The sequence below is a fragment of the Buttiauxella noackiae ATCC 51607 genome, from assembly GCF_001654865.1.
Taxonomy (GTDB): Bacteria; Pseudomonadota; Gammaproteobacteria; order Enterobacterales; family Enterobacteriaceae; genus Buttiauxella; species Buttiauxella noackiae.
Window position 1 is genome coordinate 1 of sequence record NZ_LXEO01000011.1, and the last position, 115,343, is coordinate 115,343.

114 protein-coding genes, 1 other RNA gene, 1 pseudogene and 1 other annotated feature (1 of these 117 running past the window's edge) are annotated in these 115,343 nt (G+C 50.6%); of the genes and pseudogenes, 69 read left to right on the forward strand and 47 right to left on the reverse strand.

Annotated features, from left to right (window positions below; translation table 11 throughout):
* Nucleotides 1-206 precede the first annotated feature (206 nt).
* Both M979_RS04235 and M979_RS04240 read left to right on the forward strand, forming a co-directional pair.
* Nucleotides 207-365 (forward strand): YqaE/Pmp3 family membrane protein, encoded by a 159-nt coding sequence (locus M979_RS04235; RefSeq protein WP_034456077.1) that lies wholly within the window; start codon nt 207-209, stop codon nt 363-365.
* 178 nt (nt 366-543) lie between these two features.
* Entirely contained in the window at nt 544-849 is a 306-nt protein-coding gene (locus M979_RS04240; RefSeq protein ID WP_064553871.1) for a hypothetical protein, read from the forward strand.
* A 55-nt stretch (nt 850-904) separates the two neighbouring features.
* Here the strand turns inward: M979_RS04240 and M979_RS04245 are convergent, their stop codons facing one another.
* The gene (locus tag M979_RS04245) at nt 905-1,399 is read right to left on the reverse strand and encodes a 2-thiouracil desulfurase family protein (protein WP_064553947.1); all 495 of its coding nucleotides are present in this window, start codon (nt 1,397-1,399) and stop codon (nt 905-907) included.
* 154 nt (nt 1,400-1,553) lie between these two features.
* Here M979_RS04245 and M979_RS04250 point away from each other — a divergent pair, with 154 nt between their 5' ends.
* On the forward strand, nt 1,554-2,261 hold the full coding sequence (locus tag M979_RS04250; RefSeq protein ID WP_064553872.1) for a CTP synthase C-terminal region-related (seleno)protein: 708 nt from the start codon (nt 1,554-1,556) through the stop codon (nt 2,259-2,261).
* Here M979_RS04250 and M979_RS04255 read toward each other — a convergent pair whose 3' ends face one another.
* A complete protein-coding gene (locus M979_RS04255) occupies nt 2,262-3,467 on the reverse strand; it encodes a CynX/NimT family MFS transporter (protein ID WP_064553873.1) in 1,206 nt (401 codons plus the stop codon).
* A gap of 97 nt (nt 3,468-3,564) precedes the next feature.
* On the opposite strand from M979_RS04255, the gene M979_RS04260 reads away from it, so the two are divergent.
* Nucleotides 3,565-4,353 (forward strand): AraC family transcriptional regulator, encoded by a 789-nt coding sequence (locus M979_RS04260; RefSeq protein ID WP_064553874.1) that lies wholly within the window; start codon nt 3,565-3,567, stop codon nt 4,351-4,353.
* 5 nt (nt 4,354-4,358) lie between these two features.
* Here the strand turns inward: M979_RS04260 and M979_RS04265 are convergent, their stop codons facing one another.
* The 3 genes from M979_RS04265 to yeaG form a co-directional block, all read right to left on the reverse strand.
* Nucleotides 4,359-4,805 (reverse strand): DUF441 domain-containing protein, encoded by a 447-nt coding sequence (locus M979_RS04265; protein ID WP_034457157.1) that lies wholly within the window; start codon nt 4,803-4,805, stop codon nt 4,359-4,361.
* Between the two features lie 257 nt (nt 4,806-5,062).
* The gene (locus M979_RS04270; RefSeq protein ID WP_034456070.1) at nt 5,063-6,346 is read right to left on the reverse strand and encodes a YeaH/YhbH family protein; all 1,284 of its coding nucleotides are present in this window, start codon (nt 6,344-6,346) and stop codon (nt 5,063-5,065) included.
* A gap of 69 nt (nt 6,347-6,415) precedes the next feature.
* The gene (gene yeaG, locus M979_RS04275; RefSeq protein WP_034456069.1) at nt 6,416-8,350 is read right to left on the reverse strand and encodes a protein kinase YeaG; all 1,935 of its coding nucleotides are present in this window, start codon (nt 8,348-8,350) and stop codon (nt 6,416-6,418) included.
* A gap of 426 nt (nt 8,351-8,776) precedes the next feature.
* Here yeaG and M979_RS04280 point away from each other — a divergent pair, with 426 nt between their 5' ends.
* Nucleotides 8,777-9,526 carry a MipA/OmpV family protein gene (locus tag M979_RS04280; RefSeq protein ID WP_064553875.1) on the forward strand — a complete coding sequence of 250 codons (750 nt, stop codon included), beginning with the start codon at nt 8,777-8,779 and terminating at the stop codon, nt 9,524-9,526.
* A gap of 78 nt (nt 9,527-9,604) precedes the next feature.
* Complete coding sequence (locus M979_RS04285) at nt 9,605-10,456, forward strand: aldo/keto reductase (RefSeq protein ID WP_064553876.1); 852 nt, start codon at nt 9,605-9,607, stop codon at nt 10,454-10,456.
* Here the strand turns inward: M979_RS04285 and M979_RS04290 are convergent.
* Together M979_RS04290 and gapA are read right to left on the reverse strand one after the other, a co-directional pair.
* Nucleotides 10,453-11,340 (reverse strand): D-hexose-6-phosphate mutarotase, encoded by an 888-nt coding sequence (locus M979_RS04290; protein ID WP_064553877.1) that lies wholly within the window; start codon nt 11,338-11,340, stop codon nt 10,453-10,455. The genes M979_RS04285 and M979_RS04290 overlap by 4 nt on opposite strands.
* 75 nt (nt 11,341-11,415) lie before the next feature.
* Nucleotides 11,416-12,411, reverse strand: a complete 996-nt coding sequence (gapA, locus tag M979_RS04295) for a glyceraldehyde-3-phosphate dehydrogenase (protein ID WP_034456065.1) — start codon at nt 12,409-12,411, stop codon at nt 11,416-11,418.
* A gap of 346 nt (nt 12,412-12,757) precedes the next feature.
* Here gapA and msrB point away from each other — a divergent pair, with 346 nt between their 5' ends.
* A complete protein-coding gene (gene msrB / locus M979_RS04300) occupies nt 12,758-13,171 on the forward strand; it encodes a peptide-methionine (R)-S-oxide reductase MsrB (RefSeq protein ID WP_034456064.1) in 414 nt (137 codons plus the stop codon).
* A gap of 42 nt (nt 13,172-13,213) precedes the next feature.
* Nucleotides 13,214-13,489: a YeaC family protein gene (locus tag M979_RS04305; protein WP_122974001.1), complete on the forward strand. Its 276-nt coding sequence runs from the start codon at nt 13,214-13,216 to the stop codon at nt 13,487-13,489.
* Between the two features lie 49 nt (nt 13,490-13,538).
* Here M979_RS04305 and chiD read toward each other — a convergent pair whose 3' ends face one another.
* The 4 genes from chiD to sppA all read right to left on the reverse strand — a co-directional run bounded on the left by chiD (nt 13,539) and on the right by sppA (nt 18,611).
* Nucleotides 13,539-14,810 carry a chitinase ChiD gene (chiD, locus tag M979_RS04310; protein ID WP_064553878.1) on the reverse strand — a complete coding sequence of 424 codons (1,272 nt, stop codon included), beginning with the start codon at nt 14,808-14,810 and terminating at the stop codon, nt 13,539-13,541.
* Nucleotides 14,811-15,011: 201 nt separating this feature from the next.
* Nucleotides 15,012-15,641: a bifunctional nicotinamidase/pyrazinamidase gene (gene pncA, locus M979_RS04315; protein WP_064553879.1), complete on the reverse strand. Its 630-nt coding sequence runs from the start codon at nt 15,639-15,641 to the stop codon at nt 15,012-15,014.
* A gap of 9 nt (nt 15,642-15,650) precedes the next feature.
* The gene (ansA, locus tag M979_RS04320) at nt 15,651-16,667 is read right to left on the reverse strand and encodes an asparaginase (protein ID WP_034456060.1); all 1,017 of its coding nucleotides are present in this window, start codon (nt 16,665-16,667) and stop codon (nt 15,651-15,653) included.
* 93 nt (nt 16,668-16,760) lie between these two features.
* Nucleotides 16,761-18,611 carry a signal peptide peptidase SppA gene (sppA, locus tag M979_RS04325; protein WP_064553880.1) on the reverse strand — a complete coding sequence of 617 codons (1,851 nt, stop codon included), beginning with the start codon at nt 18,609-18,611 and terminating at the stop codon, nt 16,761-16,763.
* A gap of 159 nt (nt 18,612-18,770) precedes the next feature.
* Between sppA and M979_RS04330 the strand changes: the two genes are divergently transcribed.
* The 4 genes from M979_RS04330 (at nt 18,771) to M979_RS04345 (ending at nt 22,685) form a co-directional block, all read left to right on the forward strand.
* Nucleotides 18,771-19,322, forward strand: a complete 552-nt coding sequence (locus tag M979_RS04330) for an NAD(P)H nitroreductase (RefSeq protein WP_034456058.1) — start codon at nt 18,771-18,773, stop codon at nt 19,320-19,322.
* A 118-nt stretch (nt 19,323-19,440) separates the two neighbouring features.
* Complete coding sequence (gene selD, locus M979_RS04335; RefSeq protein WP_064553881.1) at nt 19,441-20,484, forward strand: selenide, water dikinase SelD; 1,044 nt, start codon at nt 19,441-19,443, stop codon at nt 20,482-20,484.
* A 4-nt stretch (nt 20,485-20,488) separates the two neighbouring features.
* Nucleotides 20,489-22,477, forward strand: coding sequence for a DNA topoisomerase III (locus tag M979_RS04340; RefSeq protein ID WP_064553882.1), 1,989 nt, complete (start codon nt 20,489-20,491; stop codon nt 22,475-22,477).
* Nucleotides 22,404-22,685, forward strand: a complete 282-nt coding sequence (locus tag M979_RS04345; RefSeq protein ID WP_064553883.1) for a YnjH family protein — start codon at nt 22,404-22,406, stop codon at nt 22,683-22,685. The genes M979_RS04340 and M979_RS04345 overlap by 74 nt, the downstream gene beginning before the upstream one ends.
* On the opposite strand, the gene M979_RS04350 is transcribed toward M979_RS04345, so the two are convergent.
* Nucleotides 22,651-23,058: a pyrimidine (deoxy)nucleoside triphosphate diphosphatase gene (locus M979_RS04350; RefSeq protein WP_034456053.1), complete on the reverse strand. Its 408-nt coding sequence runs from the start codon at nt 23,056-23,058 to the stop codon at nt 22,651-22,653. The genes M979_RS04345 and M979_RS04350 overlap by 35 nt on opposite strands.
* Nucleotides 23,059-23,137: 79 nt before the next feature.
* On the opposite strand from M979_RS04350, the gene M979_RS04355 reads away from it, so the two are divergent.
* Nucleotides 23,138-23,710, forward strand: a complete 573-nt coding sequence (locus tag M979_RS04355) for a carboxymuconolactone decarboxylase family protein (protein ID WP_064553948.1) — start codon at nt 23,138-23,140, stop codon at nt 23,708-23,710.
* Nucleotides 23,703-24,323: a CDP-alcohol phosphatidyltransferase family protein gene (locus tag M979_RS04360; RefSeq protein WP_064553884.1), complete on the forward strand. Its 621-nt coding sequence runs from the start codon at nt 23,703-23,705 to the stop codon at nt 24,321-24,323. The genes M979_RS04355 and M979_RS04360 overlap by 8 nt, the downstream gene beginning before the upstream one ends.
* A gap of 76 nt (nt 24,324-24,399) precedes the next feature.
* Here M979_RS04360 and M979_RS04365 read toward each other — a convergent pair whose 3' ends face one another.
* The 6 genes from M979_RS04365 to xthA all read right to left on the reverse strand — a co-directional run bounded on the left by M979_RS04365 (nt 24,400) and on the right by xthA (nt 30,701).
* Entirely contained in the window at nt 24,400-25,695 is a 1,296-nt protein-coding gene (locus M979_RS04365; RefSeq protein WP_064553885.1) for a rhodanese-like domain-containing protein, read from the reverse strand.
* Between the two features lie 94 nt (nt 25,696-25,789).
* Complete coding sequence (locus tag M979_RS04370; RefSeq protein ID WP_064553886.1) at nt 25,790-26,428, reverse strand: ATP-binding cassette domain-containing protein; 639 nt, start codon at nt 26,426-26,428, stop codon at nt 25,790-25,792.
* Nucleotides 26,428-28,008: an ABC transporter permease subunit gene (locus tag M979_RS04375; RefSeq protein WP_245164650.1), complete on the reverse strand. Its 1,581-nt coding sequence runs from the start codon at nt 28,006-28,008 to the stop codon at nt 26,428-26,430. Before M979_RS04375 ends, M979_RS04370 begins: the two co-directional genes overlap by 1 nt.
* Complete coding sequence (locus M979_RS04380; protein ID WP_064553887.1) at nt 28,005-29,180, reverse strand: ABC transporter substrate-binding protein; 1,176 nt, start codon at nt 29,178-29,180, stop codon at nt 28,005-28,007. Before M979_RS04380 ends, M979_RS04375 begins: the two co-directional genes overlap by 4 nt.
* A gap of 10 nt (nt 29,181-29,190) precedes the next feature.
* Complete coding sequence (locus M979_RS04385; RefSeq protein ID WP_064553888.1) at nt 29,191-29,850, reverse strand: TVP38/TMEM64 family protein; 660 nt, start codon at nt 29,848-29,850, stop codon at nt 29,191-29,193.
* A 44-nt stretch (nt 29,851-29,894) separates the two neighbouring features.
* A complete protein-coding gene (xthA, locus tag M979_RS04390) occupies nt 29,895-30,701 on the reverse strand; it encodes an exodeoxyribonuclease III (protein WP_034456044.1) in 807 nt (268 codons plus the stop codon).
* A gap of 433 nt (nt 30,702-31,134) precedes the next feature.
* On the opposite strand from xthA, the gene astC reads away from it, so the two are divergent.
* The 6 genes from astC (at nt 31,135) to spy (ending at nt 38,212) form a co-directional block, all read left to right on the forward strand.
* The gene (gene astC / locus M979_RS04395; RefSeq protein ID WP_064553889.1) at nt 31,135-32,355 is read left to right on the forward strand and encodes a succinylornithine/acetylornithine transaminase; all 1,221 of its coding nucleotides are present in this window, start codon (nt 31,135-31,137) and stop codon (nt 32,353-32,355) included.
* Complete coding sequence (gene astA / locus M979_RS04400) at nt 32,352-33,386, forward strand: arginine N-succinyltransferase (protein ID WP_064553890.1); 1,035 nt, start codon at nt 32,352-32,354, stop codon at nt 33,384-33,386. The genes astC and astA overlap by 4 nt, the downstream gene beginning before the upstream one ends.
* The gene (gene astD, locus M979_RS04405; RefSeq protein WP_064553891.1) at nt 33,383-34,855 is read left to right on the forward strand and encodes a succinylglutamate-semialdehyde dehydrogenase; all 1,473 of its coding nucleotides are present in this window, start codon (nt 33,383-33,385) and stop codon (nt 34,853-34,855) included. Before astA ends, astD begins: the two co-directional genes overlap by 4 nt.
* Before the next feature lie 2 nt (nt 34,856-34,857).
* Nucleotides 34,858-36,189 carry an N-succinylarginine dihydrolase gene (gene astB / locus M979_RS04410; RefSeq protein WP_064553892.1) on the forward strand — a complete coding sequence of 444 codons (1,332 nt, stop codon included), beginning with the start codon at nt 34,858-34,860 and terminating at the stop codon, nt 36,187-36,189.
* Between the two features lie 141 nt (nt 36,190-36,330).
* Nucleotides 36,331-37,296 carry a succinylglutamate desuccinylase gene (gene astE, locus M979_RS04415; protein WP_064553893.1) on the forward strand — a complete coding sequence of 322 codons (966 nt, stop codon included), beginning with the start codon at nt 36,331-36,333 and terminating at the stop codon, nt 37,294-37,296.
* 433 nt (nt 37,297-37,729) lie between these two features.
* The gene (gene spy, locus M979_RS04420; RefSeq protein WP_034456037.1) at nt 37,730-38,212 is read left to right on the forward strand and encodes an ATP-independent periplasmic protein-refolding chaperone Spy; all 483 of its coding nucleotides are present in this window, start codon (nt 37,730-37,732) and stop codon (nt 38,210-38,212) included.
* A 139-nt stretch (nt 38,213-38,351) separates the two neighbouring features.
* On the opposite strand, the gene hutG is transcribed toward spy, so the two are convergent.
* Nucleotides 38,352-39,149 carry an N-formylglutamate deformylase gene (gene hutG / locus M979_RS04425; RefSeq protein WP_064553894.1) on the reverse strand — a complete coding sequence of 266 codons (798 nt, stop codon included), beginning with the start codon at nt 39,147-39,149 and terminating at the stop codon, nt 38,352-38,354.
* Nucleotides 39,133-40,362 (reverse strand): imidazolonepropionase, encoded by a 1,230-nt coding sequence (gene hutI, locus M979_RS04430; protein ID WP_064553895.1) that lies wholly within the window; start codon nt 40,360-40,362, stop codon nt 39,133-39,135. Before hutI ends, hutG begins: the two co-directional genes overlap by 17 nt.
* A 174-nt stretch (nt 40,363-40,536) precedes the next feature.
* Here hutI and M979_RS04435 point away from each other — a divergent pair, with 174 nt between their 5' ends.
* Together M979_RS04435 and ves are read left to right on the forward strand one after the other, a co-directional pair.
* The gene (locus M979_RS04435) at nt 40,537-41,901 is read left to right on the forward strand and encodes a formimidoylglutamate deiminase (protein ID WP_064553896.1); all 1,365 of its coding nucleotides are present in this window, start codon (nt 40,537-40,539) and stop codon (nt 41,899-41,901) included.
* Nucleotides 41,901-42,446, forward strand: coding sequence for an environmental stress-induced protein Ves (gene ves, locus M979_RS04440; RefSeq protein WP_034456033.1), 546 nt, complete (start codon nt 41,901-41,903; stop codon nt 42,444-42,446). The genes M979_RS04435 and ves overlap by 1 nt, the downstream gene beginning before the upstream one ends.
* On the opposite strand, the gene hutC is transcribed toward ves, so the two are convergent.
* Nucleotides 42,447-43,199, reverse strand: a complete 753-nt coding sequence (gene hutC / locus M979_RS04445; protein WP_064553897.1) for a histidine utilization transcriptional repressor HutC — start codon at nt 43,197-43,199, stop codon at nt 42,447-42,449.
* Nucleotides 43,200-43,353: 154 nt separating this feature from the next.
* On the opposite strand from hutC, the gene hutH reads away from it, so the two are divergent.
* Nucleotides 43,354-44,898 carry a histidine ammonia-lyase gene (hutH, locus tag M979_RS04450; protein WP_064553898.1) on the forward strand — a complete coding sequence of 515 codons (1,545 nt, stop codon included), beginning with the start codon at nt 43,354-43,356 and terminating at the stop codon, nt 44,896-44,898.
* A gap of 17 nt (nt 44,899-44,915) precedes the next feature.
* Nucleotides 44,916-46,601: a urocanate hydratase gene (gene hutU, locus M979_RS04455; protein ID WP_064553899.1), complete on the forward strand. Its 1,686-nt coding sequence runs from the start codon at nt 44,916-44,918 to the stop codon at nt 46,599-46,601.
* Between the two features lie 8 nt (nt 46,602-46,609).
* On the opposite strand, the gene cho is transcribed toward hutU, so the two are convergent.
* The 3 genes from cho to nadE form a co-directional block, all read right to left on the reverse strand.
* Nucleotides 46,610-47,485, reverse strand: a complete 876-nt coding sequence (gene cho, locus M979_RS04460; RefSeq protein WP_064553900.1) for an excinuclease Cho — start codon at nt 47,483-47,485, stop codon at nt 46,610-46,612.
* A 69-nt stretch (nt 47,486-47,554) separates the two neighbouring features.
* Nucleotides 47,555-48,445: an aromatic amino acid DMT transporter YddG gene (yddG, locus tag M979_RS04465; RefSeq protein ID WP_064553901.1), complete on the reverse strand. Its 891-nt coding sequence runs from the start codon at nt 48,443-48,445 to the stop codon at nt 47,555-47,557.
* Nucleotides 48,446-48,545: 100 nt separating this feature from the next.
* The gene (nadE, locus tag M979_RS04470; protein WP_064553902.1) at nt 48,546-49,373 is read right to left on the reverse strand and encodes an ammonia-dependent NAD(+) synthetase; all 828 of its coding nucleotides are present in this window, start codon (nt 49,371-49,373) and stop codon (nt 48,546-48,548) included.
* Between the two features lie 274 nt (nt 49,374-49,647).
* Here nadE and osmE point away from each other — a divergent pair, with 274 nt between their 5' ends.
* Entirely contained in the window at nt 49,648-49,989 is a 342-nt protein-coding gene (gene osmE / locus M979_RS04475; protein ID WP_064553903.1) for an osmotically-inducible lipoprotein OsmE, read from the forward strand.
* Nucleotides 49,990-50,079: 90 nt separating this feature from the next.
* On the opposite strand, the gene katE is transcribed toward osmE, so the two are convergent.
* Entirely contained in the window at nt 50,080-52,338 is a 2,259-nt protein-coding gene (gene katE / locus M979_RS04480; RefSeq protein WP_064553904.1) for a catalase HPII, read from the reverse strand.
* Between the two features lie 157 nt (nt 52,339-52,495).
* Here katE and cedA point away from each other — a divergent pair, with 157 nt between their 5' ends.
* Nucleotides 52,496-52,735: a cell division activator CedA gene (gene cedA, locus M979_RS04485; protein ID WP_034457154.1), complete on the forward strand. Its 240-nt coding sequence runs from the start codon at nt 52,496-52,498 to the stop codon at nt 52,733-52,735.
* A 79-nt stretch (nt 52,736-52,814) separates the two neighbouring features.
* On the opposite strand, the gene M979_RS04490 is transcribed toward cedA, so the two are convergent.
* From M979_RS04490 to hxpB, 5 genes are all read right to left on the reverse strand, one after another.
* Nucleotides 52,815-53,501 (reverse strand): tetratricopeptide repeat protein, encoded by a 687-nt coding sequence (locus tag M979_RS04490; protein WP_064553905.1) that lies wholly within the window; start codon nt 53,499-53,501, stop codon nt 52,815-52,817.
* A 132-nt stretch (nt 53,502-53,633) separates the two neighbouring features.
* Nucleotides 53,634-55,025 carry an L-cystine transporter gene (locus M979_RS04495; protein WP_034456019.1) on the reverse strand — a complete coding sequence of 464 codons (1,392 nt, stop codon included), beginning with the start codon at nt 55,023-55,025 and terminating at the stop codon, nt 53,634-53,636.
* 134 nt (nt 55,026-55,159) lie between these two features.
* Nucleotides 55,160-55,750, reverse strand: coding sequence for a metal-dependent hydrolase (locus M979_RS04500; protein ID WP_064553906.1), 591 nt, complete (start codon nt 55,748-55,750; stop codon nt 55,160-55,162).
* 113 nt (nt 55,751-55,863) lie between these two features.
* Nucleotides 55,864-56,625 carry a 2-dehydro-3-deoxy-D-gluconate 5-dehydrogenase KduD gene (kduD, locus tag M979_RS04505; protein WP_064553907.1) on the reverse strand — a complete coding sequence of 254 codons (762 nt, stop codon included), beginning with the start codon at nt 56,623-56,625 and terminating at the stop codon, nt 55,864-55,866.
* 156 nt (nt 56,626-56,781) lie between these two features.
* Nucleotides 56,782-57,450: a hexitol phosphatase HxpB gene (gene hxpB / locus M979_RS04510; RefSeq protein WP_064553908.1), complete on the reverse strand. Its 669-nt coding sequence runs from the start codon at nt 57,448-57,450 to the stop codon at nt 56,782-56,784.
* A 167-nt stretch (nt 57,451-57,617) separates the two neighbouring features.
* Here hxpB and M979_RS04515 point away from each other — a divergent pair, with 167 nt between their 5' ends.
* Complete coding sequence (locus M979_RS04515; RefSeq protein WP_064553909.1) at nt 57,618-58,154, forward strand: YniB family protein; 537 nt, start codon at nt 57,618-57,620, stop codon at nt 58,152-58,154.
* A 35-nt stretch (nt 58,155-58,189) separates the two neighbouring features.
* Here the strand turns inward: M979_RS04515 and M979_RS04520 are convergent, their stop codons facing one another.
* The 3 genes from M979_RS04520 to pfkB form a co-directional block, all read right to left on the reverse strand.
* The gene (locus tag M979_RS04520; protein ID WP_034456012.1) at nt 58,190-59,050 is read right to left on the reverse strand and encodes a fructosamine kinase family protein; all 861 of its coding nucleotides are present in this window, start codon (nt 59,048-59,050) and stop codon (nt 58,190-58,192) included.
* 103 nt (nt 59,051-59,153) lie between these two features.
* The gene (ghoS, locus tag M979_RS04525; RefSeq protein ID WP_034456011.1) at nt 59,154-59,444 is read right to left on the reverse strand and encodes a type V toxin-antitoxin system endoribonuclease antitoxin GhoS; all 291 of its coding nucleotides are present in this window, start codon (nt 59,442-59,444) and stop codon (nt 59,154-59,156) included.
* A 98-nt stretch (nt 59,445-59,542) separates the two neighbouring features.
* A complete protein-coding gene (gene pfkB, locus M979_RS04530) occupies nt 59,543-60,472 on the reverse strand; it encodes a 6-phosphofructokinase II (protein WP_064553910.1) in 930 nt (309 codons plus the stop codon).
* Nucleotides 60,473-60,761: 289 nt separating this feature from the next.
* Between pfkB and M979_RS04535 the strand changes: the two genes are divergently transcribed.
* The 10 genes from M979_RS04535 (at nt 60,762) to ihfA (ending at nt 69,648) form a co-directional block, all read left to right on the forward strand.
* The gene (locus M979_RS04535; RefSeq protein ID WP_034455980.1) at nt 60,762-61,520 is read left to right on the forward strand and encodes a DUF481 domain-containing protein; all 759 of its coding nucleotides are present in this window, start codon (nt 60,762-60,764) and stop codon (nt 61,518-61,520) included.
* A 267-nt stretch (nt 61,521-61,787) separates the two neighbouring features.
* The gene (locus M979_RS04540) at nt 61,788-62,039 is read left to right on the forward strand and encodes a YdgH/BhsA/McbA family protein (RefSeq protein ID WP_034457151.1); all 252 of its coding nucleotides are present in this window, start codon (nt 61,788-61,790) and stop codon (nt 62,037-62,039) included.
* Between the two features lie 482 nt (nt 62,040-62,521).
* Nucleotides 62,522-64,450: a threonine--tRNA ligase gene (thrS, locus tag M979_RS04545; protein WP_034455978.1), complete on the forward strand. Its 1,929-nt coding sequence runs from the start codon at nt 62,522-62,524 to the stop codon at nt 64,448-64,450.
* A gap of 4 nt (nt 64,451-64,454) precedes the next feature.
* Entirely contained in the window at nt 64,455-64,997 is a 543-nt protein-coding gene (infC, locus tag M979_RS04550) for a translation initiation factor IF-3 (RefSeq protein ID WP_072009408.1), read from the forward strand.
* 96 nt (nt 64,998-65,093) lie between these two features.
* Entirely contained in the window at nt 65,094-65,291 is a 198-nt protein-coding gene (rpmI, locus tag M979_RS04555) for a 50S ribosomal protein L35 (RefSeq protein ID WP_005968897.1), read from the forward strand.
* 45 nt (nt 65,292-65,336) lie between these two features.
* On the forward strand, nt 65,337-65,693 hold the full coding sequence (gene rplT, locus M979_RS04560; protein ID WP_000124850.1) for a 50S ribosomal protein L20: 357 nt from the start codon (nt 65,337-65,339) through the stop codon (nt 65,691-65,693).
* 75 nt (nt 65,694-65,768) lie between these two features.
* Nucleotides 65,769-65,891: a sequence feature (Phe leader region), on the forward strand.
* On the forward strand, nt 65,774-65,818 hold the full coding sequence (pheM, locus tag M979_RS23235; RefSeq protein WP_001386830.1) for a pheST operon leader peptide PheM: 45 nt from the start codon (nt 65,774-65,776) through the stop codon (nt 65,816-65,818). It overlaps the preceding feature by 45 nt.
* A gap of 67 nt (nt 65,892-65,958) precedes the next feature.
* Complete coding sequence (gene pheS, locus M979_RS04565; protein WP_034455974.1) at nt 65,959-66,942, forward strand: phenylalanine--tRNA ligase subunit alpha; 984 nt, start codon at nt 65,959-65,961, stop codon at nt 66,940-66,942.
* Between the two features lie 14 nt (nt 66,943-66,956).
* Nucleotides 66,957-69,344 (forward strand): phenylalanine--tRNA ligase subunit beta, encoded by a 2,388-nt coding sequence (gene pheT / locus M979_RS04570; RefSeq protein WP_064553911.1) that lies wholly within the window; start codon nt 66,957-66,959, stop codon nt 69,342-69,344.
* Between the two features lie 4 nt (nt 69,345-69,348).
* Entirely contained in the window at nt 69,349-69,648 is a 300-nt protein-coding gene (gene ihfA / locus M979_RS04575; protein ID WP_034455972.1) for an integration host factor subunit alpha, read from the forward strand.
* Between the two features lie 63 nt (nt 69,649-69,711).
* Here the strand turns inward: ihfA and M979_RS04580 are convergent, their stop codons facing one another.
* The 3 genes from M979_RS04580 to M979_RS04590 are packed head-to-tail and all read right to left on the reverse strand — an operon-like array spanning nt 69,712 to nt 70,768.
* The gene (locus M979_RS04580; RefSeq protein ID WP_064553950.1) at nt 69,712-70,065 is read right to left on the reverse strand and encodes a DUF1869 domain-containing protein; all 354 of its coding nucleotides are present in this window, start codon (nt 70,063-70,065) and stop codon (nt 69,712-69,714) included.
* Nucleotides 70,066-70,075: 10 nt separating this feature from the next.
* Nucleotides 70,076-70,408, reverse strand: coding sequence for a TehB family protein (locus tag M979_RS04585; RefSeq protein ID WP_064553912.1), 333 nt, complete (start codon nt 70,406-70,408; stop codon nt 70,076-70,078).
* A 3-nt stretch (nt 70,409-70,411) separates the two neighbouring features.
* Nucleotides 70,412-70,768, reverse strand: a complete 357-nt coding sequence (locus M979_RS04590; RefSeq protein ID WP_064553913.1) for a TehB family protein — start codon at nt 70,766-70,768, stop codon at nt 70,412-70,414.
* A 46-nt stretch (nt 70,769-70,814) separates the two neighbouring features.
* Between M979_RS04590 and M979_RS23240 the strand changes: the two genes are divergently transcribed.
* From M979_RS23240 to selO, 8 genes are all read left to right on the forward strand, one after another.
* Nucleotides 70,815-71,048 (forward strand): hypothetical protein, encoded by a 234-nt coding sequence (locus M979_RS23240; RefSeq protein WP_157093204.1) that lies wholly within the window; start codon nt 70,815-70,817, stop codon nt 71,046-71,048.
* 43 nt (nt 71,049-71,091) lie between these two features.
* On the forward strand, nt 71,092-72,072 hold the full coding sequence (btuC, locus tag M979_RS04595; protein ID WP_064553914.1) for a vitamin B12 ABC transporter permease BtuC: 981 nt from the start codon (nt 71,092-71,094) through the stop codon (nt 72,070-72,072).
* A gap of 31 nt (nt 72,073-72,103) precedes the next feature.
* Complete coding sequence (locus M979_RS04600) at nt 72,104-72,652, forward strand: glutathione peroxidase (protein ID WP_034455967.1); 549 nt, start codon at nt 72,104-72,106, stop codon at nt 72,650-72,652.
* Nucleotides 72,652-73,398 (forward strand): vitamin B12 ABC transporter ATP-binding protein BtuD, encoded by a 747-nt coding sequence (gene btuD / locus M979_RS04605; protein WP_064553915.1) that lies wholly within the window; start codon nt 72,652-72,654, stop codon nt 73,396-73,398. The genes M979_RS04600 and btuD overlap by 1 nt, the downstream gene beginning before the upstream one ends.
* Nucleotides 73,399-73,478: 80 nt before the next feature.
* On the forward strand, nt 73,479-73,940 hold the full coding sequence (locus tag M979_RS04610; protein WP_034455965.1) for an NlpC/P60 family protein: 462 nt from the start codon (nt 73,479-73,481) through the stop codon (nt 73,938-73,940).
* A gap of 138 nt (nt 73,941-74,078) precedes the next feature.
* Complete coding sequence (locus M979_RS04615) at nt 74,079-75,053, forward strand: LacI family DNA-binding transcriptional regulator (RefSeq protein WP_064553916.1); 975 nt, start codon at nt 74,079-74,081, stop codon at nt 75,051-75,053.
* Nucleotides 75,054-75,220: 167 nt separating this feature from the next.
* Nucleotides 75,221-75,937, forward strand: a complete 717-nt coding sequence (locus tag M979_RS04620; protein ID WP_064553951.1) for an EAL domain-containing protein — start codon at nt 75,221-75,223, stop codon at nt 75,935-75,937.
* Between the two features lie 78 nt (nt 75,938-76,015).
* Nucleotides 76,016-77,461, forward strand: a complete 1,446-nt coding sequence (gene selO / locus M979_RS04625; protein WP_064553917.1) for a protein adenylyltransferase SelO — start codon at nt 76,016-76,018, stop codon at nt 77,459-77,461.
* 65 nt (nt 77,462-77,526) lie between these two features.
* On the opposite strand, the gene M979_RS04630 is transcribed toward selO, so the two are convergent.
* The 8 genes from M979_RS04630 to ppsR form a co-directional block, all read right to left on the reverse strand.
* Nucleotides 77,527-78,306 (reverse strand): heme ABC transporter ATP-binding protein, encoded by a 780-nt coding sequence (locus tag M979_RS04630; RefSeq protein WP_064553918.1) that lies wholly within the window; start codon nt 78,304-78,306, stop codon nt 77,527-77,529.
* On the reverse strand, nt 78,299-79,261 hold the full coding sequence (locus M979_RS04635) for a FecCD family ABC transporter permease (protein ID WP_064553952.1): 963 nt from the start codon (nt 79,259-79,261) through the stop codon (nt 78,299-78,301). Before M979_RS04635 ends, M979_RS04630 begins: the two co-directional genes overlap by 8 nt.
* Before the next feature lie 35 nt (nt 79,262-79,296).
* Nucleotides 79,297-80,112 (reverse strand): heme/hemin ABC transporter substrate-binding protein, encoded by an 816-nt coding sequence (locus M979_RS04640; protein WP_064553919.1) that lies wholly within the window; start codon nt 80,110-80,112, stop codon nt 79,297-79,299.
* On the reverse strand, nt 80,109-81,140 hold the full coding sequence (locus M979_RS04645) for a hemin-degrading factor (protein WP_064553920.1): 1,032 nt from the start codon (nt 81,138-81,140) through the stop codon (nt 80,109-80,111). Before M979_RS04645 ends, M979_RS04640 begins: the two co-directional genes overlap by 4 nt.
* Nucleotides 81,141-81,149: 9 nt before the next feature.
* On the reverse strand, nt 81,150-83,126 hold the full coding sequence (locus M979_RS04650) for a TonB-dependent hemoglobin/transferrin/lactoferrin family receptor (RefSeq protein WP_064553921.1): 1,977 nt from the start codon (nt 83,124-83,126) through the stop codon (nt 81,150-81,152).
* A gap of 285 nt (nt 83,127-83,411) precedes the next feature.
* Nucleotides 83,412-83,576: a hemin uptake protein HemP gene (gene hemP / locus M979_RS04655; protein WP_034455958.1), complete on the reverse strand. Its 165-nt coding sequence runs from the start codon at nt 83,574-83,576 to the stop codon at nt 83,412-83,414.
* A gap of 203 nt (nt 83,577-83,779) precedes the next feature.
* Nucleotides 83,780-84,826: a 3-deoxy-7-phosphoheptulonate synthase AroH gene (aroH, locus tag M979_RS04660; protein ID WP_064553922.1), complete on the reverse strand. Its 1,047-nt coding sequence runs from the start codon at nt 84,824-84,826 to the stop codon at nt 83,780-83,782.
* 159 nt (nt 84,827-84,985) lie between these two features.
* On the reverse strand, nt 84,986-85,819 hold the full coding sequence (ppsR, locus tag M979_RS04665) for a posphoenolpyruvate synthetase regulatory kinase/phosphorylase PpsR (protein ID WP_034455956.1): 834 nt from the start codon (nt 85,817-85,819) through the stop codon (nt 84,986-84,988).
* A gap of 285 nt (nt 85,820-86,104) precedes the next feature.
* Here ppsR and ppsA point away from each other — a divergent pair, with 285 nt between their 5' ends.
* The gene (gene ppsA / locus M979_RS04670; protein ID WP_064553923.1) at nt 86,105-88,516 is read left to right on the forward strand and encodes a phosphoenolpyruvate synthase; all 2,412 of its coding nucleotides are present in this window, start codon (nt 86,105-86,107) and stop codon (nt 88,514-88,516) included.
* Nucleotides 88,517-88,665: 149 nt separating this feature from the next.
* On the opposite strand, the gene M979_RS04675 is transcribed toward ppsA, so the two are convergent.
* Nucleotides 88,666-90,063: a glycoside-pentoside-hexuronide (GPH):cation symporter gene (locus M979_RS04675; protein WP_064553924.1), complete on the reverse strand. Its 1,398-nt coding sequence runs from the start codon at nt 90,061-90,063 to the stop codon at nt 88,666-88,668.
* A 322-nt stretch (nt 90,064-90,385) separates the two neighbouring features.
* Here M979_RS04675 and M979_RS04680 point away from each other — a divergent pair, with 322 nt between their 5' ends.
* Nucleotides 90,386-92,767, forward strand: a complete 2,382-nt coding sequence (locus tag M979_RS04680; RefSeq protein ID WP_064553925.1) for a glycoside hydrolase family 3 N-terminal domain-containing protein — start codon at nt 90,386-90,388, stop codon at nt 92,765-92,767.
* Between the two features lie 130 nt (nt 92,768-92,897).
* Here the strand turns inward: M979_RS04680 and rprA are convergent.
* Together rprA and ydiK are read right to left on the reverse strand one after the other, a co-directional pair.
* Nucleotides 92,898-93,004, reverse strand: an RNA gene (gene rprA / locus M979_RS04685) — antisense sRNA RprA.
* Nucleotides 93,005-93,189: 185 nt separating this feature from the next.
* Nucleotides 93,190-94,290 carry an AI-2E family transporter YdiK gene (gene ydiK, locus M979_RS04690; RefSeq protein ID WP_034455952.1) on the reverse strand — a complete coding sequence of 367 codons (1,101 nt, stop codon included), beginning with the start codon at nt 94,288-94,290 and terminating at the stop codon, nt 93,190-93,192.
* A 390-nt stretch (nt 94,291-94,680) separates the two neighbouring features.
* On the opposite strand from ydiK, the gene ydiJ reads away from it, so the two are divergent.
* The 22 genes and pseudogenes from ydiJ to M979_RS04800 all read left to right on the forward strand — a co-directional run.
* The gene (ydiJ, locus tag M979_RS04695; RefSeq protein WP_064553926.1) at nt 94,681-97,737 is read left to right on the forward strand and encodes a D-2-hydroxyglutarate dehydrogenase YdiJ; all 3,057 of its coding nucleotides are present in this window, start codon (nt 94,681-94,683) and stop codon (nt 97,735-97,737) included.
* On the forward strand, nt 97,734-98,144 hold the full coding sequence (menI, locus tag M979_RS04700; protein ID WP_034455950.1) for a 1,4-dihydroxy-2-naphthoyl-CoA hydrolase: 411 nt from the start codon (nt 97,734-97,736) through the stop codon (nt 98,142-98,144). Before ydiJ ends, menI begins: the two co-directional genes overlap by 4 nt.
* 209 nt (nt 98,145-98,353) lie before the next feature.
* Nucleotides 98,354-98,689, forward strand: coding sequence for an ethanolamine utilization microcompartment protein EutS (gene eutS, locus M979_RS04705; RefSeq protein ID WP_064553927.1), 336 nt, complete (start codon nt 98,354-98,356; stop codon nt 98,687-98,689).
* Between the two features lie 4 nt (nt 98,690-98,693).
* Nucleotides 98,694-99,155, forward strand: coding sequence for a EutP/PduV family microcompartment system protein (eutP, locus tag M979_RS04710; protein WP_064553928.1), 462 nt, complete (start codon nt 98,694-98,696; stop codon nt 99,153-99,155).
* Nucleotides 99,152-99,838 (forward strand): ethanolamine utilization acetate kinase EutQ, encoded by a 687-nt coding sequence (gene eutQ / locus M979_RS04715; protein WP_064553929.1) that lies wholly within the window; start codon nt 99,152-99,154, stop codon nt 99,836-99,838. Before eutP ends, eutQ begins: the two co-directional genes overlap by 4 nt.
* 12 nt (nt 99,839-99,850) lie before the next feature.
* Complete coding sequence (eutT, locus tag M979_RS04720; RefSeq protein ID WP_064553930.1) at nt 99,851-100,660, forward strand: ethanolamine utilization cob(I)yrinic acid a,c-diamide adenosyltransferase EutT; 810 nt, start codon at nt 99,851-99,853, stop codon at nt 100,658-100,660.
* The gene (gene pta / locus M979_RS04725; protein ID WP_034455944.1) at nt 100,650-101,672 is read left to right on the forward strand and encodes a phosphate acetyltransferase; all 1,023 of its coding nucleotides are present in this window, start codon (nt 100,650-100,652) and stop codon (nt 101,670-101,672) included. The genes eutT and pta overlap by 11 nt, the downstream gene beginning before the upstream one ends.
* Nucleotides 101,673-101,735: 63 nt before the next feature.
* The gene (eutM, locus tag M979_RS04730) at nt 101,736-102,029 is read left to right on the forward strand and encodes an ethanolamine utilization microcompartment protein EutM (RefSeq protein WP_034455942.1); all 294 of its coding nucleotides are present in this window, start codon (nt 101,736-101,738) and stop codon (nt 102,027-102,029) included.
* A gap of 90 nt (nt 102,030-102,119) precedes the next feature.
* A complete protein-coding gene (eutN, locus tag M979_RS04735) occupies nt 102,120-102,407 on the forward strand; it encodes an ethanolamine utilization microcompartment protein EutN (RefSeq protein WP_034455941.1) in 288 nt (95 codons plus the stop codon).
* Between the two features lie 15 nt (nt 102,408-102,422).
* Nucleotides 102,423-103,832 (forward strand): aldehyde dehydrogenase family protein, encoded by a 1,410-nt coding sequence (locus tag M979_RS04740; protein ID WP_064553931.1) that lies wholly within the window; start codon nt 102,423-102,425, stop codon nt 103,830-103,832.
* Nucleotides 103,833-103,844: 12 nt separating this feature from the next.
* Entirely contained in the window at nt 103,845-104,684 is an 840-nt protein-coding gene (gene eutJ / locus M979_RS04745; RefSeq protein ID WP_064553932.1) for an ethanolamine utilization protein EutJ, read from the forward strand.
* Nucleotides 104,674-105,861 (forward strand): iron-containing alcohol dehydrogenase, encoded by a 1,188-nt coding sequence (locus M979_RS04750; RefSeq protein WP_064553933.1) that lies wholly within the window; start codon nt 104,674-104,676, stop codon nt 105,859-105,861. The genes eutJ and M979_RS04750 overlap by 11 nt, the downstream gene beginning before the upstream one ends.
* 46 nt (nt 105,862-105,907) lie before the next feature.
* A complete protein-coding gene (gene eutH, locus M979_RS04755) occupies nt 105,908-107,152 on the forward strand; it encodes an ethanolamine utilization protein EutH (RefSeq protein WP_064553934.1) in 1,245 nt (414 codons plus the stop codon).
* Nucleotides 107,149-108,546, forward strand: a complete 1,398-nt coding sequence (gene eutA, locus M979_RS04760) for an ethanolamine ammonia-lyase reactivating factor EutA (protein WP_064553935.1) — start codon at nt 107,149-107,151, stop codon at nt 108,544-108,546. The genes eutH and eutA overlap by 4 nt, the downstream gene beginning before the upstream one ends.
* 12 nt (nt 108,547-108,558) lie before the next feature.
* Nucleotides 108,559-109,920 (forward strand): ethanolamine ammonia-lyase subunit EutB, encoded by a 1,362-nt coding sequence (locus M979_RS04765; protein ID WP_064553936.1) that lies wholly within the window; start codon nt 108,559-108,561, stop codon nt 109,918-109,920.
* A 139-nt stretch (nt 109,921-110,059) separates the two neighbouring features.
* A pseudogene (gene eutC, locus M979_RS04770) lies at nt 110,060-110,833 on the forward strand (ethanolamine ammonia-lyase subunit EutC); the annotation flags it as partial.
* A 13-nt stretch (nt 110,834-110,846) separates the two neighbouring features.
* A complete protein-coding gene (eutL, locus tag M979_RS04775) occupies nt 110,847-111,506 on the forward strand; it encodes an ethanolamine utilization microcompartment protein EutL (protein ID WP_064553938.1) in 660 nt (219 codons plus the stop codon).
* A 7-nt stretch (nt 111,507-111,513) separates the two neighbouring features.
* Nucleotides 111,514-111,987, forward strand: a complete 474-nt coding sequence (gene eutK, locus M979_RS04780; protein ID WP_064553939.1) for an ethanolamine utilization microcompartment protein EutK — start codon at nt 111,514-111,516, stop codon at nt 111,985-111,987.
* 18 nt (nt 111,988-112,005) lie between these two features.
* Nucleotides 112,006-113,058: an HTH-type transcriptional regulator EutR gene (eutR, locus tag M979_RS04785; RefSeq protein WP_064553940.1), complete on the forward strand. Its 1,053-nt coding sequence runs from the start codon at nt 112,006-112,008 to the stop codon at nt 113,056-113,058.
* 185 nt (nt 113,059-113,243) lie between these two features.
* Entirely contained in the window at nt 113,244-113,669 is a 426-nt protein-coding gene (nudI, locus tag M979_RS04790; protein ID WP_064553941.1) for a nucleoside triphosphatase NudI, read from the forward strand.
* A gap of 35 nt (nt 113,670-113,704) precedes the next feature.
* Nucleotides 113,705-115,018, forward strand: a complete 1,314-nt coding sequence (locus tag M979_RS04795; protein WP_064553942.1) for a sensor histidine kinase — start codon at nt 113,705-113,707, stop codon at nt 115,016-115,018.
* Nucleotides 115,018-115,343, forward strand: partial view of a response regulator transcription factor gene (locus tag M979_RS04800; RefSeq protein WP_064553943.1) — the 5' portion only. It continues 289 nt past the right edge of the window; only the first 326 of its 615 coding nucleotides appear in the window; the start codon lies at nt 115,018-115,020; its stop codon lies off the right edge, out of view. Before M979_RS04795 ends, M979_RS04800 begins: the two co-directional genes overlap by 1 nt.

The following is a 115,343-nucleotide window of genomic DNA, read 5'->3' on the forward strand; positions in this document are numbered from 1 at the left end:
GCGCCATGTGCGGGTTTTTTGTTATTTGTAATCCATAAAATCCCTTCTTTTTATCCAGGTAATCAATCACATAATATTTGTATGTGCATATCTGTTATTTACATTAATTAACGATACACCCTCGGTTGGTTTACGCTCAGTCGACTATGCTGGTAGTGAAATATACTTATTTGATTGTAGATAGCATTAATAACTGGAGTTTTTTTATGGGCTTTTGGCGTATTGTTTTTACGATTATTTTACCCCCGTTGGGCGTTTTGTTAGGCAAGGGGTTCGGCTGGGCGTTTCTTTTAAATATTGTCCTGACTTTATTAGGTTATATTCCAGGCGTAATCCATGCGTTTTGGGTGCAAACCCGCGATTAATAAAATAAAACAGGCTTGTTGGTTTATTGCGAGTTTTGCAACGGTTCAGGTTGCGCTACACGCCACCGGCACAGCCTCTTTACATCATTCCCTTTCATTGGGTGAAAGCGGCCTGTTTACATTTTAATCTAGGAATGTTCTGATATAGCCAATTTTTAACGAGCTATAGAGTCGCTTTATGTTTCAACTAAAACAGGGAATGCTGGCAATGATTATTGGTTCCCGTACTGCAGCCGGGCGCGTAAACGTGGGTAAATCAGTCGAGCTTTTTGGACTGTGTGAGCCTGGTGAGAGCTTTATAAATCCGGTGACGGGAGTGATGACGCAACTTCCACGTGATGCAACTCATCCATTGTGGCTGGTGACTGGCAATGTAGTGGCTTTTGATGGGCGCGAAGGTTATACCTTTGTGCGGGCAGAATACCTGATGCCGCTTGATAAGACATTATTGCCAGAGCTTGATGAAGAACTGGCAGTATTTTGATTGGATGATGGCGACAGGTGGCAGTTAAAACGCGGTTGCCATCATTGGTTTTATTTTAACCTTCTAATTCTTCAATTCGAGCAATCAACGCGGGAAGTTCGCTTTCGGCGTAAACTTCGATACCATTTTGTCGCAGTAATGCGGCCGCCACTCCGACTCCCGGTTGGGTAATCCCCTGAAAAGTTCCGTCATAAATCTTCTGACTACCGCATGTTGGGCTACCGTCGGTCATCAATGCTAGTCTGCATCCTGATTCTTGTGCTGTTTTTAACGCAAGCCATGCAGCCAGGAGATAGCTTTGACTTACGTCCGTACCATCACTCTCCTGGATTTTTGCATTCTCCATCAGAGCCGTAAAACCATCACCCCCCACCAGTTCTGCGGGTAGGCGCGGTGTTGTAAGCCCTGCTGCTAATTCAGGGCAATGAATAACCAATCGTTGCTCTTGATGCCAGTGTTCTAACACGCGGGCAAGCAGTGGTTTGGCTTGCCCGTTATAGCGAACTTTAAAGCCCATCAGACAGGCACTAACCAGTATTTTTGTTTTCATGGCATCACGTAAATGTATGGAAAGATGCACGGTACTACAGTGTGCAGTGCCGACGCCACCCTGCTAATTTTGGGCGTTGCAAGGCAGAAGGTAACGGCATACTCTATCATTCCTTATGTGGCAGAAGTTACTAAACATAAGGATAATCAATTAAATGCCCCCATTGCCTTTGAAACAAACTCTTCGCATTGCGCTGGTTGGTGACTATAACCCTGCGGTCATTGCACATCAGGCTATTCCTCTTGCTTTAGATAATGCTGCTGAATATGTTGGCGTTACCGTTGACTACGATTGGTTGCCAACACCAGAAGTCACGAGTTCGGAAGACCTGGTGGGGTATGACGCCATCTGGTGCGTTCCAGCCAGCCCTTATCGGAATGAAGAGGGGGCTTTTTTGTCCATCCGTTTTGCCCGTGAGAACCAGATTCCGTTCCTTGGAACCTGTGGTGGATTCCAGCATGCAATTATCGAATACGCGCGAAACGTAATGGGCTGGGAAGATGCTGGTCATGCGGAAACTGAAAGCCAGGGCCGCTTGGTTATTGCGCCACTCATCTGTTCGCTGGTGGAGAAATCCGACGGTATAGAACTCGAAGCCAACTCAATAATTGCTAAAGCGTATGGCAGGGCGCGAATTGAGGAAAGCTACCATTGTAATTATGGGATAGCTGAAAATTTTGCCGAACAGCTAAGCCTGTCTGAACTACACGCCACCGGGTGGGATGAACGAGGTGATATTCGTGTCGTTGAGTTAAGGGGGCATCCTTTCTTCGTCGGTACGCTTTTCCAGCATGAGCGTAATGCCCTGAAGGATAAACCTGCGCCACTGGTTGAGGCTTTGCTCATGGCGGCGCAGCGTTAATCAGGAGGAGTGATGAGAACGCGCTGGGCTGATCTCCGCATCACGCCCGGCGAAACCGCCAAATACCGCCATCACGCACGCAAGGATCGCGCATCCCAACAAAGGAAGGCTCCATTGGCCAGAAAGGTCGTGTATTTTTCCCATTACTGGTGGCCCGAATGCAGCCAATAAATACCCAACGCATTGCGCCATGCCGGAGAGTGCCGCCGCCTGGTGTGCGCTATTCGCTCGTAAGCCGATAAACGTCAGGCCTAAAATCATCGTTGCGCCGGAGCCAAAGCCAAATATCACCACCCAGATGCTGGCGAGGCCTGGTACATACAGCAAGCCGATGCAGCTGACGGCGCAGAGTAATGCCATAAGAATTGCGATCCCTCGTTGATCTTTCAGGCGACTCAAGATCATGCCAACCAGCAAACCTGGTGCTGCGGTTGCAAGCTGCATTAGTCCGTGCAGGGAGCCTGCTTGTGCTTCGCTATAACCGTGGCTGATGAGTATTGAAGGCAGCCAGCCAATCACCACGTAATAAATTAATGAGTTAATTCCCAAAAATAGCGTGACTTGCCAGGCAAGAGTCGAGCTCCAGATGCCACGGCTATGTAGCGCTTTGCTCGTACTCAGGGTTGATGTGGTGTGATTGGATAGCTGTGGTAACCAAATCAGCAGTGCAACGATTGGAAAGATCATCAGCGCCATTAGTGCGCCAGGCCAACCGTAGCCGTGCTGAGCAATGGGGACGACAAACATTGAGCCAATAGCCGCAGCAACACCCATTGTTAGAGAATACGCGCCAGTCAGGCGTGCGACCTGGCCTGGGAAGTCACGTTTAATCAGGCCGGGTAATAGCACATTACCCATCGCAATACCGCAACCGATAATCGCTGTGCCAACATACAAGAATGCGGTGTTTCCCGCAGAACGCAGCGCGATCCCTCCGCAGATAATCAGCATCGCTGCAAAAAGGCTGCGTTCGATTCCAAAGCGACGGGCAATACCAGCAGCGAGTGGAGAAACTATCGCAAACGCTAATAGTGGGAGAGTGGTAAGGATGCCTGTTTGTGCCGTAGTCAGCCCAAAAGTATCGCGAATCATATCCAGCAACGGTGCCGCGCCGGTAAACGTAACGCGAAGTGTTGTGGCAATCATTAAAATGCCGAGCAGCAACAAGCCGTGTTTTTTCATGCTTGTGGAAGAAATTGACGTCATAAAAATATTCCTTAATACGAAGCGTTCAAGATACACGCTTTAGGAATGGATGAAATCAACGTAAAATGCCAGTTTATCCCTAAATTCGGACAAGGTTATGGAGCGCGGTTTAGCCCTCGAAGGATTCGACCCTGATAGTAATTGCCATCCTGCGCAGGCATTTCGGATTCTGGTGTCAGAAAGTGAGAACGAAATAGCCTTCCACCAGCATAGAAAAGGGCAGTTGATTCTGGCTTTGCACGGTGGGATTACCTGTGAAGTTGAGCAGGCGTTGTGGATGGTGCCAACTCAACACGCGGTCTGGATCCCTGGAGAAATGCCTCACAGTAACCGGGCCACGGCTAATGCACGTCTTTGTTTTCTGTTTATTGAACCTGGGGCGGTAGAGATGCCAACTCAATGCTGCACCCTGAGAATTTCACCGTTGGTTCGCGAGCTTATACTGCATCTGACTGAGCAACATGAAGGTGATTTATCGCAGCCTGCAACTCAAAGACTGGTACAGGTTTTGTTTGATGAATTGCCGCGCCAGGCGGTAGAACCGCTGCATTTGCCGATGTCAGGGCACCCGAAGATTCGCTTTATCGCTGACCAGTTGGCGCTGCATCCGCAGCAACGCCAGACCCTGCAGCAGTGGGCTTCGCACCTGGCGATGAGCGAGCGTAATCTGGCCCGTCTGGTGGTGAAGGAGACAGGTCTTAGTTTTCGGCGTTGGCGGCAACAGTTGCAATTAATCATCGCAATCCGGCTCTTAATTAGCGGTTCGTCTGTGCAACAGGTGGCGAGTGAACTCGGGTATGACTCGACCAATGCATTTATCACAATGTTTAAGAAAGCGCTTGGTAACACGCCAGGGCGTTATCTTGCATCACTGGAACCGCAGTAGAGCTATTACTGTTTCCCGATGACCAATGAAACCAGTCCGGCAGCGATAAGCGGCCCGACTGGTACACCGCGAAATAGCGCTACGCCAAGAACAGTGCCGACTAAAAGGCCCGCCACTAAACTTGGCTGACTGCTCATAAGCGTAACGCCACGCCCGCCAAGCCATGAAACAAACACCCCCACAATGATAGCAACCAGCGATTTCCAGTTGGTGAAAGAGTGCAAAAGGGTGCTTGCGGGTAGAGTGCCGCTGGCGATCGGGGCCATTACACCGATAGTCAGAATAATTATCCCCACTGTCAGGCCCTGTTTTTCAATCCACGGGAAGAAATGACTTAAAGGGGTTACGCGGACAATAATCAGTACCAGAATTGATACCGCAACGGTGGTGTTATGGCTAACAAACCCAAGCCCGGCGAGAGCCAGCAGGATTAATAGCGTGGAGTCGAAAATCATTTTGTTCCTTGCGAAGTAGGGCGAGTATAAAAAGAGAAAACGGTTTTTATTGTTATTAACCACTCTACGCGCAGGTGGATAGCCGCGTCAGCCTTTTTAAGTGATTCCCTATTTTTTTGTGCAAATGCATGATGTTTACTGATATTGCAGATTTTTAGCAGGTTACGTCTTTGCTGAGGAATATAAAAAATTAAAGGACTTTATTTGTGGGATATAAAGAAAATCAGCCAGTATAGGACTGGCTGATTTTGGGGTTAGCTGTAACTTTTACTCGCCTGCTTTTGGAAAAGCTCACGGAATACAGGGTAGATATCGTCCTGGTCGCGAATATGCTGCATCGCGAAGTTATCAAACGTGGATTGTAAATCCTCATATTCGCGCCACAAGGTTTGGTGGGCGCGGCGCGTAATTTCGATATAGCTGTAATAACGCACCATTGGCAGTAATTTCTTCGCCAGTAATTCATGGCACAACGGCGAATCATCGGCCCAGTTATCGCCATCAGAAGCTTGTGCGGCGTAAATATTCCACAGTGCAGGATCGTAGCGCTCCTTCATCACTTCATCCATCAGTTTCAGGGCGCTTGAGACAATTGTGCCGCCCGTTTCCTGCGAGTAAAAGAACTCATGCTCATCCACTTCTTTGGCCTGAGTGTGGTGGCGTATATAAACCACTTCCACGTTTTTATAGGTTCGACTCAGGAACAGATAGAGCAAAATATAAAAGCGTTTCGCCATATCTTTGGTGGCCTGATCCATCGAACCAGAAACGTCCATCAAACAGAACATTACCGCCTGGCTTGAAGGCTCAGGGCGTTTTTCGTAGTTTTTGTAGCGTAAATCGAAGGTGTCGATAAACGGTACGCGGGCTATTTTCTCGCGCAGTTCGGCAATCTCTTTGCGCAAGCGTTCTTCTTCAAGCAACTGAGCAGGTTCGCTGTTGCTCACCGTTTCAAGGCTGTCTTCAAGCTCATGTAATTGACGCCGTTTTCCAGCAGTCATCGCAGTGCGGCGAGCCAGCGAGTTTTGCAACGAACGGACAACGCTGATATTCGCCGGCACACCATTCGAGGTGTAACCCGCACGGTGTGATTTAAACTCGGTTATCTGGCGATGCTGATTCTTTTTCAGATTCGGCAATGCCAGGTCTTCAAACAATAAGTCGAGATATTCATCTTTAGAGATTTGAAAGACGAACTCATCCTGGCCTTCACCGTCCTGGCTTGCCTGGCCCTGGCCACCACCTGAACCACCGCCACCACCTTGCGGGCGCTCGATACGGTCGTTCTGTACAAAGTGATCGTTACCCGGGTGAACACGATGGCGTAGCCCACCACGCCCCTGATGAAACATCGGTTCGCTGATATCTTCACTAGGGATAGAGACGGATTCGCCGCTGTCCACGTCGGTTACCGAACGCTTGTTGATGGCCTCGGAAATCGACTGTTTAATCTGTGCTTTATAACGGCGCAAAAAGCGTTGGCGATTCACAGCGCTTTTGTTTTTGCCGTTCAGTCGCCTGTCAATAAAATAGGCCATATTTCCCCCAAACTTCTTTGCCAACTGCGCAGAGGTGCCACGGTTGTGGCACCCATTTTGACTTAGACGTTATGAAGATTTGCGCACCCGCAGATACCATTCGCACAGCAGACGGACTTGTTTGCGGGTATAGCCTTTCTCCATCATACGATCGACAAAGTCATCGTGTTTCTTCTGCTCGTCGGTCGAGGTTTTGGCATTGAACGAGATAACGGGTAGCAACTCTTCGGTGTTCGAGAACATTTTCTTCTCGATAACCGTGCGCAGCTTCTCGTAGCTGGTCCAGTTAGGGTTACGACCATTATTATTGGCTCGGGCACGCAAGACGAAATTCACGATTTCATTACGGAAATCTTTCGGATTGCTGATGCCCGCAGGTTTTTCAATTTTTTCCAGTTCCGCATTAAGAGATTCGCGGTCAAACAGCTGGCCGGTGTCCGGATCGCGGTATTCCTGATCCTGAATCCAGAAGTCAGCGTAGGTTACATAACGGTCGAAAATGTTTTGCCCATACTCTGAGTAGGATTCGAGGTACGCCGTCTGAATCTCTTTACCGATAAATTCGGCGTATTTAGGGATCAGATAGCCTTTTAAGTGCTCCAGATATTTCTCTGCCACATCCTGCGGGAACTGCTCACGCTCGATCTGTTGCTCCAGCACGTAGAACAAGTGCACCGGGTTCGCCGCCACTTCGACGTGGTCGAAGTTGAACACGCGCGACAAAATTTTGAACGCAAAACGTGTGGAGAGCCCGTTCATGCCTTCGTCTACACCGGCGTAATCACGATACTCCTGGTAGGATTTCGCTTTCGGGTCGGTATCTTTCAGACTTTCACCGTCATAAACCCTCATTTTGGAGTAAATGCTGGAGTTTTCCGGATCTTTCAAACGTGACAGAATCGAGAATCGAGACAGCGTTTCCAGGGTGCCAGGGGCGCAAGGCGCGTGCAGCAATTCACTGTGGGTCAACAGTTTTTCGTAGATCTTAATTTCTTCGGAAATACGCAGGCAATAAGGCACTTTGACGATGTAAACACGGTCAAGGAACGCCTCATTGTTTTTGTTGTTACGGAACGTCACCCACTCAGATTCGTTGGAGTGCGCCAGAATAATACCGTTAAACGGCAGGGCGGAGATGCCTTCGGTCCCGTTATAGTTCCCCTCCTGGGTTGCGGTGAGCAACGGGTGGAGCACTTTAATTGGCGCTTTAAACATCTCAACGAATTCCATGATGCCCTGATTTGCACGGCACAGCGCACCGGAATAGCCATAGGCATCGGGATCGTTTTGCGCGTGGTTTTCCAGTTTGCGAATATCCACTTTACCGACCAGCGCCGAGATATCCTGGTTGTTCTCGTCACCCGGTTCAGTTTTGGCAATCGCGATTTGTGCCAGAATTGACGGCCACACTTTAACGACGCGGAATTTTGTAATGTCGCCGCCAAACTCATGCAGACGTTTTGCCGCCCATGGAGACATAATCGTGCCGAGGTAGCGGGTCGGGACGCCGTACTCTTTTTCAAGAATAGAGGCATCTTCCTGTGGGTTGAACAGGCACAGCGGGTGGTCATTCACCGGGCTGCGTTCACCGTTGGCACTCAGCGTGTAAATAGGCACGCGCTGCATCAACGCTTTCAGGCGTTCAGCGAGTGAAGATTTACCGCCGCCCACCGGCCCCAGTAAATAGAGGATCTGTTTCTTCTCTTCCAGACCCTGGGCCGCGTGTTTGAGATAGGCAACAATCTGCTCAATGGCTTCTTCCATGCCATAGAACTCTTCAAACGCTGGATAACGGGAGATCACCCGGTTCGAAAAGAGACGGGATAGCCGTGGCTCAGTGGCAGTATCCACCATCACTGGCTCACCAATGGCCATCAATAGCCTTTCTGCCGCGTTAGCATAGGCACTGCGATCTTGCTTACATACAGCAAGAAACTCCTGCAGTGTGAACTCTTCGTCCTTGGCAGCTTCATAACGCTGGCGATAGTGATCGAATATATTCATGGCATGCCGTCCTTTCGTTTTTAGCACAGGTTAGAGAGCCGAGGGTAATAGTAATGGGGGCTCCCGGAAGACGTCTCCTGAATCTTGAGCAACCCTTATGCCAACTTCGTTAGTGGCAGTTTTATTGCTGCGTTCAGCGTATTTCATCTTCCTAAAATAAAGCGTAGATGGCATTTGCAAAACTTGCATACGGCTGCAAGCCAATTTCAATGACATATCAATAACTCATCCATTTATTTCTCCTTTTGTTGTAAAGGGAAGGGACTCGCATCACATGACGTTCATAAAAGTGAAAAGAAGGTGAAACCTGTGTGAGGGATGTTAGTCAATTGGTTTGAGATTTCGAATAAGTAAAAAACTTGGGGTGCTAAGCGAGAGAGGTTACACTCTCGTCGCTGATTATTTGATTAAAGGACTGAATGGATTGTGAGCAAATTCAAAATTCTTGCATTAGGGGCGTTGATTGCCTCATCTTTTTCTGCTGCACAGGCAGCAGATGGCCCATGGTCTTTAGGGGCTGCTGCATTGGTCACCCCGAATCCTTACAAAGGCGACCAGGACCGGGTGTATCCGGTTCCGATGGTGGGTTATGAAGGGGATAGTTTCTACCTGCGTGGCATCAACGCAGGTTACTACCTGTGGAACGACAAGACCGATAAGCTCTCCGTCACCGCTTACTATTCGCCGTTATTCTTCCGTGCGAAAGACAGTGACTCTGACAGCATGCGCAAGCTGGATAACCGCAAAGCGACGTTAATGGCAGGGCTTTCCTATGTTCATTACACCGATTATGGTTTCCTGCGCACCGTGCTGGCAGGTGATACCCTGGACAACAGTAATGGCATTACCTGGGATACTGCGTGGTTGTATCGCTACAACAGCGACAAATTGACTCTGACGCCAGGGATTGGGGTGCAGTGGAGCAGTGATAATCAAAATGATTATTACTATGGTGTGAGTAAGAAAGAGTCCAGCCGCAGTGGCCTGAGCTCTTACGAAGCTGAAAGCAGCTGGTCGCCGTATGTTGAGCTGTCCGTTAACTACAAATTAACTCAGGACTGGAGCGTATTCGGACTGGGCCGTTATGTGCGTCTGGCAAATGAAGTCACCGATAGCCCGATGGTCGATAAAGAGTGGACCGGTGTATTGATGACCGGTGTGACCTATAGTTTCTGATGGTGCAACTCATGCACTTCTACGGGGCGCTTGCGCCCCGTTTGCATTATGTTGGTGCAACTATTTAAGGAGGATGTCATGGCGAAACAAATTCTCTTTCCTCAATCACAACCTTTACCGGCAATTGGGCAAGGCACCTGGTATATGGGTGAAAAGCCTGCGCAACGCACAGAAGAAGCCAATGCACTACGCGCGGGCATCGACCTTGGGTTGACGCTCATCGATACCGCTGAAATGTATGCCGATGGTGGCGCGGAAAAGGTGGTGGGTGAAGCTATTAGCGGCAGACGAGATGAGGTTTTCCTCGTCTCAAAAGTGTATCCGTGGAACGCCGCAGGGCAGCATGCAATTGCCGCCTGCGAGGCGAGCCTGAAACGGCTAAAAACAGATTATCTCGACCTCTATTTACTGCACTGGCGTGGTGATATTCCGCTGCAAGATACCCTCAAGGTCATGCAGCAGCTCATACAGCAAGGCAAAATTCGCCGTTGGGGTGTTTCTAATTTTGACTATGCAGATATGCAAGAGTTATGGCGTGAGGCTGGTGGGCGTGGATGTGCTACCAACCAGGTGCTTTACCATCTTGCATCTCGTGGGATCGAACATGATTTACTGCCCTGGTGCCAACAGCAAAAGATACCTGTTATGGCTTATTGCCCTTTAGCACAGGCGGGGCGTTTGCGTCGTGGGTTGATGAATGATCCGGCACTCAATGAGTTGGCAAACCGTAAAGGTGTGACTGTTGCACAGTTATTACTGGCGTGGGTCATTCATCACGATGGTGTGATGGCAATTCCGAAAGCGGGGAGTGTGGCGCATGTGAAAGAAAATGCGGCGGCACTTGAAGTTACTTTGAGTCAGGAAGAAATAGCGCTGATGGAAAAGGCGTTCCCGGCACCGGGCCGTAAAACGCCTTTAGATATGGTTTAAGCTTTTTTCGCTACACGCACAGTTGTTGCTAAACGAGCCGGTTTATCAGCTGTCGCTTTCTGCGTTGCACTCGCACATGCGGTTTCAACACACACGAAAGTTTTGTAACCATCGTCTGGCATATCTGCCATAGAAGCAGAGAGTGCCGGGCCTGGGTTCCAGCCAACCACATTGACATGGTGGTGGTGAACAACGTCAATGGTGCGGTTAAGGCTCGCGTCATGAATAACGCTGCACTCTTCTGGTTCCAGGTAAACACGGTCTGTGCGATCAGGGAAGGTCTGGACACCGTCGGTTAACTGGCCTTCAGTCGCATTCAACACTTTATCGATATAACGTTTACCCAGACCGCTCACTTTCACATCAGCAATATCGCCAACGTTGAAATAAGTGTGCAGGGCGGAGTTAACTTCAAATTCACCGTGCGCTTCCAGTTCCATCTCACAGGTTTTACCCAGTTTGTAACGTGCGTACAGGGTAAAATCATGCGGCCAGTATTTGCGGGAAACATCGCTGCTTTGCAATTCGAAGGTCAGGGAAACACCGCTTTCATCTTCGTTATGCGCAGTCAGAGCCCATGGCAGGTTGCGGGCAAAACCGTGTGCTGGCAGGTCTGCTTGTGCACCTGGTCCAAACCATGGCCAGCAGATTGGCACGCCGCCACGAATAGCGGTACCGTGTTTGAACGGAGTATTGCCGCTCAGCCAAAGCACTTCTTCTTCGCCAGCTGGTTTCCATGACAACAGGTGTGCGCCTTGCAAAGTCACAGCACCACGTGCTTGTGGATGTTCAACCACGATAACTTCCAGCTCATCAATCTGACGGCGTGAAATAGAAGGAGTGATTTGTTCAATTACTGGAAGGGCAAAAATTTTGTTAATCATTGACTCACCTATCAATCGAAGCCAAAAAAAAGGCGACCGCATGGGTCGCCTTCAGGACTAATTGCTCATCTCAACTTATTTGGAGATGTGAGCGATCAGGTCCAGTACTTTGTTTGAGTAGCCAGTTTCGTTGTCGTACCAGGAAACCAGTTTCACAAAGTTGTCGTTCAGTGCGATACCAGCTTTAGCATCGAACACAGAAGTACAGATTTCGCCGTTGAAATCAGTAGATACAACGTCGTCTTCGGTGTAACCCAGAACGCCTTTCATTGGGCCTTCAGAAGCCGCTTTGATTGCTTTCTTGATTTCTTCGTAAGACGCAGCTTTTTCCAGACGAACGGTCAGGTCAACTACAGACACGTTTGGAGTTGGAACGCGGAACGCCATACCAGTGATTTTACCGTTCAGCTCTGGCAGTACAACGCCTACAGCTTTAGCAGCACCGGTAGAAGAAGGGATGATGTTCTGAGCTGCGCCGCGGCCGCCGCGCCAGTCTTTGTGAGACGGGCCATCAACAGTTTTCTGAGTAGCGGTAGTTGCGTGAACAGTGGTCATCAGGCCTTCAACGATACCGAAGTTGTCGTTGATAACTTTAGCCAGTGGAGCCAAGCAGTTAGTGGTGCAAGATGCGTTAGAAACGATATCCTGGCCAGCATATTTCTCGAAGTTAGCACCTTTAACGAACATAGGAGTGCTATCTTTAGAAGGACCAGTCAGAACAACCTTTTTAGCGCCAGCAGTGATGTGCTTACGAGCGGTTTCGTCAGTCAGGAACAGACCAGTTGCTTCAGCAACAACGTCTACGTTGACTTCGTTCCACTTCAGGTTAGCCGGGTCACGTTCTGCGGTAACACGGATAGTTTTGCCGTTAACAACCAGGTGGCCGTCTTTGACTTCTACAGTGCCGTTGAAACGACCGTGAGTTGAGTCGTACTTCAGCATGTAAGCCATGTATTCAGCGTCTAACAGGTCGTTGATTGCAACGATCTCGATGTCAGAACGTTCCTGAGCAGCACGGAAAACAATACGGCCGATACGGCCAAAACCGTTGATACCTACTTTGATAGTCATATATTCCACCAGCTATTTGTTAGTGAATAAAAGGTTGCCTGTAAAATTACAAAAACCTTACTCAGCGTCAAGCGGAATCGTGTCAATCATTGCGACAAATCAATCCTATGGACATCATTTGAACGACTGAACCGCCTCGCGCTTCCCTTTTGGCTCTTTAGCCATATGGGGACGATGCGAGGAATTTTAAAGGACCATTCCAACAAGAATGTGACGGCGATCACAATTGACGCTGCGCCTGAAATTCAGGGCTAAGTTTAGAACAAAAAACAGCACGGCGTTGTTAATTTTTTGTTAGAATCATGCTGTTATCAGTTACAGTACCCACTGCCCGAGATGTACGCATATGGCTAACCAATTACCTCCTGATTTATCGAAAAAAAACCTTTCTGAAATGCAGTTTTATGTCACCCAGAAGCATGGCACTGAGCCACCGTTTTCCGGGCGTCTACTGCATAACAAACGGGAAGGGGTGTATCATTGCCTGGTCTGCGACGCACCGTTGTTTATGTCAGAGTCTAAGTATGACTCAGGCTGCGGCTGGCCTAGCTTCTATGAACCCGTAAGCGACAGCGCTATCCATTACATCAAGGACTTCTCACACGGTATGGAGCGGATTGAAATCCGTTGCGGCAATTGTGAAGCCCACTTAGGCCATGTTTTCCCGGATGGCCCGCAGCCAACAGGTGAGCGTTACTGCGTGAATTCAGCCTCGTTAAACTTCACCGATGATAAAAACGGCGAGCAAATCGAAGGTTGAAAAATCGATTCAGCAAATTATTCCACAGGAACTTGCCTCATGATGAATCTGGACGAGATGTTAGAAGCAATGACACCGGAAGTTTATCAACGCCTGGTGACTGCCGTTGAGCTGGGGAAATGGCCAGACGGTGTGGCACTGACGCCCGATCAAAAAGAGAACAGTTTGCAATTAGTGATGATGTGGCAGACGCGTCATAACACCGATCCGCAGCATATGACCATCGGCACTGACGGCAACATCGTGATGAAGAGTAAGCAGCAACTTAAAGCTGAATTCGGCATTGAGCCTGCGCCAATTATGACCGTGAAGCTGTAAACTCAAAAAAACTGGGTGGCACAATTGCCGCCCAGTTTGATTTTGAAAATTAATGCTCCGTTTTAATGCCCAAATCTTTGGCTAGCTCTTTCGCCAGTTGGTTATTATCATCCGCGCCATACTCCCAGAACATTGCGCCACCCAGGCCTTTCGCTTTGATGTACTCCGCTTTAATTGCTACAGAACGCGGGTTCTCATAAGAAATAGCGAACAGCGGCTTACCTTCGGCTGACTTGATGGTCAGATAAGGCACATGCGCGTCATCATCCCAGTTTTCGGTAAAGCGTTTCTGCGGATCGTTAAGCATCTTGCTGACAATATCGTTGTATTTCATATAACTGTCTTTGGTTAGATCAACACCTAAAGACATAAACAACGCTTTTTCTGTATCACCAAAGTACGGTTGTGTGACCGGATTTTTAGCAGCGTCTGGTTTATCCCAGTCAATACCCGGTTCGGTTGCGCGTTTAGGGATACGGCCGTAGAAGCCGATACCGAGGTTCATCTGTGCCGGCTTAAGCCCCGCTTTGATATAATTATCGACCACGAAATTAACGTTGTAGTTATCAGCCGCAGCCACGGTTGGCCAGGTCTTCGAATCATACAGATTAGCGTTAAAGTACTGAGTGCCATACGCCATGTCGTAGGTCATCAGGTTGATGTAATCCAGCGCTGGTGCAATGGCCTTCACATCGACCCATTCCGTTGGGCTTTTCACGTTAGCGCCCACAGCGATGGTCAGTAATTTTTCTTTACCCAAAGCGGTGCGCAGTTCGTTTAGCAAGGCAGTGAAATTAGCGCGGTCTTCAGGAAGACTTGCCACTAACCCCCATGCGCCATTCACCGGGTATTCCCAATCCAAATCGATACCATCGAGTCCGTAGCGTTGAATCACATCCTGTACTGAGCGGATAAACACAGCGCGGTTTTCAGGTGTTGCCGCAGCTCCTGAAAAGCCACGAGCACCCCAACCACCTACAGACAGCAAAACTTTCAGTGAGGGATTCTGTTTACGCAACTCCGGGATCTTCTCAAGGTCGGACATCACTTTTGGTGATAACCAAATCTGGTGCAATTTTGAGGCATCTTTCAGCGCCGGATTGGTTTCGTCTTTCTCGTCGTTGTAAATCAGACCAAATGAGTAATTGAGGTGGGTTATCTGGCGCACATCGAGTTTGTTGATATCGCCACCAGGCCCGGCGGTAACATCACCGCCTCCATTAAAGTAACCGACGGAGAGATAAGAGCTTGCCTGAGCCACACCGGCACAGGCGATTTGTATTACTGCGAGCAACGGCAGCAGTTTACGCGTGAAGACCATAGGGTAGTTCCTCTTTGACGAGTCATAACAATAAAAACCAGCCGTAACCCGGGGGACGGAAGGTAAAAAAATACAGCTAACATGCTGCATTAATAAGCAAAGTCATTATGAGAGCGCTCTCAAAAATCAGCTATCTAAAAAAGCCAGGAATGAGAGCGGAATCGAGAAAGGGGAAGGGCGCAATTGCGCCCTGGGGGAAAATTAGTAAGTAAAATCAGCAAACGTCATTAAAGTGGCACCTGCCGCTGACATGGTCTGGAATGCCTTCAGACTGTCCTGAGGATGAAGGTTCACGCCCCGGCAACCATCGGTAATCACTATCACGTCATAACCCAATGTCAGAGCGTCGAGTACTGTGAACTTCACGCAATAATCGGTTGCTAAACCCATAACAACGATCTGTTTGATCTCATTACGAAATAGCCAGCTATCGAGCTCCGTCTTCTGGCGATGCCCATTATCGAAAAAGCCACTATAGCTATCAATTTGAGTATTTTCGCCTTTGCGAAAAATAGCGTCGATCTCCTGAGTATTCAGCAAAGGGTGGAGTTCTGCGCCTTCGCTGTGTTGTACGCAGTGATCAGGCCACCAGGTTTGTCTCAAACCGTCGAGTTTACCCTGGGTATAAGGCTCGGTTTTTTGCACGCTGGCAAAGCTTCCGTGATTAGCTGGATGCCAGTCTTGTGTGGCAACAACGGCATCCCCACGCGTTTTGCAAAAACTCATCAGCGCATTCGCCACATCAACAATGCTATCCCCATCAGGGACAGCAAGGGCGCCACCGGCACAAAAATCATTCTGTATATCAACCATCAACAAAGCACGCTTCATGGTGTCTCCTTACTCGTCTGGGGTGAGTTCACCACGCAAGTTGCGCGTCATGGCCTCGCGAATGGCCTGCACATCCAGATTCTGGCTGAGCAAATAGTGAAGCTTAGTTAATGTCGCTTCTACAGTCATATCATAGCCGCTAACTACGCCTGCCTGAGCCAGAGCATTACCCGTTGCGTAGCCGCCCATATTGACTTTACCGGACATACATTGCGTCAGGTTCACAACGATAATGCCGCGTGAACAGGCTTCCTGTAACTCTCTGAGGAATGCGCCATGCTGCGGGGCGTTCCCCACACCGTAAGAACGCAGGATTAATGCCTTAACCGGTTGACGTAAAAAGTTGCCGACAACGTCTGCTGAAATTCCCGGATAAATCGTCACCACGCCAATCGGCTGTGGCGTAATCGGGTGAACAATCAACTCACCTTCGCTGTGTGGTGCGGCGGGCGTATTCAGGCGGCGAATGTGGATACCCGCTTCAAGCAGCGGTGCAAGATTTGGCGAGGCAAAGGCATCAAAACCGTCGGCATGTGCCTTGGTCGTGCGGTTACCGCGATACAAACGATTATTGAAGAATAGAGTGACTTCGTTAATCGGGAAATTGGCTGCGATGTACAAAGAGTTAAGCAGGTTAATCTGCCCATCAGAACGCAGCTCAGCCAGCGGAATCTGCGAACCAGTAACAATGACCGGTTTGCTAAGGTTTTCCAGCATGAAAGAGAGCGCCGAGGCGGTAAACGCCATGGTGTCGGTGCCATGCAGAATCACAAAGCCGTCGTATTTGTCGTAATTGGCTTTAATGTCATCAGCAATATGCTGCCAGTCCTCTGGCGTCATATCAGAGGAGTCCATCAGCGGCTGATATTCGTGAATTGTGAAATCAGGCATTTCCTGGCGATGGAATTCTGGCATCAAAGCCAACTGGCGTTGTAGGTGGCCGGAAACAGGAATGTAACCGTGTTCTGAACGCTGCATACCGATAGTACCGCCGGTATAGGCAACGTAGATGGATTTCTTTTGCATGAGTGAACTCAGGGCTGGCTTTTACGTTATGGGCGCAGTATAAGGCGACGAGGCAAAAAAATCAGCCCGGTAAATACCGGGCTGGATTAAAGATTATCGTACATCACCACAGGTGAGGCAGAAGGCATATCGGTTTTGCGGGTCATTCATTGTGCCAAACTTGTCGTTTTGCGCTTTTACCGCCAAAGCCGCATCTGCCAGCGGTGCTGGCAAATATGCCTGTAATGCTTGTGGCAACATGGCACGTACCGAGCCGCTCACGCTGTTGAAGACCATATCAAGCATGCTTGGCTCATCTTGCCAGAAAACCAGGTGCCAGCTTTTAAGTTTCGCAAGCTCAGCGGCTTTCGCAACGGCATCATCGAAATCACCCAGGCTGTCAACCAGGCCGTTTGCTTTTGCATCCTGACCTGTCCAGACATGGCCCTGAGCGATAGCATCGATTTGTTCCGGGGTTTTCTTACGGGAATCCGCAACCAGGTTCACAAAGCGCTTATAGCCGTTCTCGATGGTCAACTGCATCATCTGTTGAACTTCCGGTGGCAGTGATTTTGTCACCGCAACATCGGCTAATGGTGAGGTCGCCACTCCATCTGTATGAACGCCAATGGAATCGAGGCTGTTTTCAACAGTGTTTATGACGCCAAAGATGCCAATTGAGCCGGTCAATGTATTCGGGCTTGCCACGATGTAATTAGCTGGAGTTGAAATCCAATAACCGCCTGATGCCGCCATACCGCCCATTGAAACTACAATCGGTTTACCCGCAGTGCGTGCCGCTTCCAGCTCATCACGAATGACTTCTGATGCCGTCACGCTGCCGCCGGGGCTGTTTACGCGCAGAACAATCGCTTTCACTTTCGGGTCAAGGCGCGCCTCGCGAATTTGCATTGCCGTGGTGTCACCACCCACCTGGCCTGGCGTTTCCTCTCCATCCATAATCGCGCCATTGGCGATAATCACCGCGATAGAGTCACCTTTATCAGACGGTTTTTTTACTACGTAGTCATACATGCTGGTGTAGCTGAAATCTTTGTTCTCTTTATTCCAGCCAAACTGCTTAACCATCGCTTTATCAACAGCGGCGCTGCTGGCAAGTTCATCAACCAATTTGTTATCCAGGGCATATTTCGCGGTGTCGCCCCCAAGTTTTTGCAGGTTATCAAGCAGACCCTGCGCCCCCGGGAACACTTGCTGTGCGGTAATCTGGCGGTTAGCTGCAATGGTGGTGAGATAGTTTTGCCACAGCTCGCCAATCCAGCGGCTATCTGCTTCACGCGCAGCCGGAGACATATCATCACGAATAAACGGCTCAACGGCAGATTTATAAGTCCCGACGCGGAAGATATGCGTGGAAACTTTCAGCTTATCGAGCAGCGTTTTGTAATAGAGCGAGTTGGTAGCAAAGCCGTGAAGATCCACCACGCCTTGCGGTGAGAGCCAAATTTTATTGGCAAAACTTGCCAGGTAATATTGCCCCTGGTTGTAGCTGTCGCCCACGGCATAAACCGGTTTCCCGCTGTCGCGGAATTCACGCAGTGCTTTGCCGATATATTGCATGGAAGGCTGGTCGCCACCGGCAAACTCTTTTAAATCGAGCACAATGCCGGTGATGTTGCGGTCATCTTTTGCTTGTCGAATGGTATCGACCACATCAAACAATGAGTTTTCCTGCAGGCGATCTGAGCTTGCGCCAAGCAACTGGCGGCCAATCACGCCCAATTTATTGCTGACCGAAGGCTTATCGACCACCACGCCGGTGATATCAAGCAACAACGCACCGCGTGCAGGTTCTGCTGGCGCGCTGTTAATCTGCATCCAGATCCCTACGCCAACCAGCACCAACAACACTAAAAATAGGTTAAGAATAAATTCTCGAATAAAGTTAAGCAGACGCCAGGTCCACTTAAAAAAACCGGCAACAAATCGCCCGATGGTGCGCATGTATTCTCCGTAATATCTGGCAAGCTGCATATAACAGCTTTAGTGAACGCTATCCTAAATACCCCCAGGGCAAAAGTCAGTAGGAAATCTGCCCCGTGCTGTAACAAAATCTACGGCTGTGTTAATTTCGGCGCTAAATTTCATTGCAGGAGTTATCAAATGGATGCACTTGAACTACTTCTTAACCGTCGCAGCGCTTCCCGCCTGGCGGAGCCTGCACCAGCAGGTGAATCACTGGAAAATATTATTCGTGCCGGAATGCGTGCGCCTGATCATGGAACCTTGCAACCATGGCGCTTCATTGTCATTGAAGGCGAAGGGCGTGAGCGTTTCAGTAAGGTCATGGAAGAAGCTGCAATTGCTGAAGAGCAAGACGAAAAGGGCATAGAAAAAGCGCGTACCGCTCCGTTCCGTGCTCCTATGATTATAGCGGTCGTTGCACATTGTGATGACAATCATAAAGTTCCGGTCTGGGAACAGGTTGTTTCTGCAGGTTGTGCGGTAATGGCAATGCAAATGGCAGCGGTTGCTCAGGGCTACAACGGCATCTGGCGCACCGGCATCTGGACGGAAAGTGAAGCCGTGCGCAAAGCACTTCATTGCCGTGAGCAAGATGAAGTCGTTGGTTTCTTATATCTGGGAACGCCACAACTCAAAGCCTCCACTACGGTCAACATCCCGGACATCACTCCGTTTGTGCGCAATTTCTAAGCAAACAGGCAAAAGCTGTCTGGATTGTGACCAGGAATGGCGCAATTCAGACATGCAGTCTTACCACTATCCTGCTGAACGGTTACCATAGAGTGATTGCCAATGACAGGAGTAGTCCATGAGTGAGCAAACCGTTCGTTTGACGCAGTACAGCCACGGAGCTGGTTGCGGCTGCAAAATTTCCCCGAAAGTCCTGCAAACTATTCTGCACTCTGAGCAGGCTAAATTTGTCGATCCTAACTTGCTGGTAGGAAATGAAACCAGTGATGACGCGGCAGTTTATGATTTGGGCAACGGCACTTGTGTCATCAGCACCACCGACTTCTTTATGCCGATTGTCGACGATCCGTTCGACTTTGGGCGTATTGCTGCCACCAACGCGATTAGCGACATTTACGCGATGGGCGGCAAACCGATTATGGCTATCGCTATTCTCGGCTGGCCGATTAACACCCTTGCACCAGAAATTGCCCGCAAAGTAATTGAAGGCGGGCGTTTTGTTTGCCAACAGGCGGGCATTTCCCTGGCAGGCGGTCACTCCATCGATGCGCCAGAGCCTATCTTTGGCCTTGCGGTTACCGGGATCGTACCAACCGATCGCGTTAAGAAAAACAGCTCAGCTACCGCCGGTTGCAAACTGTTCCTCACCAAGCCGCTTGGTATTGGTGTGCTGACCACAGCTGAGAAGAAATCCCTGCTAAAACCTGAGCACTACGGTCTTGCGGCGCAAGTGATGTGCCAGCTGAATAAACCGGGTGCGGAATTTGCCGACATCGAAGGTGTCACCGCCATGACGGATGTCACTGGTTTTGGCCTGCTCGGTCACCTCAGCGAAATGTGCCAGGGTGCGGGCGTTCAGGCCGAAGTGTGGTTTGATAAAGTGCCAAAATTACCTGAAGTTGAAAGCTATATCGCCCAGGGCTGTGTTCCTGGTGGGACTTCGCGCAACTTCGCAAGCTACGGTTATCTGATGGGCGAAATGACCCAGGCGCAGCGTGATCTACTGTGCGACCCACAAACTTCCGGCGGCTTGCTGTTAGCTGTTGAAGCCAACGCGGAAGCGGCGGTTGCCGCCGTTGCCGAAAAAAATGGCATCAAACTGACGGCTATTGGTGAGCTAAAAGAAGCTCGCGCCGGTCGCCCGATGATTGAGATTCGTTAATCGGATGCGTCTGTTCATTGCCGAAAAACCCAGCCTTGCTCGTGCTATTGCTGATGTGCTTCCAAAACCCCATCGCCGGGGTGACGGGTTCATTGAGTGTGGAAACGGGCAGGTTGTGACCTGGTGTATCGGTCACTTGCTGGAACAGGCTCAGCCAGATGCATACGATGCGCGCTACGCGCGCTGGAACCTTGCCGATTTGCCGATTGTGCCGGAAAAATGGCAGTTGCAGCCGCGTCCGTCGGTCACTAAACAGCTTAATGCCATCAAAAAACTACTCGTCCAGGCTGACGAAGTGGTTCATGCGGGTGACCCGGATCGTGAAGGGCAGTTGCTGGTCGATGAGGTTCTCGACTATCTGGAGCTTGCTCCGGCAAAGCGCCAGCAGGTTCAACGCTGCCTGATAAACGACCTCAACCCGCAAGCCGTTGAACGTGCTATCAGTCGTCTGCGATCCAACAGCGAGTTTATACCGTTGTGTGTTTCGGCACTTGCACGAGCCCGTGCCGACTGGCTTTACGGTATCAACATGACTCGCGCTTACACTATTCTTGGCCGTAACGCCGGTTATCAGGGCGTGCTTTCGGTTGGACGTGTGCAAACGCCAGTGCTTGGGTTGGTGGTGCGTCGCGATGAAGAGATTGAGAATTTCATCGCCAAAGATTTCTTTGAAGTCAAAGCGCATATCGTCACACCTGCGGATGAACGCTTTGTGGCAACCTGGATCCCTAGCGAGTCTTGCGAGCCGTATCAGGATGAAGAAGGACGTTTGCTACATCGCCCGCTGGCTGAACATGTGGTTAACCGTATCGGCGGGCAGCCGGCAGTCGTCACGGCCTATAATGATAAACGGGAATCAGAAATCGCCCCGTTGCCGTTCTCGCTCTCCAGTCTGCAAATCGAGGCGGCAAAACGTTTTGGTCTAAGTGCGCAGAACGTGCTGGATATCTGCCAAAAATTGTATGAAACGCACAAACTCATTACTTACCCGCGTTCGGATTGTCGTTACCTGCCGGAAGAACATTTTGCGGGTCGCCATGCAGTGCTGAATGCGATTAGCGTTCATCAGCCGGATTTGCTGCCGCAGCCTGCGGTGAATACCGATCTGCGTAACCGTTGCTGGGACGATAAGAAAGTTGATGCGCACCACGCGATTATCCCTACGGCGCGTAGCTCAAAGATCTCGCTTTCTGAAAATGAAGCTAAAGTTTACAACCTCGTCGCCCGACAATACTTAATGCAGTTCTGCCCCGACGCGGTGTTCCGTAAATGCACCATCGATCTCGATATTGCCGGCGGTAAATTTAACGCTAAAGCCCGTTTTCTGGCCGAAGCAGGCTGGCGCACACTGCTTGGCAGCAAAGAGCGTGATGAAGAGAACGACGGTACACCGCTGCCGGTGGTCGCTAAAGGCGATGAGCTATTGTGCGAAAAAGGTGAGGTAGTTGAGCGTCAAACTCAGCCGCCGCGCCATTTCACCGATGCCACGCTGCTCTCAGCGATGACCGGAATCGCGCGTTTTGTGCAGGATAAAGATCTGAAGAAGATCCTACGCGCAACGGACGGACTGGGCACTGAAGCGACGCGTGCCGGGATCATTGAGCTATTGTTTAAGCGAACGTTCCTGGTAAAAAAAGGGCGCTATATACATTCATCGGATGCCGGACGAGCGTTGATCCATTCGTTGCCAGAGCTTGCGGCAAGACCGGATATGACGGCTCAGTGGGAGTCAACGCTGACGCAAATCAGCGAAAAGCAATGTCGATATCAGGACTTCATGCAGCCGTTGGTTCAAACGCTGTATGACCTGATTCACCAGGCTCGGACCAAGCCGGTTCATCATGCTTTCAAAGGCGTTAAAGCGCCTGACGAGCAGAAAAAACCGCGTAAGCAATGGACGAAAAAAGAGGGTAGTGATGATGCAACTAAGAAGCCTGCTCGCCGCCGCCGTAGCGCTGATGGTGACTCTGCCAGTGATGGCGCAGCGTCTTGATCCACAGGTAGATATCTCGGTGCCGCCGGAAGTGTTCAGCAGTCAGGGACAGCGCGCTGCACCCTGTAACCAATGCTGCATTTATCAGGATCAAAATTACTCGGAAGGTGCGGTGGTGAAAGCTGATGGTGGCGTTTTGCTGCAATGCCAGCGTGATGAAAAAACGCTGAGCACTAACCCTTTAGTCTGGCGTCGCGTAAAGACATAAACGCTTCAAGTAACGGAATATCTGCCGGGGCGAGATCGTAACCAAATGCCTCGGCAGGTAAACACCAGGCCAGCTCGCTGTGGCACAGTGCTTTCATTTCGCCACTAAATTCCGCCACATGCCAGGCATGAAGATGAATAATCCGCCCCGAAACTTCACGTTTATGGCTGGCAATGTAATCGCCCACTAACGCTTCTATCATTAACTCTTCTTTCAGTTCCCGTGCCAGGGCTTGCGGCTGCGATTCACCGTTATCTACCTTGCCGCCAGGAAACTCCCACAAACCCGCCTGGTCACCGCTTTCCGGGCGACGAGCAAGCAAAATTTTACCGTGCTGCTCGATAATTGCGGCAACAACATCAATGGTTTTCATGATACCAATCCGTTCTTTGTCTAAGGGCGTGGCATAATACGCGCCACCAAAGATTATCTGAAGATCTTCCCGAATTATGATTAAAAACAGCTCTCCATGGGTGACACCGCTTAAAAAATTGCCTGCCAGTTTGCGGCCTATAATCTCAATGCAGGAAAAGCACTTCGGTTCGGTGCTCAATCCCACCCGCTGGTGGGGGCGTTTCCCTTATTTATTCTGGCTGGTCGCGCTGTTTGTCGGTTTTCTGGAAAGACGCCGTGCTGGTATCGACCCGGTGGTGCGCTCGCTGGTGATGACCCGTGTTTCCCAGCAATGCTGTTGTGAGTTTTGTATTGATGCCAATAACTTACGGCTGGCTGAACGTAGCGGTTCGATGGACAAAGTGCTGGCTGTAGCTAACTGGCGTGAAGAAGCATTGTTTTCAGCCAAAGAGCAGGCCGCATTGGCCTATGCTGACGCAATGACTGCAACACCTCCGCAAATCAGTGATGCGCTAAAAGCCGAACTGAAAACGCATTACGATGAGAAAACCATTACTGAATTAACCGCGCTCATTGCTTTTCAAAACCTGTCTGCACGCTTTAATGCCGCACTGGATATTCCGGCGCAAGGGCTGTGCGTAAGTGCTACCGGGAAACAGCCCCATGTTTGATAGCTACCTTCATCCGCGTATAAAACCGACGCTTGAGCGCGTGGCAAGCGCGCTGGATAAACCAGGCATTTCACCAGATGGACTAACCCTGCTCGGCTTCGCCATCGGCGTGCTCGCTTTGCCATTTCTGGCGCTGCAATGGTATGGCGCAGCGCTCGTTGCCATCGTCCTGAATCGCCTGTTCGATGGATTAGATGGCGCACTGGCAAGGCGGAGGGGGCTGACGGATGCGGGCGGTTTTCTGGATATTGCGCTGGATTTCTTGTTTTACGCGCTGGTGCCGTTTGGTTTTATTCTTGCAGATCCCGCGCACAATGCACTCGCAGGCGCGTGGTTGCTGTTTGCCTTTATCGGCACCGGCAGCAGTTTCCTGGCTTTTGCTGCCGTCGCGCAAAAACACCAGCTTGATAACCCCGGCTATGCACATAAATCATTTTACTATCTCGGTGGGTTGACCGAAGGCACGGAGACTATCGCATTATTTGTGTTGAGCTGCCTGTTTCCACAGTGGTTTGTCTGGTTTGCGTGGGTGTTTGGTGCGCTATGCATGATGACAACATTTACGCGGGTGTGGAGTGGGTATGAGACTTTAAGACGGGTGGATAAGCGCTAGCGTCATCCACCTTTTCTGCATACTGTCAGTTGTACGGTGGATAAGCGACAGCGCCATCCACCGTTAATCGCAATGCTTAATCCGGTTTACGTTCACCCGTCACAACCGGGTTCTTCGGATTGCTGCTCCACTCATACCAGCCACCGTCGTATACACCCACATTCTGCCAACCCATCGCGCGGGCATACATGAAGGTTTCAGAGGCGCGCCAGCCGGTGCCGCAATAAAACGCGACGTGCTGATCCGGCGTGATGTTCCAGCTTTTCCACATTGCTGCGATGTCGTCAGCTGAACGCATGGTGCCGTCTGGGTTATGGAAATCTTCCATATGGGTGGAGTCTGAACCTGCATGGCCCCAGCGCGCCCCGGCAATTTCGCCTTTTGGCTTAATGTAGCTATAACCGCTGGTAGTGCCGATAAATTCAGGCCATGAACGAATACTCACCAAAGAGGCATCTTTACGCCCGAGCAGCCCGCGAGCCTGTTCTGTATCAAGCATCAGCTGTGGCTGGCCTGGGAAAGGTGCACCAAAGTCTGCCGCAGGTTTAACGTCACCCGGTAAACCGCGTTCCACAGGCAATTTGGCATCAGACCAACTCTGCCAGCCGCCATCGAGCAAACGCACATCTTTCACACCTGCATACAACAGAATTTGCGCGACACGTGCCGCAGCGTAGACATCACGGCCGTACATCACCACCGTGGTATCATGGCGAATGCCGTGTTTGGCTAACAGCGCCTTGAGCTTGTCGTCGGACACTTTATTCCACAACGGCTCGCTTTCGATATCGTTGGTATCGATGTAATCAGCACCTGGAATATGGCTCAGCAAATACTGCTTAGGCGCGCCCCAGGCGGCTTCGATAATTTTCACTTCGCCTGCAGGTTGCGCCGCGACAGGCTTATTCTGCATCAGGTTATGTAACCATTGCGGGTAAACGAGTTGCTCGAAGTGCGCCATTTTCTGCAAGCGCGCAGGCTGTTGCAGCGCATCTGAGAGCAGCGCGATATGGGTGTAGCCAAGGCTCGTCAGGCGCTCTTTAACCGCTTTGGTTTCAGCGCTTTGACCATACAGCGCAATCAGGCTATCTGGCGCGATGCTGTGTTGTTTTGCCCACAGTTGCAGTTGTTCATCGTTCATCATGCCTAACCAACTGGCCGATAAATTCAGTGCAGCAGGTTCATGCCCACCCACACCGTGAACGGTTTGCGGCCAGCCGTTATAAAAGGCACTTGGACGTGTATCAATAACCATCCCTTTTTGTGCCTGAAGATTGGAGAAAGTCATCTGAGAAGGTTGACCAGCAGCGATAGCCATATGCGCCAACCCGGATAACATCAAGGCGGCGGTTAGTTGAGAAACACGTTTCATCTTATAACCTGAAAAGAAGAGAAAAAAAGAGCCGCTATTCTTGCCGAATAACGCCAGCTATTCCTTGCGATAACGCATAATTATGTATGACAAATTAATAGCCCGAACCACCGACCGTAATAATATGCCCGCCTGTGGGAATATCTTGCGGATCGTGTGTGACCAGTACCACCGGAATGGCCTGTTGCTCAACTTGCTGCCAGACGAACTGGCGGAACTGCTCGCGTAAGGTCTGATCCATTCGTGAGAAAGGCTCATCGAGCAACAGGGATTCGGGCTTCGCCAATAATGCCCGCAACACGCTGACGCGCGCACGTTCACCGCCGGAAAGTGTTGCAGGGTCGCGTCGGGAGAAATGGGTTAGCTGCGCGTTTGCCAACGCTTGTTCGACATAATACTGCCGTTGTTCACGCCCTTTAATTGTTGCGGGTAGGGCCATCGCCAGGTTTTGCCCAACATTCAAATGCGCAAACAACAGAGCATCCTGAAAAAGAATGCCAATATTTCGCCGCGCGGTTGGGAGCGTATCGCGGCGTTGCTGGTTAAGCCACAGCTCTCCTTTAACGCTAAATTCCGCAGGCAACGCGCCAATCATCCAGCTTAGAAATGTCGATTTTCCGGCCCCGGATGGCCCCATTAGCGTCAGCACCTCGCCGGGGGAGACTGTGAAACTCAAATTCTGAATCAACGAGTGTGCGGCATAAGAAATAGAACAATCCTGAACACGCAGCATTAGCGTAATCCTTGTCGATAATGGGTGAGCAGACTGCTGAGCTGTCGCATGGCAATAAACATGATTGCCGGAAGTAGCATTTGTAACAGCGCCTGAATGGCCTGCTGCTGCGGGTCACCGCCGCTACTGAGTGCCACAGTTTCTGTTGTGACGGAGGTAAAGCGCCCTGCACCTGCGTACAGCGTCGGTAAATATTGCGCGACGCTCACTGAAAACCCAACAGCCAGAGAGGCCAGTAGCGGGCGGATAAGCAATGGCAGCTTAACCCTGCATAAAATTTTCCACGCTGACCAGCCAAATGTTTGCGCTGTAATTGTCAGGCGCGCATCAAACTGATGCCACGCAGGGCGTGCGACCAGCAGCATATAGGGGACAACCCACAGCAAATGGCTCCAGATAATGCCCAGCCAGCTACCGTCTTGATCTATAACCAGCAAGATTTGATATTGCCCGGCAACCAGCGGTAGAGCGGGTAAGAAAAGCGGTAGCGCAAGCCAGAGATCAAAGCGTGAACTTCCTCCTTCCAGCCACAGAACAACCACCAGCAAACCTATCAGGCTGCTTGCCAGCGCCAGCAGTAATGTGGTGGTTAATGGTGATAGTTCCGCCGCTTGCCAGCCGGTAAGGGCGAATGCATCAGGCAACAGTGCCGGGTAAAACCAGCCATCTGCAAATGACCACAGCACCAGCATTGCTATCGCTGCAGTGCCGGTGAGAGCCATGATAAAACCAGATGCTAATGCCACAGGCTGAATGCTGAATTGATGACGCTTGCCGGAAAATTGCCCCAGGGCACGGCGGACAAACAGCCATGCGGCGTAGCCAACGGTGCTAAAAATCCCCAACATCACCACGAGCAGCAGTGACGTTAACATGCCCATTGCCACACGTTGCGGATCGGCATCGGTAAGCCACTGCCAGGCCAGAACCGCGAGCGTTGGTGGGTTGTTCGGGCCCAGCATGATTGCTACATCCACGACAGACAAGCTGTAGGCTACAACTGCCAACAACGCCCATTTCAGGCGCGGCAATAACTGCGCAACCAGCACTCGAATACGGCTTTGCAATGGGCCATAACCCAGGCTTTGGGCCACGGTTAGTTGTTGGGAAAGGGATTGCAGGTTGAGCTGTGTGCTGGCAACCCATAGCAGGAACCAGCACTCTTTCAGTGCCAGCAAGATACCCAGCCCAACACCATTTTCATCAACATGAAACGACACGCTGCATAGACGCGCCAGCCAGCCGTTATCGGAAAACAGGAATAAAAAGCCGCTGGCAAAAGCGACGTGGGGGAGAGCCAAAAGTAATGGCAGTCGTGAGGTCAAACGTTGCCAGTGTGCGCCTGGCCATAGGCCGCAAAGCAGCACAAGGCAAAGAGTCGATGAGCCTGCAACGCTAATCACAGTCGAATTTAATGTGGCTTGCAGCGCACCAGACCACTGGTTGTCGGCCCACAGCTGATGCCAGATATCGGGCATCAACATCGGTTTTGCCATCATCGCTAAGCCTGGTAGCAGCGGCGCGAAAACACACCCCACTGCAAGCAAGGCTAAGGTGCGTTGCAGCACGCGGTTACTCACTTCGCTCCGTAACGCTGTAACCACTCTTTTTCCAGCGCATTAACCCAGGCAGCATGAGGTTCAGGCAGATATGGCACTGCTTGCAGATGGGCTGGTTTTTGCGCATCGAGCTGCTCATTTAATGGCGCAGGCAGCGTTGCGCTATCCAGAACGGTGGCATCACCCCAGACTGCCGGGGTGGCTTTGCGAATTTGCGCTTGTGGAGACATCAGGAAATTTGCCAGCACCTGAGCCCCCGCCTGGGAGCGGGCATTGGCTGGAATGGTGACAAAATGGACGTTGCCCAACATGCCTTGCTCAAAGCCAAATGCCTCTGCTGTTTTTGGCAGTTGCTTGCGGTCGATAAGGTTATCGACATGTGCGGGATTGAACGTTACAGAGAGCAGCAACTCGCCGTCTGCAAGCATTCGGTCCATGCGAGCCGGTGTTGATGGGAACGTTTTACCTTCACGCCACAACAGAGGATGCAGTTTGTCCAGATACTCCCATAGCGGAGCGGTAACCTGGTTAAAAGTTGCCTGATTCGGTGGCAGGCGCAGCGCCTGCGAGTCGCGGGTCAGCACAATCAATAACTGCTCGATAAATGCAGTGCCGGTGAAATCCGGTGGGCGAGGGTAGCTCAGTTTGCCGGGGTTCGCTTTGGCGAATGTCAGCAAATCCGCCGCACTACGCGGGAATTCCACATTAGGCTGTTTGTTGCCAATCAACATCAACTGAGCGCTACCCCAGGGTGCTTCAGCACCGTCCGTCGGCTGTGAGAAATCCTCGCGCACGGTTTTTTTCTGGTCTACGTAACGCCAGTTGGGTAATTCCCACGCCCAGCTTTCTTTCAACAATCCGGCTTGTTTTAATGTGTGGAAGTTTTCGCCATTGACCCACAGTAAATCGACCGACCCTTTTTCTTTGCGCCCGGCGGCGGCTTCACTCTGGATACGTTTTACCGCATCAGCGGCATCAGCCAGACGCACTACTTTTACTGTCACACCATACTGCTGCTTCATCTCACCAGCCACCCAGTCGAGATAACTGTTTACCGCAGGGTCGCCACCCCAGGCGTTGAAGTAAACGGTCTGGCCGTTCGCCTGCTGGCGCAGAGCGTTCCAGTTGGTGGGTTGTGCACAGGCTGCGAAGCTGAGCGCAACAAGCGACAGCAAAAGTGTTAAAAGGCGCAAAATGGGGTCCTTATGATTTCTGGAGAATGCGGACTAACCGGCGTGACGCCAGCGGCAGCAAACCCAGCAAAATAAACATCACAATCATACCGGGTGAAAGAATATCGCTAAGGGTACGCAACTGGCTCAGTTGGCGCCCCGCGTTGAGATAAACCACGATCGCCGGCAGCATTCCGACAAGGCTAACGGCAAAATAGTGCAGCGTTTTGATTGGCGTCAGGCCCATCAATAAATTTATCAGAAAGAACGGGAAAACCGGCGTGAGGCGTAGCGCAAAAAGATAGTACAACCCTTCGCGCTCCATGCCGCGGTTAATCGCCGCCATCGGCGTAGCAAAACGAAGGTGTACCCAGTCACGTAGCAAATAGCGGCTGATAAGCATCGCGAGCGTTGCGCCACAGGTTGCAGCCAGCGCCACCAGAGTGGTTCCTTGAACGACCCCAAACTGCGAACCAGCAAGCAACGTTAATAATGTTGCGCCGGGAATGGAAAGGGTGGTGACCACAACATAAATCACAAAAAATGCCAGCGCTGTCTGCAACGGATGCTGCTGATGCCAGGCCGAGAATTGTGCCTGATAATGTTGCAGTGCCGCCAGACTACCCGGCGGCAGGAAGGTAATCAGCAGGATAAAAGCAACCACCAGAGCGGCAAAAAGTAACTTACGCATCGGGCAAGAAACCACAGCGCCGGGTGATGTTCATACCACGTCCCTTACAGCTTAAATTCAGCCCATACCGGTGCATGGTCAGAAGGCTTTTCCATGCTACGAATATCGTAATCAATACCGGTAGCGATGCAGCGCTCTGCCAGCGGCTGGCTTGCCAGAAGCAGGTCAATACGCAGCCCACGGTTGTCATCAAAGCCTTTCGAGCGGTAATCAAACCATGAGAACTTGTCGTTGGTTTCCGGGTTGGCGTGGCGGAAGGTATCAACCAGGCCCCAGTTTTTCAGGCGGTCCATCCATTCACGTTCTTCTGGCAGGAATGAACATTTGCCAGTACGCAACCAACGCTTACGGTTTTCTTCGCCAATACCGATATCCAGGTCGGTTGGGCTGATATTGACATCACCCATAATCAGCACCGGATTCTCTTTTTTCAGTTCGCTGTCGAGGAAGTTTTGTAGGTCCTGGTAGAACTTCGCTTTGGCCGGGAATTTGGTCGGGTGGTCGCGGCTTTCGCCCTGCGGGAAGTAGCCGTTAATCACCGTCAGGTTGCCTAATGGCGAAGGAATTTCCGCCATAATAATGCGGCGTTGCGCTTCTTCATCATCACCAGGGAAGCCACGGCGAACCGAAATCGGCGTCTCTTTAGTTAGTAGCGCCACACCATAATGTCCTTTCTGACCATGATAAAAGACGTTGTAGCCCAGCTTTGCGACATCTTCGAGCGGGAACATGTCGTCATGGACTTTGGTTTCCTGCAAACCGATAACATCAGGCTGATGTTGTTCAACAATGGCCTGAAGTTGATGTGGGCGGGCGCGCAGGCCGTTGATATTAAAAGAGACGAATTTCATAAGTCGCTGCCGTAGTTGCTAACAATGTTGCAGGATGGTAGCAGAAAAAGCCGGGAAGTGAGACGGATGGCAAATTTTTTCCTGGGGTGAATTTGAACTGAGCAAAATCTGCACCAAAATACGTCATGCCGCCCCGTTTTGGGGCGTAAACAACTTGCAAACCCCAGCATCGATCACAAATCCAGTATTATATTTTCCCACTGCATAATCTTTCTTGTTTTTATCTGGCGATCCAAGCGGCACCGTAAAACTATGCACTATATATTCACTTTATGTGAATAGTGGTAGTGCGTAACCTATTGATTTCACGATCCCATCTCTCTGCTATTCATTTATATCGCTGGCTGGCACGAAGCGTGCAATCTACATTTACAGCGCAAACACTCAATTATTTAACATCTAAATAACTTTTTATTTACCGGAAGAGGTCGCTATGTCGCAGTCAATTACCCGCCAGAATTTCGACGAATGGATGATGCCCGTTTATGCCCCCGCTTCTTTTATTCCGGTACGCGGTGAAGGGTCGACTTTGTGGGATCAACAAGGCAAAGATTATATCGACTTTGCGGGTGGGATTGCGGTGAACGCCCTGGGTCACGCCAACCCTGAACTGCGCAAAGCGCTTGAAGAACAAGCCGCAAAATTCTGGCATACCGGCAATGGTTATACCAACGAGCCGATTCTGCGCCTGGCAAAACAGCTGATTGATGCCACTTTTGCCGACAAAGTGTTCTTTTGCAACTCGGGGGCTGAAGCCAACGAAGCGGCGTTAAAGCTGGCACGTAAATATGCTCATGATAATTTTGGACCGCAGAAAAGCGGCATTGTAGCGTTCAAAAACGCCTTCCACGGACGCACATTATTTACCGTTTCGGCGGGTGGTCAGCCTGCTTACTCACAAGATTTTGCGCCATTACCGCCGCAAATCAGCCACGCCATTTATAACGATCTGCAATCTGCCAGTGAGCTGATTAACGAAAATACCTGTGCGGTGATTGTTGAACCCATACAGGGTGAAGGTGGTGTAGTACCTGCTGACCCTACGTTCCTGCAAGGTTTGCGCGAACTGTGTGACCGCCACAACGCGGTACTGATTTTTGATGAAGTGCAAACCGGCGTTGGCCGCACGGGTGAGTTGTACGCATATATGCATTACGGCATCACGCCGGATGTACTTTCTACCGCTAAAGCACTGGGCGGTGGCTTCCCGATTGGCGCCATGCTGACCACTGAAAAGTTCTCCAAAGTGATGGTCGTCGGCACCCATGGCACCACATACGGCGGCAACCCGCTAGCCGGTGCCGTTGCTGGCCGGGTGATGGAGATCATCAACACCCCTGACGTACTTAACGGTGTTAAACAGCGCCACGCCTGGTTTGTTGAACGTTTAAACAACATAAACCAGAAACATCAGCTGTTTAGTGAAGTGCGTGGTCTGGGACTGTTAATTGGCTGTGTGCTGCAACCAGCGTACAGCGGAAAGGCTAAACTTATCTTACAGGCCGCAGCACAGGAAGGTTTGATGATGCTTATTGCCGGGGCGAACGTCGTACGTTTTGCGCCAGCGTTAATTGTCAGCGAAGCTGAAGTGCAAAAAGGGCTGGATCGTTTTGAGCGCGCCTGTGAACGCTTTATTGCGGGAGAGCAATCATGATGATTATCCGTCCGGTTGAGCGCGGTGATTTATCCGGGCTACTGGAGATGGCGGGTAAAACAGGCGGCGGCTTGACTTCACTGCCTGCGGATGAAAAAACGCTGTCCGAACGTATCGAACGCTCAATAAATACCTGGCAGGGTGGCCTGCCAAAAGGCGACCAGGGCTATGTTTTCGTGCTGGAGGATACTGCCACCGAACATGTGGTGGGGATCTGCGCTATTGAAGTTGCGGTTGGGTTAAACGACCCCTGGTACAACTATCACGTGGGTACACATGTACACGCCTCCAAAGAGCTGAATATCTACAACGCGTTGCCGACGCTGTTTCTCAGCCACGATCACACCGGAAGCAGCGAACTTTGCACGCTTTTCCTCGACGCCGACTGGCGTAAAGAGGGCAACGGATACCTGCTTTCCAAATCACGTTTTCTGTTTATGGCAGCGTTTCGCGATCGCTTTAATGACAAAGTGGTGGCCGAGATGCGTGGTGTGATTGACGAACATGGTCATTCACCGTTTTGGGAAAGCCTGGGCAACCGCTTCTTCTCTATGGAATTTAGCCGTGCTGATTACTTGTGCGGTACCGGGCAGAAGGCGTTTATCGCCGAATTAATGCCTAAACACCCGATTTACACCGATTTCCTGTCGCCAGAAGCTCAGGCCGTTATTGGTAAGGTGCATCCACAAACCGCGCCAGCGCGTGCGGTGCTTGAAGCCGAAGGTTTCCGTTATCGCAATTACGTGGACATTTTTGACGGTGGCCCAACGCTTGAGTGCGACATCGACCGGGTAAGGGCGATTCGCAAAAGTCGCCTTGTTGAAATTGCTGTTGGGCAACCGGCAACCGAAGAACTACCAATGTGCCTGGTAGCCAATGAAAAATATAACGATTTTCGCGCCATGCTGATTAAGGCAAATCCAAAAGGTGACCGGCTTGTTATTGATGCCGTTACCGCGGATGCCCTGAAATGCAGTGCTGGCGATAAAGTCCGTCTGGTGCGTTTGTGCCCCGAGGAGAAAAAAGTATGACTCAGTGGATTAATGGACAGTGGCTTTCCGGGCAAGGCGAATCATTACAAAAACATAACCCAGTAAATGGTGATTTGCTGTGGGAAGGCGTTGCAGCGGATGCAAAACAAGTTGAACAAGCGTGTCTGGCGGCGCGTGCCGCATTCCCGGCATGGGCAAAACGTCCGTTTGCCGAGCGCCAGGCCATCGTTGAAAAATTTGCGACCTTACTCGAGGCCAACAAAGAAGCGCTGACCGTAACTATTTCCCAGGAAACCGGCAAACCGCGCTGGGAAGCGGCGACTGAAATTACCGCGATGGTGAACAAAATCGCTATCTCGATTAAGGCTTACCACACGCGAACCGGTGAAACGCACACCGAAATGCCGGACGGTGCGGCGACACTGCGCCACCGCCCGCACGGTGTTCTGGCGGTTTTTGGCCCGTACAACTTCCCCGGCCATTTGCCAAATGGGCACATTGTGCCCGGCCTGCTGGCAGGCAATACCATTGTATTCAAACCCAGCGAACTGACGCCGCGGATTGGCGAGCAAGTGATGAAACTGTGGCAGCAGGCGGGCGTGCCGGATGGCGTGTTAAACCTGGTGCAGGGCGGGCGCGAAACCGGCCAGGCGCTGGCGCAACAATCGACGCTTGATGGCCTGTTATTCACCGGCAGCGCAAATACGGGTTATCAGCTGCATCGCCAGTTCGCCGGGCAGCCGGAAAAAATTCTGGCCCTCGAAATGGGTGGCAACAACCCGCTGATCGTTGAAGAACCTGAAGATATCGACGGTGCTGTTCATCTGGTGATTCAGTCGGCGTTTGTCACTGCCGGGCAGCGCTGCACATGCGCCCGTCGCTTGCTGGTAAAACAGGGGCCGCAGGGTGATGCATTCTTAAACCGCCTGGTAGAAGTGGCGGGACGTATTCGCCCGGATGCGTGGGATGCCACGCCGCAGCCGTTTATTGGTGGATTGATCTCTGTGCAGGCCGCTGAACGCGTGCTGACCGGCTGGCAGGAACATATCGCGCGTGGTGGCAAACCGCTGCTTGAGCCGAAACTGGTAAAAGCAGGTACATCGCTTCTGACGCCAGGGATTGTGGAGTTAACCGGTGTAGCCAATGTGCCCGATGAAGAAGTGTTTGGGCCAATGCTTACGGTCTATCGTTATGCTGATTTCGATGAAGCTATAGCGATGGCGAATGACACACGTTATGGGCTGGCAAGCGGCCTGATTTCTCCACATCGTGAGCAGTTTGACCAGCTGTTACTCGAAGCGCGTGCCGGGATTGTGAACTGGAATAAACCATTAACGGGCGCGTCGAGTGCGGCACCATTTGGTGGCGTAGGTGCCTCAGGCAACCACCGCGCCAGCGCCTGGTATGCAGCCGACTACTGCGCATGGCCGATGGCGACGCTGGAAAGCCCGTCCTTCCCGCTGCCTGCAACCCTGAGCCCAGGGCTTGATTTTAGCCGTGAGGAGTAATCATGAAAGCGCGTGAAGTTAATTTTGATGGACTGGTGGGTTTGACCCACCATTACGCCGGGCTTTCTTTCGGTAACGAGGCATCAACCAAACACCAGTTCCGTGTTTCCAACCCGAAGCTTGCCGCTAAACAAGGTTTGCTGAAGATGAAAGCGCTGGCGGATGCCGGGTTTGCACAAGGTGTCATCCCGCCTCAGGAGCGGCCTAATATTCCGCTGCTGCGCCAGTTAGGTTTTAGTGGCAGCGACGAACAGATTGTTGCGCGCGTAGCAAAACAAGCGCCCCAACTGCTGTCGGCGGTGAGCTCGGCTTCCTCAATGTGGGTGGCGAACGCTGCGACTGTCAGTCCGTCGGCAGATAGCCTCGATGGCAAAGTCCACTTCACCGTAGCGAACCTGAACAACAAGTTCCACCGTGCAAGCGAAGCGCCAACCACAGAAAATGTCTTGCGAGCCATTTTCCGTAACGAGGACTACTTTTGCGTTCATGGCGCATTGCCGCAAGTCAGTATGTTTGGCGACGAAGGGGCGGCAAATCATAACCGCCTCGGCGGTGCGTATGGCGAACCATCGACACAGCTTTTTGTTTATGGCCGCGAAGAAGCTAAAGCAGGATTGGTTCCGGCACGTTATCCGGCTCGCCAGACGTTAGAGGCAAGCCAGGCTGTTGTAAGGCTTAACCAGGTTAACCCGGATTTAGTGGTTTACGCGCAACAAAACCCGACGGTTATCGACCAGGGCGTGTTCCATAACGACGTAATCGCGGTGTCGAACCGCCAGGTATTGTTCTGCCATGAGCAGGCATTTCTTCATCAACATGCGTTATACGAGCAGTTGCGTGTTAAAGTGCCCGGATTCACGCCTATTGAAGTTCCCGCAAATAAAGTTTCAGTGGCCGATGCGGTCGCAACTTATCTGTTTAACAGTCAGTTATTAAGCCGTGACGATGGCAGCATGACGCTGATTTTGCCAGAAGAGTCTCGCCAACACGCAGGCGTCTGGCGTTATCTCAATGAAGTGTTGGCAGCCGATAACCCAATCAGCGAACTTAAAGTGTTTGACCTGCGCGAAAGCATGGCAAACGGCGGTGGTCCGGCATGTCTGCGCCTGCGCGTCGTCCTGAACGAAGCGGAACAAAAAGCGTTAAACCCCGCGGTGATGATGAATGACGCGCTGTTTGTTACGCTCAATAACTGGGTCGACCGTTGGTACCGTGACCAACTGACTCAGGCTGATTTAGCCGACCCACAGTTGTTGCACGAAGGACGCGAAGCACTCAATGAACTGACTCATATACTAGACTTAGGTTCTGTTTATCCATTTCAGCATGAGTAGACTATCTTATTTGTCATTTCGGCCCTGGGCAGTGCTCAGAATCTTCACGTACTTTGTGTACGTTTCGGTTCTTGCGCGCTGTCCTTGACCAACCTGACTGCATCGATAATGTCTACTGGTTAGTTTTATACAGGAGGCACAATGTTGGATTTTTTGGCGCAAACCCTGGCGGGTAAAGTGCCAACTCCGAGCGCCGGAGAAAATGCCCATCTGCATTGGCAGTGGTGGGATGAAGGTATTTTGACACTGTCCCCACATCAGGCGACGCAAAAAACGCTGGTGTTGTCGGCAGGGGTTCACGGTAACGAGACTGCGCCAGTAGAAATACTCGCGCAGCTGGTGGATAGCCTGGTTGCCGGTGAAATAGCGTTGCAATGGCGGTTGCTGGTCATTCTTGGCAATCCTGCGGCACTGCGTAGCAACCAGCGCTATCAGCACAGTGACATGAACCGTATGTTTAGCGGCGGTTGGCAGCAATTCCCGGAAAGCATTGAAACACAACGTGCCTGCCGACTTGAGCATGCGTTAGATCTGTTTTTGGCCGAATGTGAAGAGACCATCTGCTGGCACCTGGATATGCATACCGCCATTCGCAGCTCCTTGCACCCACGTTTTGGCGTCTTGCCTTCGCGTCCCTTGCCATATGATGAGGAATTTCTCTCCTGGCTGGGCTGTGCGGGATTACAGGCACTGGTGTTTCATCAGGAGCCTGGTGGCACTTTTACCCATTTCAGCAGCGAACATTTCAATGCGCTTAGCTGCACGCTCGAGCTGGGCAAGGCGCAGCCGTTTGGCGAAAACGATCTCAGCCAGTTTGAGGTGACAAAACAGGCATTGCAGGCATTGCTAAGCGGTGAGGCGGCGGAGCCCGTTGAAAGTAAGCCGTTACGCTATAAAGTGGCGCAACAGATTACACGCCACAGCGAGGCCTTTGTATTGCATATGTCGGCGCAAACACAGAACTTCACTGCATTCCCGAAAGGCACATTGCTGGCAGAGGATGGCGATACGCGATATATAGTGAAAGAAGATATTGAATTTGTGCTATTCCCGAATCCTAATGTAGCGCTCGGGTTACGGGCCGGTTTGATGCTGCGAGAAATATAAATAATTTGGCCCCGTTTTTTGGGGCTAATAAATAATCATTCAGCAAACAATGATGTACAGATAAATCTTAGAGTACATCTTTTCCCTACGTAATAATTACTATACAATATCTTCATAATTTCTTTAAAATCATTGTCTTGTTATATTCTGTTGCAATTCCTCTCTGCATTATCCTTATTCTCTTCATAATTGCTGCAAATTTGTTGTTTACCCTTTCAATGCTTTACCGACGGGGACTATTACTTGACGCATAACCCCGTAGACTTAATTTCGTCAACGCGGCAGACCTTGTCGTAATTATAAAGTAATTGCCCTATAGATTTTCAGTTACAGCAACGCGGCATGTATTTGCGTCCTGAGAGCTAAGTGACCAGGATGTGCGGTCAAAACAGCTGTAGCAGAAAAGCTGACGGGAAAAAGAGGAATAAATACTATGCGTAAATTAACAGCTCTCTTTGTTGCTTCAACTCTGGCTCTGGGCGCGGCGAACCTGGCTCATGCAGCTGACACCACCACTGCTGCAAAAACAGATGCACCGATGATGCACCACAAAGGTATGCGCGGTGGCTATCACGACATGATGTTTAAAAACCTGAACCTGACCGATGCGCAGAAACAGCAAGTGCGTGACATCATGAAAGAACAGCGCGGTAAAATGGAGCGCCCTTCAGTAGAAGAACGTCGTGCGGCGCACAGCATTATCGCCAGCGACAGCTTCGATAAAGCTAAAGCACAGGCTCAGGTAGATAAAATGGCTGAGCAGAACAAAGCCCGCATGATGGCTCATATGGAAACGCAGAATAAGATCTACAACATTCTGACGCCAGAACAGAAAAAACAATTTAATGCTAATTTTGAGAAGCGTCTGACAGAACGCCCTCAACATGAAGGTAAAATGCCTGCTGATCAGGAATAACTGATCGACTGACTTAAGACCGCCGGTCCTGTCCACAATAGCGATATCGCAGTGGACAGGACCGGCGGTTTTCTTTTGTGTCGGATGAGGCTATTGCGCGACCTGCGGTTTGGTTTCGCAGGGTGGATAAGCCATAGGCTCAGGCTATCTGCTGCGCACTACTCAACATTGAACGGATAAGCTGCTCGAGCAACGGCTGCAACTGCCCGGCACGATCGGAACGCCATGCAAACGGCGGCTGCTCATCCATATAATTACATTGTGCCAGTTCTAGCTGCACTGCATGAACCCCTTGCGACGGCTGCCCGTAAGCGCGGGTGATATAGCCGCCTTTGAAACGCCCATTTGCCACCCAGCTAAATTGCTTTTGCGATGCCGCACAAGCCACCAGATGCTCTTCTATTAATTCATCACAGCTTTTACCGCCGTTAGTACCGAAATTAAGATCCGGAAGTCTGCCTTCGAACAAACGTGGAATATGGCTGGCGATGGAATGGGCATCAAACAACAGCGCATAGCCGTGCTCCGCTTTCATTCTCTCCAGTTCACTTTGTAACTGCTGGTGGTAGGGCTGCCAGATATTGTCCAGTGCCGCTTTTCGTTGTTCCGCGCCTGGTTCTTTTCCTGGAATAAACACCGGGGTGCCATCAAATAGCGTTTCGGGATACAGACCTGTAGTGGCGGTGGTGTACAGCGGTTTGTCGTCTGCCGGGCGGTTGAGGTCGATAACCATGCGCGAATAATTGCCGGTAATAACACTTGCACCCAATGCATGAACAAAATCATAGAGCTTTGGGATATGCCAGTCGGTATCGGGCAGGGGTTTTGCGGCATCGCTTAGGGCCGACTCAACTTCTGGCGTTAGTGCGGTGCCTGCGTGCGGAATACTGATAAGGATTGGCAGTTTCCCACGACTGAAATTAAAAGATGCTGTCACGTTTCTCTCCCTGATAAATAACGGTGCAGGGCAATTGCCCCCCTAACCAATAGACCAGTTCTGCGGGACGTGCCACGGGCCAGTGCACAAAGTTAGCAACTTTTCCGCACTCAAGGCTGCCGTGGCTTTCACGGATACCCAAAGCCTGCGCGGCATGCAGCGTGACGCCCGCCAGCGCTTCTTCTGGCGTTAATCCAAACAGAGTACAGGCCATATTGAGCATTAAACGCAGAGAAAGCGCGGGTGAGGTGCCAGGGTTTGCGTCACTTGCGACCGCCATCGGCACACCGTGTTTGCGGAATGCGGCAACCGGAGGTTGTTGTTTTTCTCGCAGCAGATAAAACGCACCTGGCAGCAGCACTGCAACGGTGTTCGCTGCAGCCATCGCTTGCGCGTCAGCATCGGTTGCGTATTCAAGATGGTCGGCCGATAACGCCTGATACTGCGCCGCAAGGCTGCTGCCCGCCAGCGCTGACAGTTGCTCGGCATGCAGTTTTACCGGCATTCCCAGAGTGCGGGCAGCGCTAAAAACCTTCTCGGTTTGCACGGGGCTGAAAGCCAGATGCTCGCAAAAGGCATCGACGGCATCGGCCAGTTTTTCTTGAGCTACACGCGGGAGTAACTGTTCGCAAACCACTTCAACCCATCTGTCGCTATCACCGTTAAATTCGGGAGGAACGGCATGTGCTGCAAGACAGGTGGCATAAACTTCTACCGGCAGGAGTTCCCCGATTTTGCGGATCACGCGCAGCATTTTGATTTCATTGTCGATATCCAGCCCATATCCCGACTTAATTTCGACAGTCGTCACACCTTCATGCAGCAGATGTTGCAGGCGCTGGCGGGCGGAGCGCAGTAATTCCTCTTCATCCGCTTCACGCGTGTGGCGAACGGTGGAAATAATCCCGCCGCCCTGGGCTGCAATTTGCGCGTAACTCATGCCATTTAAACGCATCTCAAACTCTGCACTACGATCGCCACCAAACACCAGGTGGGTATGGCAGTCGATAAAACCTGGCGTGATGATCCCACCGTCAAAGTGGTGATGGGCCTGAGCGCTAATATCGGGGAGTGCTTCGCGCTTACCGATCCAGATTATTTTCCCCTGATCTACGGCGATAACCCCATCTTCAATCAGCTGGTATTGCCCCTCTTTCATTGTGACGAGCGTTGCACCGCTCCACAGGCTGTCAATGCTGCGAGGATAAGGCATGATATTCTCCGTGTCAGGTTGTATAGACAATTGACTACAAGCTAGCGCAGCCAGCGCTTTTCGGCAACTTGCGTCAGCCGAATTATGACGGCGGTAAACAAGTTTGAAATTTGGTTTGCGTTAGCTGTAATTAATCGCTAAATCATTGGCATCGCAAAAGAAGGAATCAAATCCATGCCTGCATTTTTTGCTCCAGTTGTGATGCTCCCACAAGGTTGGGGGCACAATGTGCGGATTAGCGTCAACGAACAAGGAACGATTACTCACGTCGAAGTTGGTGCTTCAGGGGAAAATGCCACATTGCTTCCGGGCATCGTGATTCCTTCTATCGCAAACTTGCACTCGCATGCGTTTCAGCGGGTGATGGCGGGGTTGACGGAAGTGGCGGGCAATCCGCAGGACAGTTTCTGGACGTGGCGCGACATGATGTATCGCATGGTCCAAAAACTATCCCCCGAACAAGTCGGTGCCATTGCCACTCATTTGTACATTGATATGCTCAAGGGTGGTTACACTCAGGTAGCTGAATTTCACTATTTACATCATGACGTTAACGGAAAACCGTATGCGTCAGGTGATTTGATGCTACAGCAATTGCTGGTTGCTGCCGATAACAGCGGAATAGGGCAAACGTTGCTGCCGGTGCTCTACAGCCACGCCGGTTTTGGCGCGCAGCCGCCGCAGGCGGGGCAAAAAAGATTTATCCAGGATGTCGACCGCTATCTCCGTCAACAGCAGGCGCTGGGTAACGCGCTTCGCCGCTATCCGTTGATTAACCACGGCCTGTGTTTTCACTCATTAAGGGCGGTCACGCAGGAGCAAATGGAAGATGTGCTGGAAGCGAGCGATTACCGCTTGCCGGTGCATATTCACATTGCCGAGCAAGATAAAGAGGTGGATGACTGCCTCGCCTGGAGCGGAGAACGCCCGGTGGAATGGCTATATAACCGCTTTGCGGTGGACGACCGCTGGTGCCTGGTTCATGCCACGCATTTATCCGCTGAAGAGTTAACTCAAATTGTGGAAAGCCGCGCGGTGGCAGGCTTGTGCCCTACGACTGAAGCAAATCTCGGTGATGGGATTTTCCCAGCCACCAATTTCATTGCTCAGGGCGGCCACTGGGGTGTGGGTTCTGACAGCCATGTCTCGGTTAGTGCACTGGAAGAATTACGCTGGCTTGAGTACGCGCAGCGCCTGCGTGATAAAAGGCGCAACCGCATTGTGTTGCCAGAATTGCCTCAGGTTGGCGAAGTTCTGTGGCGCCAGGCCGCCGTAGGTGGCGCACAAGCTTGCGGCGTAACGATGGGGATGATTGCGCCGGGGCAGCGTGCTGACTGGTTAGTGCTCGAGCGTGATTCATGGCTTGCACATGTTGAAGATTACGCGATTTTAAATCGCTGGTTATTTGGTGGACGCAGCGAACAAATACGAGACGTGTGGGTTGCTGGAAAACAGGTGATAACCGACAGGCAGCACGCGCTCGATGAACAAAGTAATGCACAGTTTGCGCAGGTGATGCGCACTCTTCAGGAGTGGTGATGGAATTCTTTGATATACGGAAAGTGCCCGTCAGCTTGTGGCGTAACGGGGCCGGAGAAACCCGCGAAATTTGCTGTTTCCCGCCCGCGACGCGTGATTTCAACTGGCGTGCCAGTATCGCGTCAATCGCCAGCAGTGGCGAGTTTTCGGCTTTCCCTCAGGTAGACCGTGTCATCACCTTGCTTGAAGGAGGGGAAGTGGTTCTGGATGCCGGAAAGGCGTTTCGTCATACCCTAAAGCACTTTCAGCCTTTTGCTTTTGCCGGTGATTACACGGTTAAAGCCGAGCTAAAGCAGGGTATGTCGATGGATTTCAATATTATGACGCACCGCGACCGCTGCCGCGCTAAAGTGCGCGTTGCAGACCGCACATTCACAACCTTCGCTCCACGTGGTGGCATTGTTTATGTGCTCAGCGGTGAGTGGCAACTGGGTGACAAACTACTGACTCCAGAACAAGGTGCGTGGTGGCAAGATGGCCGCCACACCTTGCGCTTACTGAAGTCGGAAGGGAAGTTGCTGTTTAGCGAAATTACCTATCTCTGATCACTGCCCGGTAAAACTACCGACCAATTGATAACGTGAGCCTGGATATAGCAGCCGGGCTACCGTCACTACCTGTGAATGGTGCCAGGTGCGGCGTTGAATCAATAAACAAGGTTGATTGGTCGTCACTTCTAACAGCCCTTGCTGTGATTCATCGGCCAGCACGGCTTCCACAATGTGTTCACCTGAAGTAAGCGGTGCGACTTTGCTCAGATAATGGTGTGGCGTTTCCAGGCGGAAATCTTGTTGCAGATAATCTGCGGCAAGCGCCGGGTTCACATAGCGCGTTTCCAGCTGTACTGCCATATCGTTGTCGTAGTGAACCAGTTGCGAATAAAACAGTGGCTCACCAACGTTGATTGAAAACGCATGTGCCAGCTTTTCATCAGCCTTAACTTGTTCAAGAGCTACCACCTGATTGCGGTAGTGATGGCCTCGTGCGGTAATCTCTTCGGCAATGCTGCCCACTTCAAGCATCGCAGTATGGCCTTTTTGTTCAGCAACAAAGGTTCCCACACCTTGCATTCGCACCAGCCAGCCTTCTCCGGTCAATTCCCGCAGCGCCCGGTTAATCGTCATTCTGCTGACATTCAACGCATTCACCAGCTCCGTTTCCGAAGGCACTCGCTGGTGGGCAAGCCAGCTTCCGCTGCGGATCTGGCTGATAATGCCCTGCTTAACCCGCAAATAAATAGGGGCGGGGAGATCGCTGATAGCGGAACGTAACTGCTCCAGAGTTTCTGAATCAGACATGTTTTGTCCTTTCTTATAATGTGGATTAAGCGCGATCCCGCTCACTAATCTATAAAAATTACCTATGTCGTACTGGCGGTGATTTGGGTTTATTAGTTAGGTTGTCTATACAACTCTATACGTTCATATGAATTGATGCCATCAGGATGTCATTATGTCGCTGCAAAAAAAGCTTTGCTCTCTTACTCCGGGGCGCGTAACGCTCGCCACATTACGTGAAATTTATCACGGCACCGTGACTCTGAGTCTTGATCCACAGGCGGTTGATGCCGTGGTTAAATCACAAAAAACCGTTGAAGCTATCGTCAATCATGGCGATGTGGTTTACGGCATCAATACCGGCTTTGGCAAGCTGGCGCAAACGACCATTGCCAAAGAACATCTGGCTGAGTTGCAACGTAATCTGGTGCTTTCACACAGCGTGGGCCTGGGTAAACCGTTGCCGGATGATGTGGTACGTCTGGTGATGGCCAGCAAAATTATTAGCCTCGCGCGTGGCCATTCAGGTGTGCGTATGGAGGTTATCGACAGTTTATTACGCCTGTTTAATGCGGGTGTGATGCCGGTTATTCCGGAAAAAGGCTCAGTGGGTGCATCGGGCGATTTGGCCCCGCTGGCACATCTTTCGCTGATGTTGTTGGGCGAAGGAAATGTGCGTTTCAACGGCGAAGAATTGCCAGCCATTGCAGGACTAAAAATGGCGGGCGTTGAGCCGCTGGTGCTTGGTCCAAAAGAGGGGCTGGCGTTACTTAATGGCACGCAGGTTTCTACCGCACTGGCATTGCGTGGCCTGTTTGAAGGCGAAAAAGTGTTTGGTGCGGGGCTGGTTGCAGGGGCGTTATCCCTTGAAGCGATTAAAGGCTCGGTGAAACCTTTCGATGCTCGCATTCATGAAGCGCGTGGGCAGACTGGGCAAATCGATGTTGCGGCGGCAGTCAGAGCATTGCTTGCCGACAGTGAAATTGTTGACTCTCATCAGCACTGCGGGCGTGTACAAGATCCGTATTCTATCCGTTGCGTACCGCAAGTCATGGGGGCGTGTCTTGATAACTTGCGCCACGCTGCGCGCGTGCTGCAAATTGAAGCCAACGCCGCGTCCGATAACCCGCTGGTGTTTAGCGAAACCGGCGAAGTGATTTCCGGTGGGAATTTCCATGCCGAACCGGTGGCGTTCGCGGCTGATATTATCGCGCTGGCCGTGGCTGAAATTGGTGCGATTTCTGAACGTCGCCTGGCACTGCTGCTGGATACCGGCCTTTCTGGCTTGCCGCCATTCCTGGTGAAAGAGGGCGGAATTAACTCCGGCTTTATGATTGCGCAGGTGACTGCCGCAGCGCTGGCATCTGAAAATAAATCGCTGGCACATCCTGGCAGCGTGGATAGTCTGCCGACATCGGCAAACCAGGAAGATCACGTTTCAATGGCAACCTACGCCGCACGCCGTCTGGGAGACATGTGTTTCAACACGGCTGCTGTAGTGGGAATCGAAGCAATGGCTGCTGCCCAGGGCATTGAGTTTTCCCGCCCATTACGCAGTTCACCGATCATGGAGCAGGTCTTTAGTGGCGTGCGTGAACGTGTTGCCTTCCTTGATAAAGACCGCTTACTGGCTCCGGATATCGAAAGCATGCGCCAGTGGGGCTGTAGTGGTGAATTACCTGCTGCTATTACACAACTTTTCCCTTCTACATCGGCCTGATGCCGGGAGCCACTACAATGACTGAAACTGTAAAACAGGCGGTAGCCCGCACGGTACGCGCGCCACATGGCAGCACATTGCACTGCGAAAACTGGCTGATCGAAGCCGCTTACCGCATGATCCAGAATAACCTTGACCCGGATGTCGCAGAGCGCCCGGAAGATCTGGTGGTGTACGGCGGGATCGGTAAAGCCGCACGTAACTGGGAATGTTTCGAACAGATCCTCACCTCGCTGCGTAGCCTTAAAGCTGACGAAACGCTGCTGGTGCAATCGGGCAAACCGGTGGGGATTTTCCGCACTCACGCCGATGCGCCGCGCGTATTGATCGCCAACTCCAACCTCGTTCCGCACTGGGCGAACTGGGATCACTTCCACGAATTAGATAAAGCCGGGCTGATGATGTACGGCCAGATGACGGCCGGTTCATGGATTTACATCGGTGCGCAGGGCATCGTGCAGGGCACATTTGAAACTTTCGCTGAAGCGGGGCGTCAGCACTACAACGGCGATCTGCGCAGCAAGTGGATCCTTACCGCAGGGCTTGGCGGCATGGGCGGCGCGCAGCCACTGGCAGGCGTGCTGGCTGGGGCTTCTGTGTTAGCCATTGAATGCCAGGAGTCGCGCATTGATTTCCGTCTGCGCACGCGTTATCTGGATTACAAAGCGACAAATATTGATGAAGCGCTGGCGATGATCGAAAAAGCCAATGCGGAGAAAAAAGCGATCTCCGTTGGCCTGTTGGGTAACGCGGCTGAATTGCTGCCAGAACTGGTTAAGCGGGCAAAAGCAGGTGGTATTAAGCCTGATATCGTGACCGATCAAACCTCGGCACATGATCCTGTTAATGGTTATTTGCCGCTCGGCTGGACGGTGGAACGCTGGCAGAACGAGCGCACTTCACAGCCAAAAGCGGTGGAAAAGGCGGCCCGCGCTTCAATGGCGGTACACGTTCAGGCAATGCTCGACTTCTGGGAAATGGGCGTGCCGACGGTGGATTACGGTAACAATATCCGCCAGGTGGCGTTTGATGAAGGCGTGGAAAATGCTTTTGATTTCCCGGGCTTTGTTCCGGCCTATATTCGCCCACTGTTTTGCGAGGGCAAAGGCCCGTTCCGCTGGGTAGCGCTTTCTGGCGACCCGGAAGATATCGCCAAAACGGATGCGAAACTTAAAGAGCTGTTCCCGGACAACCAGAATCTGCATCGCTGGCTGGATATGGCACAAGAGCGCATCGCCTTCCAGGGCTTACCGGCACGTATCTGCTGGCTGGGTTTAGGGGAGCGGCATCTTGCGGGGCTGGCGTTTAACGAAATGGTGCGCAACGGCGAGCTGAAAGCGCCAGTGGTGATTGGGCGCGACCATCTGGATTGCGGTTCGGTGGCTTCACCAAACCGTGAAACCGAGGCGATGAAAGATGGTTCAGACGCGGTTTCCGACTGGCCATTGCTCAACGCGCTGCTAAATACCGCAGGCGGCGCAACGTGGGTGAGCCTGCATCACGGCGGTGGTGTGGGGATGGGCTTCTCGCAGCACGCTGGTGTGGTAATTGTCGCAGACGGTACACCAGAGGCTGCTGTGCGCTTAGGGCGTGTGCTGTGGAATGACCCAGCCACCGGTGTGATGCGCCATGCCGATGCGGGCTATGAAAGTGCGGTTGAATGCGCCCACGAGCACGATCTGAAATTGCCGATGGTGAAATAAATTGTCTGTCAAACGGTGGAGTGAGAAAGCTCCACCACTTCGTAATCTCCGCTCAATACCAACTTGCACAAAATCTTGTAGCCATCGTTATCAAAGCCTTTCGGCGGCGCGGCGAGCTTATTTGCTTCCCGCAGGTTTTGCACCGACCCGAGATAAAACCAGCTATCGATGATGTGGTACTGCGTCATCTCAGGCCCGGTTTCCTTCAGGCCAACCGGCCCTTGCCATGGCCAGCACATTACCCGAATGCGTTCCATGGCTGCCAGAAATCGCGCGTGATGCTCTTCGACGGTTTCTCTTCCGCAACATGCACCGGCACAACGCTTTAAACCTGCGCGGAAACAGGCGCGCCCGGCGCTAAGTGTTTCCAGCCCCAGCAAGCCGTAACAAAGTTGATGTTCATCGGCCAGGGTTTGCAGTGTTTGCAAAGCCGTGCGGCGGTTGGCGTACAGGCCGTATAACCCAGTCTGTTTTGAAAAATCCACATCACGGGCGTAAACCACCTGCGGTTTAACGCCGTCAAATTGCAGCGAACAAAGCTGGCGGTTACGGCGCAGGCGTTTATTAAACAGCGGTTGCTGTTCTTTAATCATCTGCGCTTCAAGCAGTAGCGCACCCAGTTCGCCCGCCGTGCGGGTAAAGGTGATGCGGCGGGACTGGCGCAACAGGGCTGCCTCGTCCGGCGTGCGGAAATGGGACATAACGCGGCTACGGATGTTGACGCTCTTGCCGATATAGAGCGGCATGAGATCGCTTTCGCCGTGAAAAACATACACCCCGGAGGTTTTTGGGAGATCCTCAAGCCAGGTGCGCAGATGCTCGGGGTATTCGTAAACTGCTGCTGCTTCAAATTGCATGCGCGGAGCGCTGACACGCCTGACCACTGCTTAAACTCCTGAATACTGGTTACCTGTACAGTGTAGCAGGGAATCGGAGCGCAAAAAAGCGGCAATTTAGCCGTAACGGCGAGTGGCAAGCCAGCATAAGAGCGACCCGCCAACCACCATAATGACTCCCTGCCAGAATGCCCAACCGGGATGTAAGCCTAACCATAAACTGGCGAGTAACGCGGAAAGCACTGGCGTAAAGTACGAGGCTGTTGCGAGCAGCGTCATATTTCCGCGCTGAATACCATGATTCCAGGCCGAATAAGCGACCGCCGTGGAAACCCCCATAAACAGCAGTTGCAGAGATGAAGGCAGCGTAAAGTGAATCGGGGCTTCGCTGACAAAAGCGAATTTAACCCACAGCACAATGGCGGTGGCGCAGAAAAACAGCGAGACGCCATTTTTGCCGCCGCTCCAACGGCGCGTAATGTTGCAATACAGCGCCCAGATTAGCGCGGCGGCAAAGGCTAATCCGTAGGCCAGCGGGTTATCAAGAATGTTGTGCCACATCTGCAGCGGCGACCAGTCGCCATCGCCCTTCATCACCTGGACAATACCCGCCAGTGAGAGCGCAAGCCCCGGCCAAAGCCACAAGTTGCTGCGTTGTTGATTGATAAACAGCGCCAGTAGAATAGTGAGGCTTGGCCACAAATAGTTAATCATCCCCAGTTCCAGCGACTGGCTGCGGCTGTGCGCAAGGCCAATCGCCAGTGCGAGGCTTATCTCATAAGTGACAAATAATGCGCCGCCAATCCATAAATAACGGGTCGGTATTTCGCGAAATTTGGGTAAACCACGCGCCAGACACAAGCACACCGCGCTGACGGTATAAATCAGCGCTGCGCCACCAACGGGGCCAAAATGTTCGCTGATGCTGCGGAGTAAACCAACCGAAGTGCTCCAGAGGAGGATCGCCAGCAGGCCGAAAAGGGTGGCGCGTTGAGTAGAACTGTCCATGCGATCCCGAAATGTGTCGGGTGAACCCGATCTGCGTGGAAGAATTGAATGGCCGCAAACGTAGGGCGGATAAGCTTGCGCCATCCGCCGTTAAAACAGCTTACTTTTTCCAGAAATCATCAAACACCGTAATCGGCGTGCGACGTTTGTGTTCGGTTTTCAGATACCAGCCTTCAATGATTTTGCTGGTGGCGTCATCGAGTTTTTTGCCTTCCAGATAGTCATCGATCTGCTCGTAAGTGACGCCAAGCGCGGCTTCATCCGGCAGAGAAGGGCGATCGTCTTCGAGATCCGCCGTTGGGGCTTTCTGATACAGATGTTCCGGGCAGCCGAGGGTTTTAAGCAGCGCTTTCCCCTGGCGTTTATTGAGGCGGAAAATTGGGTTGATGTCGGTGCCGCCGTCGCCGTATTTGGTGAAGAACCCTGTCACCGCTTCTGCGCCGTGGTCTGTTCCCACTACCACGCCTTTGGTCATGCCCGCGATGCTATATTGGGCTTTCATACGTTCACGCGCTTTTTCGTTGCCGCGAATAAAATCGCTCAGCTCAATGCCCGCTTCGCGCAGCGCTTGTTCGCTCGCCAGCACCGCACCTTTGATATTTACCGTCAGCACGCGGTCTGGCTGGATAAAGGCGATAGCGTCCTGGCAATCTTGTTCATCGGCCTGCACGCCAAACGGTAAACGTACTGCGATAAACTGGTAACTTTCGTCACCGGTCTCATCACGCAGTTCATTGATGGCAAGCTGGCAGAGTTTACCGGTAAGAGTTGAGTCCTGGCCGCCGCTAATACCCAGCACCAGCGACTTAATAAATGAATATCTTTTCAGGTACGACTTCAGGAAATCAACGCTGACACGAATTTCGTGTTCCGGGTCGATCTGTGGTTTCACCCCTAGTGCCTGGATAATCTCTTGTTGCAGAGCCATTTAACCCTCCGGTGCAATTTACCTGCGCATGCAGGTAGCAAAAGTCAGATTTGTTAAAACTACCCGTTTGTAGTTAAAACGACAAGGCTCATGGGAGAGTGGTTTTGCCGTTTGGTGTGATTTAGAGCTATTTGGTACGTTCTGGAGCTAACCTGGTGTTTTGTTTAATAATCCTAAAATTTGTTCATTTGGTCTGCTTAGTTGAAAAATGCGCTTTTATATTCCAGGCTTATCTAACACGCATGAGCAATACCCTGAAAAACGAGGATAAAATATGAACAAGACTTTTGCAGGAATTTTAAGCGCCGCAGCGGTTATGACAATGTTGGCTGGTTGTACCGCTTATGACCGCACTAAAGATCAGGTTGCCACTCCTGTTGTTAAAGATGTGAAAAAAGGCATGAGCCGTCAGCAAGTTCAGCAAGTCGCAGGCAAACCGTCTTCAGAAGTGACAATGATTCACGCTCGTGGTACTTGCCAGACTTATATTCTGGGCCAGCGTGATGGTAAAACAGAAACCTATTTCGTCGCGCTTGATGATACCGGGCATGTGATGAATTCGGGTTATCAGACTTGTGCGGAATACGATACCGACCCGCAGGTTAAACAGAAGTAATTCCCTCTTTAGTAAAAAAGCCGTCACGTTTGTGACGGCTTTTTTATGGTCACCTTTAAACCACCTCCTGAGGAGGTGGTGATTGATTTGCTATGCGGGCAGATGGGCGATTTTACTGTCGCGCGCCCAAACCCGATGGGCGGCGAGAAGTTTAAGGAATTCACTGGTGAATTTGGCAGTGACAGTGTCACCTTCAACCACACCTTCTTCTCCCTGTGCATCTATACCCAGTTTCTTTTTAAACTGGCGCGCATCTCCGGCCAGGCCAATCACTTTCAAATGTTTATACGCCTCCAGCAGATAGTAGGCGGCATCGCCGTTATCCAGAATGGATTTCAGGTCGCCCCCCGGCACAATCACCGCATCCACCGTTACCGACGGTGAACCTGTGAAGGTCGCCGCGATAGGCAACAGGGAACCATCGTCTGCGCTGATTTCACCCATGCGCGAGAAGAGCAGTTTGGTATGCACGCCTTGCGCTTTTAACGCCTTCATGGTGGCTAATACATCTGCGGCTTTAGTGGTTTCATTCAGTAGAATCGCCACCACACGCCCTTTCACTGTGCCGCTCGGCACCGCGTACAGACTCAGGCTCGGATCTTTCTTCAAGCCGTTCACATCTTTTGGCGGGGCGACGTGCATCTGCTCATCGGACAGTTCGATACCCAGATTTTCCGCGACCGGTTGGGCGAGGGAAATATCGATATGCGTCAGATGATCCAGCACTCTTTCGCGGATATACGGCCTTGCGACTTTTGATAATTCAAAGCTAAACGCGTTGATAATATGCTGCTGCTCGACGGGCGTCTGGCTTTGCCAGAACAGGCGAGGCTGAGAATAATATTCCCCGAACGACGGGCTGCGCTCACGAACTTTATGCCCCTCGATGCGCTCCTGATAACTTTCAAAACCGCCGCGTTTCGGGCCCGGAGGCGTTTCGCGCGGCCAGTTATCATTGATGGAATTAGGCTCATAGTTGGCCGGATTGCTGTCGATATCCATGCGGTGCATACCGTCACGCTGGAAATTGTGATACGGGCAAACCGGGCGGTTAATCGGGATTTCATGGAAGTTCGGCCCACCGAGGCGGCTGATTTGCGTGTCGGTGTAGGAGAATAAACGCCCCTGCAATAGCGGATCGTTACTGAAATCCAGCCCCGGAACGATGTGGCCTGGGTGGAAGGCCGCCTGTTCGTTTTCCGCGAAGAAGTTATCCGGGTTGCGGTTGAGCGTCATTTTGCCCACCAGATGAACCGGCACCAGCTCTTCAGGGATCAGTTTGGTGGGGTCGAGCAGATCGAAATCGTATTTAAATTCATCTTCTTCAGGAATTAATTGCAGGCCCAGTTCATATTCCGGGAAATCGCCCGCTTCAATAGATTCCCAAAGATCGCGGCGGTGGAAATCGGGATCACGACCGGTCAGTTTTTGCGATTCATCCCAAACCAGCGAGGCTTTACCGGCCGTAGGTTTCCAGTGGAAACGAACGAAAGTCGCTTTTCCTTCGGCGTTGATCATGCGGAAAGTATGGATGCCGAAACCTTCCATGGTGCGATAGCTGCGTGGCAGGCCACGGTCAGACATCGCCCAGATGACGTTGTGCAGCGTTTCGGGTTGCAGGGAGACATAATCCCAGAAAGTATCGTGGGCGCTGCCACCTTGCGGGATAGCCCAGTGTGGCTCGGGTTTTACGGCGTGGACGAAATCCGGGAATTTATGCGCGTCCTGAATGAAAAATACCGGCGTGTTGTTGCCGACTAAATCGAAAATGCCTTCTTCGGTATAAAACTTGGTGGCGAATCCGCGAATATCACGCACTGTATCGGCTGACCCTGCGCCGCCTTGCACCGTTGAAAAGCGCACAAATACCGGCGTGATTTTGTCGGGGTCGGAAAGGAAGTCTGCTTTGGTCACTTCCGCCATATTTTTGTAGGGCTGGAAATAACCGTGCGCCGCTGAACCACGGGCGTGGACGATACGCTCGGGAATACGCTCATGGTCGAAATGGGTGATTTTCTCCCGCAGGATGAAATCTTCCAGCAGCGTCGGCCCACGCGTACCCGCACGCAGCGAGTTCTGATCGTCGGCAATGCGCACACCCTGGTTGGTGGTGAGCGGGAAGTTTTCACCATTTTTGCGATGAGGATCGAGCGATTTTAGTTTTTCGTTGGAGGTATCAGGGCTTTTAAAACTCCCCGGTGCGGTAGGTTGCGCTCCCGGTGGGGATGGCTCAGCGGAAGGCTGGTGAGATCCATCTTCAGGTGCCAGTGAATCCATACCAGGTTTTGACTCGTTAGCGTCATGTACAGGTGCACTGTGATTCGAAGGGTGCTTATCGTTCTTCGACATTGAACTCATCTCCTGTTTTAGTTCTGCTATTAATGGGCCCTTTATGGCCAAAACAGCTTTAACTATAGAACAAGGTCATCTCAACGCGAGACGAGAAGGGGCGTTCTCCGCTATCATAGCGAAGTTGTTCATCAATTTAGTTTTGATTCCATTGCCTATGAAACCTTTGCGCCAACCGAATACTCGTCCCGTTCTTACGTACCAACCGCGTGTTGAACCCGCACCACCGGCTCATGCCTTGCGAGTGGATGGGTTTAAGGATGTGTGGCTACTACGCAATCGCTACGTGGCTTTTGTACTGGTAGGGAATGCGTTCCGTCAGTCACCGCCCTTTACCTTACCGGAATCGGCACAACGTTGGGCAACACAGGTCAGACATGAAAATGAGATTTACTGAGAGAAGAACGAGCTCAGAGCTGTTTTAAGAAAGATGAATTTAAAGGCCTGCCGGGTGCAGGCCCTGCAACGAAAATAACTTATCCGCCGTTACTGATCCGCTCAAACTCTTCGCAACCGGTATCAAAGCCTTCCGTGCAACTCAAATTCAGCCACTGCAACGCACGCTGTTTATTGACAGCGATAAAACCTTTTTCGCCATTTAAAAATAGCATTCCAGCCCAGAACTCGGCATACCCCGTGCGGGAGAGTGTAGAGCTGCGTTTAAACCAGAAAGTGGCTTTTTCATCATCTTGCGCTGCCCCTACACCGTTGGCGTAGATCAACCCTAGTAACATTTGCGCATCGACTGCTGAGTCACTTTCTATATCCTGCGAGGCGCTTTCCAGCAGTGTAATGGCCCTCGGGTAATCGGGTTTACCCGCTTGTGTATTAACGAAAATGCGCGCCAGAGTCACTTTTCCAGCCAGGCTACCTCGTTGTACGGCTTGTTCTGCTAACGACTTAGCCTGCTGATAATCTGCAGTGGCAGGATCATGAATTTTGAGTTGGGCCAGTAATGCCATGGCATCGGCATCACCCTGAGCCGCTGATTTGGCAGCCCAGCTTTCAGCCTGCTGATATTCACCGGCGCTAACCAAAGTATCGGCAAGATAGAATTGCGCGCGGCTATCACCTTCCTGCGCATGTTGTAGATAAGGGCTATCGAGATTTTCTGCCCAGACGCCAGAGACACAGAAGAAAAGTAGAATGCAGAGTCGTTTCATTGAGGGAAGAGGTCCGTAGAAGGCTAAAGTATTTTGGCACCCTGAAAGGGGCTCTAAGTTATAAATAAAAAAACGGTTCCCTTTTACAGGAACCGTTTATTGTCGCAGATTCTACGGTGGTTTTGCTACTGATTAGCGATGTGCCAATTCCGCTTCTTCATCGCTATTGAGTAATTCTTTATCCGTCTGTTTCATCAACTGGCTGGTGATAGTACCAGCAGTCATTGAACCGCTAACGTTGAGTGCGGTACGACCCATGTCGATAAGTGGCTCAACAGAAATCAGCAACGCGACCAGTGTGACCGGCAAGCCCATGGCTGGCAGAACAATCAGGGCTGCGAAGGTTGCACCGCCACCGACCCCCGCAACACCTGCGGAGCTTACGGTTACGATACCAACCAGAGTGGCAATCCATATAGGGTCCAGTGGGTTAATTCCGACTGTTGGCGCGACCATTACTGCCAGCATGGCAGGATACAGGCCAGCACAACCGTTCTGGCCAATTGTGGCACCAAAGGACGCCGCAAAGCTTGCGATGGACTCAGGAACACCCAGACGGCGAGTTTGCGCTTCAACGTTCAATGGAATGCTGGCTGCGCTAGAACGACTGGTGAAGGCAAATGTCAGGACCGGCCAAACCTTGCGGAAGTATTTCAGCGGGCTGACGCCGTTTACGGCCAGCAATACTGCATGCACGCCGAACATAATTGCCAGGCCCAGATAAGACGCAACCACAAAACTGCCGAGCTTTATGATGTCTTGCAGGTTTGAACCAGCAACAACTTTAGTCATCAATGCAAGTACACCGTATGGCGTCAATTGCATGACCAGACGTACCAGCTTCATTACCCAGCTTTGCAGCGTATCGATCGCTACCAGAACACGTTCACCTTTCGGTGCGTCGTCTTTCAGCAATTTCAGAGCAGCGACACCCAGGAAAGCGGCGAAAATGACCACGCTGATGATTGAGGTTGGGTTCGCCCCAGTCAGGTCAGCAAACGGATTCTTCGGCACGAATGACAGAATCAGCTGCGGCACGTTCAGGTCGGCCACTTTGCCCACATAAGTGGTTTCAATGGTGCTCAGACGGGCGGTTTCAGCAGTACCTTGTACCAAACCTTCAGCCGTCAGGCCGAACAGGTTGGTAACCAATACGCCAACAAGTGCTGAGATCAAAGTGGTAAACAGCAAGGTTCCGATGGTCAGGAAGCTGATTTTCCCCAGTGAAGAGGCATTATGCAGACGAGCTACCGCGCTCAGAATTGAGGCGAACACTAATGGCATGACGATCATTTGCAACAGTTGTACATAACCGTTACCAACGATGTTAAACCACTGGATAGATTGTTTAAGTACCGGGCTGTCTTCGCCATAAATGGTGTGCAGCGCAAGGCCAAACACGACGCCCATTACTAAACCAAGTAGTACTTTCTTTGCCAGACTCCACTGTTTGTGGCGAGTTTGCGCCAGCAACAGCAGCAGAATAACGAACACGATAACGTTCGCTATAAGTGGAAAATTCATCCCCGTATCTCCTGAGTGTTTTTTTAAATAGATGGACTGATTGCCATCTTTATTCTGTAAATCGTACCAGAAGCTTAGAGCGACACTTATATTCAAAAGGAATTGATTATTACATTTTGAGTAGTTTCGTCTAATTATTGTGCCGAATGGTGATTTATAAGACTGTTGAAGGTCATTTGCATGGAAATTATCACCTGTGATGACCAACGCACCGCACTGTTATCGGGCAAACTTTGCGGCATCCACACGGCCAAACCAAACAGCGCCATACACAAAACGCGTTCAAGTTGGTTGCCTTTTTGCGGCCTGACAATCGGAAAGCGAAAGCGCAAACGGCATGGCCATAGCAGTGGAACTCCAGCAGGGGTAAGCATATCTGCCAGAATATGGCTCAAATAACCCAACACCATACCTTGTAGCGCATCGGCGGGAATAACCCAGGTTTCAGGGACTTTAAGATAGAACAGCGCAAGGCTTGCAAACACCGCAAACAAACTATGTGTGAAGCCCCTATGACCGCAGGCACGGGCGATAGGCTTGGAAATCCATGGTAGACGCTGGCCCAGGAACGACTTTGGATGATCGATATCTGGTAATAAGCAGGTCAGAATGGCTGATGGCACAATATGCCACCAGTCTCCTTGAGCAAGCACGGGCGTGAGTTCGGCGTTTTTCGCGAAAACTGCGCAGGCAATGGAAAAAAGAAGATGGCCTTCCGCCGTCATGATACTACCTGGATGAAAACTGTCGATTCATACAGTATAGGGATTTTATACAGTAGACGGAAGAGGTGACGGCGTAACATTTTGCAACCGCCGGTTACCCGGCGATAGCGTATCTAGCGGGCCAGCCAGCCTCCGTCGACGGCAATGGTATATCCGTTGACGTAATCGGATGCACTTGATGCGAGAAAAACTACCGGGCCCTGTAGATCCGCGGGAACTCCCCAGCGTCCTGCTGGAATACGGTCAAGTATTTCCTGGCTGCGGACTTCGTCATCACGCAGTTGCTGAGTATTGTTGGTAGCCATATATCCGGGGGCAATGGCATTCACATTAATATTGTGTTGTGCCCATTCGTTTGCCAGAAGTCGTGTGACACCGAGCACCGCGCTTTTTGATGCCGTATAAGAGGGAACACGTATACCGCCCTGGAATGACAACATTGAGGCGATATTAATGATTTTCCCCCCACCACCTTGCTTGATGAATTGTTTTGCTACCGCCTGAGAGAGAAAGAACACTGATTTAATGTTCAGGTTCATCACGTCGTCCCAGTTTTTCTCGCTAAACTCAAGCGCGTCTTCGCGGCGAATGGTGCCCGCGTTATTGACCAGGATGTCTATTTTCCCCATCCCAGCCACGGCTTGTTCGATGATACCTGGTATAACCTCGTGCTGGCTTAAATCGGCCTGGATGGCGAGAAAACGTCGCCCTAGCGCTTCCACTTTTTGCGCGGTTTCGTGCGGAATTTTGCGGTTCACACTAACGATGTCACAACCAGCCTCAGCAAGGCCGATCGCCATTCCCTGACCCAGTCCAGTATCACAGCCTGTGACGATTGCGACTTTACCCTGCAGATTAAAAGCATCGAGAATCATAGTTACCCCGGTATCCGGAAAAGCGCATATGCGCGTGTAAATAAAGAATAGATACGGGATGGAGGAAATTCAAATTAATATGAAATAGCGTTTCAATAATTTTGACGAAGGTATGATTTTGAGAAAGATGCGGGGAGCCCCGCATCTTATAAAATATTAGCCAAGCAGGTGTTCGGCACGTAATTCAACCAGTGACGGGAGTTTTACGTTAGCAAGGCACCAGCGCACATCATCATGGTTTTCTTCGGCGGGAACCACGATTGAACGCATACGCGCAGCTTTTGTAGCAATCATTCCATTTACGGAATCCTCGAGCGCCACACATGCAAGGGGATCAACACCTAATTTTGCTGCGGCATCCAGGTAAACCTGAGGGTGCGGTTTGCTGTAAGTCAGGTGTTCAGCTGAGGCGATGGCATCAAATTGGTCACGCAGATCAAACAGTTCCAGAATGCGTTCAAGCATATGCAGAGGTGATGCAGAAGCTAAACCTACTTTCAGCCCCTGTGCTTTGCACAAAGCAACGGCTTCACGCACGCCAGGCAAGAGAGGGCGTTTTTCTTCAACTAAGGAGATGGCACGGGTAATGACTCGGTTAGTCACTTCTTCACGCGTTGGGCCATTCCACGGTTGATGGGCGAACCACAGGTCGACAACCAGATCGATACGCAAACCCAGGGTATCGGGCAGTTCGCAACGGCGGGAGATATCCACACCAATGCTTGCCATAACCTCCAGTTCTGCTTCATCCCACAGCGGTTCTGAATCAATTAGCAAACCGTCCATATCAAAAATTGCAGCTAAAATTTGGCGAGTAACAGCCATTTATCGACTCCTGTCATTTATGTATTAAAGATAAGATCTCTAATCAATAGCTGGAATTATCTGAGGATGCCACCGCTTTGTGAAATTCGTCCGTAAAGCTCAGGCGAAATCACACCGGACAAGGTAGACTTTGTGCGTACAAGTTACGTCTTAACCAAGGGGAACGAATGACGTATCAACAAGCTGGACGCATTGCCGTACTCAAACGTGTGGCTGGCTGGGTGATTTTTATCCCGGCAGTAATTTCTACACTGATTTCGATTTTGAAGTTTATGGATGCGCATAGCGAAAAACAGGCGGGCATTAATGCCGTGATGCTGGATTTTGCTCATGTCATGATCGAGATGATGCGTTTCAATACGCCATTTTTAAATTTCTTCTGGTACAACTCGCCACAACCGGAGTTCCATCAGCAGGCAAACGTGCTGTTTTGGGTTATCTACTCGCTGATTTTTATTGGCCTTGCGTTGCAGGCGTCGGGTGCGCGTATGAGCCGCCAGGCTAAATTTCTGCGTGAGGGTGTGCAAGATCAGTTGATTCTGGAGCAAGCGAAAGGCCCGGATGGATTAACTAAAGCTCAGATCGAGGCAAAAATTGTCGTGCCACGACACACGATTTTCCTGCAAATTTTCCCGCTCTATATTTTACCCATTATCATTATCGTCATCGGTTACTTCTTCTTTTCTTTACTGGGTTTCATCTAGAAAACGCCACTCCTGATTGAGGAGTGGCGAAGTCATTACGCCGCCAGAACCCTATCTAATGCTTTTTCCGCTACCACTAAATGCTGGCCGCCAAAAAGAATCGCCCGGTTAAGTAGAGTGTAGAGTTGATAGATTGGTTGGCGCAGGAGGAAGTCTGTGGGAAGAGGGGATATCGACTGATATCCGTCATAGATTTGCGGTGGTTGATCGGGATGCAATGGCAACATTGCGAGGTCGCATTCACGATCTCCCCAGTAACACGCTGGGTCGTAAATAAATGGACCATCAGGCCCCATGGCACAATTTCCTGACCACAAATCACCATGCAGCAACGATGGCTGTGGCTGGTGGGAGGCGAGAGTTTGGTGTACAAAATCGACGATAAGATCGATATCGCCAAATTGGATCCCTTTTTCAGCGGCGAGTTCTAACTGCCAGCCAATCCGTTGCTCTGCAAAAAATGTTGACCAGCGTCGTTGCCAGGCATTGGGTTGAGGGGTAGTGGAAAGATCATTATCAAAATCGAGGCCAAATTGCGGTTGCTCGCTCCATTGATGCAATCGCGCCAGTTGTTGCCCCAGCAAAAAGGCGTTATGTGCATCCAGCGGTTTTGATGGCATGTATTCGAGCAGCAAAAAGCTGTAATCGCGATCGCTGCCAACCGCCCAGACTTTTGGTACGCGTACCGTGTTGCTGCGTGAAAGTAACTCAAGCTGATCGGCTTCCGCAGTAAAAATAGGCAACATTTCACGCGCATCGCTTTTGACAAAGATCTCATGACCGGCATAGTGAATTCGCCAGGCTGCATGAATTTCTCCGCCGGGTAATTCCGTGCGTTGTTCAATTTCCGCAGTGCCGAGTTGTTCACTTAACAGACGACTAATAGCTTGCCACATGATGCTTCTCCCCAGGTTTTCTGGTAGATCATTAGCTTATCGCTGTTAACCGGGTCAAACTTCGAACTGACGCACATCCCCGGTCATGATATTTAAAACAAGGTTATTTACTCTGTTGTAGCCAATTTTCCCATGTTGTTACTGACACTTCGGGTTCGATACCTAGCGCTAGCTGACCAAGGCCACGGGATAACTCTTCAACTTCTGTCTGGCTCGATGTGCTTATTAACCCAAATGTATTGATACCTAACTCGTGAATTTTCCCTTCGTCATCTGACATCGTGAGCAAAAAACCGCCGCGTGTCAGTTGGTTATTGAGCTCGTTAAGATCCGTAAGATTGTTCTCCTGGAACTTAAATGTGACAACATAGCGCACGATGTCTCCGTTACTCATTATTCACCTCATTGTTATCCCGAAGGTTTTAGCATAGTTGATCTATATGAAATGGCGACTTTTGACGAAACGACAAGCCGCCATTCAGAATGCAGTCGCTAATTACGCAAGTATTCGTAGATTTTTTGTGTATTTTCCAATGAGCACAGACGAGTGCCATGATTTAAGGTGGCAGCACTACCGGCGGCGACACCGAAACGAACCATATCTAATAAAGGTGCCCCTTCCGCCAGTTTCAACGTCATTGCCCCGACCATGCTATCGCCTGCGCCAACCGTACTTTGGCTTTTGACTGGTGGTGGGACAACTTGTACACAACCGCTAGCATCAACACCAAGAGCACCTTGCGGACCAAGAGAAACCACCACGCGTTTCGCTTTGCCACTGTCGACAATCTCTTGTGCAGCCTGGCGCACATCGTCAGGTTGAGTGAGATCACGGTTTACTAAAGCACTGAGTTCTTTTTGGTTTGGTTTAACCAACTCAATATTGCCGATTTCAAGGGTTGCTTTTAAGGCTTCACCAGAGCTGTCCACGATGCAGCGAATACCTGCTCGTTGAGCGGATTTTACTAGTGCGCACAGTTTAGAAACGTTAATACCTGGTGGGAGGCTACCACTGATAACCAGAATAGCTTCGGGCTCAATAGACAATACTTTTTCTTCAAGAAGACGGAATTCATCATCGGACAGTGCGGCGCCAGGCATCACAAAACGATACTGCTCGCCAGTTGACTCAGCATGAACATGCAAGTTTTGCCGGGTCCAGTCGCGTGCATTAATTGTATCAATTGCGACATGTTCATCTAGCAAGAGGGCGCACAGGTGTTCCCCGGTCGCGCCACCAGAAGGAAATATGGCTGTTGCCTGGCCTCCTAAGTGCACAATCGCTCGTGCAACGTTAATACCACCTCCGCCAGGTTCAAACACTGGAGCGGTGCAGCGGAGTTTTCCTTCCGGGTAAATTTGTGCGGTCAATGTTGCGCTGTCGAGTGAGGGAGCAAGTGTCAATGTGTAAATCCGAGCCATATATCCTCCTTAATTTAGCATTGGGATAAAGCGTAGCACTGTTTTAGCCCAGGGAATGTCAATTAACACAATGATTTATCAAATGATTTGTAAAAAGCAATAGCTCACTATGTTTATGAAAATAAAGATGTTTTAAGAGCACTCTTATTCAAAAAATGAAAGAAGAATTCATTGCTATGTTATTCGGGCTTTTTTATAATTTGTAACCTTTCTTGGCTCATAATTATTTGATCCACAGAAGAGATTCCGGAACCTTGATGGTTTCTTTTTATGTTGTACGGACGATTAAATGAATTTAGTTAAGACAGTACCGGCTGCAATTTTGCTGACCGGAAGTGCGCTATTGAGTCACTTTGCAATTGCAGATAATTCGGTTTTCACTGTCATGGATGACCCATCTACTGCTAAGAAACCGTTCGAAGGTAACCTGAATGCGGGTTATCTTGCGCAATCAGGTAACACCACAAGCTCTTCGTTGACAGCGAACACCAATATGACCTGGTATAACACCTCTACCGCATGGTCAATTTGGGGTAATGCAAACAACACCTCCTCTAACGATGAGCGCTCTTCTGAGACGTATTCGGCTGGTGGTCGTAGCCGTTACAACATGACCGACAGCGATTACCTGTTTGGCCAGGCCAGCTGGTTAACTGACCGTTACAACGGCTATCAAGCGCGTGACGTAGCGACAGCCGGTTATGGTCGCCAGTTCCTCAGTGGCCCGGTTCACAGTCTGCGTGTGGAATTTGGTCCTGGTGTGCGTTATGACGAATACAGTGATGGTGGTCATGAGACCCAGGTTCTGGGTTACGCATCGGGTATCTATAACTGGCAGTTGACCGATAACGCTAAATTTATCCAGGGCGTTTCCGTGTTGGGTAGTGAAGATACGACGGTGAACTCTGAAACTGCGCTTGAAGTAGCAATCAATGAGCATTTTGGTTTGCGGGTTGGCTACAACGTCACCTGGAACTCAAATCCACCTGATTCTGCTCCAGAGCATACAGATAGACGTACCGCAGTTACTCTTGGTTATAAGATGTAATTGGTAAAGCCGGGTCATTCCCGGCTTTAATGTTTTATTTTATCGTTCTGTGCTAATATTATTTTGGTCCATGGTTTTGTTTTAAATAAAATCTAATATGCCAACTTTCCTTCATAATCTCTCCACAATCTAGCACTTCGACATATATTCAGTATCTTTGAAACTATTTGACAAATAAATTGACTGGGAAAAAGTGTGATCTGGATCTACTCTTATTTTGTATAAGGCAATATGCCTGCAGGTCCACTAAATAAGAGAATAATGAATATGAAAACAATTAAATATACCGCTACAGCAGTTGTGCTTTCTGTAATTTCATTCGGTGCATTTGCAGCCCAACCTACAACTACCACTACTTTAGCGAGCACTACTGTCGCCCCGCAGACTGCACCATCCAACACATGGCATGCTACTGATATTGAAGCTGGCTCAAATATCCAGCCTGGTGCTCAATCAACAGGCCGTTCAATGGATGATGCTTTTGATGTCCATACACTGGTTGCTGGCGAGTGGTATTAGTAAATAAAGCAGTGATGATTATGTTTCATTTGTGCGAAATTGCTAATTGATCGCTCATTTTCAAATTCGCATGAAATAAAAAGCCGGAGCAGGATGCCCGGCTTTTTATTTTTTAACCTTATAAACCGGTAATGTAATTATTCGTCAAGGGCAATGTTTAGAAAAGCTTATTAGTTTTACTTGTGTTTTTTTCGAATATACAAACGTGTTTTCGTTGATAATTGTATAAAAAAGTGGGTAAAACAGTCAGTTATTATTATCGTTCTCAAGATGTTTCTGGACTGCAAAACGCGACATAACCTGCTTAAAGTGATAGTATTCTCAACCGTCGTGAAGCCTGTGAACCGCACATTCACGCAGGAATTGTGAACCCGGCCTTGCAATTGTAGGCGAGAAGGTGACGCAACCCATTGAAACTAAAGTAAAATACATGTTGCATGTGATCTTACGTGTGGGTCACCACTGCAGATAAGGACTTATTAATGCCTGTTATTACTCTTCCTGATGGCAGCCAACGCCATTACGACCATGCTGTTAGCCCGTTGGATGTAGCCCTGGACATCGGTCCTGGCCTTGCCAAAGCGTGTATCGCTGGCCGTGTTGATGGCGAACTGGTTGATGCATCTGATCTTATTGAGCACGATGCTAAACTCGCGATTATCACCGTTAAAGATGAAGCTGGCCTGGAGATTCTCCGCCACTCATGCGCCCACTTATTGGGCCATGCTATCAAACAACTGTGGCCGCACACTAAAATGGCGATTGGCCCGGTTATTGATAACGGTTTTTACTACGACGTTGACATTGACCACACGCTGACGCAGGAAGATCTTGAGCTGCTCGAGAAGCGTATGCACGAGCTGGCTGAGAAAGATTACGATGTCATCAAGAAGAAAGTGAGCTGGCACGAAGCCCGCGAAACTTTCGTGAACCGTGGTGAAAGCTACAAGGTTGCGATTCTTGATGAAAACATCAGCCATGATGATAAGCCAGGTCTGTATCATCATGAAGAATACGTTGATATGTGCCGTGGTCCGCACGTACCGAATATGCGTTTCTGCCATCATTTCAAACTGCAGAAAACATCCGGTGCATACTGGCGTGGCGATAGCAGCAACAAAATGCTGCAACGTATTTATGGCACCGCATGGGCAGATAAAAAGCAGTTGAATGCTTATCTGCAACGCCTGGAAGAAGCGTCTAAGCGCGATCACCGTAAAATTGGTAAGCAACTCGACCTGTATCATATGCAGGAAGAAGCGCCAGGTATGGTGTTCTGGCATAACGACGGCTGGACTATCTTCCGTGAGTTGGAAGTATTCGTACGTTCCAAGCTCAAAGAGTACCAGTATCAGGAAGTGAAAGGCCCGTTCATGATGGACCGTGTGCTGTGGGAAAAAACCGGCCACTGGGACAACTACAAAGATGCAATGTTTACCACTTCTTCCGAGAACCGTGAATACTGCATCAAGCCAATGAACTGCCCAGGTCATGTGCAGATCTTTAACCAGGGGCTGAAGTCTTACCGCGACCTGCCATTGCGTATGGCTGAGTTTGGTAGCTGTCACCGTAACGAGCCGTCAGGCGCGTTGCATGGCCTGATGCGTGTTCGCGGCTTTACTCAGGACGATGCTCACGTATTCTGTACTGAAGAGCAGGTTCGCGATGAAGTGAACAGCTGTATCCGCATGGTCTATGACATGTACAGCACCTTCGGTTTTGAAAAAATCGTTGTGAAGCTGTCGACCCGCCCGGAAAAACGCATCGGTACCGACGAAATGTGGGATCGTGCAGAGGCGGATTTGGCCGTAGCGCTGCAAGAAAATAATATACCGTTTGATTATCAACCGGGTGAGGGTGCATTCTATGGCCCTAAAATTGAATTTACCCTATACGACTGCCTGGATCGTGCATGGCAGTGCGGTACTGTACAGCTGGACTTCTCTTTACCATCACGCCTGAACGCGTCTTATATCGGCGAAAGTAACGAACGCCTGGTTCCGGTAATGATTCACCGTGCAATTCTCGGATCTATGGAACGTTTCATTGGTATCCTGACCGAAGAATTCGCGGGCTTCTTCCCAACCTGGCTGGCACCGGTACAAGCAGTGGTCATGAATATCACTGATGGACAGTCTGATTACGTCGACGAATTGACCCGTAAACTGCAAAATGCAGGCATTCGTGTAAAAGCAGACTTGAGAAATGAGAAGATTGGCTTTAAAATCCGTGAACACACGTTGCGTCGTGTCCCTTACATGTTAGTTTGTGGCGACAAAGAGGTCGAAGCAGGCAAAGTAGCCGTTCGTACCCGTCGTGGCAAAGATTTGGGGAGCATGGACGTCAACGAATTGATTGAAAAGCTGCAAAACGAAATTCGCAGCCGCAATCTAAATCAACTAGAGGAATAGAGTTATTAAAGGCGGAAAAAGAGTTCAACCGGCGCGTCCTAATCGCATAAACAGAGAAATTCGTGCCACTGAGGTTCGTCTGACAGGTATAGACGGCGAGCAACTAGGTATTGTGAGTCTGAATGAAGCTTTAGAAAAAGCCGAGGAGGCTGGGGTTGATTTAGTTGAAATCAGTCCTAATGCTGAACCGCCTGTTTGTCGAATTATGGATTACGGCAAATTCCTCTACGAAAAAAGCAAATCTTCTAAGGAACAGAAGAAAAAGCAAAAAGTTATTCAGGTTAAGGAAATCAAATTCCGACCTGGTACCGATGATGGCGACTATCAGGTAAAACTCCGCAGCCTGGTTCGCTTTCTGGAAGAGGGTGATAAAGCTAAAATCACACTGCGTTTCCGCGGTCGTGAAATGGCTCACCAACAGATTGGTATGGAAGTGCTTAACCGCGTCCGTGACGATCTGAGTGAACTGGCAGTCGTCGAATCCTTCCCATCGAAGATCGAAGGCCGCCAGATGATCATGGTGCTCGCTCCGAAGAAGAAACAGTAAGGCCATCAAGTAACAGTTCTCGCGAGGTCTCGGCCTCGTGAGTCTTGTTCGCCTTCTGGTTCGTTTTATTAACAATGCGAAGTGGAAAGTTATTAAATGCCAAAGATTAAAACTGTACGCGGCGCCGCTAAGCGCTTCAAAAAGACCGCCGGTGGTGGTTTTAAGCGTAAGCACGCTAACCTGCGTCATATTCTGACTAAAAAGTCTACTAAGCGTAAACGTCACCTGCGTCCGAAAGGTATGGTCTCCAAAGGGGATCTGGGCCTGGTCATCGCTTGCCTGCCGTACGCATAAGTAGCACTTTTTAATTAATTCAGAATATAGAACAGGAGAGCTAATATGGCTCGCGTAAAACGTGGTGTAATCGCACGTGCTCGTCACAAAAAAATCCTTAAACAAGCCAAAGGCTACTACGGTGCGCGTTCACGCGTATACCGCGTTGCTTTCCAGGCTGTTATCAAAGCTGGCCAATATGCTTACCGTGACCGTCGTCAACGTAAGCGTCAATTCCGTCAGCTGTGGATTGCACGTATCAACGCTGCAGCTCGTCAGAACGGGATCTCTTACAGCAAATTCATCAACGGCTTGAAAAAAGCTTCTGTTGAAATCGACCGTAAGATCCTGGCTGACATCGCCGTATTCGACAAAGTGGCATTTACTGCACTGGTTGAGAAAGCGAAAGCAGCTCTGGCGTAAGCCAGTTATTAGAGGGAGCTTGCTCCCTCTTTTAATTTCTAATGGTATGTTTAACACTGTTCAATAAGGTAACTGCAAGCATGAATGCTGCTATTTTCCGTTTCTTTTTTTACTTTAGCACCTGAATTCGGGGGCTTTGCGCGTAAGAAAAGAAACGAAAAATAGCGCCGAAAGCCTCCATTAGGAGGCTTTTTTTTTGCATCCCTTTTTATCTTTATATACGGATCAACTACCCCGGTAATTATGCCGGCATAAGAGGAATACCATGCCACATCTCGCAGAGCTGGTTGCCAACGCAACGGCCGCCATAAACGAGGCCCAGGATGTTGCCGCGTTAGACAACGTACGCGTCGAGTATTTAGGGAAAAAAGGTCATCTGACCCTCCAGATGACTACCCTGCGTGAATTGCCAGCAGAAGAGCGCCCAGCCGCCGGTGCAGTAATTAACGAAGCCAAAGAGAAAGTGCAGGAAGCATTGAATGCTCGTAAAAATGCACTTGAAAGTGCTGCGCTGAATGCTCGCCTGGCAGAAGAAACTATCGATATCTCACTGCCCGGGCGCCGTGTTGAAAATGGTGGTTTGCACCCGGTTACACGCACCATCGACCGTATTGAAAGCTTCTTTGGGGAGTTAGGCTTCACTGTGGCAACTGGCCCGGAAATTGAGGATGACTATCACAACTTCGATGCGCTGAATATTCCAGGCCATCACCCTGCTCGTGCTGACCACGATACATTCTGGTTCGATGCAACGCGTTTACTGCGCACCCAGACCTCTGGCGTTCAGATTCGCACCATGAAAGACAAGCAGCCGCCGATTCGTATTATCGCGCCGGGACGCGTGTATCGTAACGACTACGATCAGACTCACACGCCGATGTTCCACCAGATGGAAGGTTTGATTGTTGATACCAATATCAACTTCGCTAACCTGAAAGGTACCATCCACGATTTCCTGAACAACTTCTTCGAAGCTGATTTGCAGATTCGTTTCCGCCCGTCTTACTTCCCGTTCACCGAACCATCCGCAGAAGTTGATGTGATGGGTAAAAATGGCAAATGGTTGGAAGTATTAGGCTGCGGCATGGTGCATCCGAACGTTCTACGTAACGTTGGTATCGATCCAGAAGTTTATTCAGGCTTTGCTTTCGGTATGGGCATGGAGCGTTTGACCATGCTGCGCTACGGCGTAACCGATTTGCGTGCATTCTTCGAAAATGATTTACGTTTCCTCAAACAGTTTAAATAAGGGCGGGATATCCAATGAAATTCAGTGAACTCTGGTTACGCGAATGGGTAAATCCAGCCAACAGTAGTGAAGAGCTTTCCGGTCAAATTACTATGGCTGGTCTTGAAGTTGATGGTGTTGATGCCGTTGCGGGCGAATTCAACGGTGTGGTTGTGGGTGAAGTGGTTGAGTGTGGCCAACATCCAAATGCTGACAAACTGCGTGTAACAAAAGTTAATGTCGGTGGTGACCGTCTGTTAGACATCGTTTGTGGTGCACCAAATTGCCGTCAGGGCCTGAAAGTTGCTGTGGCAACCGTTGGTGCTGTGTTGCCAGGTGATTTCAAAATTAAAGCAGCAAAGCTGCGCGGTGAGCCATCTGAAGGCATGCTCTGCTCATTCTCCGAGTTGGGCATTTCCGATGACCATAACGGTATTATTGAGCTGCCGCTGGATGCCCCGATTGGTACTGACATCCGTGAATACCTGAAGCTTGACGACCACACTATCGAAATCAGCGTAACGCCAAACCGTGCCGATTGCCTCGGTATCATTGGTGTTGCCCGTGATGTCGCGGTTGTGAACCAACTTTCGTTAAACGTGCCAGAAATAGCTACTGTAGCGGCGACTATTACCGACACGCTGCCAATTCGTGTCGATGCGCCTGAAGCATGTCCACGTTACCTGGGCCGTGTAGTTAAAGGTATCAACGTCAAAGCACCAACGCCGCTGTGGATGAAAGAAAAACTGCGTCGTTGCGGTATTCGTTCTATTGATGCAGTGGTTGACGTGACTAACTACGTGCTGTTGGAACTCGGCCAGCCGATGCATGCGTTCGATAAAGACCGCATTGAAGGTGGCATCGTTGTGCGTATGGCAGAAGAGGGCGAAACCCTGACGCTGCTTGATGGTAACGAAGCGAAGTTGAATGCCGATACTCTGGTCATTGCTGACCACAACAAAGCACTGGCAATGGGCGGCATCTTTGGTGGCGAACATTCTGGTGTCAATGATGAAACCCAGAACGTACTGCTTGAGTGTGCATTCTTCAGCCCGCTGTCTATTACTGGCCGCGCGCGTCGCCATGGCTTGCATACCGATGCTTCTCATCGTTATGAACGCGGTGTGGATTCAGCGTTGCAGTACAAAGCAATGGAACGTGCGACCCGTCTGTTGATCGATATCTGCGGCGGCGAAGCTGGCCCGGTTATTGATGTTACTAATGAAGCACATCTGCCAAAAGCTGCCACAATTACCCTGCGTCGCAGTAAGCTCGATCGTCTGATTGGCCACCATATTGCAGATGTACAGGTTGGCGATATTCTGCGCCGTCTGGGCTGTGAAGTGACTGAAGGTGATAACCAGTGGACTGCGGTGGCTCCTAGCTGGCGCTTTGATATGCAGATTGAAGAAGATCTGGTTGAAGAAGTGGCGCGCGTTTATGGCTACAACAGTATCCCTAACGAGCCTGTACAAGCGGGTCTTATCATGGGTACTCACCGTGAAGCTGACCTTTCGCTCAAGCGTGTGAAAACCATGCTGGTCGATAAAGGCTACCAGGAAGTGATCACCTACAGCTTTGTTGATCCTAAAGTTCAACAGCTGCTGCACCCGGGTGAAGAAAATCTGATTCTGCCAAGCCCAATTTCCAGCGAAATGTCAGCAATGCGTTTGTCCCTGCTGACCGGCCTGCTCAATACTGTGGTTTATAACCAAAACCGCCAGCAGGCGCGTGTGCGCATCTTTGAGTCCGGTTTACGCTTTGTTCCTGATACGCAGGCAGACCTGGGTATTCGTCAGGATCTTATGCTGGCTGGTGCGATCTGTGGTAACCGTTATGAAGAGCATTGGGATCTGGCGCGTAACACCGTCGACTTCTATGATTTGAAGGGCGATCTGGAAGCGGTTCTGGATCTGACGGGTAAACTTTCAGACATCGAATTTAAAGCAGCAAGTAACCCAGCCTTGCATCCGGGACAAAGTGCTGCCATTTATTTAGGTGGGGAATACGTTGGTTTCATTGGTGTTGTCCACCCGGAACTGGAACGTAAGCTTTCGCTCAATGGTCGTACACTGGTGTTCGAAGTGCTGTGGAACAAGCTTGCAGACCGCGCTGTGCCTGAGTCTAAAGAGATTTCTCGTTTCCCTGCGAACCGTCGTGACATTGCTGTTGTGGTTGCAGAAAACGTTCCCGCAGCAGATATTTTGGCAGAGTGTAAGAAAGTTGGCGCAAATCAGGTAGTTGGCGTAAACTTGTTTGATGTGTACCGTGGTAAAGGTGTAGCCGAAGGTTATAAGAGCCTTGCCATAAGCCTTATCCTGCAGGATACGGGCCGTACACTCGAAGAAGAGGAGATGGCCGCTACCGTTGCAAAATGTGTAGAGGCATTAAAAGAGCGATTCCAGGCATCATTGAGGGATTGAACGTATGGCGCTTACAAAAGCTGAAATGTCAGAATATCTGTTTGATAAGCTAGGGCTTAGCAAACGTGATGCTAAAGAGTTGGTAGAGCTGTTTTTCGAAGAGGTTCGTCGCGCTCTGGAAAATGGCGAGCAGGTTAAGCTATCAGGCTTTGGTAATTTTGACTTACGCGATAAAAACCAACGTCCCGGGCGTAACCCGAAGACTGGTGAAGATATTCCTATCACGGCACGCCGTGTAGTGACCTTCAGACCTGGTCAGAAGTTGAAGAGTAGGGTTGAAAACGCGTCGCCGAAAGACGAGTAACCTGAATTAACCAAAAAGGCCGCTTTAGCGGCCTTTTTCTTTGCTTTGACCCGTCCTGAATCACTACCAACCGCATACGTTATGATCATCATCTTCATCATAACCGCGCACGATATTAATCAGTTCTTTTACCATTTCGGCGGCCGTAGCCGGAGCTGCCATTTCATCAAGCGTGCTGAAATCTTTGTCTACAGACACCCCGTTATTATTGTTGGTCACGGAAAGCGCATAACCTTTATCGCACAGGGCACAATCCTCGGACAGTGCTAAGCAGTCTACCAACGTCGTGACAGCCTCATTTGCGAAGACTGGAACATAGAGAGCCATAGGCTTCAAATACACTTTCTCAGCGACTGCCCCAGTTCTGCGATTCATTATCGCCAGCGTATACCCCTTATTTTCTTCTCCGTTATCCATCATTATCACTTTATTCTTCTATTAAAATTTGTGTGTCAACGTAGAAATCAACGCTGAATAAGACATCATCTGTTAACGCTTCGATGAAGTGCCATTTCTCCGGCGGGAATACGGCAAATTGGCCTTCCTCGATGGTTAAAGTTTCCAGCACTTCGGGGCTAAACTCGTCAGAAAAATTGTAATAGCGAATAATTCCTTCCATCACTGATAAACGCGGATAGACCCCCTGACGCGTACCCGCGTCAAGATGTCGACGCCAAATACCCGGAGGTGCAGTTTCACGGTTCCAGAAAGGCGTACTACGAGTGTGAACGTAATGTGATGGGATCTCGATTCGCTTCATTTATTAATCCTTGTGAGTATTCACTACCTGACCAAAACCTTTCCCGCTCAGTTGCACTTCCGGCTCAGCAAAAAAATCGATATTGAAATAGGTATCGTCGGTCAACAGCTCAATACGATGCCATTTCTGCGGGGGGCTGATGCCAAAGCAACCCGCCTCTATAACCAGTTCCAGATCTGGTGTTGTCGCTTCCGCATCGGCGAAACCAAAGTATTTGACGGCGCCTCGCATGACGGAAAGACGACCATAGACGCCGGCTTTAGTGTTGTGATGACTTAAAAGTGCAGCAGGGACATTCGATTTATCAAAGAATTGTGTGGCACGAGTGTGGACGTAATTGGCAGGAATAGTGAGTTTCATTGTTTTATCCCTCGTTTGGGGTCAGTACGACCCGATATGAGATTTAATGGCAAACCATCGCCGTGCGATTATGCGATTATTTGATAATAGCAAAAAATATTTTAAAGATAGTGTACCTGTAAAAGGCGCCGTTACGATTCGCCAGGTGCTCTATCCCTATAAAAATCCCTTACGTAACCACTTAGTGGTATCAAAAAAGAGGGCGGGTAATCAGCCTATAAAATCCGCATCTGGCAGCTTTCTTCTTTTCTTCTTGTTCTGCGCGGAAAATCCCTCGTAAAATCAAATTTATGAATGGCTACTAATCGGACCTTATTACCCAGATGCTCACTTTTGTCGCTCAACAACGCCGCCACGAACGCCGTTGGCTACTTGCATTGTTTGCCACAATGTTGGGGATGGTGGTGCTGAGTTTAAGCGCCGGCGACCAGTGGTTTGCTCCGCAACACTGGATGCGTGAGGATGCTCAACTGTTCATCTGGCAGATCCGCATGCCCCGTACCTTAGCAGTGCTATTGGTTGGCGCGGCATTGGCGATCTCAGGCACCATTATGCAGGCCCTTTTCGAAAACCCGCTGGCCGAGCCGGGCCTGCTTGGTGTATCCAATGGTGCCGGTGTTGCGCTGGTCGCTGCGGTATTACTTGGGCAAGGGATGCTGCCGGACTGGATACTGGGAATTTGTGCGATCGCCGGTGCGCTGATTATCACATTTATCCTGTTACGTTTTTCGCGGCGGCATCTTTCAAATAGTCGATTGTTGCTTGCGGGTGTGGCTCTGGGGATTATCTGTAGTGCGCTGATGACCTGGGCTATCTATTTCAGTTCAAGCCTCGACTTACGCCAGTTAATGTATTGGATGATGGGTGGTTTTGGAGGTGTAGACTGGCGGCAATGGTGGTTGATGATAACTCTGCTGCCTGTGATGTTGTGGTTATGCCGCAACTATGCCCCCCTGAACTTAATGGCGTTGGGTGAAATGTCAGCTCGTCAGCTTGGCCTGCCTGTCTGGTTGTGGCGCAATATTATGGTCATTGCAACTGGCTGGTTGGTCGGTGTGAGTGTGGCTCTTGCCGGTGCTATTGGTTTTATCGGCCTGGTCATCCCACATATGCTGCGTCTGAAGGGGCTAACGGATCACCGTATCTTATTGCCTGCCAGTGCGCTGGCAGGTGCAACAGTGTTGCTTGGGGCTGATGTCATTGCACGTCTGGCACTTGTTTCGGCTGAATTACCTATAGGTGTTGTGACAGCAACCCTGGGCGCTCCGCTATTTATATGGCTACTATTAAAAGCTGGGAAATAACCATCGTTTGATTTCAATTTAAGGGGACACAATGCAAGACATTCTGAATACTGAAGTCACTACCATTGATGGTGAAGCGACAACGCTCGAAAACTGGAAAGGTAAAGTACTGCTGGTGGTGAACGTAGCCTCTAAATGCGGCCTGACGGTGCAATACGAACAATTAGAGAATCTGCAAAAAGAGCTGCAACACGAAGGTTTCTCGGTTCTTGGTTTCCCATGCAACCAGTTCCTGGGCCAGGAGCCGGGTAGCGAAGAAGAGATCAAAACCTTTTGCAGCACTACTTATGGTGTGACGTTCCCTATGTTTAGCAAAGTGGATGTCAATGGAGAGAATCGTCACCCGTTGTACCAAAAATTAGTGGCTGCCGCGCCAACTGCGGTTGCGCCTGATGGGAGTGGCTTTTTTGAACGCATGAGCAGCAAAGGTCGTGCACCCGCTCATGCTGGCGATATTCTGTGGAACTTCGAGAAATTCCTTATCGGGCGCGATGGCCAGGTTATTCAACGTTTCTCACCTGATATGACACCTGAAGACCCGGTTGTTATTGGTGCTATCAAGTCGGCACTGGCGAGATAATGTCGTTGTTACAGCTTAACGATGTGGTTGTGGCGGAGCGGCTTGGGCCGATTTCCGCCATTGTACACACGGGTGAACTGGTGCATCTTGTCGGGCCAAACGGCGCGGGGAAAAGCACATTGTTAATGAGAGCTGCGGGGTTGAGTTTGGGAGGCGGGGAAATAACCTTTGCCGGCAGCAACCTGAACGAATGGCAACCCACGCATCTGGCTCGCCATCGTGCTTATCTTTCTCAGCAACAAATGCCACCATTTTCCATGCCTGTCTGGCACTACCTGCAAATGCATCAGCAAGTCACTCCTGGCGATAGCGTGATGCTCAAGCTCGTTGGCAGTTTGGGTCTGACAGACAAACTTACGCGCAGTGTTAACCAGCTTTCTGGCGGCGAGTGGCAGCGTGTTCGTCTGGCAGCCGTCGTGTTACAAATTCACCCTGAAATTAACCAGCATGGGCGCTTGCTCCTGCTGGATGAGCCAATGAACAGCCTGGATATTGCGCAGCAAACTGCGCTGGACAGAATTCTGATGGCGTTATGCGAAGCGGGCATTGCGGTGTTGATGAGCAGCCATGATTTGAACCACAGTTTGCGTCATGCCCATACTGTCTGGTTATTGCGTGCGGGTAAAATGATTGCACAAGGTAAGCGGGATGATGTGCTGTCTGTGCAACATTTAGCGACAGCCTATAACATGCACTTTCGTAGAATGCAGGTTGAAGGGCACAGCATGCTGATAGCTACACTTTAATTGCTGGTAAAAACTTGCACCAAATCATAGGTAAGCGCTAAATTACTGGAAATTATAAACGGGTGAGGACTAGCCTGAAAATGCGTGTATGGATTCTTGTAGTGGCATGTCTGGTGCTCGCTGGGTGTAGCCATCATGCGCCACCTCCAAATTCTCGTCTTTCAGACTCGATAACGGTGATTGCCAGGCTTAATGATCAACTCAGCGGCTGGCATGGCACTCCGTATCGCTATGGTGGCATGAGCCGTCGTGGAGTCGATTGTTCCGGTTTTGTGTCAATTACTTTCCGCGACCGGTTTGATCTGCAACTGCCACGCGAAACGCGCCAGCAGGCCAAAATTGGCACTGAAATTGATAAAGATGATTTACTCCCGGGCGATCTGGTGTTCTTTAAGACGGGGTCCGGTGAAAGTGGCCTGCATGTTGGTATTTACGATACGGACAACCAATTCATTCATGCCTCGACCAGCCGCGGCGTGATGCGCTCGTCGCTCGATAATGTCTACTGGAGCAAGAAATTCTGGCAGGCCCGCCGTATCTAGCACCGTTATTTTCCTCGACCAGGGCCAGGCTATTGGCCCTAAACGTGACTCCCTTCAGCAATTCCGTGGCTAACCCAGGTACGGTTCACAATATCAGGTAATATCTGGGAGCATTTCGCTCCTACTAAAGGATAGTTCATGGTGACTCTCGAAGATGTTGCCGCCAGCGCAGGTGTATCCCGGGCGACCGTCTCGCGCGTGGTGAATGGCGACAATAAAGTTAAAGCACAGACCCGAATCAAAGTTGAAGCGGCGATCATTGAATTAGGCTACACGCCGAATCCTGCGGCTCGAGCTTTAGCATCCAGTCAGAGCAATACATTAGGGCTTGTCACGACCTCTTATCGTGGCGGTTTCTTCGGGGCACTGATGGATACCATTCAGAGTGAAACTGAATTACACGGAAAACAGTTATTAGTGACCCAAGGGCGTGATACTGCTGAGAAAGAGCTCAATGCAATTCAGCGGCTGTTTAATTTACGTTGTGATGGCCTGATATTACACGTCCGCGCCATCACCGATGGCACTCTTGTGCAACTGGCTGAACAAGATCGCAAATTCATTATTCTTGACCGGGACGTTCCGGGGCTTGAATCACGCTGTGTGGTGTTTGATCATCGCGCGGCGAGTGCTCTTGCCACTCAGGTTTTTATTGATGCAGGCCATACTGCAATTGCTTGTTTGCATGGGCCGAGTGGACGATCTTCAAGCTTACTACGTCTTCAGGGTTTTATTGATGCAATGAATCAGGCGCAGCTGTTGCCGGTTGCGGTGCTGGGTGGCGAGTACGACATGCCGGGTGGCTATCAATTGGCATCTCAGTTACTGGAGAGTGCCCAACCGACGGCTATTTATTGTTGTAATGAGGAGTTGGCGGTAGGTGCAATGCTGGCAATCACTGAACGCGGGCTGCGAATTCCCCAGGATATCTCACTTGTTTGTTACGACAGTGGAGAAAGAGCCGCGTTTGTTCGACCTGCAATTACCAGTGTTCATTTTCCGATAAGTGAAATGGCGCGTTTTGCGATCCGTAAATTATTGGAAAATAATTATGAGAATGAATCTTTTTCTCCCAAGATAATCCACCGTGATTCTGTCCGTCATATTCGCTAAAACTGGCGATAGGAAGATAACCAGGATAATATAATTATATTCAAAAAGAATCTGATACACATATCAAGGATGACCTTGCGTTTAAATACAATCAAATCAATCCAGTTAACGCTGGATGTTCATCGTGTCACGATGCCCTCCACCTCATGCGAAACACGGCTGGCCATATGATCCTCGTACTCGATACACAATATCGTTCGGATTTTTATTTCCAGCCTGTTTACTTGCCGCAGGGTGAAGTTTTAGGTGTTGAATTATTAGTTAATTTTGTTGGAGTCGATGCGCCGGTGCGTATTCCAACAGAATTAGTTGCGCCGGTTATTAAATCAGAACAGCAAGTAATATTGTTTCATGAGCAAATAGAATTACTCGAAAACTATCAAGAATTCTTTAAGGCTCAGAACATGGTTGTCTGGGTGAATATAAGTGCGGTAATTGTTGATGAGGTTTTAGCCAATTCAGCGCTGGCTTCGCGCCTGGCGCAGCTTCCGTTCATTGAGTTTTCTATCAATGAAAACTTCCCCGAGTTAAATCATGGCAATGAAAATACGCGTTTAGTAACAATGTGTAAGCATTATTCATTAGCGCTGGCTAATTTTGGTGCGGGAGTGGCGACGACTAAACCGATTTTTGATGGGCTATTTAAACGTGTATTTATGGATAAATTATTTATTCATAAACAAATTAAACAACGTTCTTTTGAACCCTTTATGCTAGCAATGCTTGCCCAACTGACTCCTTTTTGCGAGACACTGATTATAACGGGTATTGATGATGACGCAGCGCGCAAGAAAGTCCTCTCATTAACTACCTTTGCCATGCAGGGGAATTATTGGCCAGCTATTGCACCTGAGGCATTAACCGACTGGTTTCATTCTAATTAACCCGCTCGAGTGAATACCCCTGCCAACGTGCTGTGTTTAAAACCTCAGACAAGCACTACACTATCGGCAGGAGGTAACATGACCAATAAACCTGTATTTAACAATAGCTGGCACGATGAATTGCCCGGCTTTTACACGGCTCTGAAGCCCACGCCGCTGCATCATTCCCGGCTTTTTTATTATAACCGTCCATTGGCTGATGACCTTGGGCTTGATACCTCATTGTTTGACCAATCTCATACGGGTATCTGGAGTGGTGAAACGCTGCTTCCGGGTATGCAGCCTTTAGCTCAGGTTTATAGCGGACATCAGTTTGGTGTCTGGGCGGGGCAACTTGGCGACGGGCGCGGTATTTTGCTCGGTGAACAGCAACTGGCTGACGGACGCAAATTTGATTGGCACTTGAAAGGCGCAGGCTTAACGCCTTATTCGCGGATGGGCGATGGCCGCGGAGTGTTGCGCTCAACGGTGCGTGAATTTCTCGCCAGTGAAGCGATGCATGGCTTAGGAATTCCAACCACGCGTGCACTCAGTATCGTCACCAGCGACACTCCGGTACGCCGCGAAACCACTGAGCAAGGCGCAATGCTGATTCGTGTGGCGCAAAGCCACGCCAGGTTTGGTCACTTCGAGCATTTCTACTATCGCCGTGAACCTGAAAAGATTCAGCAACTGGCGGATTATGTGATTGCCCATCACTGGCCGCATCTGGTTGATGAAAAAGATAAATATCAGCTTTGGTTCCGCGATGTTGTCGAGCGTACCGCACAGATGATTGCCAACTGGCAAACAGTTGGGTTCGCCCATGGGGTGATGAATACCGACAATATGTCGATTCTCGGCCTGACGATGGATTACGGTCCGTACGGTTTCCTTGATGACTATCAGCCTGGTTTTATCTGCAACCATTCCGATCATCAGGGGCGTTATGCTTTTGATAATCAACCAGCCGTAGGCCTGTGGAACCTGCAACGCCTCGCGCAGACGCTATCACCGTTTATCTCGGTCGAATGGCTAAATGAATTGCTCGACCATTATCAGTTCGCGCTGATGAAAGCATTCGGGGAATTAATGCGCGGTAAACTGGGTTTGTTGACCGAACAAACGGCAGATAATGAAATTCTCACGGAACTGTTTGGCTTGATGGCAAAAGAGGGTAGCGATTACACGCGCACTTTCAGAATGCTAAGCCTGACTGAGCAAAATTCAGCAAGCTCGCCGCTACGGGATGAATTTATCGACAGAGCTGCTTTTGATAGTTGGTTTACCCGCTATCGAACTCGTCTGCAAATTGAGCAGATTAGTGACGAACAACGTCAGCAGGCAATGAAAGCTGCGAATCCTTCAATTGTTCTGCGTAACTGGTTAGCTCAGCGTGCCATTGATGCCGCCAATAAAGGGGATGTAAGTGTTCTGGCTGAACTACATGAAGCACTGCGCCAGCCATTTGCTGAACATCCGGACGATTTGACACAACGTCCGCCGGACTGGGGCAAACGGTTAGAAGTGAGTTGTTCAAGCTAAAAAACCGGTGGATGGCGCTACGACTTTCGTAGGTCGGATAAGCGCAGCGTCATCCGGCGAAGCGATCACTGCTGTAACCACACCTGAGGTACAGGGTGTTCTGGATGATTGAACACCCGTAAATCCGCCTGATACCAATGTTGTAACGTCGATTCGTTCAACACATCTCGCGGAGTGCCATTTGCCACCAGCTTCCCTTCATGCAGCAATACAATCCGGTCAGCCCAAAGTGCGGCCAGATTCAAATCATGCAGCACCACGCAAACCGACAACGTTCCCATCAGCGACAAACGTCGCAGTAAACGTAAGATATGTTGCTGATGATAAAGATCGAGCGCAGAGGTGGGTTCATCTAAAAACAGCCAGCCGTGGGGTTGCCCATCCAGCCATAGTTGTGCCAATGCACGAGCCAGCTGTACGCGCTGCTGTTCGCCGCCAGAAAGCTGGCAGAAATCGCGCCCGGCAAGCGTATCGCACCCCGTTAGTGCCATCACTTCCTGAACGACAGATTTAGTCTCTTTCTCCGGCCACGGCGCACGCCCCATAGCAATCACATCTTCAACGGCCCAGCTAAAGGCCATACCGCTGCGCTGGCGCATGACTGCACGTTTACGCGACAGGGCATCTCCAGACCATGCTGTTAGTGGGCGTCCAGCAAGAGAAATTTCACCCTCATCTGGTGGCTGAAAACCGGTCAGCACCCGTAGCAGCGTAGATTTTCCTGCACCGTTAGGGCCGATTAGCGCCACGACTTCACCGACAGCCAGCGTCAGATTAATGTCATCGAGCAATTTTCGCTCGCCTGGGCGAAACGTAACGTTTTTCGCCTGCAGCAAATCATCCATCATTTTCCCTCCCAGGGCGGAAGATCATGGCTAAAAACCATGGGCCGCCAAGCAGGCTGGTCAGCAAGCCAACGGGCATTTCAGCGGGTGCAACCAGCGTGCGGGCGAGGGTATCAGCAACCAACAAAAGCATCGCACCAGCCAGAACTGAACCGGGAATCAGCCAGCGATGATCGGCACCTAGCCACATCCGTACTAAGTGCGGCACGACTAAACCAACAAAACCAATCACACCGCTTACGGCAACGGCTGCGGCGACTAACAATGCACTTAAGATGAGGAGTTGCCGTTGGGTTTTTTTGACGTCTACACCAAGATAATGGGCTTCTTCATCTCCAAGCTGTAACAGGTTAAGGCGTCTGGACAGAAACGCGATAGCCAGCGAAGCCGGGAGAATAAACGAAGCAGTAGCAAGCAAGGTTGACCACTGTGCTTGCCCAAGACTCCCCATTCCCCAAAGCGACAATTGACGCAATTGGGCATCGTTACTGATCCAGGAAAGTACACCGACAGCCGCACCGCATAATGCATTTATGGCGATCCCCACCAGCAACAACCGGGATAGACTGTTGTTACCCTGGCGACTTAAGAAGAAGATCACCAGCGTAACCGCGAGACTGCCAATAAATGCCGCAAGCATTGGAACATATAATGCCAGGACTGCCGGTAGCGCTAGCGGCAAGACCACAGAAAACCCAACCGCAAGTGCAGCACCGCTACTGATCCCAAGTAAACCGGGGTCAGCAAGCGGGTTGCGAAATAGCCCCTGCATGACGCAGCCTGAAAGCGCCAGTGCGCCGCCGACAAGCGTTGCAAGCAACACTCGCGGCAAACGAATGTTAAGCCAGATATGGCGCAGCGCCTCATCCTGGGCTTGCCACAACACGGCGATGGAAAGACGCATTGCACCTAAATTGGCAGCGACCAAAGACAGAGCCAATAACGCCAGAATCATAGCGAACAGGGCTCGTTGAGGCAGGGGGCGACGTATCAAGGCAATTGCTCCGCTTTATGGCGTAATGCAAGGATCGCATCTGGTGTTTGCAGGCCGAAACCGAGCAATGCCATATCGTCCACGACTAACAACTGGCGAGTTTTCCCAGCGGGAGTTTGCGCAAGACCTGGCAGTTTCCAGACGTTATCTTCACCACCCAGCGTTTTCACACCGTCGGCTGTGACCAGTACCAATTGCGGTTGGCTGGCAATAACGCCCTCCTGCGACATTGGCTGATAACGTTTGAAACCTTGCATCGCATTTTGCAAACCCGCGGCGCGAATCGCGGCATCAGCCGCCGTCTCTTGCCCGGCAGCCATGGCAGTCATGCCACCGTGACTCATGATGAACAGCACTTTCACCGGCAATGGTTTTTCAGGAATCGACGCCAGTTTACTATGCACTTGTTTGCGCAATGCATCACCCTCGGCCGTTTTCCCCATCGCTTGAGCGACTGCGTCAATTTTCTCGTCGATAGCATCCAGCGAATTACTCGCTGGAATAGTGACTACTTTCACGTTGCTACTGGCGACTTGTTCAAGCGCGAGTGAAGGTTTGGCCTGCGCACTCGCGAGTACCAGCGTCGGGCGCATAGCCAGAATCCCTTCGGCATTAAGCTGGCGCAAGTAACCGACATCCGGAAGCTTTGTTGCAGCCTCCGGATGGAGGCTGGTGCTGTCCCGGGCGACCAGTTGGTCACCCGAACCTAATGCAAAGGCAATTTCCGTTACGTCGCCACCAATTGCCACCACTCGTTCATTGGCCGCGGCAATCACTGGCATTGCAAGCAGGGCAATTAACCAGCGTTTCATGCGGCCAGCCCTTTGCTTACCAATGCTTCCAGCTGTGAGCGCCACTGCTGTTGCTCAGGTTCGCCTTCGGTACGTTGGCCGTAAAGCTGCGCGATTTGCGTGCCGTCAGCCGCAAACAGTTCCAGGCTCGTTACAAAGCCATCACCACTTGGTTTACGTGTCACCCAGCTTTCAGCGATGGTGTCGCCCATCAAGTGCAGGGTGAATTGCGGGTTGAAGATGTTGATCCAGTTATCCATTGGCACAACTTTTTCCACCTTGCCGGTGAAAATCTGCACGGTGCCCTGGTTACCGACGAAGATCATAATTTCATTTTGATCCTGTTTAGCCTGAGCTAACAGCTGCGCCAGTGCGCTGTTATCAACCTGGCAGGCCAGATCTTCAGCAACCAGGCGGAATGCCTGCTGGCGAGTCAGCTGGTGGCGTTTGAGCAGACCAAAGAACTGATGCACATCACGCAGGCTACGCCATTCGGAATCAACCTGTTGGCCATCCACCGCAGGCGTCATCACACTTTCTTGTGGTGATTGCAGCTCAAGCTCCGGGTTATCGGCATAGATAAACTTCGCAAGCATATCGCCCCAGGCCGCGAAATCGGTATTGTCGGTGGTATACACCTTCAGCAGTGCATCGCCCTGATGGTCAAAGAACTGAATGCTCTGGCGTTCACCGCGAGCGGTTTCTTCACGGATGTGGAAAGCGAAAGCCCATTGGTTCAGAAACAAACGCAAATCCAGAGCTCGCGGGTTAAGAACCAGCCCTGCATGACCGTGAAGTTGTTGGTTCTCAAAACGCCCAACTTGTTCATGCACCGCATATTCGTTACGGCAAATGGATTTGATTTCGCCAACGCTTTCAAGGGCGGCGAGAATGTCGCGAACTTCACCTTTTAAGCGCCATGCATCATGCCCTACGCGAGCATGAGTCAGTTCGGCCTCGCTGATGTTCATCAGTTTTGCGATGTCGCGAGCATATTTTTTAGGGTGCTGTTGTTTGAGCTGCAACCAGTTTTCATAACGCTGAGTCATATTGCTTCCTTACCATTGATAACTAACGAAGATTTTGCCGTTACGGCCATCTTGTGGGAGCCCCTGTGGCGACCAGTATTCCTTATCAAAGGCGTTACCCAGTACCAGGGAAGTGGTTAGCCCGCGTAACTGCTGCTGGCCTGTATAGCTGACATAGAAATCGTTCACGCCGTAACCTGCCTGGGCGCTATAGCTACTGCTGATATGCGTTGAGCGTTCAGCAAAAGTACCCACCCAGCCCACGGAGAAACCGCTTTGAGCAACGGGTACATCCAGAATGCTGGTGACCGTGTCCGGGTTAAGGCTTGAAATCCAGTCACCTGTATCGGTGTCTTTACCACGGGTGCGGTTATAGGCCAGATCTAAACTGAACCACGCACTGGTGTATTTCGCCGTCATATCCCAACCCCAGATTTTGGCATCAGGGACGTTATAGGACATGGTGGTCGCTTTGGCGAAATCGACGGTGGTAGAAATGTAGTCTTTTGCTTTGGTGTCGAAGTAGCTGGCTTTAAATTCGAGGCCATCTTCAGCCAGCATTAGATCGTCAAAGCGTAAGCCAAAACCGTACTCCTGCGTTTCGTTAGTTTCCGGGCGCAGATTCGGGTTCGGAACCCAGTAGTTGGTGTAACGCGTGCCGATAGAGAAGTGTTTCGCGTCGTTATACATTTCGCCCATGGTCGGGGCGCGGAATGCCTGCGCATAAGAACCAAACAGCATCAGCCAGTCGGTTGGTGTAATGGATAACGCACCACGGGATGACCATTTATCTGCATTTACATCGTCATAGCCATCACTGCTACCGCTGTAATTGTCATATCGTGTACCGGCTAACAGGGAAACAGGCAGATCGCGCAGGGTGATTTCATCCTGTAACCAGCCGGAGCCAAAGTCGATGTTCGCCTGTGGGAAACCCGTGGTGTTGCCGCCTGGTTTTTGATCCTGACGATAATACTCACCGCCATACGTCAGCAGGTGGGCTGCGAAACTGTCGGTAAATGCGCGGCTGCGGTTTTCGACTTTTCCGCCTGTTGTCGTTTGTTTGCGGAATTCAGCACCATCAGTTTGGCCCTGCGCGTTGATACGCGCTTCAGACCAGTAAGCGGTAGCATCGGCATTCAGCCAGTCGCTTTGGTCTGGCCCAATGTGGTACTTCAGCTGTGCATCACGCTGAATGGTTGAACGATCAACCATCGGGTTACTCGGATCTGCATTGGTGGTTTGCGGGTTTTTAGGTTCCTGCGCGGCGTTATTGTAATAACGCACAGAACCTGCAAGAGATTGCGCCGGGTCGATATACCAGGTGCCTTTAGTCAGGAAGTTGCTGATATTTTCATCATTCGGAGCCGTTTCACCATCACTCTGGCGAATGTCGCCACGGTCGCGGCTCGACCAGGCAACCAGTCCATCGAGGTTATCCATGCGGCCAAAGGCGCTGGCACCCATTCCGACACTGTGATCGCCCGTTGCACCGCTACCAAACACGCGGAAACCACTGTTCTGACCTTCATATAGCAAATCGCTGGCGTCTGCTGTTTCATAAGAAATCACACCGCCGAGTGCGCCGCTGCCGTATAGCAGAGCTGCCGGGCCGCGCACCACTTCGATACGCTTGATTAAAGCCGGGTCAAGAAACGTGCTGTTGAGGTGCCCGGTGTCCGTGCCCTGACGGACGCCATCAACCAGCATCAACACGCCACGGCGATCGTAACCGCGCATGCTGACGTCCTGGCCATTGGTGCGGCCGGTGCCGGAAAGGGTGATCCCTGGCACGCGGCGCAACATGTCGGCGGCAGATGATGAGGTTTGGCTTTCAGGGGTAGTTGCGTCAATCACGGTGACCATCATTGGCGCTTCAAATGTACTGCGTTGGTTGCCGGTGGCTACCACGGTCATTTGATCATCTTTCGCGAAAGCGGGCAGGGCAGAAAAAACCGCAACAGTCAGTAATGACAGACGGAAGCCGACTGTGTGTAAAGCAGGCATGCGCAAATCTCCATAGGAAAATTTAAAAGCGCTGGCTGCCTGGGTATGACCTGGGTGGCTTGCGTTTCTCCTTCATATTTCAAGCCGCATCTTTGTTGGCTGCGTCACTCACCCGAATCACTTACTTATGTAAGCTCATCGGGATTCGTTACTATGCCGCCGCGATGCAACTCGAACTATTTCGAAGAAATAATTTGGGTTGGTTTTAGGTACTATTTCCCTAAATAATTCGAGTCGCAGGAAGGCGAGTAGCCAAAGCATCTACAACCTGAAGTATTTTAGGGATTATTTGGTCAGGATTAACTTCCCGGCCTGAGTCTGACGTAACTGGTATTGCTGGCCTTCGTGAACAATAACCACACGCCCGTCAGGGCCGAGCAAAAGCTTGCTGTCTATCTGACGTGGGCCAGCCGCAGATTGCGGATTCGTAGGGGTGAATGCTTTATCCATGTTTCACTCTGTTTACAAATGACAATCAATGTAACAATGATAATCATTATCAATAAACTATGTTTCATCATCAAGTGTTATTTGTAAGAAATTTGTGAATGGATCAATTTTGAGCGGAAGAGAGAAAAAGGTCGGATGTTGCTTACGCTAATCCGACCGGGGAAAGGCTGTTGTAGGGTGGATGATTGTTATCCACCGAAAATTTAGAAACGGCTCTCTGTTGCCTCTGCAAGCATATCGAGCAGCGTTTCTGTATCTTCCCAGTTCAGACAAGGGTCGGTAATAGATTGGCCGTACACCAGTGGCTGCCCTGCAATAATTTTCTGTGTGCCTTCACGAATGAAGCTTTCAGCCATAATGCCCGCAATCGCCCGCGAACCGTTGCGAATTTGATTACATACATCTTCGCAAACTTCGAGCTGGCGGCGGTGTTGCTTCTGGCAGTTACCATGGCTGAAATCAATTACCAGTTGCTCTGGCAAATCAAACTCATGCAGGCTGTCGCACGCAGCGGCGATGTCGGATGCGTGGTAGTTTGGCTGTTTTCCGCCGCGCATGATGATATGACCGTACGGGTTGCCGCTGGTTTGGTAAATGGTCATCTGGCCGTGTTTGTCCGGCGAAAGGAACATATGGCTGGCGCGGGCGGCACGAATGGCATCAACTGCAATACGCGTGTTTCCGTCGGTGCCATTTTTAAAGCCGACCGGGCATGAAAGGGCGGAGGCCATTTCACGGTGGATCTGACTTTCGGTGGTACGTGCACCAATCGCGCCCCAGCTAATCAAATCAGCAATATACTGCCCGATCACCATATCGAGAAATTCGGTCGCTGTTGGCACACCAAGCTCGTTGACTTGCAACAGCAAGCGGCGCGCCTGCTCGATACCGTGATTTACACGGTAACTACCGTTTAAATCGGGATCTGAAATTAACCCTTTCCAACCCACAACTGTGCGCGGTTTTTCAAAGTAAGTACGCATCACGATTTCAAGACGGTGCTGATGTTTCTCACGCGCAGCCTGCAATCGATGGGCGTAATCCATGGCCGCATCCAGATCGTGGATCGAGCAAGGGCCAACAATAACCAGCAGGCGATTGTCTTCGCCATTAAGAATTTTTTCGATACGACGACGTGAAGCCGTTACATTTTGTGCAACTTCCTGGGATACAGCCAGACGCTGTGCTAACTCCGCAGGTGTTACCAGACTATCGATGCGCGCTGTACGCAATTCATCTGTTTTATTCATTGGGTGTCTCAGAAATTTTGTCTTCAGCTCGGCAGGAGTACCGGGAAGTGATGGCAGTCACGATAAACCAATTTATGTTGAATTCAACCGTAGAACTGAATCGTAACCACCAGATTCTGTACACCCTACCATACAAAATTGCACCTTTGCACTAGTTTGTTAGTACATGCGACGATTTAAGCCCATGATATCGAGGATCTTAGTCGCCATCTCTTCAACGGAGTAATTGGTACTGTTGAGATAGCGAATCTGATTTTTACGAAACAGGGCTTCAACTTCAGCCACTTCAAGGCGGCATTGGCGCATCGACGCATACCGGCTATTTTCACGGCGCTCTTCACGAATTGCTGCAAGACGCTCTGGGTTGATAGTCAAACCAAAGAGCTTATGTTGCAAAGGTTTCAACACTGCTGGCAGCTGAATATTATCCATATCGTCGGCTATAAACGGGTAGTTTGCCGCCCGAATACCAAACTGCATCGCAAGGTACAAACTGGTTGGGGTTTTGCCGCAGCGTGATACGCCCAGCAAGATAACCTGTGCTTGATCGAGATTGCGCATTGAAATGCCGTCATCATGCGCGAGTGTGTAATCAATGGCAGCAATACGTGCATCATATTTGATTAAATTGCCCGGATTCAGGCCATGAGTTCGGTGAGCAATCGGCGTCGGTTCCAGCTTTAATTCCTGCTGTAAAGGGGCGACCAGCGCTTGCACGATATCCTGACAAAAACCCTCACTTTGCAAAATAATATCGCGAATTTCGGGTAAAACGATGGAGTAGAACACGAGTGGGCGCACGCCAGATTGCAGATAAATAGCATTGATTTGTTCTTTCACTGCATTGGCCCGGCTTTCGTTTTCAACAAACGGCAGCGTGATGCTGTTAATGGCAACAGGAAACTGCGACATAACCGCGTGTCCAAGGACTTCTGCGGTAATCGCGGTGCCATCGGAAATATAAAAAACTTGCCTGTCTGCTGAGTTATCCATTTTTTATTCCTGAAATGTTTCACATAGGCTGAAGCATAAATTAAAACCTTCCATCATGGATCAATCTCATTTCATTTTTAAAACTGAAACGTAGTTTTTATTTTTAATGAAATGTACGGTTCATTTTTATTGTTTCGATAAACCTTTATTAATATAGGGATTAAATTAAGAATCAACAAGTTACGTAAAAGGTAAATATATCTGAAAATTTCAAATTTTTATTTTGCTTGAACGATTCACCCGTTTCACTCAGGCCGCCAATTATGCCAATCTAAAAGGGATGTAATGTATTTCTCATTCATATATCACAAAAGGATTGTTTCGATGTCCAACTCGTCACCGCTGGTGCTTTGGTATAACCAACTCGGCATGAATGATGTAGACAGGGTCGGAGGCAAAAATGCCTCTCTGGGTGAAATGATTACTAACCTTTCAGGCATGGGTGTTTCCGTGCCGAATGGTTTTGCCACCACGGCCGAGGCATTTAACCTGTTTCTTGACCAGAGTGGTGTGAACCAGCGTATCTATGAATTGCTGGATAAAACGGATATTGACGATGTGACGGAGCTTAGCAAAGCTGGTGCGCAAATCCGCCAATGGATAATCGATACGCCATTCCAGCCTACGCTTGAAAAAGCCATTCACGACGCCTACGAACAACTTTCCGCAGACGATGCTGATGCCTCTTTTGCTGTGCGTTCTTCTGCAACAGCTGAAGATATGCCAGATGCGTCGTTTGCCGGACAACAAGAAACTTTCCTCAACGTACAAGGTTATGACGCGGTACTGATTGCCGTGAAGCATGTCTTTGCTTCTCTGTTCAACGACCGTGCTATCTCGTATCGCGTCCACCAGGGTTATGATCACCGCGGCGTGGCGCTCTCGGCAGGCGTTCAGCGCATGGTTCGTTCAGACCTTGCATCATCTGGTGTGCTCTTCTCCATCGACACTGAGTCTGGTTTTGACCAGGTGGTGTTTATCACCTCCGCTTATGGCCTGGGTGAAATGGTGGTGCAGGGAGCGGTTAACCCGGACGAATTCTACGTTCACAAGCCAACATTAGCTGCCGGTAAACCATCAATTGTGCGCCGCAATATGGGCTCGAAGAAGATTCGCATGGTTTATGCTCCAAGCCAGGAGCACGGCAAACAGGTGCGCATTGAAGATGTGCCGCAAGCTGACCGTGATAAGTTCTCTATCACGCCTGAAGAAGTGCAGGAACTGGCAAAACAGGCTGTACAGATTGAGAAGCACTATGGCCGCCCGATGGATATCGAATGGGCAAAAGATGGGCACACCGGCAAGCTCTATATCGTCCAGGCGCGTCCGGAAACCGTGCGTTCTCAGGGCCAGGTCACCGAGCGTTACCAGCTGCATGCTCAGGGTAAAATTATTGCCGAAGGGCGTGCTATCGGCCATCGCATCGGTGCTGGCCCGGTTAAAGTGATTCATGATATTAGCGAGATGAATCGCATTCAGCCAGGTGACGTTTTAGTCACTGACATGACCGACCCTGACTGGGAGCCGATCATGAAAAAGGCGGCGGCGATTGTTACCAACCGTGGCGGGCGTACTTGTCACGCAGCGATTATCGCGCGTGAACTGGGAATTCCTGCGGTTGTCGGTTGTGGTGATGCCACTGAACGGATGACGGATGACCAGAACGTGACGGTCTCCTGCGCTGAAGGGGACACCGGTTATGTTTACCAGGAACTGCTGGATTTCAGCATCAAAAGCTCCACAGTAGATACCATGCCGGACCTGCCGCTGAAAATCATGATGAACGTCGGTAACCCGGATCGTGCATTTGATTTTGCCTGCCTGCCGAACGAAGGCGTGGGGCTGGCGCGTCTGGAATTTATTATCAACCGTATGATTGGCGTGCATCCGCGTGCGTTGCTGGAGTTCGACCAACAAGAGCCTGCCTTGCAGAACGAAATCCGCGAGATGATGAAAGGCTACGACGATCCGGTTGAGTTTTACGTCGGTCGTCTGACTGAGGGGATCGCCACACTTGGCGCGGCATTCTGGCCAAAACGTGTGATTGTCCGTCTTTCTGACTTCAAATCTAACGAGTACGCCAATTTAGTTGGTGGTGAGCGTTACGAACCTGAAGAAGAGAACCCGATGCTAGGTTTCCGTGGCGCAGGTCGTTACATCGCTGACAGCTTCCGCGACTGTTTCGCCCTGGAATGCGCTGCGATGAAGCGTGTGCGTAACGAAATGGGCCTGACCAACGTCGAAGTTATGGTGCCGTTTGTCCGTACAGTGGCTCAGGCAAAAGCGGTGGTTGAAGAACTCGAGCGCCAGGGTCTGAAACGCGGTGAGAACGGGCTGAAAATCATCATGATGTGTGAGATCCCATCGAATGCCTTGCTTGCCGATGAGTTCTTACAATATTTTGATGGCTTCTCCATTGGTTCAAACGACATGACTCAACTGGCATTGGGTCTGGATCGCGATTCCGGGGTGGTTTCGGAGCTGTTTGATGAGCGTAACGACGCGGTGAAAGCACTGTTGTCGATGGCAATTAAAGCGGCGAAGAAACAGGGTAAATATGTCGGAATTTGTGGTCAGGGTCCATCCGACCATGAAGATTTTGCGGCCTGGCTGATGGAAGAGGGGATCGATAGTCTTTCTCTGAACCCGGACACCGTGGTGCAAACCTGGCTGAGTCTGGCAGAAACCAAGAAATAAAAAAAGGCTCCTCATTGTTGAGGAGCCTTAGTATGTAGTTGATTGAATTAGTTGTAGGGTGGAAAAATGTTAACGCCATCCACCCTTTTAATCGGTGCAGCCGGTTAATGATGTACTTAACTGACCTATAAAGCGCATGATCCTTTTTATCATAATGCTTTCGGCGTCATCACCCCGGTAACTTCACTTTGCGACTGGAATTTACCCACCCGCAAATCACCAATAATACTATTCATTTTGTCTTCGGTCAGTTTGTAATAACGAATCGATATCGCAGTAATTATGTAGAAAACTGCCGGTAGTACTGTAAATAGAATTAACACACCACGTACAGCTTCGGCCGATTGCTGCTCTACACCAGCCTGATAACCAAACCAGGCCAGGCCCCATCCGGTTAATGCGCCTCCAATTGCGACACCCAGTTTAATAATGAAGATATTCGCTGCAACGTTCATTCCGGTGATACGGCGTTGGGTTTTCCACTCGCCGTAGTTATTTGCATCGGTAATCATCGACCATTGCAGTGGAGCATTGATGCCTTGCAATATATTAAGCGCAATGTGCACCAGGAAAGCCGGGACCCAGTAGTTGGTTGGAAGTACAAGGAACAATAACCCGACTAATGCGCTCAGCACATTTACCCAAATAGAAGCACGGATTTTACACATCCAACTGCCAAGGGTTTTTGCAAATAAACTGCCGAATACTGCAGCGATGGTAGTCGCAAGCATAAACATAGAAATAACGCCACTACCCTGATTAAGGATATATTGTACGAAATAGACCAATAAACTCCCTCGCACCACAACACCGCATAACATCGCCAGGTTATAAACAGACAAAATACGCCACTGGTCATTTTTTAATAAAACTTTCAGATCGCGCATAATATTCAGGTTTTCTTCTTTTACTGGTGTAATACGTTCGCGGGTGGTGAAGAAACAAACCAAGAACATCACGCAGCCAATAACACCAAAAATACCCATCGCCCACTGCATACCCGCGGCTCTGTCTGTTGGGGAAATGAAATCAGCCAGCGGCAGAATTAGCGCGGTACCCATTGCACCACCGATTGGAGCAATGGCAAAACGCCATGATTGCAGAGAAAGGTTTTCCTTTGGATCAGAGGTAATTGCAGCACCCAACGAGCAATATGGAATATTTATGGCGGTATACATTAATGTCATGAATATATATGCGAGAACGGCGTAGACAATTTTACCGGTTTGGTCAAAACCTGGCGTTGAATAAACCAACACACAACTTACCGCAAATGGTACACAAATTATCAATAACCACGGACGGAATCGGCCCCAGCGACTTTTTGTTTGGTCGGCAATGGCACCCATAATAGGATCCGTAATCGCATCCAGTACCCTGACGACCAAAAATAAAGTCCCCATTACTGCCGGGGGTAAACCATAAATATTGGTATAGAAATAAGCGAGAATGGCAACTGAAGAATCAAACACGATGTGACTTGCCGCGTCACCCAGTCCAAACCCCAGTTTTTCTTTGATGGTAATTTTTTCAGTTAATACCGACATACATTCACCTTTATAAGAGTCGGAACATGCCACTAGTTATATGTGGTGAATCTGAACAGGAGTATTGTAATTTTTAATTTATGTTTTATGTTTCTTATCAATTGTGACGGGGTTATCTCTTATCCCATTCTCTTTGTAGTGAATTTTCCTTATTTCATGCATATTTTTGAACCCCATCACACTTACCGTTAAAAACCAAAAAACGTAATCTCTCAGTCTATTCTGGCAATTGTTTACTCCCTCATTCATCACCCATATTGATAATTAAAAAATTATCTTCGCGAACAGTCGCGTGGATGGCTGAACTCGAAAGGGGAATATTATGTCTGCCATTTATAAGGATGCTCACCGCCCGGTAAATGAACGTGTCGCTGATCTGCTGTCGCGCATGACCCCGGAAGAAAAATTTGCCCAAATGCATGCATGGTGGCTGGTTTTATCAAGTGATGGTAACCACCGGGAGCGCACGGATTTAAGCGATGAATTTGCAGGGGTAAAGGAACAGTCGGCACTTACCGAGCGTATTAAACTGGGGGTGGGGCAAATTACTCGACCATTGGGCACTCATATTGTTGATGCCAAAGAAGGCGTGCGTGCCGCTAACCGCTTACAGAAAACGCTGTTAGAAGAAACCCGACTGGGTATTCCGGCGCTGTTTCATGAAGAGTGTCTGGTGGGCCTGTTGTGCAAAGATGCTACGTTATTTCCTTCATCCCTGAATTATGGCTCGACCTGGGATTTGGATCTGATTGAACGTGCGGCTGCTGCTATTGGCGAAGAGGCTCGTTCAACCAACTGCCACCAGGGGCTGGCTCCGGTGCTAGATGTGTCGCGCGATGTGCGTTGGGGCCGTACGGAAGAGACTTTTGGTGAGGACCCGTGGCTGGTTGGGATGATGGCGACGCATTATGTCAAAGGTTTGCAGGGTAAAAACCGTGACCTGTTAGCCACGCTGAAACATTACGTTGGTCACTCATTTAGTGAAGGTGCGCGTAATCACGCTCCGGTTCATCTTGGTTTTTGCGAACTAAACGATATTTTCCTGCTGCCGTTTGAGATGGCGGTGAAGCTCGCTAATGCGGGTTCGGTAATGCCGGCTTATCACGATATTGATAACCAACCGGGTCACTCTGACGAATTCCTGATGACCACAGTCTTGCGTGAGCAGTGGGGCTTTGACGGACTGATTGTGGCCGATTACGGCGGCGTGAGCTTGCTGCATCAACATCATGGTGTTTCACATGATGCAGCAGAGTCTGCGGCGCTGGCATTTAATGCTGGGCTGGATGTGGAGCTACCGAAAGATGATTGTGCTCGCCATCTTTCTGAAGCAGTAGAGCGCGGACTTATCACTATGCAAAAAGTCGATGAGATTGTAACTCGCGTATTAAAAGAGAAGTTCCGACTTGGCTTATTTGAGCATCCTTACCGTGATGAAAGCGGTGTGGTGCTGCAAAGTGCAGCCACCGTAAAGATTGCTCGGGACGTGGCGACACGGTCAATCACCATGCTTGAAAACGACGGAACGTTACCGTTGAAGGGGCAGCCACGCGTTGCGGTGATTGGCCCGACGGCTGATGATCCGCTTGCACTCCTGAGCGGCTATAGTTTCCCGGTGCATCTGATTATCAGCGATATGCTTGAGCAAACCTCGCAAGTGACAACGCCGCTGGAAGCTCTACGTAATCAACTGGGCAGCGATAATGTGCATTACAGCAAAGGTTGCCACATTATTGAGAAACGCATGGCTGGCGCGCCGGTATTTCCCGGTGATAGCGGTGGCAAACAGATGCAGGCATCACCGGTGTCAGATGATATGTCACTGATTCCTGAGGCCGTGAAAACCGCTGAGCAAAGCGATGTTGTGGTGCTGTGCGTCGGGGACTTATCCGGTTTGTTCCAAAGCGGTACGGTTGGAGAAGGTTCAGACACGGATAGTCTGTTGTTGCCTGGCGTGCAGCAACAGTTACTTGATGCGTTGATTGCTACTGGCAAACCGGTAGTTGTCGTGATGACCGGTGGGCGGCCATACAACCTGGGTGGTCAGGAAGATAACGTTGCGGCGCTATTAATGGCCTGGGCGCCGGGGCAAGAGGGCGGCCATGCGATCGCCGATATTATTACCGGCCATGCAGAGCCTGGCGGGCGGCTGGTCGTTTCCATCCCCAAAAGCGCGGGGGCGATGCCCTATTACTACAATCATAAACTGAAGAGCGGCGGCACACCGTTTGCTTTCCATTTTGGTTCTCGTTACCCATTCGGTTTTGGTAAAACCTGGACTGAATTTGATTACGGTTCGCTACAGTTTGAAAGCAGAGATGTTCCTAATGACGGCGGCGTAGTTAGCGTTGGCATCACCGTGAGCAATAATGGGATGGTGGCCGGGAGTGAAGTTGTGCAGCTGTATGTTCACGATAAAGTCGCATCAATGGTGCGCCCTGTTCAGGAATTAAAAGCGTTCCAGCGGGTGCATCTTGAACCAGGCGCTCGCGCACGGCTCACTTTTAATGTCCCAACAGATATGTTGAATTTCACTTCCCGCCGCGGCGATCGCGTAGTTGAACCTGGCGAGTTTGAGATTCGTGTCGGGGCTTCCAGTGCGGATATTCGAAGCTCTGGATGTGTGATGATCACTGGTGACACTAAGGTAATTGGTGGTAACTGGCGAATGGTGAGTCATTGCAAGATTGAATATCTAAAGTAATCCCCTAAATAATTCGAGTTACAGCAAGGCGGCAAGGGAGCAAATCCCCAGGAGTTTACTTTAGTAAATGACTGGGGATTTTGAGTGCAGCCAACACCGCTGTAGTTTGAAGTATGACGGGGATAAAAAGATAAAAAAAAGCCCATCGTTGAGATGGGCAAAGACTACACACAGCAATTCGTTGTTTCACTCAGGGGATTTCCATGCTTATAAATCAATGTGTTGATTCATAGCCGTGAAGTAATAGTAGGCATCTCATCCTGGAGCGTCACTCGGATTCGTCTCAATAGTTAATAGAAAGTAAACGGTTAGAGCCACATTACGGCATGTTTGCAGAATCAAAGGTTTGAATTAATAAGTGTTGTTAATTGATTTCGTTATGTCGCCCCATGGAAGGGGCGACATAAGATTACTGCAGGGTTTTATTCGCGTTCTTCCAGGACTTCTACCACTTCATTCGGATCATCCTGTGGCGCGGGAGCCTCGTGCATCCATACCGAAATTAAACGGTAAGAGACTGCCAGTAGAACCGGTCCGATAAACAAGCCAATCATACCAAAGGCAATCAATCCTCCGATAACGCCTGAGAGAATCAGGATCATGGGCAAGTCCGCACCCATACGAATCAGTACCGGACGGATAAAGTTATCCATCGTGCCTACTACGCAGCTCCATACCAGCAGCACCGTGCCCCACGTGTTATCACCGGTCCAGTACAACCAGGCAATCGAAGGCACCAGCACCAGCAATGGGCCAATTTGCACCAGGCAACATAACATCATCACCACGGTGAGCAGCGTCGCATTTGGGATACCTGAAATGGCAAGCCCCACACCGCCTAAAACCGACTGAACCAGCGCGGTGACAACAACACCAAGTGCTACAGCACGAATCGCTTGCCCGGCAAGTAATACTGCAGCATCACCACGAGTCCCCGCGAGGCGGAATGCAAAGTGGCGAATCCCATTGCCTAGCGTTTCACCTTTCGCATACAGCAACACGCTAAATAACAACATCAGGCCACAATGCATCAGGAAACTGCCTACATGTATCGCCTGGCCGAGGAACCAGGTGGTTGTGGTGCCGATGTATGGACGTACCTTAGCCATAATGGCACTGCCACCACTCTCAACGAGTGTATTCCAGCCTGCGTAGAGTTTGTCGCCAATAAGCGGAATGGTATTAAGCCACTCAAATTTCGGTAACTCCATATTGCCTTTGGTCGCCCAATCAATAACCGGGCCGCTGTTATCCACCAGGCTATTTACCAGCAACGCAACCGGAATAACAAACAACATCAACAGCAATAGCGTCATCACAAGAACGGCAAGCGAACGTTTCCCCCACAATAATTTCTGAACTTTGAGCATCAGTGGCCAGGTGGCGAGCACGATTGTACCTGCCCAGGCAAAACCAAGAACAAATGGGCGGACTATCCACAAACAGGCGATGATCATCACCGAGATAAACAACACCGACAGCAGGATTTGTAGCAGATCCTTTGGCTGACTCACTTTAACCATAGATAAAATCCCTTAATTACTGATAACGGGCAAAACGCCACGTTAAAACCGCGAAGCGGATGTGTTAATGATGATGTATTTCCTCGATTTTGGACAGGTACAAAACAGACGGGAATGTCTGAATAAAATGTGTTAAAAAATAAATACCCGTCATTCATCAGACTACAGCGGTGTTGGCTGAATTCACTTATCCGAATCACTTACTTATGTAAGCTCATCGGAATAAGTTCTTTTGCTGCCAGGCTGTAACTCGAATGATTTAGGGTACAAATGGAAGCAAACGCAAACGATAACTCATAACTCTTTTACCCTTTAGCATTCGAGTTGCAGCCAACCCACTGCTGCTTGAAGAATGATGGGTATACAACGTCAGGCAGGGTCGGAAAGTCAATGATCCCACAAATTTCTCAGGCACCAGGTCTTGTTCAATTGGTGCTCAATTTTTTGCAGGCACTGGAACAACAAGGTTTTACCGGCGATACCGCCACCAGCTACGCTGACAGGTTAACTATGGCTACTGACAACAGTATTTATCAACTGTTGCCAGATGCGGTGTTATTCCCTCGTTCTACGGCCGATGTGGCATTACTTGCCAGACTGGCTTCTGAAGAACGCTTCAAAACTCTGGTCTTTACACCACGTGGTGGCGGCACCGGCACTAACGGTCAGTCTTTGAATAAAGGCATCGTTGTCGACATGTCACGCTATATGAATCGCATCATTGAAATTAACCCCGAGCAGGGTTGGGTGCGAGTCGAAGCGGGCGTGATTAAAGATCAGCTCAACCAATATTTGAAACCTTACGGTTATTTCTTCGCGCCGGAACTTTCCACCAGTAACCGCGCAACACTCGGTGGGATGATTAATACCGATGCATCAGGGCAAGGTTCGTTGGTTTACGGCAAAACGTCTGACCACGTTATGGGCGTTCGTGCTGTGTTGTTGGGGGGAGATATTCTCGACACGCACCCAATGGCGACAATGCTTGCTGAAGAAATGGGGCGCGATGAAAGCCCAACCGGCAGGATTTATAACACGGTTCTTGAGCGTTGCCGCGAACAACGCCAGTTGATTATCGACAAATTCCCGAAACTTAACCGCTTCCTGACCGGCTACGATCTGCGACACGTTTTCAACGACGACCTTTCGCAGTTCGACCTGACGCGCATTCTTTGTGGTTCAGAAGGTACCCTGGCGTTTATCACTGAGGCGAAACTGGATATCACGCGCCTGCCAAAAGTGCGCCGCCTGGTGAATATCAAGTATGACTCCTTCGACTCTGCGCTTCGCAACGCACCGTTTATGGTAGAAGCCCGTGCGCTCTCCGTCGAAACTGTCGATTCAAAAGTCCTGAACCTGGCGCGTGAGGATATTATCTGGCATTCGGTCAGCGAATTAATCACCGATGTTCCTGGCAAAGAGATGCTGGGCCTGAACATTGTGGAGTTTGCGGGGGATGACCTGGAACTCATCGAAGGCCAGGTTGCTTCACTATGCGAGCGTCTTGACTCGCTGATTTCACAAGGTGAAGGCGGCGTTATCGGCTGGCAGGTTTGTACTGAGCTTGCCGGCATCGAGCGCATTTATAACATGCGCAAAAAAGCCGTTGGCCTGCTCGGTAACGCAAAAGGGCAGGCCAAACCTATCCCGTTTGCGGAAGATACCTGCGTGCCGCCGCATCATCTGGCCGATTACATCTCTGAGTTCCGCGCTTTGCTTGATAGCCATAACCTGAGTTACGGCATGTTTGGGCACGTTGACGCGGGCGTTTTACATGTGCGCCCGGCGCTGGATATGACCGATCCGCATCAGGAAGTGCTGATGAAGCGCATTTCTGACGATGTGGTTGCGCTCACTGCGAAATATGGCGGTTTGTTGTGGGGCGAACATGGTAAAGGCTTCCGCGCCGAATACAGTCCAGCATTCTTTGGCGAAACGTTATATGAAGAACTGCGTCGCATTAAAGCGGTATTCGACCCCGATAACCGCCTGAACCCTGGCAAAATCTGCCCGCCGTTAGGTGTGGATGACCCCATGATGCAGGTTGATGCGGTGAAGCGCGGCACGTTTGACCGCCAAATTCCGATTGCGGTGCGCACATCCTGGCGCGGAGCGATGGAGTGTAACGGTAACGGCTTGTGCTTTAACTTCGATGTGAAAAGCCCTATGTGCCCATCGATGAAAATCACCAGCAACCGTATTCACTCCCCGAAAGGCCGTGCGACGCTAACGCGAGAATGGCTGCGCCTGCTGGCGGATCGTGGCGTTGACCCGGACGCGCTGGAAAAACAGCTACCTGAGAAACGCGCCAGTTTACGTACGCTTATCGAACGTAGCCGTAACTCCTGGCATGCCCGCAAAGGCGAGTACGATTTCTCCCATGAAGTGAAAGAGGCGATGTCCGGTTGTCTGGCGTGTAAAGCTTGTTCCACGCAATGCCCGATAAAAATCGACGTGCCGGAATTCCGCTCGCGCTTCTTACAGCTCTATCACACGCGTTATTTGCGCCCGATGCGCGACCACCTTGTGGCCACCGTCGAAAGCTACGCGCCGCTGATGGCTCGTGCGCCGAAAACCTTTAACTTCTTTATGAGCCAGCCGTGGGTGCGCAATCTTTCTGCCAAACATATCGGCATGATCGATCTACCAATGCTTTCAACGCCATCGTTGCAGCAGCAGTTAGTAGGGCACACTTCAGCAAACACCACGCTTGAACAGCTTGAAAGTTACAGCGCTGAGAAACGTGCCAAAACGGTGCTGGTGGTGCAGGATCCGTTCACCAGTTACTACGATGCGCAGGTGGTGGCTGATTTTGTGCGCCTGGTCGAGAAGCTTGGGCTGGAACCAGTAGTTCTGCCATTTTCACCAAACGGTAAAGCTCAGCATATCAAAGGTTTTCTGCAAAAATTCGCCCGTACCGCGCGTAAAACTTCTGAGTTCCTGAACCGTATTGCAAAACTGGGAATGCCAATGGTCGGCGTCGATCCGGCGCTGGTGCTCTGTTACCGCGATGAATACAAACAAACGCTGGGTGAGGAACGGGGTGACTTCCACGTGCAACTGGTTCACGAATGGCTGCCTGCTGTGTTGGAAAAACGTGAAATGACAAGCGTAGGTGGGGAGTCGTGGTATCTGTTTGGCCACTGTACAGAAGTCACCGCGCTGCCGACGGCACCGAACCAGTGGGCAGCGATATTTGCCCGCCTGGGCGCAAAACTGGAAAACGTCAGCGTCGGCTGTTGCGGCATGGCGGGAACCTACGGGCATGAAGTGAAAAACCATGCGAACTCGCTTGGGATTTACGAGCTTTCATGGCACCAGGCAATGCAGCGCCTGCCACGCCAACGCTGCCTGGCAACCGGATATTCTTGCCGTAGCCAGGTAAAACGTGTGGAAGGCAACGGTGTTCGCCATCCGCTACAGGCGCTACTGGAGATTCTGGGATGATCTGGCGACGTGAAGTAAATCTGGATGCGCTCAATAAAATGGGCGCCGAGAATATGGTGGCGCATGTGGGTATTGTTTTTACCCGCATTGACGATAACGAGCTGGAAGCCATCATGCCGGTTGATCACCGCACCCGTCAGCCGTTTGGTCTGCTGCACGGCGGAGCGTCCGTTGTACTTGCGGAAACGCTTGGCTCGGTGGCGGGTTATTTGTGTACCGAAGGCGAGCAGAAAATTGTCGGGCTTGAAGTCAACGCCAACCATCTGCGATCCGCGCGAGAAGGCATCGTGCGCGGAGTGTGTAAGGCAGTGCATGTTGGCCGTCGCCATCAGGTGTGGCAAATCGAAATAAGCGACGAGCAGGGGCGGCTTTGCTGCACATCGCGTTTAACAACCGCGGTAGTGTGATAAATAGCCTTCCCAGGAATTATTCGAAAATAAATAATAATGGCGGTGGGATATTATCCCGCCGCATTTTATTTACATCCTGAAATGAATAACCGTGCTTTTCTGTATTTATTGAGTGATCTACTTCACCTTTCCCCATTAGTTGCCGAAATTTGTTATTCCCTTTTGCGATTTATTGTCAGCATGGAGGTAATTCTTCAGGAGGCGCAATGGAAAAGGAACGCATTATTCAGGAATTTGTTCCTGGAAAACAGGTAACACTGGCACATTTAATTGCCCATCCAGGCGAAGAACTGGCAAAGAAAATAGGTGTGCCAGGCGCTGAAGCAATTGGCATTATGACGCTGACTCCCGGTGAAACGGCGATGATAGCGGGGGATCTCGCCACAAAATCCGCCAGCGTACAAATAGGTTTTCTGGACAGATTTAGCGGCGCGTTAGTGGTTTACGGCTCAGTAGGTTCGGTAGAAGAAGCATTACAACAAACGATAACCGGCCTTAGCAACATTCTCAGTTATACCGTCTGTACGCTGACGCGGAGTTAGTCAAATGAAACGCATCGTTTTTGTTGGCACCGTAGGCGCAGGTAAAACAACATTATTTAATGCATTGCAGGGAAATTATTCACTGGCTCGAAAAACGCAAGCGGTTGAATTTAGCGATGTGGGAAACATTGATACGCCAGGGGAATTTTTTAGCCATCCGCGTTTATATTCTGCATTAATTAATACCCTGGTCGATGCGGAATTATTGATATATGTCCACGCTGCCAATGAACCGCAATGCCGTATTCCTGCAGGGTTGTTGGATATTTATCCTCGCCTGACACGCGTTGCGGTAATAAACAAAATTGATTTGCCCGAAGCAAATATTGCGCAGACGCAGGCGATGTTAATTGATGCAGGGTTTACGCCGCCAATATTTGCACTGAACAGCCTGGATGCTGTAAGCGTCAGGCAACTTGAGGATTATCTGGCTGAAGAGTGTGGCCGGGAGGAACCTGTTCAATGAAAAAACTCATTACGGCTAATGATGTGCGTGAAGCGGATGGCAACGGTCATAAAACAATTTCTTTTGTGCTCAAAGAATCTATCGTCACTCCGGAAGCCCGTGTTGTTGCCGAGCAACTGGGGATAGCGTTAGTGGAAGAAGGGGCGAACCAAACGGTCGCAGACAATACACCGCCGCGTTCTGAACGCCAGCGTATTCGTGAAGAGATCATCTCTCAGTTGCCGGAAGGCCAATTTACTGAAACCCTGGTGGCGCAGCTTATTGAAAAGGTTGAGCAAGAGCAGAAAACGCGCGCCGCCGGTGGAATGCAACCCAGTTTTCGGGCTGTAACCGGCAAGGGCGGCATCAAAGTCATTGATGGCAGTTCGGTGAAGTTTGGCCGTTTTGAAGGTGCTCAAGAACCTTGCGTTGGATTAACCGATCTCGTGACGGGAGCAGATGGCAGCAGCATGGCCGCTGGTTTTATGCAGTGGGAAAATGGTTTTTTCCCCTGGACCCTGAATTACGACGAAATCGATATGGTGCTGGAAGGGGAGTTACATATTCGCCACGAAGGCGAAACGCTTATCGGGAAAGCAGGCGATGTGATGTTTATCCCGAAAGGCTCCAGTATTGAATTTGGCACCACTAGCCACGTTCGTTTTCTGTATGTCGCCTGGCCTGCCAATTGGCAGGAATGTTGAGACGGGGCGCTTATGAGCACCTTCATCACCGAAGACTGGCTGCGGGCAAACCACACTCTCAGCGAAGGGAGCGAAATTCGCCTTCCTGCTGACAGTCGTATGACGCCATCTGCCCGTGAGTTGATCGACGCTCGCCATTTACTGGTGAAATTTCAGGATGAGGACGGGCGGCTGTTTGTTGAAGCTCAAGAACAGTTGCAGCCGGTACATGGCTTGACAAGCGAGTCTGTGGCTTCGGTCGCGCATTGCGAGCTTTGCCTGCAACAAGTGAAAGAAAAACCAGACACCCTGACGCATCTTAATGCGCAAGTATTTGTGGCGAAAAATGATCCTCGGCTGGCGTTTCGCGCCAGCCTGGATAGTTCGATTGCTACAGCGGTATGGCTGCAAACCGAATTTGATAAAACAGTAGCACTTTGGCTGGCGGATATTCGCTCGTTGCTCGGCAACATTATGCGTGCTGATGCACTGGAACAGGCGCTGGCAGAACAACAAATCTTTGGTTTATCGGCTGATGATTTACACCGTTTATCGCATCAACCGCTGAAATACCTTGGGCACGATCATCTGGTTCCTGATGCGGCTCATGGGCGTGATGTTGCGCTGTTAAATCTGCTGCGCACCAAAATTCGTGAAACAGAAATCTGTGCTGCAACGGTGTTTATTGGCGCGGATTACCACGTACAAAAAGCCGATTTATTGCAAGCGCTAAACCGGCTTTCTAGCGCGGTTTATGTACTGATGATCCTGTGTCTGAAAAAAGAGTGGCCAAATGCGGATGCGCTGCAACGGCGGCTGGCAGGAGGCAAACATGCTGCTTGATCGCTGTCGTCGCCAGGCGCAAAGCCAGCCTAAGCGTATCGTCTTTCCGGATGCGCAAGATGCCCGCGTAATTGAAGCGGCGCATTACCTGCAACACCACGCTCTGGCGCAGCCCATTCTGTTGGCCAATCCGTTTGCCTTACGCCATTTTGCCCTTGCTGCTGGATTACCGCTCGACGGGTTACACATCATTGACCCGGCAGCGTCACTTGACTGGCAGGCACAGTTTTACCAGCAGCTTGTGCAGCGTCTGGGCGATAAAACCCCGGATGACGCAGTAGAACGCTTGCGCGATCCAATCTGGTTTGCGGCGGCGATGGTTCAGGCAGGTAAAGCTGATGTGTGTATCGCCGGAAATATCTCCTCTACCGCTGCTGTTTTACGCGCGGGATTGAAAGTCATCGGCCTGCGACCCGGGGTAAAAACGCTCTCTTCGCTGTTCTTGATGTTACCGCAAGAAGGTGAGCGGATCCTTGGATTTGCTGATTGTAGTGTGGTGCCACAACCCACCGCCGCACAGCTTGCTGATATTGCTATCAGCAGCGCAGAAAGCTGGCAGGCCATCACAGGGCAATCCGCTTGCGTCGCCATGCTGTCATTTTCAACTAATGGGAGCGCCAGGCATCCTTGTGTTGCCAGTGTCCAACAGGCGACAGACATGGTACGTGAACGTGCTCCAGATCTCTGTGTGGATGGCGAGCTGCAATTTGATGCTGCGTTTGTTCCCCAGGTCGCGGCGCAAAAAGCGCCAGAAAGTGTGCTGGGAGGGCAGGCGAATGTATTCGTTTTCCCGTCGCTGGAGGCGGGCAATATTGGCTACAAAATTGCACAACGCCTGGGAGGATTTCGTGCTCTTGGCCCATTGATTCAGGGATTGAACGCACCTTTACACGATCTTTCTCGTGGCTGCAGTACGCGTGAAATTATTGAGCTGGTGTTGGTTGCTCAAACGACCCTCATCCCATCTCTTTCCCTGAGGGAAAGGGAGCAAACAGTCGAACTCTTGACGTAAGGGAGAGGGCGATTATCGAACCCGCATGAAAACAGATTTTTAACCGAGTGAGAGGAATAAATCATGGAAGCACTAGGACTTATCGAAACCAGAGGTTTGGTTGCAGTGATTGAAGCATCGGATGCGATGGTTAAAGCCGCACGCGTCAAACTGGTTGGCGTGAAGCAAATCGGCGGCGGGCTGGTAACCGCAATGGTTCGCGGTGATGTGGCGGCCTGTAAAGCTGCAACGGATGCCGGGGCCGCTGCAGCCCAGCGTATTGGCGAATTGGTGTCTGTTCACGTTATCCCGCGTCCACATGGCGATTTGGAAGAAGTCTTCCCGATTGGCCTGGGTAGCGACAAAACCATCGATTGATAATCGGTGACGTCATCCCCGGACGTCACCTTTCTTTAACTCGATTAACGGGCAGCCTGGGCTGTACCTGAATGTTGTCCGGAGGCGAGCATGAAGCTGGGAATGGTCATTGGTCAAATCGTTTGCACAGTCCGCCACAGCGGGCTTGAGCACGACAAATTGTTGATGGTGGAAATGATTAACCGCCAGGGTGAACCGAGCGGCGAGTGTGCAGTAGCCACCGACAGCATTGGTGCCGGGAACGGCGAATGGGTGCTGTTGGTGGGGGGCAGTTCCGCCCGCCAGGCACACCACAGTGAAGCCTCTCCGGTCGACATGTGCGTGATAGGCATCGTCGATGAAGTGGTCATGGATAGAGAGATAATCTTCCATAAATAGTGAGGGTTAAGCGACATGGATCGGCAACAAATTGAGCAAGTGGTGAAAGCCGTGCTGGCAGGTATGGCCGCTAATGCGACCTCAGAACCCGTCACAAAACCTTGCAGCGTAGGTGTATTTTCCTCCCTGGATGATGCGTTTCAGGCAGCCGTTACAGCACAAAAATCTTTAACCAGCGTGGCGATGCGCCAGAAAGTAGTTGCGGCAATCCGCTTCGCAGGTGAACAACATGCGCAGGCGCTTGCAGAAATGGCTGTGGCTGAAACTGGAATGGGCCGGGTTATAGACAAATGCGCTAAGAATATTGCTCAGGCGCGCGGTACGCCAGGCGTCGAGTGCCTGACACCTCAAGTGTTAACTGGCGATAACGGTCTGACACTCATCGAAAACGCCCCGTGGGGTGTGGTGGCCTCTGTTACACCATCCACCAACCCGGCGGCAACCGTCATCAATAATGCCATCAGTATGATCTCCGCAGGAAATAGCGTGGTATTTGCGCCCCATCCGGCAGCAAAAAAAGTCTCGCAGCAAACCATTACCTGGCTTAACGAAGCGATTGTGGCAGCTGGCGGGCCGGCGAACTTATTGGTGACGGTTCTGAATCCAGATATCGAAACCGCACAGCGTTTATTTAAATATCCCGGAATTGGCTTGCTGGTGGTCACTGGTGGCGAAGCCGTTGTGGATGCTGCGCGAAAACATACTAACAAACGTTTGATTGCCGCGGGTGCCGGTAATCCGCCAGTGGTGGTGGACGAAACCGCCGATATTCCTCGTGCAGCAAGAGCCATCGTGAATGGTGCTTCGTTCGATAACAACATTATCTGTGCTGACGAAAAAGTGCTGATCGTAGTGGAAAGCGTAGCTGATGCTTTGCTGGAAGAAATGCAGCGCAACCACGCGGTTTTGCTCAACGATGAGCAGGCTGAAAAGCTGTTACCCATTTTGTTGAAAAATGTTGATGAGCAGGGAAAAGGGCAAGTTTGCCGAGATTGGGTTGGGCGTGATGCCGCCAAAATCGCTGCGACTATTGGTCTTAACGTAGCGCCTGAAACTCGCCTGTTGCTGGTACAAACCACGGCGCGCCATCCCTTTGCTGTAACAGAAATGATGATGCCAGTATTGCCGGTGATCCGCGTGGCTAACGTGACAGAAGGTATTTCTCTGGCTGTGAAACTGGAAGGCGGATGTCACCACACGGCGGCCATGCATTCGCGCAATATCGATAATATGAACGCCATGGCGAATGCCATCGACACCAGTATTTTTGTCAAAAATGGATCTTGTATTGCCGGTCTGGGGCTGGGGGGCGAAGGCTGGACTTCCATGACCATCACCACACCAACGGGCGAAGGTGTGACATCGGCCAGAACCTTTGTGCGCCTGCGTCGTTGCGTACTGGTCGACGGTTTCCGCATCGTTTAAGGAGAGTAGTCAATGGCTCGCACGGAACAGACCTGGCTCAATGAACGTTTATGTAACGCGTCTTTGTTGTGCAATGGGCAACCCAATGTGGCGCAACAACCGCTGTGGCTGGGTATCGATCTTGGCACATGCGATGTGGTGTCGTTGGTTGTTGACAGCGACTGCCAACCCGTTGCCGTTTGCCTCGACTGGGCCGATGTGGTGCGTGACGGCGTGGTATGGGATTTCTTCGGTGCGGTACAAATTGTGCGCCTCCACCTCGACCGACTCGAGCAGCAGTTAGGTTTTCGTTTTAGCCATGCCGCAACGTCATTCCCTCCCGGCACCGACCCGCGAATTTCAGTCAATGTGCTGGAATCTGCGGGGCTGGAAGTCAGCCGTGTGCTGGATGAACCGACAGCCGTTGCCGATATGCTGCAACTGGACAAAGCGGCGGTGGTGGATATTGGCGGTGGTACAACGGGCATTGCGGTGGTTGTACAAGGGCGCGTGATTTACTCCGGCGATGAAGCCACTGGCGGGCACCATATCTCCCTCACGCTTGCGGGTAATCAGTGTATTGCACTGGAAGACGCTGAACAGATGAAGCGTTGCGGCGATGCCAGTCTCTGGCCGGTGGTTCGTCCGGTGTACGAAAAAATGGCAGACATTGTCGCTCGCCATATTGAAGGCTACGACGTTGAACAGCTTTGGTTGGCGGGTGGCTCTTGTATGCAGCCCGGTGTGGAAGGGCTTTTCCGTCAGCATTTCCCTGAAAAAACCGTAATGCTGCCGCCGCACTCTATTTTCATGACGCCGCTGGCAATCGCCGTTTGCGGTATGACACAAACGGAGGGCGCACATGCACAGTGAACAAATGCAATCCGCGCTATATCAGGCGCTGGACATGATGAACGCCCGTAATGTGCATGAATTTGCTGTACCGCCCACCACCTTTATGGGGCCGGGTGCAGTGGCACGCTGTGGTGAGGCGTTACGTGAGCGCGGCATTCAACACCCTTTGGTGATGGTTGATGGCATGTTGCATCGTGCCGGAATGACGGATGTTCTGGAACGTAATCTGAAGCACAGCGGCATCGCATATGAAATCTGGTCTTGCCCACCGGGCGAACCAATTGACAGCGACATCGGTGCCGCGGTTGAACAAATTAGCCGTTGTCAGTGCGACGGCATCGTCGCGCTGGGTGGTGGTTCGGTTCTGGATGCCGCAAAAGTGGTGGCGGTGATTGCCACCAATCCTGCGTTGGCCCTCGACAATTTAGTAGCCGGAACGGCATTAAATCGCCGCCTGCCATTTATCGCGATCCCCACCACATCAGGCACAGGTTCGGAAGCGACCAATGTAGCGGTGATTATCGCGGCAAACACGCACCGTAAACAGGTGCTGGTTCATGCCATGTTAATCCCGGACTTAGCGATCATTGATGCGTGTCTGACGCTGGGTGTTCCGCCGCATATTACCGCCGCCACGGGAATTGATGCTTTAACCCATGCCATTGAAGCTTATGTGGCAAGCAATGGCACGCCGTTGACGCGCGGACTTGCGTTTCGCGCCATCCACAGTATCGGGCAGGCATTACCGCAGGCGGTCGGGCAGGGGCAAAACCTGGAGGCTCGCGAAGCCATGATGCTCGCGTCTTACATGGCGGGAATGGCTTTTTCTAACGCGGGTCTTGGTTTGTGTCATGCCACTGCACACCAGATTGGTGCGGCCTATGGCATTCCCCATGGCAAGGCTAACGCCATCATGCTTCCTTCGGTGATGAAGTTTAACCAGCTGGTTTGTAAAAGCGCCTATGGCGAAATAGGCCACGCACTGACGGGTAAATCGTGTACGGCAAGCGAAACAATCGCTTTCGTAGAACACTTTATTAATGAACTTGAACCAGGCATTGGATTACGCGCCGCAGGTGGTTGCGAAACCGACTTTGCCAATTTTGCCCGCGCGGCGTTGAGCGACATTTGCATTACCACCAATCCACGCACTGTGACGGAAGCCCAGATTATTACGCTGTATCAGGACGCCTGAACGGATATCACACCCGCTTGCTTGCAGGCGATGAAGGAGAAGGGAAATGGGTATTAACGACATTATCATGTACATCATGATAATTTTTATGCTGATTGCCGCCGTTGACCGCATTTTTACTCAGTTTGGCGGCTCAGAAAAAATCCTTGGTTTTATCGGTCTTGGCAAACTTGGGAAAAGTATCTCCGGTTCAGGTGGCCAGTTTGAAGAAGGTTTTATGGCTATGGGAGCGCTGGGATTAGCGATGGTCGGGATGACGGCGCTGGCACCGGTTCTGGCTTATTTGCTCGGCCCCGTGATTATCCCGGTCTATGAAATGCTTGGTGCCAACCCGTCGATGTTTGCCGGAACCTTACTCGCCTGCGATATGGGCGGTTTTTTCCTCGCTAAAGAACTGGCTGGAGGCGATGTTGCCGCCTGGCTTTACTCTGGGCTTATCCTCGGTTCCATGATGGGGCCAACCATCGTGTTTTCGATCCCCGTAGCGCTGGGGATTATCGAACCTTCTGACCGTCGTTATCTGGCGTTGGGCGTGCTGGCGGGAATTGTCACGATCCCTATTGGTTGTATTGCGGGCGGCCTGGTGGCGATGTATTCCGGCGTGGAAGTAAATGGGCAGCCGATTGAATTTACCATAAGCCTGATTCTGCTCAACATGATCCCGGTGTTGATTGTCGCGGTTCTGGTGGCGCTTGGGCTGAAATTCATCCCGGAAAAAATGATTAACGGTTTTCAGATCTTCGCCAAAATTCTTGTTGCGATTATTACCGTTGGCCTTGCCGCCGCGGTGGTGAAATTCCTCGTGGGCTGGACGATTATCCCCGGACTTGATCCTATCTTTATGAGTGAAGGGGACAAACCCGGCGAAGTGATGCGCGCCATTGAAGTGATTGGCTCAATTTCTTGTGTACTGCTTGGCGCATATCCGATGGTGCTGCTGCTCACTCGCTGGTTTGATAAACCGTTAATGCGTGTCGGCAATTTACTGAAAATCAATAATATTGCTGCGGGCGGCATGGTGGCAACACTGGCTAACAATATCCCGATGTACGGCATGATGAAGAACATGGATGCGCGCGGCAAAGTCATCAACTGTGCTTTCGCAGTGTCAGCGGCTTTCGCTCTCGGCGACCATCTGGGCTTCGCTGCGGCCAATATGTCACCGATGATCTTCCCGATGATTGTCGGCAAGCTTGTCGGGGGTGTCACGGCGATAGGTGTTGCGATGATGCTGGTGCCGAAAGAAGAAAGCACCCAGGTTATGGCTGAATCTGTGGAGGCGCAATCGTGAAAATTCGCGAACTGCTTAGCGTTGGCATTGACGTCGGAACCACCACTACACAGGTGATTTTCTCCTGTCTGGCATTGGTGAACCGGGCTGCTATTTCGCAGGTGCCGCGCTATGAGTTCGTGAAACGTGAAATTACCTGGCAAAGCCCGGTCTTTTTTACTCCAGTGGACGTCGATGGGCATTTGCGCGAAGCCGAGCTGTTAAGCCTGATTCTCGCGCAGTATCAGGCTGCAGGTATCGCCCCTGAATCCATTGATTCAGGGGCGATTATTATTACCGGTGAAACGGCCAAAACTCGCAACGCAAGACCCGCGGTAATGGCACTTTCCCAACAGCTTGGTGATTTTGTTGTTGCCACCGCAGGACCACATCTTGAATCAGTTATTGCAGGTTATGGCTCCGGCGCACAGGCGTTATCCCTGCGCCAGTTAAATCGGGTCATTAATATTGATATCGGTGGTGGCACGGCGAATTACGTGCTGTTTGAAGGTGGCAAGGTGGTGGCTTCGGCCTGCCTGAATGTGGGTGGACGACTGTTTGAAACCGATACCCATGGCTACGTTACGTTTATTCATCGACCAGGGCAGTTGATTGCTGACGAGCTGTTTGGTGAAGGCAAACATACGCTGCCCCCCGAGCAGCTTGAAATTGTTGCAGACCGTATGGCGCAACTGCTTTACGAAGTGATCACTGGCGAAATTTCACCGCTGGCCCAGCGTCTGTTAATGACGGATGCGCTGCCGGTGGGTAAGCCTGCTGATGTGATTACGCTTTCTGGTGGGGTGGGAGAATGCTATCGCCAGCCGCCAGAAACCCCGTTTGGCTTCGGTGATATTGGCCCGCTTCTGGCCCAGGCGATCCATCGCCATGCCGGATTTACCACGCTGCCGCTGCGAGTCCCCGAACAAACTGTACGCGCCACCGTAATTGGTGCTGGTGCGCACACGCTCTCGCTTTCAGGTAGCACCATCTGGATCGATGAGCTGTCGTTGCCATTACGCAATATTCCTGTAGTTCATGCCTTAGAAAATGATGATCTGGCGCAGGGCTGGCAGCAGGGGCTTGGGCTGATGGATCTTAATCCGACGCAAGATTGCTACGCGCTAGCGGTGCCTCCCGAATATTCAACCAGCTACGCGACCGTACAACAAATCATTAATACGTTGAAAATTTTCATCCAACACTTTCCCAGTGTGCAGCCGCTGATTGTCGTGGCAGAGCAAGATTTGGGTAAAGCGCTGGGGATGCTGCTTTATCCACAAATGGGGCAGCGAAAAGTGGCGGTGATCGACGAAGTGGTCACCCGTACTGGCGATTACATCGACATTGGTTTGCCGTTGTTTGACGGATCGGTTGTCCCGGTAACTATCAAATCACTCGCCTTTCCTTCCTGAGGGATCGACACAATGAAACTAAAAACCACGCTGTTTGGGCAAGTTTATCAGTTCAAGGATGTTAAAGAAGTACTGGCGAAAGCCAATGAATTACGCTCCGGCGATGTGTTGGCTGGTGTTGCCGCACATAGTTCGCAGGAGCGTGTGGCGGCTAAACAAGTGCTGTCTGAAATGACGGTTGCCGATATCCGCATGAATCCCGTTATCGCTTATGAAGATGACTGTGTGACGCGAATTATTCAGGATGATATCAACGAAACGTCCTATGCGCGGATTAAAAACTGGAGCATTAGCGAGCTACGCGAGTACATCCTCAGTGATGAAACCAGCGTCGATGATATTGCCTTTTTGCGTAAAGGCATTAGCTCTGAAGTTGTAGCGGCAGTCGCTAAAATTTGTTCCAACGCGGACTTAGTCTACGGTGGCAAGAAAATGCCAGTGATTAAAAAAGCCAATACTACCATTGGCTTACCGGGCACCTTCAGCGCCCGTTTGCAGCCGAACGACACGCGCGACGATGTACGTAGTATTGAAGCGCAAATTTATGAAGGGTTGTGCTTCGGCGTGGGCGATGCGGTTATTGGCGTGAATCCGGTAACAGATGATGTGGGTAACCTGACCCGTGTTCTCGATACCATCTATAGCGTCATCGACAAGTATTCTATTCCGACGCAAGGCTGCGTACTGGCTCACGTCACCACGCAAATTGAAGCCATCAAACGCGGCGCACCCGGCGGACTTATCTTCCAGAGTATTTGTGGCAGCGAGAAGGGGCTTAAAGAGTTTGGCGTTGAGCTTGCGATGCTGGACGAAGCCCGTGCTGTGGGGGCTGAGTTTAATCGTATCGCCGGAGAAAACTGCCTGTACTTCGAAACCGGGCAGGGATCGGCATTGTCTGCCGGGGCTCATTTTGGCGCAGATCAGGTCACCATGGAAGCGCGAAACTACGGCCTGGCTCGCCATTACGACCCTTTCATCGTGAATACCGTGGTGGGGTTCATCGGACCGGAATATCTCTATAACGATCGCCAAATTATCCGCGCAGGTCTGGAAGACCACTTTATGGGCAAACTCAGCGGCATTTCTATGGGCTGCGATTGTTGCTACACCAACCACGCCGATGCGGACCAAAACCTAAATGAAAACCTGATGATCCTGCTGGCGACCGCCGGGTGTAACTACATCATGGGTATGCCGCTTGGCGACGACATCATGCTCAATTATCAGACCACGGCATTTCATGACACGGTCACCGTGCGCCAGTTATTGAATCTGCGACCGTCACCGGAGTTTGAAGCCTGGCTGGAAACAATGGGGCTGATGGCTAATGGTCGTTTAACGTCACGTGCGGGCGACCCGTCGCTGTTCTTCTGAAATCATCAGGGAAATCATCATGGATCAAAAACAGATTGAAGAAATTGTACGCAGCATTCTGGCCAATATGGAAAAACCAGCAATCGCAGTACAACCCACGGTTGCGGTCTCTCCTGTCATGCCAACCGTACCTCAAATTACAGAAGAGAGTTGTAGCGTCGATTTAGGCTCTAATGAAGCCAAAATGTGGATTGGTGTGCAGAATCCGCATCGCGCCGATGTGCTTGAGGAATTACGCCGCAGCACGGTTGCTCGCGTTTGCACCGGGCGTGCTGGGCCGCGTCCTCGCACTCAGGCTTTGCTGCGCTTTTTGGCTGACCATTCACGTTCGAAAGATACCGTTCTCAAAGAAGTGCCTGCCGAATGGGTGCAGCAGCAGGGATTACTGGAGCTGCAATCAGAAATCAGCGACAAAAATCTCTACCTCACTCGCCCGGATTTGGGGCGTCGCCTGAGTGCTAACTCCATCGAATTACTGCGTACCAGCTGCAAACAGAACCCGGACGTTCAGGTTGTCATTTCTGACGGCCTTTCAACCGATGCGATCACCGCCAACTACGGTGAGATTTTACCCCCACTGCTGCAAGGGCTGGAGCAATCAGGGCTGCATGTCGGCACTCCGTTCTTTGTGCGCTACGGGCGCGTGAAGATTGAAGACCAAATCGGTGAGTTGTTGGATGCGAAGGTCGTGATTTTGCTGGTGGGCGAACGTCCAGGGCTTGGGCAATCAGAAAGTCTTTCGTGTTACGCGGTGTACTCGCCAAAAACTGCTACTACGGTAGAAGCTGACCGCACCTGTATCTCAAATATTCACCAGGGTGGCACTCCGCCAGTAGAAGCGGCTGCCGTGATTGTTGATCTTGCAAAACGAATGCTGGCGCAAAAAGCGTCGGGCATCAATTTGAGTCGTTAAAGGGAGCGTTACCATGCCAACTTTAGATTTGATTAAACCGAATGTGAAAGCGATGCGGGTTATCGCAAACATTAGCGAAGGATTCGCCCGCGAACTGAAATTGCCTTCCCATATTCGCAGTCTGGGTTTGATTACCGCCGATTCTGATGATGTCACTTATATCGCCGCTGACGAAGCCACTAAACAGGCACAAGTTGAAGTGGTCTTTGGGCGTTCGTTATATGCGGGGGCGGCACATGGCCCGTCACCTACGGCTGGAGAAGTGCTGATTATGCTGGGCGGGCCAAACCCTGCGGAAGTGCGAGCGGGTCTGGATTCAATGTTGGCAACTATCGAGCAAGGCCCAGCTTTTCAGTGGGCTAACGACGCAGAAGACACGGCATTTTTGGCGCATTTGATCTCTCGCACGGGGTCGTATCTTTCTACAACAGCCGGGATTTTGCTGGGTGACCCAATGGCTTATGTGGTTGCGCCCCCGCTGGAAGCGACATTTGGCATTGATGCTGCGTTGAAATCTGCCGATGTACGTATCGTGACTTATGTGCCACCACCATCGGAAACCAACTACTCGGCAGCATTCCTGACGGGCAGCCAGGCCGCGTGTAAAGCTGCGTGCAATGCTTTTAGTGACGCCGTGCTTGATATCGCGCGTAATCCTATTCAGCGTGCATAGGGGGTAAATGATGAACTCTCTCGGGTTGCTCGAAGTGTACGGCCTTGTGGCGGGGATTGACGCGGCAGATGCCATGCTAAAGGCTGCGAATGTGCGCTTATTAAACCACGAAGTATTGAATCCTGGAATGGTGACGCTGGTTGTTGAAGGAGATCTCGCCGCGTGTCGTGCTGCCCTGGATGCGGGGGCAGCCGCTGCAACTCGCACCGGGCGTGTCATTAGCCGCAAGGAACTGGGCCGCCCCGATGAAGACATTGAACGGTTGGTTTGCAGTTTTGGCCGCAAGCTTTCGGGCGTCAAAACGCAGGCATCACAAGCGTTGCTTGAGGTATTACAAACACAGGGCCACGGCATGACAGCAGGTGAAGTTGCTGCACATTTTAACTGGTCGATTGAAGAAGCCAGAACACAACTTGAGGCTTTATTTCATGACGGGAAACTGCGCAAGCGTAGCAGCCGTTATCGTCTGAAATCTGAGTAGTGACGCAAGGAGCCGCATATGAGTAAGAAAATGAATGCTGACTTACATCATCTGCGTAAAACTGAGTATACGCGGGACGAAAAGGTGACGCCTCTGATTGAAGAAGAGAGCGTCCATCAGCGCGTGACAAAAGATGTCTATGAACATGCTTGTACCATTACGGCGTGGCAACAACTCTACGATCAGCTTCAGCCCGGGCACTTTCAGGGGGAACTGACTGAGATGTTGTTTGATGACATCCAAATGTTCCGGGAGTACACCAACCTTGCGTTGCGCCAATCATGTATGGTGTGGCCGAATGCTTTTTGGTTTGGCATTCCGGCCATAAATGCTGATAAAGGGTTTATCGGAACTCAATTGTTGGGAAAAGAAGAGATCGCGGCCCGCCCTGGTGGAACTGAGTTTGAACTCAGTACGCCAGATGAATACACCATTCTTGGTGTGGTGATTGCCAACGATGTGTTATTTAGCAATGCAGGGCTGTTTCATCAACCCGAAACTTTGTTTGATCTTTTGCAAAATAACTCGGCGCTGGATGTATGCCAGAAGAAAAAAGAAGCAATATGGTCCTTTATCAATCAAGCGCTTGCGTATGGTAGCCACTCCCCTGAATGTATGCGTAACGAAAACGTGCGTCGGGTGCTTACGCATAATTTGCTGTCGGGTATGAGTGAACTGCTTGAAAGCGCTCAACCGGTAGCTTCTGAGTTGATGTCTCGTAAAATTAGCTATCAGCGCCTGGTGTCACAGGCGCGCGACTGCGTGCTAAGCCGCACATCGGAACCGGTAACGGTTCTTGAACTGTGTAATGAACTACACGTTAGCCGCCGCACCTTACAAAATGGTTTTCACGCCGTGCTGGGCATCGGTCCAAATGCCTGGCTTAAAACACTCCGCTTAAATGCAGTACGCCGGGAATTGATAAGCCCATGGTCAACCTGGGACACTGTGAAAGATGCCGCGATGCATTGGGGCTTCTGGCATCTCGGACAGTTCGCTACCGATTATCAACGCTTATTCCTTGAAAAACCTTCTGAGACGTTACATTTACGCGGACGTGAATGGCAGTGAAAGAGCGCGGTTATTTTATTACATTGCCACCAGCTCATTAATCATTGCGGATTATGTTCGTGCATCCGTAATATCTTCAACGATGAGCCCGAAGGAATGCTACGATTTTTCTCCAGGATCTGAATCAGAGATTGTGCATCCGATTTTTGCTAACGTCAGCAAAATTAATGACAACAGGAGGTCGTATGCGTCAACGAGTTATCGTCTGCCCAATCATTGAAAATAATGGCGAGGTGTTGCTGTGTAAGATGGCGAACGATCGCGGGGTTTTTCCTGGACAATGGGCGTTATCAGGCGGTGGAATGGAGCCGGGTGAACAAATGGAAGAGGCGCTGCGACGAGAAATTTGTGAGGAGCTGGGCGCAGAACTTCAGATAAGCAGCATTAAGCCGTGGACCTTTGCCGACGATGTGCGAGTGAAGACGTACGCGGATGGTTCAAAAGAAGAAATTTACATGATTTATCTGCTATTTGACTGCGTGAGCGCTAACCGCCATGTCACGTTTAACGAAGAGTTTCAGGAAGTCGCCTGGGTTAAACCTGCTGAACTTGGCAACTACGATTTGAACGAAGCGACCAAAATCACCTTTAGTAAAAAAGGGTGGATCTGAATCCTGCTTAACCTCTCCCCATAATAAGGAACGCGATGCTAAGAGCTCTCATCTGGCTGATTCTCACCGCGCTGTCTGGTGGCGGCGTGGTTGTCTATGCCCTGTATCAGCAGTATCAAGAACAAAGCGCGGAGTTCCGTATTTTGTATCGCGATATCACGGTTAAGCTTGCGCAAAACGATGTCATTCTCGCGCTACTTTCGAACAGTAGCGACCCCGCTGTGGTGCAGCATAAATTCCCCTATATTTTGCGCTGGCAAACTCAGCCTCATGACCCTCCGCGCCCGGATATTAATCCCGCACGTGCCGGCACTTATTGGATAAATTCACCTCAGGGTTCGTTACTGATTGATTTGCCAACGCTGCTTACTGATTTTGCGCATACACAGAAATTTCATCACTTTAGTCTGAGCTGGCAGGGAGTTGCACTTCTCACTCAAGGAGCGGAAGGGCATGATGATTGGTGGCGCTGGGAAAAACAGATAATCAGCCCATCGCAACCCCTTAATCTGGTGGTAACGAATAATCCAGACTGGCGAAATTTACCCTGGTTAGTTCTGCTGTTAATGGGGGTTTTCTGGGCAATAGCTATCTATTTATATAATCAGTATCAGATGACGAAACGCCAGCGCAATATCGCTGATTTGCGCGCCCACTTTTCAGAGCTCGCACGGCTTAATGCGATGGGGGAAATTGCTGCGGGTATGATGCATGAGCTGAATCAACCGCTTACGGCCATTTTGAGCTATTCGCAAACTGCGCAGCGCCTTATCGCACAACAGCAGGCTGAAAAAGCCCAGCCGCTGCTGGAAGCCTCGGTTATACAAACTAAGCGTATTAGCGCATTGCTGTTGGAGTTTCGGGAGAAATTGCACAGTGATGAACAAACATTACAACCGGTAGATTTGCACAACACTTGGGAGAGGGTGGCGGTGCTTTTGGGTAATGAGATTGAACGTGGAAAAGTCACGGTAATAAACCAAATCCCTGAATCATTCCCCCCATTTATGGCATCACCACTCGGTATTGAGCAGATATTCCATAACCTGCTCAATAACGCCATTCAGGCGCAGCAGCAGACGGACAAAGCCTGGGTGGCAATCAATGCTCGCCAAACCGGGAATGACATCGTGTTAACAGTCACTGACGGTGGACCTGGTTTGACCGAACAGGCCTTAGAACAGGTATTTATGCCTTTCTTTACCACCCGTAAAGATGGACTTGGGTTGGGCATGGCGTTGACCGAAACGCTAGTGCAGCGCCTGAACGGCAGTATTCAGGCGGAAAATAGCCCCAACGGCGGTGCATGCTTTACCCTGACTTTCCCTCTCACACAACAGGAGGCGTGATGGCGCAACGTATCTATCTTATTGATGACGATGAAGCGATACGTTTTTCGTTAACGGCACTGCTCGCTACTATGGGGTGGGAAACACTTTCCTTTGAGAGTGTACACAGTTTTCAGGCATCACATCCTGACCAGGCCGCTCTTAACGGCTGTTTATTGCTGGATATTCGTATGCCCGGAAAGTCAGGCATCACACTGCTTGAGAACTGGGAGCAAATGGGCTGCACTTTGCCGGTTATCATGATGACCGGACATGGCAGTATCGATCTCTGCCGTCGTGCATTTAAAAATGGTGCGTTTGAATTTTTGACAAAACCCATTGATGC

Coding starts and splice junctions, on each gene's coding strand:
- M979_RS04235 (WP_034456077.1), top strand. CDS start 207: ATGGGCTTTTGGCGTATTGTTTTTACGATTATTTTACCCCCGTTGGGC.
- M979_RS04240 (WP_064553871.1), top strand. CDS start 544: ATGTTTCAACTAAAACAGGGAATGCTGGCAATGATTATTGGTTCCCGT.
- M979_RS04245 (WP_064553947.1), bottom strand. CDS start 1,399: ATGAAAACAAAAATACTGGTTAGTGCCTGTCTGATGGGCTTTAAAGTT.
- M979_RS04250 (WP_064553872.1), top strand. CDS start 1,554: ATGCCCCCATTGCCTTTGAAACAAACTCTTCGCATTGCGCTGGTTGGT.
- M979_RS04255 (WP_064553873.1), bottom strand. CDS start 3,467: ATGACGTCAATTTCTTCCACAAGCATGAAAAAACACGGCTTGTTGCTG.
- M979_RS04260 (WP_064553874.1), top strand. CDS start 3,565: ATGGAGCGCGGTTTAGCCCTCGAAGGATTCGACCCTGATAGTAATTGC.
- M979_RS04270 (WP_034456070.1), bottom strand. CDS start 6,346: ATGGCCTATTTTATTGACAGGCGACTGAACGGCAAAAACAAAAGCGCT.
- yeaG (WP_034456069.1), bottom strand. CDS start 8,350: ATGAATATATTCGATCACTATCGCCAGCGTTATGAAGCTGCCAAGGAC.
- M979_RS04285 (WP_064553876.1), top strand. CDS start 9,605: ATGGCGAAACAAATTCTCTTTCCTCAATCACAACCTTTACCGGCAATT.
- M979_RS04290 (WP_064553877.1), bottom strand. CDS start 11,340: ATGATTAACAAAATTTTTGCCCTTCCAGTAATTGAACAAATCACTCCT.
- gapA (WP_034456065.1), bottom strand. CDS start 12,411: ATGACTATCAAAGTAGGTATCAACGGTTTTGGCCGTATCGGCCGTATT.
- msrB (WP_034456064.1), top strand. CDS start 12,758: ATGGCTAACCAATTACCTCCTGATTTATCGAAAAAAAACCTTTCTGAA.
- M979_RS04305 (WP_122974001.1), top strand. CDS start 13,214: ATGAATCTGGACGAGATGTTAGAAGCAATGACACCGGAAGTTTATCAA.
- chiD (WP_064553878.1), bottom strand. CDS start 14,810: ATGGTCTTCACGCGTAAACTGCTGCCGTTGCTCGCAGTAATACAAATC.
- pncA (WP_064553879.1), bottom strand. CDS start 15,641: ATGAAGCGTGCTTTGTTGATGGTTGATATACAGAATGATTTTTGTGCC.
- ansA (WP_034456060.1), bottom strand. CDS start 16,667: ATGCAAAAGAAATCCATCTACGTTGCCTATACCGGCGGTACTATCGGT.
- sppA (WP_064553880.1), bottom strand. CDS start 18,611: ATGCGCACCATCGGGCGATTTGTTGCCGGTTTTTTTAAGTGGACCTGG.
- M979_RS04330 (WP_034456058.1), top strand. CDS start 18,771: ATGGATGCACTTGAACTACTTCTTAACCGTCGCAGCGCTTCCCGCCTG.
- selD (WP_064553881.1), top strand. CDS start 19,441: ATGAGTGAGCAAACCGTTCGTTTGACGCAGTACAGCCACGGAGCTGGT.
- M979_RS04340 (WP_064553882.1), top strand. CDS start 20,489: ATGCGTCTGTTCATTGCCGAAAAACCCAGCCTTGCTCGTGCTATTGCT.
- M979_RS04345 (WP_064553883.1), top strand. CDS start 22,404: ATGCAACTAAGAAGCCTGCTCGCCGCCGCCGTAGCGCTGATGGTGACT.
- M979_RS04350 (WP_034456053.1), bottom strand. CDS start 23,058: ATGAAAACCATTGATGTTGTTGCCGCAATTATCGAGCAGCACGGTAAA.
- M979_RS04360 (WP_064553884.1), top strand. CDS start 23,703: ATGTTTGATAGCTACCTTCATCCGCGTATAAAACCGACGCTTGAGCGC.
- M979_RS04365 (WP_064553885.1), bottom strand. CDS start 25,695: ATGAAACGTGTTTCTCAACTAACCGCCGCCTTGATGTTATCCGGGTTG.
- M979_RS04370 (WP_064553886.1), bottom strand. CDS start 26,428: ATGCTGCGTGTTCAGGATTGTTCTATTTCTTATGCCGCACACTCGTTG.
- M979_RS04385 (WP_064553888.1), bottom strand. CDS start 29,850: ATGCGTAAGTTACTTTTTGCCGCTCTGGTGGTTGCTTTTATCCTGCTG.
- xthA (WP_034456044.1), bottom strand. CDS start 30,701: ATGAAATTCGTCTCTTTTAATATCAACGGCCTGCGCGCCCGCCCACAT.
- astC (WP_064553889.1), top strand. CDS start 31,135: ATGTCGCAGTCAATTACCCGCCAGAATTTCGACGAATGGATGATGCCC.
- astA (WP_064553890.1), top strand. CDS start 32,352: ATGATGATTATCCGTCCGGTTGAGCGCGGTGATTTATCCGGGCTACTG.
- astD (WP_064553891.1), top strand. CDS start 33,383: ATGACTCAGTGGATTAATGGACAGTGGCTTTCCGGGCAAGGCGAATCA.
- astB (WP_064553892.1), top strand. CDS start 34,858: ATGAAAGCGCGTGAAGTTAATTTTGATGGACTGGTGGGTTTGACCCAC.
- astE (WP_064553893.1), top strand. CDS start 36,331: ATGTTGGATTTTTTGGCGCAAACCCTGGCGGGTAAAGTGCCAACTCCG.
- spy (WP_034456037.1), top strand. CDS start 37,730: ATGCGTAAATTAACAGCTCTCTTTGTTGCTTCAACTCTGGCTCTGGGC.
- hutI (WP_064553895.1), bottom strand. CDS start 40,362: ATGCCTTATCCTCGCAGCATTGACAGCCTGTGGAGCGGTGCAACGCTC.
- M979_RS04435 (WP_064553896.1), top strand. CDS start 40,537: ATGCCTGCATTTTTTGCTCCAGTTGTGATGCTCCCACAAGGTTGGGGG.
- ves (WP_034456033.1), top strand. CDS start 41,901: ATGGAATTCTTTGATATACGGAAAGTGCCCGTCAGCTTGTGGCGTAAC.
- hutC (WP_064553897.1), bottom strand. CDS start 43,199: ATGTCTGATTCAGAAACTCTGGAGCAGTTACGTTCCGCTATCAGCGAT.
- hutH (WP_064553898.1), top strand. CDS start 43,354: ATGTCGCTGCAAAAAAAGCTTTGCTCTCTTACTCCGGGGCGCGTAACG.
- hutU (WP_064553899.1), top strand. CDS start 44,916: ATGACTGAAACTGTAAAACAGGCGGTAGCCCGCACGGTACGCGCGCCA.
- yddG (WP_064553901.1), bottom strand. CDS start 48,445: ATGGACAGTTCTACTCAACGCGCCACCCTTTTCGGCCTGCTGGCGATC.
- nadE (WP_064553902.1), bottom strand. CDS start 49,373: ATGGCTCTGCAACAAGAGATTATCCAGGCACTAGGGGTGAAACCACAG.
- osmE (WP_064553903.1), top strand. CDS start 49,648: ATGAACAAGACTTTTGCAGGAATTTTAAGCGCCGCAGCGGTTATGACA.
- katE (WP_064553904.1), bottom strand. CDS start 52,338: ATGTCGAAGAACGATAAGCACCCTTCGAATCACAGTGCACCTGTACAT.
- cedA (WP_034457154.1), top strand. CDS start 52,496: ATGAAACCTTTGCGCCAACCGAATACTCGTCCCGTTCTTACGTACCAA.
- M979_RS04490 (WP_064553905.1), bottom strand. CDS start 53,501: ATGAAACGACTCTGCATTCTACTTTTCTTCTGTGTCTCTGGCGTCTGG.
- M979_RS04495 (WP_034456019.1), bottom strand. CDS start 55,025: ATGAATTTTCCACTTATAGCGAACGTTATCGTGTTCGTTATTCTGCTG.
- M979_RS04500 (WP_064553906.1), bottom strand. CDS start 55,750: ATGACGGCGGAAGGCCATCTTCTTTTTTCCATTGCCTGCGCAGTTTTC.
- kduD (WP_064553907.1), bottom strand. CDS start 56,625: ATGATTCTCGATGCTTTTAATCTGCAGGGTAAAGTCGCAATCGTCACA.
- hxpB (WP_064553908.1), bottom strand. CDS start 57,450: ATGGCTGTTACTCGCCAAATTTTAGCTGCAATTTTTGATATGGACGGT.
- M979_RS04515 (WP_064553909.1), top strand. CDS start 57,618: ATGACGTATCAACAAGCTGGACGCATTGCCGTACTCAAACGTGTGGCT.
- M979_RS04520 (WP_034456012.1), bottom strand. CDS start 59,050: ATGTGGCAAGCTATTAGTCGTCTGTTAAGTGAACAACTCGGCACTGCG.
- ghoS (WP_034456011.1), bottom strand. CDS start 59,444: ATGAGTAACGGAGACATCGTGCGCTATGTTGTCACATTTAAGTTCCAG.
- pfkB (WP_064553910.1), bottom strand. CDS start 60,472: ATGGCTCGGATTTACACATTGACACTTGCTCCCTCACTCGACAGCGCA.
- M979_RS04535 (WP_034455980.1), top strand. CDS start 60,762: ATGAATTTAGTTAAGACAGTACCGGCTGCAATTTTGCTGACCGGAAGT.
- M979_RS04540 (WP_034457151.1), top strand. CDS start 61,788: ATGAAAACAATTAAATATACCGCTACAGCAGTTGTGCTTTCTGTAATT.
- thrS (WP_034455978.1), top strand. CDS start 62,522: ATGCCTGTTATTACTCTTCCTGATGGCAGCCAACGCCATTACGACCAT.
- rpmI (WP_005968897.1), top strand. CDS start 65,094: ATGCCAAAGATTAAAACTGTACGCGGCGCCGCTAAGCGCTTCAAAAAG.
- rplT (WP_000124850.1), top strand. CDS start 65,337: ATGGCTCGCGTAAAACGTGGTGTAATCGCACGTGCTCGTCACAAAAAA.
- pheS (WP_034455974.1), top strand. CDS start 65,959: ATGCCACATCTCGCAGAGCTGGTTGCCAACGCAACGGCCGCCATAAAC.
- pheT (WP_064553911.1), top strand. CDS start 66,957: ATGAAATTCAGTGAACTCTGGTTACGCGAATGGGTAAATCCAGCCAAC.
- ihfA (WP_034455972.1), top strand. CDS start 69,349: ATGGCGCTTACAAAAGCTGAAATGTCAGAATATCTGTTTGATAAGCTA.
- M979_RS04580 (WP_064553950.1), bottom strand. CDS start 70,065: ATGGATAACGGAGAAGAAAATAAGGGGTATACGCTGGCGATAATGAAT.
- M979_RS04585 (WP_064553912.1), bottom strand. CDS start 70,408: ATGAAGCGAATCGAGATCCCATCACATTACGTTCACACTCGTAGTACG.
- M979_RS04590 (WP_064553913.1), bottom strand. CDS start 70,768: ATGAAACTCACTATTCCTGCCAATTACGTCCACACTCGTGCCACACAA.
- M979_RS23240 (WP_157093204.1), top strand. CDS start 70,815: ATGGCAAACCATCGCCGTGCGATTATGCGATTATTTGATAATAGCAAA.
- btuC (WP_064553914.1), top strand. CDS start 71,092: ATGCTCACTTTTGTCGCTCAACAACGCCGCCACGAACGCCGTTGGCTA.
- M979_RS04600 (WP_034455967.1), top strand. CDS start 72,104: ATGCAAGACATTCTGAATACTGAAGTCACTACCATTGATGGTGAAGCG.
- btuD (WP_064553915.1), top strand. CDS start 72,652: ATGTCGTTGTTACAGCTTAACGATGTGGTTGTGGCGGAGCGGCTTGGG.
- M979_RS04610 (WP_034455965.1), top strand. CDS start 73,479: ATGCGTGTATGGATTCTTGTAGTGGCATGTCTGGTGCTCGCTGGGTGT.
- M979_RS04615 (WP_064553916.1), top strand. CDS start 74,079: ATGGTGACTCTCGAAGATGTTGCCGCCAGCGCAGGTGTATCCCGGGCG.
- M979_RS04620 (WP_064553951.1), top strand. CDS start 75,221: ATGATCCTCGTACTCGATACACAATATCGTTCGGATTTTTATTTCCAG.
- selO (WP_064553917.1), top strand. CDS start 76,016: ATGACCAATAAACCTGTATTTAACAATAGCTGGCACGATGAATTGCCC.
- M979_RS04630 (WP_064553918.1), bottom strand. CDS start 78,306: ATGGATGATTTGCTGCAGGCGAAAAACGTTACGTTTCGCCCAGGCGAG.
- M979_RS04635 (WP_064553952.1), bottom strand. CDS start 79,261: ATGATTCTGGCGTTATTGGCTCTGTCTTTGGTCGCTGCCAATTTAGGT.
- M979_RS04640 (WP_064553919.1), bottom strand. CDS start 80,112: ATGAAACGCTGGTTAATTGCCCTGCTTGCAATGCCAGTGATTGCCGCG.
- M979_RS04645 (WP_064553920.1), bottom strand. CDS start 81,140: ATGACTCAGCGTTATGAAAACTGGTTGCAGCTCAAACAACAGCACCCT.
- M979_RS04650 (WP_064553921.1), bottom strand. CDS start 83,126: ATGCCTGCTTTACACACAGTCGGCTTCCGTCTGTCATTACTGACTGTT.
- hemP (WP_034455958.1), bottom strand. CDS start 83,576: ATGGATAAAGCATTCACCCCTACGAATCCGCAATCTGCGGCTGGCCCA.
- aroH (WP_064553922.1), bottom strand. CDS start 84,826: ATGAATAAAACAGATGAATTGCGTACAGCGCGCATCGATAGTCTGGTA.
- ppsR (WP_034455956.1), bottom strand. CDS start 85,819: ATGGATAACTCAGCAGACAGGCAAGTTTTTTATATTTCCGATGGCACC.
- ppsA (WP_064553923.1), top strand. CDS start 86,105: ATGTATTTCTCATTCATATATCACAAAAGGATTGTTTCGATGTCCAAC.
- M979_RS04675 (WP_064553924.1), bottom strand. CDS start 90,063: ATGTCGGTATTAACTGAAAAAATTACCATCAAAGAAAAACTGGGGTTT.
- M979_RS04680 (WP_064553925.1), top strand. CDS start 90,386: ATGTCTGCCATTTATAAGGATGCTCACCGCCCGGTAAATGAACGTGTC.
- ydiK (WP_034455952.1), bottom strand. CDS start 94,290: ATGGTTAAAGTGAGTCAGCCAAAGGATCTGCTACAAATCCTGCTGTCG.
- ydiJ (WP_064553926.1), top strand. CDS start 94,681: ATGATCCCACAAATTTCTCAGGCACCAGGTCTTGTTCAATTGGTGCTC.
- menI (WP_034455950.1), top strand. CDS start 97,734: ATGATCTGGCGACGTGAAGTAAATCTGGATGCGCTCAATAAAATGGGC.
- eutS (WP_064553927.1), top strand. CDS start 98,354: ATGGAAAAGGAACGCATTATTCAGGAATTTGTTCCTGGAAAACAGGTA.
- eutP (WP_064553928.1), top strand. CDS start 98,694: ATGAAACGCATCGTTTTTGTTGGCACCGTAGGCGCAGGTAAAACAACA.
- eutQ (WP_064553929.1), top strand. CDS start 99,152: ATGAAAAAACTCATTACGGCTAATGATGTGCGTGAAGCGGATGGCAAC.
- eutT (WP_064553930.1), top strand. CDS start 99,851: ATGAGCACCTTCATCACCGAAGACTGGCTGCGGGCAAACCACACTCTC.
- pta (WP_034455944.1), top strand. CDS start 100,650: ATGCTGCTTGATCGCTGTCGTCGCCAGGCGCAAAGCCAGCCTAAGCGT.
- eutM (WP_034455942.1), top strand. CDS start 101,736: ATGGAAGCACTAGGACTTATCGAAACCAGAGGTTTGGTTGCAGTGATT.
- eutN (WP_034455941.1), top strand. CDS start 102,120: ATGAAGCTGGGAATGGTCATTGGTCAAATCGTTTGCACAGTCCGCCAC.
- M979_RS04740 (WP_064553931.1), top strand. CDS start 102,423: ATGGATCGGCAACAAATTGAGCAAGTGGTGAAAGCCGTGCTGGCAGGT.
- eutJ (WP_064553932.1), top strand. CDS start 103,845: ATGGCTCGCACGGAACAGACCTGGCTCAATGAACGTTTATGTAACGCG.
- M979_RS04750 (WP_064553933.1), top strand. CDS start 104,674: ATGCACAGTGAACAAATGCAATCCGCGCTATATCAGGCGCTGGACATG.
- eutH (WP_064553934.1), top strand. CDS start 105,908: ATGGGTATTAACGACATTATCATGTACATCATGATAATTTTTATGCTG.
- M979_RS04765 (WP_064553936.1), top strand. CDS start 108,559: ATGAAACTAAAAACCACGCTGTTTGGGCAAGTTTATCAGTTCAAGGAT.
- eutL (WP_064553938.1), top strand. CDS start 110,847: ATGCCAACTTTAGATTTGATTAAACCGAATGTGAAAGCGATGCGGGTT.
- eutK (WP_064553939.1), top strand. CDS start 111,514: ATGATGAACTCTCTCGGGTTGCTCGAAGTGTACGGCCTTGTGGCGGGG.
- eutR (WP_064553940.1), top strand. CDS start 112,006: ATGAGTAAGAAAATGAATGCTGACTTACATCATCTGCGTAAAACTGAG.
- nudI (WP_064553941.1), top strand. CDS start 113,244: ATGCGTCAACGAGTTATCGTCTGCCCAATCATTGAAAATAATGGCGAG.
- M979_RS04795 (WP_064553942.1), top strand. CDS start 113,705: ATGCTAAGAGCTCTCATCTGGCTGATTCTCACCGCGCTGTCTGGTGGC.